Annotated in this window: 108 protein-coding genes (1 of these 108 cut by a window edge); 82 read left to right on the forward strand and 26 right to left on the reverse strand. The window is 71.6% G+C overall.

All coding sequences use genetic code 11. The features are described from left to right. The 12 genes from rplA to ACW69E_RS09515 all read left to right on the forward strand — a co-directional run. On the forward strand, positions 1-3 hold the 3' end of the coding sequence (rplA, locus tag ACW69E_RS09460) for a 50S ribosomal protein L1 (protein ID WP_237883664.1). The gene continues 717 nt to the left of window position 1, outside the view; 3 of the gene's 720 nt are visible here — the last part of the coding sequence; the start codon falls outside the window, past its left edge; its stop codon occupies positions 1-3. Between the two features lie 484 nt (positions 4-487). After that, positions 488-1,039 carry a 50S ribosomal protein L10 gene (rplJ, locus tag ACW69E_RS09465; protein ID WP_237878701.1) on the forward strand — a complete coding sequence of 184 codons (552 nt, stop codon included), beginning with the start codon at positions 488-490 and terminating at the stop codon, positions 1,037-1,039. Between the two features lie 93 nt (positions 1,040-1,132). Continuing rightward, positions 1,133-1,519, forward strand: a complete 387-nt coding sequence (gene rplL / locus ACW69E_RS09470; protein ID WP_101258311.1) for a 50S ribosomal protein L7/L12 — start codon at positions 1,133-1,135, stop codon at positions 1,517-1,519. Positions 1,520-1,999: 480 nt separating this feature from the next. Then, positions 2,000-5,485, forward strand: a complete 3,486-nt coding sequence (rpoB, locus tag ACW69E_RS09475; protein WP_457497721.1) for a DNA-directed RNA polymerase subunit beta — start codon at positions 2,000-2,002, stop codon at positions 5,483-5,485. Between the two features lie 143 nt (positions 5,486-5,628). Then, a complete protein-coding gene (locus ACW69E_RS09480) occupies positions 5,629-9,552 on the forward strand; it encodes a DNA-directed RNA polymerase subunit beta' (RefSeq protein WP_457497722.1) in 3,924 nt (1,307 codons plus the stop codon). Between the two features lie 320 nt (positions 9,553-9,872). After that, positions 9,873-10,355, forward strand: a complete 483-nt coding sequence (locus tag ACW69E_RS09485) for a DUF1707 and DUF4190 domain-containing protein (protein WP_457497802.1) — start codon at positions 9,873-9,875, stop codon at positions 10,353-10,355. A 433-nt stretch (positions 10,356-10,788) separates the two neighbouring features. Continuing rightward, positions 10,789-11,160 (forward strand): 30S ribosomal protein S12, encoded by a 372-nt coding sequence (gene rpsL / locus ACW69E_RS09490; protein ID WP_003948652.1) that lies wholly within the window; start codon positions 10,789-10,791, stop codon positions 11,158-11,160. Positions 11,161-11,162: 2 nt separating this feature from the next. After that, complete coding sequence (gene rpsG / locus ACW69E_RS09495) at positions 11,163-11,633, forward strand: 30S ribosomal protein S7 (RefSeq protein WP_093660564.1); 471 nt, start codon at positions 11,163-11,165, stop codon at positions 11,631-11,633. Positions 11,634-11,672: 39 nt separating this feature from the next. Further along, on the forward strand, positions 11,673-13,793 hold the full coding sequence (fusA, locus tag ACW69E_RS09500; RefSeq protein ID WP_457497723.1) for an elongation factor G: 2,121 nt from the start codon (positions 11,673-11,675) through the stop codon (positions 13,791-13,793). 227 nt (positions 13,794-14,020) lie between these two features. After that, positions 14,021-15,214: an elongation factor Tu gene (gene tuf, locus ACW69E_RS09505; protein WP_237878697.1), complete on the forward strand. Its 1,194-nt coding sequence runs from the start codon at positions 14,021-14,023 to the stop codon at positions 15,212-15,214. A 235-nt stretch (positions 15,215-15,449) separates the two neighbouring features. Next, entirely contained in the window at positions 15,450-15,911 is a 462-nt protein-coding gene (locus tag ACW69E_RS09510) for a hypothetical protein (RefSeq protein WP_457497724.1), read from the forward strand. A 196-nt stretch (positions 15,912-16,107) separates the two neighbouring features. Beyond that, on the forward strand, positions 16,108-16,584 hold the full coding sequence (locus ACW69E_RS09515) for a DUF3592 domain-containing protein (protein ID WP_457497725.1): 477 nt from the start codon (positions 16,108-16,110) through the stop codon (positions 16,582-16,584). Between the two features lie 80 nt (positions 16,585-16,664). On the opposite strand, the gene drmC is transcribed toward ACW69E_RS09515, so the two are convergent. Genes drmC through drmA form a run of 3 tightly spaced genes read right to left on the reverse strand, consistent with a single transcriptional unit; the run spans position 16,665 to position 22,950 of the window. Next, positions 16,665-17,417: a DISARM system phospholipase D-like protein DrmC gene (drmC, locus tag ACW69E_RS09520; RefSeq protein WP_457497726.1), complete on the reverse strand. Its 753-nt coding sequence runs from the start codon at positions 17,415-17,417 to the stop codon at positions 16,665-16,667. After that, positions 17,414-19,309, reverse strand: a complete 1,896-nt coding sequence (drmB, locus tag ACW69E_RS09525; protein WP_457497727.1) for a DrmB family protein — start codon at positions 19,307-19,309, stop codon at positions 17,414-17,416. The genes drmC and drmB overlap by 4 nt, the downstream gene beginning before the upstream one ends. After that, positions 19,306-22,950, reverse strand: coding sequence for a DISARM system helicase DrmA (gene drmA / locus ACW69E_RS09530; RefSeq protein ID WP_457497728.1), 3,645 nt, complete (start codon positions 22,948-22,950; stop codon positions 19,306-19,308). The genes drmB and drmA overlap by 4 nt, the downstream gene beginning before the upstream one ends. A 134-nt stretch (positions 22,951-23,084) precedes the next feature. On the opposite strand from drmA, the gene ACW69E_RS09535 reads away from it, so the two are divergent. From ACW69E_RS09535 to ACW69E_RS09545, 3 genes are all read left to right on the forward strand, one after another. Next, complete coding sequence (locus tag ACW69E_RS09535; protein ID WP_457497729.1) at positions 23,085-23,669, forward strand: DUF4365 domain-containing protein; 585 nt, start codon at positions 23,085-23,087, stop codon at positions 23,667-23,669. Next, a complete protein-coding gene (locus ACW69E_RS09540) occupies positions 23,666-24,820 on the forward strand; it encodes a hypothetical protein (RefSeq protein ID WP_457497730.1) in 1,155 nt (384 codons plus the stop codon). Before ACW69E_RS09535 ends, ACW69E_RS09540 begins: the two co-directional genes overlap by 4 nt. Positions 24,821-25,680: 860 nt before the next feature. After that, positions 25,681-26,532: a reverse transcriptase family protein gene (locus ACW69E_RS09545; RefSeq protein WP_457497731.1), complete on the forward strand. Its 852-nt coding sequence runs from the start codon at positions 25,681-25,683 to the stop codon at positions 26,530-26,532. 34 nt (positions 26,533-26,566) lie between these two features. Here ACW69E_RS09545 and ACW69E_RS09550 read toward each other — a convergent pair whose 3' ends face one another. From ACW69E_RS09550 to ACW69E_RS09560, 3 genes are all read right to left on the reverse strand, one after another. After that, positions 26,567-27,121: a PIN domain-containing protein gene (locus ACW69E_RS09550; protein WP_457497732.1), complete on the reverse strand. Its 555-nt coding sequence runs from the start codon at positions 27,119-27,121 to the stop codon at positions 26,567-26,569. 3 nt (positions 27,122-27,124) lie between these two features. After that, positions 27,125-27,583 (reverse strand): helix-turn-helix domain-containing protein, encoded by a 459-nt coding sequence (locus ACW69E_RS09555; protein ID WP_093851472.1) that lies wholly within the window; start codon positions 27,581-27,583, stop codon positions 27,125-27,127. Between the two features lie 276 nt (positions 27,584-27,859). Continuing rightward, on the reverse strand, positions 27,860-28,786 hold the full coding sequence (locus tag ACW69E_RS09560) for a helix-turn-helix domain-containing protein (RefSeq protein WP_457497733.1): 927 nt from the start codon (positions 28,784-28,786) through the stop codon (positions 27,860-27,862). Positions 28,787-29,146: 360 nt separating this feature from the next. Between ACW69E_RS09560 and ACW69E_RS09565 the strand changes: the two genes are divergently transcribed. Continuing rightward, a complete protein-coding gene (locus ACW69E_RS09565; protein WP_457497734.1) occupies positions 29,147-29,485 on the forward strand; it encodes a helix-turn-helix domain-containing protein in 339 nt (112 codons plus the stop codon). On the opposite strand, the gene ACW69E_RS09570 is transcribed toward ACW69E_RS09565, so the two are convergent. Continuing rightward, positions 29,469-30,380, reverse strand: a complete 912-nt coding sequence (locus ACW69E_RS09570) for a hypothetical protein (RefSeq protein WP_457497735.1) — start codon at positions 30,378-30,380, stop codon at positions 29,469-29,471. The two genes, ACW69E_RS09565 and ACW69E_RS09570, sit on opposite strands and share 17 nt — an antisense overlap. Positions 30,381-30,479: 99 nt before the next feature. Continuing rightward, positions 30,480-30,947 carry an ATP-binding protein gene (locus tag ACW69E_RS09575; protein WP_457497736.1) on the reverse strand — a complete coding sequence of 156 codons (468 nt, stop codon included), beginning with the start codon at positions 30,945-30,947 and terminating at the stop codon, positions 30,480-30,482. Between the two features lie 454 nt (positions 30,948-31,401). Here ACW69E_RS09575 and ACW69E_RS09580 point away from each other — a divergent pair, with 454 nt between their 5' ends. The 4 genes from ACW69E_RS09580 to ACW69E_RS09595 all read left to right on the forward strand — a co-directional run bounded on the left by ACW69E_RS09580 (position 31,402) and on the right by ACW69E_RS09595 (position 34,324). Beyond that, positions 31,402-32,202 (forward strand): PASTA domain-containing protein, encoded by an 801-nt coding sequence (locus ACW69E_RS09580; protein ID WP_457497737.1) that lies wholly within the window; start codon positions 31,402-31,404, stop codon positions 32,200-32,202. A gap of 400 nt (positions 32,203-32,602) precedes the next feature. Beyond that, the gene (locus ACW69E_RS09585; protein WP_457497738.1) at positions 32,603-32,785 is read left to right on the forward strand and encodes a hypothetical protein; all 183 of its coding nucleotides are present in this window, start codon (positions 32,603-32,605) and stop codon (positions 32,783-32,785) included. Between the two features lie 448 nt (positions 32,786-33,233). Next, positions 33,234-34,121 (forward strand): helix-turn-helix domain-containing protein, encoded by an 888-nt coding sequence (locus ACW69E_RS09590; RefSeq protein ID WP_457497739.1) that lies wholly within the window; start codon positions 33,234-33,236, stop codon positions 34,119-34,121. Beyond that, the gene (locus ACW69E_RS09595; RefSeq protein WP_457497740.1) at positions 34,118-34,324 is read left to right on the forward strand and encodes a DUF397 domain-containing protein; all 207 of its coding nucleotides are present in this window, start codon (positions 34,118-34,120) and stop codon (positions 34,322-34,324) included. Before ACW69E_RS09590 ends, ACW69E_RS09595 begins: the two co-directional genes overlap by 4 nt. 64 nt (positions 34,325-34,388) lie before the next feature. Here ACW69E_RS09595 and ACW69E_RS09600 read toward each other — a convergent pair whose 3' ends face one another. The 7 genes from ACW69E_RS09600 to ACW69E_RS09630 form a co-directional block, all read right to left on the reverse strand. Then, positions 34,389-38,510 carry an Eco57I restriction-modification methylase domain-containing protein gene (locus ACW69E_RS09600; RefSeq protein ID WP_457497741.1) on the reverse strand — a complete coding sequence of 1,374 codons (4,122 nt, stop codon included), beginning with the start codon at positions 38,508-38,510 and terminating at the stop codon, positions 34,389-34,391. Then, a complete protein-coding gene (drmD, locus tag ACW69E_RS09605; protein WP_457497742.1) occupies positions 38,510-41,866 on the reverse strand; it encodes a DISARM system SNF2-like helicase DrmD in 3,357 nt (1,118 codons plus the stop codon). Before drmD ends, ACW69E_RS09600 begins: the two co-directional genes overlap by 1 nt. Before the next feature lie 422 nt (positions 41,867-42,288). Next, positions 42,289-42,924 carry a DUF4291 domain-containing protein gene (locus ACW69E_RS09610; RefSeq protein ID WP_457497743.1) on the reverse strand — a complete coding sequence of 212 codons (636 nt, stop codon included), beginning with the start codon at positions 42,922-42,924 and terminating at the stop codon, positions 42,289-42,291. Positions 42,925-42,991: 67 nt separating this feature from the next. Beyond that, on the reverse strand, positions 42,992-43,978 hold the full coding sequence (locus tag ACW69E_RS09615; protein ID WP_457497744.1) for an SUKH-3 domain-containing protein: 987 nt from the start codon (positions 43,976-43,978) through the stop codon (positions 42,992-42,994). Continuing rightward, a complete protein-coding gene (locus ACW69E_RS09620; RefSeq protein ID WP_457497745.1) occupies positions 43,975-44,364 on the reverse strand; it encodes a YwqJ-related putative deaminase in 390 nt (129 codons plus the stop codon). The genes ACW69E_RS09615 and ACW69E_RS09620 overlap by 4 nt, the downstream gene beginning before the upstream one ends. Next, positions 44,357-44,857, reverse strand: coding sequence for an SUKH-3 domain-containing protein (locus ACW69E_RS09625; protein ID WP_457497746.1), 501 nt, complete (start codon positions 44,855-44,857; stop codon positions 44,357-44,359). Before ACW69E_RS09625 ends, ACW69E_RS09620 begins: the two co-directional genes overlap by 8 nt. Beyond that, a complete protein-coding gene (locus tag ACW69E_RS09630) occupies positions 44,854-46,584 on the reverse strand; it encodes a YwqJ-related putative deaminase (RefSeq protein ID WP_457497747.1) in 1,731 nt (576 codons plus the stop codon). The genes ACW69E_RS09625 and ACW69E_RS09630 overlap by 4 nt, the downstream gene beginning before the upstream one ends. Positions 46,585-47,104: 520 nt before the next feature. Here ACW69E_RS09630 and ACW69E_RS09635 point away from each other — a divergent pair. From ACW69E_RS09635 to ACW69E_RS09805, 35 genes are all read left to right on the forward strand, one after another. Beyond that, a complete protein-coding gene (locus ACW69E_RS09635) occupies positions 47,105-47,308 on the forward strand; it encodes a DUF6229 family protein (RefSeq protein ID WP_093851462.1) in 204 nt (67 codons plus the stop codon). Between the two features lie 103 nt (positions 47,309-47,411). Continuing rightward, positions 47,412-50,327, forward strand: coding sequence for a type 2 lanthipeptide synthetase LanM family protein (locus ACW69E_RS09640; RefSeq protein ID WP_457497748.1), 2,916 nt, complete (start codon positions 47,412-47,414; stop codon positions 50,325-50,327). Between the two features lie 425 nt (positions 50,328-50,752). After that, positions 50,753-51,061: a 30S ribosomal protein S10 gene (gene rpsJ / locus ACW69E_RS09645; RefSeq protein WP_004571821.1), complete on the forward strand. Its 309-nt coding sequence runs from the start codon at positions 50,753-50,755 to the stop codon at positions 51,059-51,061. Between the two features lie 14 nt (positions 51,062-51,075). Continuing rightward, positions 51,076-51,723, forward strand: a complete 648-nt coding sequence (rplC, locus tag ACW69E_RS09650) for a 50S ribosomal protein L3 (RefSeq protein ID WP_093851460.1) — start codon at positions 51,076-51,078, stop codon at positions 51,721-51,723. 8 nt (positions 51,724-51,731) lie between these two features. Beyond that, positions 51,732-52,382, forward strand: a complete 651-nt coding sequence (rplD, locus tag ACW69E_RS09655) for a 50S ribosomal protein L4 (RefSeq protein WP_457497749.1) — start codon at positions 51,732-51,734, stop codon at positions 52,380-52,382. Next, positions 52,382-52,705: a 50S ribosomal protein L23 gene (gene rplW, locus ACW69E_RS09660; protein ID WP_101255275.1), complete on the forward strand. Its 324-nt coding sequence runs from the start codon at positions 52,382-52,384 to the stop codon at positions 52,703-52,705. The genes rplD and rplW overlap by 1 nt, the downstream gene beginning before the upstream one ends. A 39-nt stretch (positions 52,706-52,744) precedes the next feature. Next, the gene (gene rplB / locus ACW69E_RS09665) at positions 52,745-53,581 is read left to right on the forward strand and encodes a 50S ribosomal protein L2 (RefSeq protein ID WP_237876902.1); all 837 of its coding nucleotides are present in this window, start codon (positions 52,745-52,747) and stop codon (positions 53,579-53,581) included. Between the two features lie 14 nt (positions 53,582-53,595). Next, positions 53,596-53,877, forward strand: a complete 282-nt coding sequence (gene rpsS, locus ACW69E_RS09670; RefSeq protein ID WP_457497750.1) for a 30S ribosomal protein S19 — start codon at positions 53,596-53,598, stop codon at positions 53,875-53,877. A 46-nt stretch (positions 53,878-53,923) separates the two neighbouring features. Then, positions 53,924-54,271, forward strand: coding sequence for a 50S ribosomal protein L22 (gene rplV / locus ACW69E_RS09675; protein WP_006130776.1), 348 nt, complete (start codon positions 53,924-53,926; stop codon positions 54,269-54,271). After that, entirely contained in the window at positions 54,271-55,101 is an 831-nt protein-coding gene (gene rpsC, locus ACW69E_RS09680; RefSeq protein ID WP_206348896.1) for a 30S ribosomal protein S3, read from the forward strand. Before rplV ends, rpsC begins: the two co-directional genes overlap by 1 nt. A 5-nt stretch (positions 55,102-55,106) precedes the next feature. Beyond that, a complete protein-coding gene (gene rplP / locus ACW69E_RS09685) occupies positions 55,107-55,526 on the forward strand; it encodes a 50S ribosomal protein L16 (protein ID WP_093660605.1) in 420 nt (139 codons plus the stop codon). Then, on the forward strand, positions 55,526-55,750 hold the full coding sequence (gene rpmC, locus ACW69E_RS09690) for a 50S ribosomal protein L29 (RefSeq protein WP_093851454.1): 225 nt from the start codon (positions 55,526-55,528) through the stop codon (positions 55,748-55,750). Before rplP ends, rpmC begins: the two co-directional genes overlap by 1 nt. Continuing rightward, the gene (rpsQ, locus tag ACW69E_RS09695; RefSeq protein WP_093660607.1) at positions 55,750-56,037 is read left to right on the forward strand and encodes a 30S ribosomal protein S17; all 288 of its coding nucleotides are present in this window, start codon (positions 55,750-55,752) and stop codon (positions 56,035-56,037) included. Before rpmC ends, rpsQ begins: the two co-directional genes overlap by 1 nt. Before the next feature lie 100 nt (positions 56,038-56,137). Continuing rightward, positions 56,138-56,506 carry a 50S ribosomal protein L14 gene (gene rplN, locus ACW69E_RS09700; RefSeq protein ID WP_206348895.1) on the forward strand — a complete coding sequence of 123 codons (369 nt, stop codon included), beginning with the start codon at positions 56,138-56,140 and terminating at the stop codon, positions 56,504-56,506. Between the two features lie 3 nt (positions 56,507-56,509). Further along, a complete protein-coding gene (gene rplX, locus ACW69E_RS09705) occupies positions 56,510-56,833 on the forward strand; it encodes a 50S ribosomal protein L24 (protein WP_101255278.1) in 324 nt (107 codons plus the stop codon). Further along, positions 56,833-57,396: a 50S ribosomal protein L5 gene (rplE, locus tag ACW69E_RS09710; protein ID WP_457497751.1), complete on the forward strand. Its 564-nt coding sequence runs from the start codon at positions 56,833-56,835 to the stop codon at positions 57,394-57,396. The genes rplX and rplE overlap by 1 nt, the downstream gene beginning before the upstream one ends. A gap of 3 nt (positions 57,397-57,399) precedes the next feature. Then, positions 57,400-57,585 (forward strand): type Z 30S ribosomal protein S14, encoded by a 186-nt coding sequence (locus tag ACW69E_RS09715; protein WP_004571834.1) that lies wholly within the window; start codon positions 57,400-57,402, stop codon positions 57,583-57,585. Between the two features lie 218 nt (positions 57,586-57,803). After that, positions 57,804-58,202, forward strand: a complete 399-nt coding sequence (rpsH, locus tag ACW69E_RS09720; RefSeq protein WP_093660615.1) for a 30S ribosomal protein S8 — start codon at positions 57,804-57,806, stop codon at positions 58,200-58,202. Positions 58,203-58,226: 24 nt separating this feature from the next. Then, positions 58,227-58,766, forward strand: coding sequence for a 50S ribosomal protein L6 (gene rplF / locus ACW69E_RS09725; RefSeq protein ID WP_457497752.1), 540 nt, complete (start codon positions 58,227-58,229; stop codon positions 58,764-58,766). A gap of 3 nt (positions 58,767-58,769) precedes the next feature. After that, positions 58,770-59,153 carry a 50S ribosomal protein L18 gene (gene rplR / locus ACW69E_RS09730; RefSeq protein WP_093851449.1) on the forward strand — a complete coding sequence of 128 codons (384 nt, stop codon included), beginning with the start codon at positions 58,770-58,772 and terminating at the stop codon, positions 59,151-59,153. A gap of 43 nt (positions 59,154-59,196) precedes the next feature. Next, complete coding sequence (gene rpsE, locus ACW69E_RS09735; RefSeq protein ID WP_093660621.1) at positions 59,197-59,802, forward strand: 30S ribosomal protein S5; 606 nt, start codon at positions 59,197-59,199, stop codon at positions 59,800-59,802. Then, positions 59,802-59,984 (forward strand): 50S ribosomal protein L30, encoded by a 183-nt coding sequence (rpmD, locus tag ACW69E_RS09740; RefSeq protein ID WP_093660623.1) that lies wholly within the window; start codon positions 59,802-59,804, stop codon positions 59,982-59,984. Before rpsE ends, rpmD begins: the two co-directional genes overlap by 1 nt. A 1-nt stretch (position 59,985) precedes the next feature. Continuing rightward, complete coding sequence (gene rplO / locus ACW69E_RS09745) at positions 59,986-60,441, forward strand: 50S ribosomal protein L15 (RefSeq protein ID WP_093851448.1); 456 nt, start codon at positions 59,986-59,988, stop codon at positions 60,439-60,441. Between the two features lie 198 nt (positions 60,442-60,639). Then, positions 60,640-61,956 (forward strand): preprotein translocase subunit SecY, encoded by a 1,317-nt coding sequence (gene secY, locus ACW69E_RS09750; RefSeq protein WP_457497753.1) that lies wholly within the window; start codon positions 60,640-60,642, stop codon positions 61,954-61,956. Then, entirely contained in the window at positions 61,956-62,624 is a 669-nt protein-coding gene (locus ACW69E_RS09755; protein ID WP_457497754.1) for an adenylate kinase, read from the forward strand. The genes secY and ACW69E_RS09755 overlap by 1 nt, the downstream gene beginning before the upstream one ends. 137 nt (positions 62,625-62,761) lie before the next feature. After that, complete coding sequence (map, locus tag ACW69E_RS09760) at positions 62,762-63,598, forward strand: type I methionyl aminopeptidase (RefSeq protein WP_457497755.1); 837 nt, start codon at positions 62,762-62,764, stop codon at positions 63,596-63,598. Between the two features lie 293 nt (positions 63,599-63,891). Next, the gene (infA, locus tag ACW69E_RS09765; protein WP_003948620.1) at positions 63,892-64,113 is read left to right on the forward strand and encodes a translation initiation factor IF-1; all 222 of its coding nucleotides are present in this window, start codon (positions 63,892-63,894) and stop codon (positions 64,111-64,113) included. A 60-nt stretch (positions 64,114-64,173) separates the two neighbouring features. Then, positions 64,174-64,287: a 50S ribosomal protein L36 gene (gene rpmJ / locus ACW69E_RS09770; RefSeq protein WP_003956441.1), complete on the forward strand. Its 114-nt coding sequence runs from the start codon at positions 64,174-64,176 to the stop codon at positions 64,285-64,287. A gap of 203 nt (positions 64,288-64,490) precedes the next feature. Next, positions 64,491-64,871 (forward strand): 30S ribosomal protein S13, encoded by a 381-nt coding sequence (gene rpsM, locus ACW69E_RS09775; RefSeq protein WP_206348889.1) that lies wholly within the window; start codon positions 64,491-64,493, stop codon positions 64,869-64,871. Positions 64,872-64,936: 65 nt separating this feature from the next. Then, positions 64,937-65,341, forward strand: a complete 405-nt coding sequence (gene rpsK, locus ACW69E_RS09780; protein ID WP_004571845.1) for a 30S ribosomal protein S11 — start codon at positions 64,937-64,939, stop codon at positions 65,339-65,341. Between the two features lie 27 nt (positions 65,342-65,368). Then, complete coding sequence (gene rpsD / locus ACW69E_RS09785) at positions 65,369-65,995, forward strand: 30S ribosomal protein S4 (protein ID WP_241715844.1); 627 nt, start codon at positions 65,369-65,371, stop codon at positions 65,993-65,995. A 137-nt stretch (positions 65,996-66,132) separates the two neighbouring features. After that, positions 66,133-67,155, forward strand: coding sequence for a DNA-directed RNA polymerase subunit alpha (locus tag ACW69E_RS09790; RefSeq protein ID WP_093660637.1), 1,023 nt, complete (start codon positions 66,133-66,135; stop codon positions 67,153-67,155). 204 nt (positions 67,156-67,359) lie between these two features. After that, complete coding sequence (gene rplQ / locus ACW69E_RS09795) at positions 67,360-67,914, forward strand: 50S ribosomal protein L17 (protein WP_457497756.1); 555 nt, start codon at positions 67,360-67,362, stop codon at positions 67,912-67,914. Between the two features lie 124 nt (positions 67,915-68,038). Continuing rightward, the gene (gene truA, locus ACW69E_RS09800) at positions 68,039-68,902 is read left to right on the forward strand and encodes a tRNA pseudouridine(38-40) synthase TruA (RefSeq protein WP_457497757.1); all 864 of its coding nucleotides are present in this window, start codon (positions 68,039-68,041) and stop codon (positions 68,900-68,902) included. A 101-nt stretch (positions 68,903-69,003) separates the two neighbouring features. Further along, positions 69,004-69,927 carry a D-alanyl-D-alanine carboxypeptidase family protein gene (locus tag ACW69E_RS09805; RefSeq protein WP_457497758.1) on the forward strand — a complete coding sequence of 308 codons (924 nt, stop codon included), beginning with the start codon at positions 69,004-69,006 and terminating at the stop codon, positions 69,925-69,927. Between the two features lie 64 nt (positions 69,928-69,991). Here the strand turns inward: ACW69E_RS09805 and ACW69E_RS09810 are convergent, their stop codons facing one another. Continuing rightward, entirely contained in the window at positions 69,992-70,924 is a 933-nt protein-coding gene (locus ACW69E_RS09810; protein WP_457497759.1) for a hypothetical protein, read from the reverse strand. Positions 70,925-70,978: 54 nt separating this feature from the next. Between ACW69E_RS09810 and ACW69E_RS09815 the strand changes: the two genes are divergently transcribed. The 4 genes from ACW69E_RS09815 (at position 70,979) to glmM (ending at position 75,447) form a co-directional block, all read left to right on the forward strand. Continuing rightward, entirely contained in the window at positions 70,979-72,598 is a 1,620-nt protein-coding gene (locus tag ACW69E_RS09815) for an ABC-F family ATP-binding cassette domain-containing protein (RefSeq protein ID WP_457497760.1), read from the forward strand. Between the two features lie 250 nt (positions 72,599-72,848). After that, complete coding sequence (gene rplM / locus ACW69E_RS09820) at positions 72,849-73,292, forward strand: 50S ribosomal protein L13 (protein WP_241715836.1); 444 nt, start codon at positions 72,849-72,851, stop codon at positions 73,290-73,292. A gap of 40 nt (positions 73,293-73,332) precedes the next feature. Further along, on the forward strand, positions 73,333-73,845 hold the full coding sequence (gene rpsI / locus ACW69E_RS09825; RefSeq protein ID WP_457497761.1) for a 30S ribosomal protein S9: 513 nt from the start codon (positions 73,333-73,335) through the stop codon (positions 73,843-73,845). A gap of 243 nt (positions 73,846-74,088) precedes the next feature. Beyond that, positions 74,089-75,447 carry a phosphoglucosamine mutase gene (gene glmM / locus ACW69E_RS09830; RefSeq protein ID WP_457497762.1) on the forward strand — a complete coding sequence of 453 codons (1,359 nt, stop codon included), beginning with the start codon at positions 74,089-74,091 and terminating at the stop codon, positions 75,445-75,447. 99 nt (positions 75,448-75,546) lie between these two features. Here the strand turns inward: glmM and coaA are convergent, their stop codons facing one another. Beyond that, a complete protein-coding gene (gene coaA, locus ACW69E_RS09835) occupies positions 75,547-76,527 on the reverse strand; it encodes a type I pantothenate kinase (protein ID WP_457497803.1) in 981 nt (326 codons plus the stop codon). Between the two features lie 256 nt (positions 76,528-76,783). Between coaA and ACW69E_RS09840 the strand changes: the two genes are divergently transcribed. From ACW69E_RS09840 to ACW69E_RS09875, 8 genes are all read left to right on the forward strand, one after another. Continuing rightward, a complete protein-coding gene (locus tag ACW69E_RS09840; protein ID WP_457497763.1) occupies positions 76,784-77,026 on the forward strand; it encodes a hypothetical protein in 243 nt (80 codons plus the stop codon). A gap of 36 nt (positions 77,027-77,062) precedes the next feature. Further along, a complete protein-coding gene (gene glmS / locus ACW69E_RS09845) occupies positions 77,063-78,910 on the forward strand; it encodes a glutamine--fructose-6-phosphate transaminase (isomerizing) (RefSeq protein ID WP_457497764.1) in 1,848 nt (615 codons plus the stop codon). A gap of 58 nt (positions 78,911-78,968) precedes the next feature. After that, the gene (locus tag ACW69E_RS09850) at positions 78,969-79,337 is read left to right on the forward strand and encodes a holo-ACP synthase (protein ID WP_457497765.1); all 369 of its coding nucleotides are present in this window, start codon (positions 78,969-78,971) and stop codon (positions 79,335-79,337) included. Between the two features lie 68 nt (positions 79,338-79,405). Beyond that, positions 79,406-80,899, forward strand: a complete 1,494-nt coding sequence (locus ACW69E_RS09855; protein WP_457497766.1) for an NAD(P)H-hydrate dehydratase — start codon at positions 79,406-79,408, stop codon at positions 80,897-80,899. 267 nt (positions 80,900-81,166) lie between these two features. Beyond that, on the forward strand, positions 81,167-82,360 hold the full coding sequence (gene alr, locus ACW69E_RS09860) for an alanine racemase (RefSeq protein WP_457497767.1): 1,194 nt from the start codon (positions 81,167-81,169) through the stop codon (positions 82,358-82,360). Between the two features lie 7 nt (positions 82,361-82,367). After that, entirely contained in the window at positions 82,368-83,564 is a 1,197-nt protein-coding gene (locus ACW69E_RS09865) for an alpha/beta fold hydrolase (RefSeq protein ID WP_457497768.1), read from the forward strand. Beyond that, positions 83,485-84,126: a tRNA (adenosine(37)-N6)-threonylcarbamoyltransferase complex ATPase subunit type 1 TsaE gene (gene tsaE / locus ACW69E_RS09870; RefSeq protein ID WP_457497769.1), complete on the forward strand. Its 642-nt coding sequence runs from the start codon at positions 83,485-83,487 to the stop codon at positions 84,124-84,126. The genes ACW69E_RS09865 and tsaE overlap by 80 nt, the downstream gene beginning before the upstream one ends. Before the next feature lie 196 nt (positions 84,127-84,322). Next, a complete protein-coding gene (locus ACW69E_RS09875; RefSeq protein ID WP_457497770.1) occupies positions 84,323-84,535 on the forward strand; it encodes a hypothetical protein in 213 nt (70 codons plus the stop codon). A 24-nt stretch (positions 84,536-84,559) separates the two neighbouring features. Here ACW69E_RS09875 and ACW69E_RS09880 read toward each other — a convergent pair whose 3' ends face one another. Both ACW69E_RS09880 and ACW69E_RS09885 read right to left on the reverse strand, forming a co-directional pair. Further along, positions 84,560-85,174 (reverse strand): DUF6328 family protein, encoded by a 615-nt coding sequence (locus ACW69E_RS09880; protein ID WP_457497771.1) that lies wholly within the window; start codon positions 85,172-85,174, stop codon positions 84,560-84,562. Positions 85,175-85,263: 89 nt separating this feature from the next. After that, positions 85,264-85,866 (reverse strand): hypothetical protein, encoded by a 603-nt coding sequence (locus tag ACW69E_RS09885; protein WP_457497772.1) that lies wholly within the window; start codon positions 85,864-85,866, stop codon positions 85,264-85,266. A gap of 167 nt (positions 85,867-86,033) precedes the next feature. Between ACW69E_RS09885 and tsaB the strand changes: the two genes are divergently transcribed. The 4 genes from tsaB to ACW69E_RS09905 are packed head-to-tail and all read left to right on the forward strand — an operon-like array spanning position 86,034 to position 88,675. Further along, complete coding sequence (tsaB, locus tag ACW69E_RS09890) at positions 86,034-86,729, forward strand: tRNA (adenosine(37)-N6)-threonylcarbamoyltransferase complex dimerization subunit type 1 TsaB (RefSeq protein ID WP_457497773.1); 696 nt, start codon at positions 86,034-86,036, stop codon at positions 86,727-86,729. 56 nt (positions 86,730-86,785) lie between these two features. Next, positions 86,786-87,301, forward strand: a complete 516-nt coding sequence (gene rimI / locus ACW69E_RS09895; protein ID WP_457497804.1) for a ribosomal protein S18-alanine N-acetyltransferase — start codon at positions 86,786-86,788, stop codon at positions 87,299-87,301. Next, positions 87,294-88,415, forward strand: coding sequence for a tRNA (adenosine(37)-N6)-threonylcarbamoyltransferase complex transferase subunit TsaD (gene tsaD, locus ACW69E_RS09900; RefSeq protein ID WP_457497774.1), 1,122 nt, complete (start codon positions 87,294-87,296; stop codon positions 88,413-88,415). The genes rimI and tsaD overlap by 8 nt, the downstream gene beginning before the upstream one ends. Continuing rightward, positions 88,412-88,675, forward strand: a complete 264-nt coding sequence (locus ACW69E_RS09905) for a hypothetical protein (RefSeq protein WP_206348872.1) — start codon at positions 88,412-88,414, stop codon at positions 88,673-88,675. Before tsaD ends, ACW69E_RS09905 begins: the two co-directional genes overlap by 4 nt. Before the next feature lie 14 nt (positions 88,676-88,689). Here ACW69E_RS09905 and ACW69E_RS09910 read toward each other — a convergent pair whose 3' ends face one another. The 3 genes from ACW69E_RS09910 to ACW69E_RS09920 form a co-directional block, all read right to left on the reverse strand. Next, positions 88,690-89,286 (reverse strand): Uma2 family endonuclease, encoded by a 597-nt coding sequence (locus ACW69E_RS09910; protein WP_457497775.1) that lies wholly within the window; start codon positions 89,284-89,286, stop codon positions 88,690-88,692. A gap of 163 nt (positions 89,287-89,449) precedes the next feature. Continuing rightward, a complete protein-coding gene (locus tag ACW69E_RS09915; protein ID WP_457497776.1) occupies positions 89,450-90,652 on the reverse strand; it encodes a class I SAM-dependent methyltransferase in 1,203 nt (400 codons plus the stop codon). Between the two features lie 7 nt (positions 90,653-90,659). Further along, entirely contained in the window at positions 90,660-91,238 is a 579-nt protein-coding gene (locus ACW69E_RS09920; protein WP_457497777.1) for a Uma2 family endonuclease, read from the reverse strand. A 258-nt stretch (positions 91,239-91,496) separates the two neighbouring features. On the opposite strand from ACW69E_RS09920, the gene groES reads away from it, so the two are divergent. Then, positions 91,497-91,808, forward strand: coding sequence for a co-chaperone GroES (groES, locus tag ACW69E_RS09925; RefSeq protein ID WP_093660681.1), 312 nt, complete (start codon positions 91,497-91,499; stop codon positions 91,806-91,808). A gap of 106 nt (positions 91,809-91,914) precedes the next feature. After that, on the forward strand, positions 91,915-93,540 hold the full coding sequence (groL, locus tag ACW69E_RS09930) for a chaperonin GroEL (protein WP_457497778.1): 1,626 nt from the start codon (positions 91,915-91,917) through the stop codon (positions 93,538-93,540). Positions 93,541-93,685: 145 nt separating this feature from the next. Here groL and ACW69E_RS09935 read toward each other — a convergent pair whose 3' ends face one another. Continuing rightward, a complete protein-coding gene (locus tag ACW69E_RS09935) occupies positions 93,686-94,456 on the reverse strand; it encodes an SDR family NAD(P)-dependent oxidoreductase (protein ID WP_457497779.1) in 771 nt (256 codons plus the stop codon). A 47-nt stretch (positions 94,457-94,503) separates the two neighbouring features. Next, positions 94,504-95,193: an MOSC domain-containing protein gene (locus tag ACW69E_RS09940; protein WP_457497780.1), complete on the reverse strand. Its 690-nt coding sequence runs from the start codon at positions 95,191-95,193 to the stop codon at positions 94,504-94,506. 80 nt (positions 95,194-95,273) lie between these two features. On the opposite strand from ACW69E_RS09940, the gene ACW69E_RS09945 reads away from it, so the two are divergent. Beyond that, positions 95,274-96,194 (forward strand): LysR family transcriptional regulator, encoded by a 921-nt coding sequence (locus ACW69E_RS09945; RefSeq protein ID WP_457497781.1) that lies wholly within the window; start codon positions 95,274-95,276, stop codon positions 96,192-96,194. A gap of 86 nt (positions 96,195-96,280) precedes the next feature. Here the strand turns inward: ACW69E_RS09945 and ACW69E_RS09950 are convergent, their stop codons facing one another. Next, complete coding sequence (locus ACW69E_RS09950) at positions 96,281-96,586, reverse strand: WhiB family transcriptional regulator (RefSeq protein WP_457497782.1); 306 nt, start codon at positions 96,584-96,586, stop codon at positions 96,281-96,283. A 387-nt stretch (positions 96,587-96,973) separates the two neighbouring features. Between ACW69E_RS09950 and ACW69E_RS09955 the strand changes: the two genes are divergently transcribed. From ACW69E_RS09955 to ACW69E_RS09970, 4 genes are all read left to right on the forward strand, one after another. Continuing rightward, a complete protein-coding gene (locus ACW69E_RS09955; RefSeq protein ID WP_003948568.1) occupies positions 96,974-97,585 on the forward strand; it encodes a response regulator transcription factor in 612 nt (203 codons plus the stop codon). 367 nt (positions 97,586-97,952) lie between these two features. Further along, positions 97,953-98,549 carry a sigma-70 family RNA polymerase sigma factor gene (locus tag ACW69E_RS09960; RefSeq protein ID WP_277347750.1) on the forward strand — a complete coding sequence of 199 codons (597 nt, stop codon included), beginning with the start codon at positions 97,953-97,955 and terminating at the stop codon, positions 98,547-98,549. A gap of 168 nt (positions 98,550-98,717) precedes the next feature. Then, entirely contained in the window at positions 98,718-100,238 is a 1,521-nt protein-coding gene (guaB, locus tag ACW69E_RS09965) for an IMP dehydrogenase (protein WP_457497783.1), read from the forward strand. 88 nt (positions 100,239-100,326) lie between these two features. Next, positions 100,327-101,436 (forward strand): GuaB3 family IMP dehydrogenase-related protein, encoded by a 1,110-nt coding sequence (locus tag ACW69E_RS09970; RefSeq protein WP_457497784.1) that lies wholly within the window; start codon positions 100,327-100,329, stop codon positions 101,434-101,436. Between the two features lie 138 nt (positions 101,437-101,574). Here ACW69E_RS09970 and ACW69E_RS09975 read toward each other — a convergent pair whose 3' ends face one another. After that, positions 101,575-102,837, reverse strand: a complete 1,263-nt coding sequence (locus ACW69E_RS09975; RefSeq protein WP_457497785.1) for a nucleotide sugar dehydrogenase — start codon at positions 102,835-102,837, stop codon at positions 101,575-101,577. A gap of 238 nt (positions 102,838-103,075) precedes the next feature. On the opposite strand from ACW69E_RS09975, the gene ACW69E_RS09980 reads away from it, so the two are divergent. The 4 genes from ACW69E_RS09980 to ACW69E_RS09995 all read left to right on the forward strand — a co-directional run bounded on the left by ACW69E_RS09980 (position 103,076) and on the right by ACW69E_RS09995 (position 111,384). Further along, positions 103,076-104,791 carry a glycerol-3-phosphate dehydrogenase/oxidase gene (locus ACW69E_RS09980; protein WP_457497786.1) on the forward strand — a complete coding sequence of 572 codons (1,716 nt, stop codon included), beginning with the start codon at positions 103,076-103,078 and terminating at the stop codon, positions 104,789-104,791. Positions 104,792-104,998: 207 nt separating this feature from the next. Next, positions 104,999-106,966, forward strand: a complete 1,968-nt coding sequence (locus ACW69E_RS09985; RefSeq protein ID WP_457497787.1) for a serine/threonine-protein kinase — start codon at positions 104,999-105,001, stop codon at positions 106,964-106,966. Between the two features lie 141 nt (positions 106,967-107,107). Further along, on the forward strand, positions 107,108-109,510 hold the full coding sequence (locus ACW69E_RS09990; protein WP_457497788.1) for a serine/threonine protein kinase: 2,403 nt from the start codon (positions 107,108-107,110) through the stop codon (positions 109,508-109,510). A gap of 179 nt (positions 109,511-109,689) precedes the next feature. Next, the gene (locus ACW69E_RS09995; RefSeq protein ID WP_457497789.1) at positions 109,690-111,384 is read left to right on the forward strand and encodes a succinic semialdehyde dehydrogenase; all 1,695 of its coding nucleotides are present in this window, start codon (positions 109,690-109,692) and stop codon (positions 111,382-111,384) included. The last annotated feature ends 144 nt before the right edge of the window (positions 111,385-111,528 follow it).

Genomic DNA, 111,528 nt, shown 5'->3' on the forward strand with positions numbered 1-111,528 from the left:
TGATCCGGCGCGCGACTCCGCGAGAGCGGTCCAGCACGGCGGCCGGGCCCCGCCTCCTGTCCGGGAGGCGGGGCCCGGCCCTTTGCGCGGGCGGTGCGGGTGCGGAACACGGGTGCGGGACGCGGGACACGGCGGCGGCCGGGCGAGGGCGCCGGCGGGGCGGGACCGGCGGATTTGCCTGCCGTGACGGCGTTCGCGTACTCTTCCACCGAAGCCAAAGACCGCTGGTCGTTGCCGTGCTCCCAGATCTCCCGCAGATCCGGGGCCGGTGGCCGAAGGATCCGCTTGGAGCGGGCGACCTGCGCAGGTGACAGTGGAGGACTCCCGGTGTGCGCACCGGTCGAGTCACGCCCCGTGCGCCTGCGCCGGGGCGTTTCGTTTTGTGCAAGACCCCTTCCTAGTGCGCCCGACGTGGGCGGTCCGGCGTCATGACCTGTCGAAAGGCACGGTCGAGGATCGCATCACCCGGAAAGGAGGGCCGAGGCTCATGGCGAGTCCCGACAAGGTCGCAGCCGTCGAGGAGATCAGGGAGAAGTTCCAGAACTCCAACGCCGCCGTTGTGACCGCGTACACCGGTCTCAGCGTCGCTCAGCTCAAGGACCTGCGCCGTTCTCTCGGTGAGAACGCTCAGTACCGTGTGGCGAAGAACACGCTTACCAAGATCGCGGCCAACGAGGCCGGGGTCACCGAGCTCGACGAGTTCTTCGTCGACTCCACCGCCGTCGCCTTCGTGACCGGTGACCCGGTCGAGGCGGCGAAGAGCCTGCGTGACTTCGCCAAGGACAACCCCCAGCTCGTCATCAAGGGCGGTGTCCTCGAGGGCAAGGCGCTCAGCGCCGACGACATCAAGAAGCTCGCGGACCTCGAGTCCCGCGAGGTGCTGCTCGCCAAGCTGGCCGGTGGCATGAAGGCGTCCATGGCCAAGGCCGCGGCGACCTTCCAGGCCCCGCTGTCGAAGTTCGTCCGCACCGCGGACGCCCTTCGCGCCAAGCAGGAGCAGGGCGGTGCCGGTACGCCGGCTCCCGCCGAGGCCGAGTAACCCGCTCCAGGCGCACTCGGTCGCAGCGGGCCCCAGTACGCCCGCCGACATGAACACCCCGGCACCAGCCGACTTAGTGGAAGGACCGCCATCATGGCGAAGCTCAGCCAGGACGAGCTGCTCGAGCAGTTCAGCGAGATGACCCTCATCGAGCTCTCCGAGTTCGTGAAGGCCTTCGAGGAGAAGTTCGACGTCGAGGCCGCCGCCCCGGTCGCCGTCGCCGCCGGCCCCGCCCAGGGTGGCCCGGCCGCCGAGGCCGAGCCGGAGAAGGACGAGTTCGACGTCATCCTCACCGGCGCCGGTGACAAGAAGATCCAGGTCATCAAGGTCGTGCGCGAGCTGACCTCCCTCGGCCTGAAGGAGGCCAAGGACCTGGTCGACGGCACCCCGAAGCCGGTCCTGGAGAAGGTCAACAAGGAGGCCGCCGACAAGGCCGCCGAGTCCCTCAAGGGCGCCGGCGCCTCCGTCGAGGTCAAGTGAACCGAGTGACCCAGGTCACTGAAGGGGTCCGCTGACCCCTCTCCTTCCGAGGGCGATCACCCATGTGGGTGGTCGCCCTCGGTCGTTTCCGCGACGGCCGTATCGCCTGGCGAAGGCCTGCGGGTATGGTGATCAACGCTGTCCGGCCGTACGCTCCCTGTGGTCCTGGAAGAGGGTGGGGCCTTGACGAACCGCACGTAGCGCGTAATTCTCAGGACGCGTCGTCACACCGATCCACAATCCGAGGCATGGATCGCGGGCGAAGTGGGAAACCTTGCGGCAGGCGTTGAACAACTGACGAGGGGCTCGCCCCTCCGGAGGGAGAGATTGGTACCGCGTGCCGGTCTCCGGATACCGCACTGGACATCAGTGGGCCTTATGGCTACACTGACCCTTTGCGCTGCCTATTAACTGCCCCCTGCCCGTCACCAGGGGCACGGCATGCGCGTAGTGAGTCCGAGCCCTCGGAAGGACCCCCTCTTGGCCGCCTCGCGCAACGCCTCGACCGCCAATTCGAACAACGGCGCCAGCACCGCCCCGCTGCGTATCTCCTTTGCGAAGATCAAGGAGCCCCTCGGGGTTCCGAACCTCCTTGCGCTGCAGACCGAGAGCTTCGACTGGCTGCTCGGCAACGACGCCTGGAAGGCTCGCGTCGAGGCGGCGCTGGAGCGCGGTGAGGATGTCCCCACCAAGTCCGGTCTGGAGGAGATCTTCGAGGAGATCTCCCCGATCGAGGACTTCTCCGGGTCGATGTCGCTCACCTTCCGCGATCACCGCTTCGAGCCGCCGAAGAACTCGATCGACGAGTGCAAGGAGCGCGACTTCACCTACGCCGCGCCCCTGTTCGTCACCGCCGAGTTCACCAACAACGAGACCGGTGAGATCAAGTCCCAGACGGTCTTCATGGGCGACTTCCCGCTCATGACCAACAAGGGCACCTTCGTCATCAACGGCACCGAGCGTGTCGTGGTCTCCCAGCTGGTGCGCTCGCCGGGTGTCTACTTCGACAGCAGCATCGACAAGACGTCCGACAAGGACATCTTCTCCGCCAAGATCATTCCGTCTCGCGGCGCCTGGCTGGAGATGGAGATCGACAAGCGCGACATGGTCGGTGTCCGCATCGACCGCAAGCGCAAGCAGTCCGTCACCGTCCTGCTCAAGGCGCTCGGCTGGACCACCGAGCAGATCCTGGAGGAGTTCGGCCAGTACGAGTCCATGCGCGCCACCCTGGAGAAGGACCACACCCAGGGCCAGGACGACGCGCTGCTCGACATCTACCGCAAGCTGCGTCCGGGCGAGCCGCCGACGCGCGAGGCCGCCCAGACGCTTCTGGAGAACCTCTACTTCAACCCCAAGCGCTACGACCTGGCCAAGGTCGGCCGCTACAAGATCAACCGGAAGCTCGGCGGCGACCAGCCGCTGGACGCCGGCGTGCTGACCGTCGACGACGTCATCGCCACGATCAAGTACCTGGTCAAGCTGCACGCCGGCGAGACCGAGACGGTCGGGGAGAACGGCCGGACGATCGTCGTCGAGACCGACGACATCGACCACTTCGGCAACCGCCGTCTGCGCAACGTCGGCGAGCTCATCCAGAACCAGGTCCGCACCGGTCTGGCCCGTATGGAGCGCGTCGTCCGCGAGCGGATGACGACCCAGGACGTCGAGGCGATCACGCCGCAGACCCTGATCAACATCCGGCCGGTCGTCGCCTCCATCAAGGAGTTCTTCGGCACCAGCCAGCTGTCGCAGTTCATGGACCAGACGAACCCGCTGTCGGGCCTGACCCACAAGCGCCGTCTGTCCGCGCTGGGCCCCGGCGGTCTGTCCCGTGAGCGGGCGGGCTTCGAGGTCCGCGACGTGCACCCCTCGCACTACGGCCGCATGTGCCCGATCGAGACCCCCGAAGGCCCGAACATCGGTCTGATCGGCTCGCTGGCCTCCTACGGCCGGGTCAACGCGTTCGGTTTCGTGGAGACCCCCTACCGCCGGGTGGTCGACGGCGTGGTCACCGACGAGGTCAACTACCTGACCGCCGACGAGGAGGACCGCTACGTCATCGCCCAGGCCAACGCGCCGCTGGGCGAGGACATGCGGTTCGCCGAGGACCGCGTCCTGGTCCGCCGCCGCGGCGGCGAGGTCGACCTCATCCCCGGTGACGAGGTCGACTACATGGACGTCTCGCCGCGCCAGATGGTGTCGGTCGCGACCGCCATGATCCCGTTCCTGGAGCACGACGACGCCAACCGCGCGCTCATGGGATCGAACATGATGCGCCAGGCCGTCCCGCTGATCCGCGCCGAGGCCCCGCTGGTCGGCACCGGCATGGAGTACCGCTGCGCGGTCGACGCCGGCGACGTGATCAAGGCCGAGAAGGACGGCGTGGTCCAGGAGGTCTCCGCCGACTACGTCACCGTGGCCAACGACGACGGCACCTACACCACCTACCGCGTCGCCAAGTTCTTCCGCTCCAACCAGGGCACCTCCTTCAACCAGAAGGTCGTCGTGGACGAGGGCGACCGCGTGGTGACCGGCCAGGTCCTCGCCGACGGCCCCTCGACCGAGCAGGGCGAGATGGCGCTCGGCAAGAACCTGCTCGTGGCGTTCATGCCGTGGGAGGGTCACAACTACGAGGACGCGATCATCCTGTCGCAGCGCCTCGTCCAGGACGACGTCCTGTCCTCGATCCACATCGAGGAGCACGAGGTCGACGCCCGTGACACCAAGCTGGGCCCCGAGGAGATCACCCGGGACATCCCGAACGTCTCCGAGGAGGTCCTGGCCGACCTCGACGAGCGCGGCATCATCCGCATCGGCGCCGAGGTCGAGGCGGGCGACATCCTGGTCGGCAAGGTCACCCCGAAGGGCGAGACCGAGCTGACCCCGGAGGAGCGGCTGCTGCGCGCGATCTTCGGCGAGAAGGCGCGCGAGGTCCGCGACACCTCGCTGAAGGTGCCGCACGGCGAGACCGGCAAGGTCATCGGCGTCCGCGTCTTCGACCGCGAGGAGGGCGACGAGCTGCCCCCGGGCGTCAACCAGCTCGTCCGCGTCTACGTGGCCCAGAAGCGCAAGATCACCGACGGTGACAAGCTCGCCGGCCGCCACGGCAACAAGGGCGTCATCTCCAAGATCCTGCCGATCGAGGACATGCCGTTCATGGAGGACGGCACCCCGGTCGACGTCATCCTCAACCCGCTGGGTGTCCCGTCCCGGATGAACCCGGGGCAGGTCCTGGAGATCCACCTGGGCTGGCTCGCCTCTCAGGGCTGGAAGGTCGAGGGGATCGAGGAGGAGTGGCAGAAGCGGCTCGCCTCGATCGGCGCCGACGACGTCGAGCCCGGCACCAACGTCGCCACCCCGGTGTTCGACGGCGCCCGCGAGGACGAGATCGCCGGTCTGTTCACGGCGACCCTGCCCAACCGCGACGGCGAGCGGATGGTCCTGCCCTCCGGCAAGGCCCGGCTCTACGACGGCCGCTCCGGCGAGCCGTTCCCGGACCCGATCTCGGTCGGCTACATGTACATCCTCAAGCTGCACCACCTGGTCGACGACAAGCTGCACGCCCGTTCGACCGGCCCGTACTCCATGATCACCCAGCAGCCGCTGGGCGGTAAGGCTCAGTTCGGTGGCCAGCGCTTCGGTGAGATGGAGGTGTGGGCGCTGGAGGCTTACGGCGCCGCGTACGCCCTCCAGGAGCTGCTGACCATCAAGTCCGACGACGTCACCGGCCGCGTGAAGGTCTACGAGGCCATCGTCAAGGGCGAGAACATCCCCGAGCCCGGCATCCCCGAGTCCTTCAAGGTGCTCATCAAGGAGATGCAGTCCCTGTGCCTCAACGTGGAGGTGCTGTCCAGCGACGGCATGTCCATCGAGATGCGCGACACCGACGAGGACGTCTTCCGCGCCGCGGAAGAGCTCGGCATCGACCTGTCCCGGCGCGAGCCGAGCAGCGTCGAAGAGGTCTGACGGGCCGGCCGGGGCGCCGCCCTCTCCCGCCACAGGCGGCAGGGGCGGCCCTCCGGCCTCCCCGCGACCCCCGTTCAGACCACCACAGAGCTCCTCGGTCCCACCGACGCGAGGGGCACAAACCCTGAGAGGGATTGACGAGAGTGCTCGACGTCAACTTCTTCGACGAGCTGCGAATCGGCCTGGCCACCGCTGACGACATCCGTCAGTGGTCCCACGGCGAGGTCAAGAAGCCGGAGACCATCAACTACCGCACCCTCAAGCCGGAAAAGGACGGGCTCTTCTGCGAGAAGATCTTCGGTCCGACCCGGGACTGGGAGTGCTACTGCGGCAAGTACAAGCGAGTCCGCTTCAAGGGCATCATCTGCGAGCGCTGCGGCGTCGAGGTGACCCGCGCCAAGGTGCGCCGTGAGCGGATGGGCCACATCGAGCTCGCCGCCCCCGTCACCCACATCTGGTACTTCAAGGGCGTGCCCTCCCGTCTGGGCTACCTGCTCGACCTCGCCCCGAAGGACCTCGAGAAGGTCATCTACTTCGCCGCCTACATGATCACGTGGGTGGACGAGGAGCGCCGCACGCGCGACCTGCCCTCCCTGGAGGCCCACGTCTCCGTGGAGCGCCAGCAGATCGAGCAGCGCCGCGACGCCGACCTGGAGGCCCGGGCCAAGAAGCAGGAGGCCGACCTCGCGGAGCTGGAGGCCGAGGGCGCCAAGGCGGACGTCCGCCGCAAGGTGCGCGAGGGCGCCGAGCGCGAGATGAAGCAGATCCGCGACCGCGCCCAGCGAGAGATCGACCGCCTGGACGAGGTCTGGAACCGCTTCAAGAACCTCAAGGTCCAGGACCTGGAGGGCGACGAGCTGCTCTACCGCGAGCTGCGCGACCGCTTCGGGACCTACTTCGACGGCTCGATGGGCGCCGCCGCGCTGCAGAAGCGGCTGGAGACCTTCGATCTGGAGGAGGAGGCGGAGAAGCTCCGCGAGATCATCCGGACCGGCAAGGGCCAGAAGAAGACCCGTGCGCTCAAGCGCCTCAAGGTCGTCTCCGCCTTCCTGCAGACCCGCAACAGCCCCAAGGGCATGGTGCTGGACTGCGTGCCGGTCATCCCGCCGGACCTGCGTCCGATGGTGCAGCTCGACGGTGGCCGCTTCGCGACCAGTGACCTGAACGACCTGTACCGCCGCGTCATCAACCGCAACAACCGCCTGAAGCGGCTTCTCGACCTCGGCGCGCCCGAGATCATCGTGAACAACGAGAAGCGCATGCTCCAGGAGGCCGTCGACGCGCTCTTCGACAACGGCCGCCGCGGCCGCCCGGTCACGGGCCCCGGCAACCGTCCGCTGAAGTCGCTGTCCGACATGCTCAAGGGCAAGCAGGGCCGCTTCCGCCAGAACCTGCTGGGCAAGCGCGTCGACTACTCGGCGCGTTCGGTGATCGTCGTCGGCCCGCAGCTCAAGCTGCACCAGTGCGGTCTGCCCAAGGCCATGGCGCTGGAGCTGTTCAAGCCGTTCGTGATGAAGCGCCTGGTGGACCTCAACCACGCGCAGAACATCAAGTCGGCCAAGCGCATGGTCGAGCGCGGCCGCACGGTCGTGTACGACGTGCTCGAAGAGGTCATCGCCGAGCACCCGGTGCTGCTCAACCGCGCGCCGACCCTGCACCGTCTGGGCATCCAGGCCTTCGAGCCGCAGCTGGTCGAGGGCAAGGCCATCCAGATCCACCCGCTGGTGTGCACCGCGTTCAACGCGGACTTCGACGGCGACCAGATGGCCGTGCACCTGCCGCTGTCCGCGGAGGCGCAGGCCGAGGCCCGCATCCTGATGCTGTCCTCGAACAACATCCTCAAGCCGGCCGACGGCCGTCCCGTCACCATGCCGACCCAGGACATGGTGCTGGGCCTGTTCTTCCTCACCACCGACAAGGTGGAGGGCGAGGTCAAGGGCGAGGGCCGGTCGTTCAACTCGGTGGCCGAGGCGATCATGGCGTTCGACGCCCGGGAGCTGTCGCTCCAGGCGAAGATCGACATCCGCTTCCCCGTCGGCTCGGTCCCGCCCCGCGGCTGGACCCCGCCGGCCGCCGAGGAGGGCGCCGCGTCCGATGGAGGCTTCGCCTCCGGGGAGTGGCAGACCGGCGACCCGTTCCGGCTGCGCACCACCCTGGGCCGTGCGCTCTTCAACGAGCTGCTGCCCGAGGACTACCCGTTCGTCGACTACACCGTGGGCAAGAAGCAGCTCTCCGCGATCGTCAACGACCTCGCCGAGCGCTACCCCAAGGTCGTCGTCGCCGCGGCGCTGGACAACCTGAAGTCGGCCGGTTTCCACTGGGCGACCCGTTCCGGCGTCACCATCGCGATCTCCGACGTCGTGGTCCCCGAGGCCAAGAAGGAGATCATCGCGAACTACGAGGCGCAGGACGAGAAGGTCCAGAAGCAGTACGAGCGCGGTCTGATCACCAAGGACGAGCGTTCCAACGAGCTCATCGGCATCTGGACCCGTGCGACCAACGAGGTCGCCGAGGCCATGTCGGAGAACTTCCCGAAGACCAACCCGATCTTCATGATGGTCGACTCGGGCGCTCGCGGAAACATGATGCAGATGCGCCAGATCGCCGGTATGCGCGGTCTGGTGTCCAACGCCAAGAACGAGACCATCCCGCGGCCGATCAAGGCGTCGTTCCGCGAGGGTCTGTCCGTGCTGGAGTACTTCATCTCCACGCACGGTGCCCGTAAGGGTCTGGCGGACACCGCGCTGCGCACCGCCGACTCGGGTTACCTGACCCGTCGTCTGGTGGACGTCTCGCAGGACGTGATCATCCGCGAGGAGGACTGCGGCACCGACCGCGGCCTCAAGCTCGTGATCGCCTCCAAGGGCGCGGACGGCGTTCTGCGCAAGGCGGAGGACGTCGAGACCAGCGTGTACGCGCGCTGCCTCGCCGAGGACGTCACCGTCGACGGCAAGGTGCTGGCCCCGGCCGGCACCGACCTGGGCGACGTGCTCATCGACGAGCTGGTGCGGCACGGCGTGGAGACGGTCAAGACCCGCTCGGTCCTCACCTGCGAGTCCGCCGTCGGCACCTGCGCCATGTGCTACGGCCGCTCGCTGGCGACCGGCAAGCTGGTGGACATCGGCGAGGCCGTCGGCATCATCGCCGCCCAGTCCATCGGTGAGCCCGGCACCCAGCTGACGATGCGTACCTTCCACACCGGTGGTGTGGCCGGTGACGACATCACCCAGGGTCTGCCGCGTGTCGTCGAGCTGTTCGAGGCCCGCACCCCCAAGGGTGTCGCCCCGATCTCCGAGGCCGCCGGCCGCGTGCGGATCGAGGAGACCGAGAAGACCAAGAAGATCGTCGTCACCCCCGACGACGGCTCCGACGAGACCTCCTACGGCGTGTCCAAGCGCGCCCGTCTGCTGGTCTCCGAGGGTGACCACGTCGACGTCGGCCAGCCGCTGACGGTCGGCGCCACCAACCCGCACGACGTGCTGCGCATCCTCGGCCAGCGCGCGGTGCAGGTGCACCTGGTGGGCGAGGTCCAGAAGGTCTACAACTCGCAGGGTGTGTCGATCCACGACAAGCACATCGAGATCATCATCCGGCAGATGCTGCGCCGTGTGACGATCATCGAGTCCGGCGACGCCGAGCTGCTGCCGGGCGAGCTGGTCGAGCGCTCGAAGTTCGAGGGCGAGAACCGCCGCGTGGTGCAGGAGGGCGGCCAGCCGGCCTCCGGCCGTCCGCAGCTGATGGGCATCACCAAGGCCTCGCTGGCCACGGAGTCCTGGCTGTCGGCGGCGTCCTTCCAGGAGACGACCAGGGTCCTGACCGACGCGGCGATCAACGCCAAGTCGGACTCCCTGATCGGCCTCAAGGAGAACGTCATCATCGGTAAGCTCATCCCGGCCGGTACGGGCCTGTCCCGCTACCGCAACATCCGGGTCGAGCCGACCGAGGAGGCGAAGGCCGCGATGTACTCGGCCGTCGGCTACGACGACATCGACTACTCGCCCTTCGGCACCGGCTCCGGCCAGGCGGTCCCGCTGGAGGACTACGACTACGGTCCGTACAACGGCTGAGCGAGACGGCTGAGCGGGTCCCCGAGGCCCGCCTGCCACGCCCGCGGGGCGGTCCCTCCTTTCGGGAGGGGCCGCCCCGCGGGCGTTCTTCGCCGGTGTGCGCGGTGTGTCCCGGGCGCCCGGAACTCCCCAAGGGCCGCGGGCGTCATGGATGATGGGGGCAGCCCGAACGTGGGGAGGTGGAGCCGGTGTCGTACCAGCCGTGGGGACAGCCGGGTCAGCAGGGCAAGTACGGCGGACCGCCCGGGCCGGCGGGGCAGCACCCGCCGTATCTGCCGCAGCCCTCGCAGGCCGCGCACCAGGCGTCGCAGCTGCCGATGATGCGCGCGTCCCACGCGGACCGCGAGCGCACCGTCGACGTGCTCAAGGCCGGGTACGCGGAGGGGCGGCTGAGCCACGCCGAGTACGAGCAGCGGATGGGCCGGGCCCACCACGCGCAGACGTACGGGGAGTTGCACGCGCTCATCGCCGATCTGCCGCAGGGGCCGATGGCGGTGCCCGCGCCCTCGCCGCAGTACGCGCAGCCGTACCAGCAGGCGGTGCCGCGCACCTTCCTGCCGCCTCCGCCCCAGACGAACAACTCCGCGGTCGGCGCCCTGGTCTGCGGGGTCCTCACGCCGTTCTACGGGGTCACCGCCATTCCCGCGGTGATCCTGGGCCACAAGGCGCGCGCCGAGATCCGCCGCACCGGGGAGAAGGGCGACGGGATGGCCATGGCCGGCCTGGTCCTCGGCTGGCTGACGATCGGGCTCGTCGCGCTCGTGGTGCTGGGGATCGTGGTGTTCGCGGCCGGGACCCCCTGAGCGTCCCCGCCCTCCCCGCCCGCCGCCGTGGAGGCCGGCGGGGGAGAGCGCGGGAGGAAGGCGCCGGCAGGCCCGGTGAAGGGACCTGACAGGGGGCGGGGAGGGAGCCGCGGGAGGCGTTCGGCGCGGGCCGCGGGGGCCTTCGGGCGCTCTTCCGCTCCCGCTTTGCGCCCACTACGGTGGCATGGGCATTTGTTTTGACCGGAGCCGGTGCGGTAGGTACGCTCTGACCTTGTGCCTGGGGTATCCCCTGCGCTCTCGTGTGCGCCAATACGCCGCGGGATGTGAGGCGGGGACACCGAAATCTGCATGCTTCTCACCCACTGGGCCCCGCATCGCGGGAGTGTGCAGTCTTCGACACACCCGACCGCGTGGGTCGGCGAGTGGCCCGGGTTAGTTGTACCGAGACTGGCACACAGAAACCGGAGAAACGGTGCCTACGATCCAGCAGTTGGTCCGCAAGGGCCGACAGGACAAGGTCGAGAAGAACAAGACGCCGGCACTCGAGGGTTCGCCCCAGCGCCGCGGCGTCTGCACGCGCGTTTTCACCACCACCCCCAAGAAGCCGAACTCGGCCCTGCGTAAGGTCGCGCGTGTGCGTCTGACCAGCGGCATCGAGGTCACCGCTTACATTCCGGGTGAGGGCCACAACCTGCAGGAGCACTCCATCGTGCTCGTGCGCGGTGGCCGTGTGAAGGACCTGCCGGGTGTTCGCTACAAGATCATCCGCGGCTCCCTCGACACCCAGGGCGTCAAGAACCGCAAGCAGGCTCGCAGCCGCTACGGCGCCAAGAAGGAGAAGTAAGCATGCCTCGTAAGGGCCCCGCCCCGAAGCGACCGGTCATCATCGACCCGGTCTACGGCTCTCCTCTGGTGACCTCCCTCATCAACAAGGTGCTGCTGCACGGCAAGCGCTCCACCGCCGAGCGCATCGTGTACGGCGCCATGGAGGGCCTGCGTGAGAAGACCGGCAACGACCCGGTCATCACGCTCAAGCGCGCGCTCGAGAACGTGAAGCCGACCCTCGAGGTCCGCTCCCGCCGCGTCGGTGGCGCCACCTACCAGGTTCCGGTCGAGGTCCGCCCCGGCCGTTCCTCCACTCTCGCGCTGCGTTGGATCGTGGGCTACGCCCGCGCGCGCCGTGAGAAGACGATGACCGAGCGTCTGATGAACGAGCTGCTCGACGCCTCCAACGGGCTCGGCGCCGCTGTGAAGAAGCGCGAGGACACCCACAAGATGGCCGAGTCCAACAAGGCCTTCGCGCACTACCGCTGGTAGTCGCTTCCCCCATCGAGAACCGAGAGAAGACTGAGCCTTATGGCTACCACTTCACTTGACCTGGCCAGGGTCCGCAACATCGGGATCATGGCCCACATCGACGCGGGCAAGACGACCACCACCGAGCGGATCCTGTTCTACACCGGTGTGAGCTACAAGATCGGTGAGGTCCACGACGGCGCCGCCACCATGGACTGGATGGAGCAGGAGCAGGAGCGCGGCATCACCATCACGTCGGCCGCGACGACCTGCCACTGGCCGCTCGACAACGTCGACCACACCATCAACATCATCGACACCCCGGGCCACGTCGACTTCACCGTCGAGGTGGAGCGTTCGCTGCGCGTGCTCGACGGTGCGGTGACGGTGTTCGACGGTGTGGCCGGTGTCGAGCCCCAGTCCGAGACGGTGTGGCGTCAGGCGGACCGCTACGGCGTTCCCCGTATCTGCTTCGTCAACAAGCTCGACCGCACCGGCGCGGACTTCTTCCGCTGCGTCCAGATGATCGTGGACCGCCTCGGCGCGCAGCCGCTGGTCATGCAGATCCCGATCGGCGCCGAGGCCGACTTCCAGGGCGTCGTGGACCTGGTCCGCATGAAGGCCCTGGTCTGGTCGGCGGAGGCCGCCAAGGGCGAGATGTACGACACCGTCGACATCCCGGCCGACATGGCGGAGCTGGCCCAGGAGTGGCGCGGCAAGCTGCTCGAGGCCGTCGCCGAGAACGACGAGGAGCTGATGGAGCTGTACCTGGAGGGCAACGAGCCCTCCGAGGAGCAGCTGTACGCGGCGATCCGCCGTATCACCATCGACTCCGGCAAGGGCGAGGGCACCACCGTCACCCCGGTGTTCACCGGTACCGCGTTCAAGAACAAGGGCGTTCAGCCCCTGCTCGACGCGGTCGTGCGCTACCTGCCGTCGCCGCTGGACATCGAGGCGATCGAGGGGCAGTCCCCGTCCGACGCCGACGAGGTCATCAGGCGCAAGCCGTCCGAGGACGAGCCGCTGTCCGCGCTCGCCTTCAAGATCGCGAGCGACCCGCACCTCGGCAAGCTCACCTTCATCCGGGTCTACTCGGGCCGCCTGGAGTCCGGCACGCAGGTGCTGAACTCCGTGAAGGGCAAGAAGGAGCGCATCGGCAAGATCTACCGGATGCACGCGAACAAGCGTGAGGAGATCCAGAGCGTGGGTGCCGGCGACATCGTCGCCGTCATGGGTCTGAAGCAGACCACCACCGGCGAGACCCTCTGCGACGCGTCGACTCCGGTCATCCTGGAGTCCATGGACTTCCCGGCCCCGGTGATCGAGGTCTCCATCGAGCCGAAGTCCAAGGGCGACCAGGAGAAGCTGGGTGTCGCCATCCAGCGTCTGGCCGAGGAGGACCCGTCCTTCCAGGTCAAGACGAACGAGGAGACCGGGCAGACCATCATCGCGGGTATGGGCGAGCTGCACCTTGAGGTGCTGGTCGACCGGATGAAGCGCGAGTTCAGGGTCGAGGCGAACGTCGGTAAGCCGCAGGTGGCCTACCGCGAGACCCTGCGCAAGGCCGTCGAGAAGGTCGACTACACGCACAAGAAGCAGACTGGTGGTTCCGGCCAGTTCGCGAAGGTGCAGATCGCGGTCGAGCCCCTCGAGGGCGACGGCTACGAGTTCGTCAACAAGGTCACCGGTGGCCGCATCCCCAAGGAGTACATCCCCTCGGTGGACGCCGGCTGCCAGGAGGCCATGGAGTTCGGCGTGCTGGCGGGCTACCCGCTCACCGGCGTGCGGGTGACGCTGCTGGACGGCGCCTACCACGACGTCGACTCCTCCGAGATGGCGTTCAAGATCGCCGGTTCCATGGCCTTCAAGGAGGCCGCCCGCAAGGCCAGCCCGGCCCTGCTGGAGCCGATGATGGCCGTCGAGGTCACCACGCCCGAGGACTACATGGGCGATGTGATCGGTGACATCAACTCCCGCCGTGGCCAGATCCAGGCCATGGAGGACCGCGCCGGCGCCAAGGTCGTCAAGGGCCTGGTTCCGCTGTCGGAGATGTTCGGTTACGTCGGTGACCTGCGCAGCAAGACCTCCGGTCGCGCGAGCTACTCGATGCAGTTCGACTCCTACGCCGAGGTTCCCCGGAACGTCGCCGAGGAGATCATCGCGAAGGTCAAGGGCGAGTAGCGCACGTTTCGTGTCGCTATCCACCCATTAGGCTGGAGCACAACAAGGCCTTCGGGGTCTCCCGTCACCGGGTGCAGACCACCCGGTGACGGGGCCCCGGCAGCCCGCCCACCCAGATACGAAGCGGTCAAGGTCGTCCCTCAGGGGTCCTGACCGGTTCGGCACGACCACCTGAACCCCTCCGCAGAGCGCGGGGGAGTACAGCACCAGTCCACAGGAGGACCCCAGTGGCGAAGGCGAAGTTCGAGCGGACTAAGCCGCACGTCAACATCGGCACCATCGGTCACATCGACCACGGTAAGACCACTCTTACCGCGGCGATCACCAAGGTGCTGCACGACGCCTACCCGGACGTGAACGAGGCCTCGGCGTTCGAGAACATCGACAAGGCTCCCGAGGAGCGCCAGCGCGGTATCACCATCTCCATCGCGCACGTCGAGTACCAGACGGAGTCCCGTCACTACGCCCACGTCGACTGCCCGGGTCACGCGGACTACATCAAGAACATGATCACCGGTGCCGCCCAGATGGACGGCGCCATCCTCGTGGTCGCCGCCACCGACGGCCCGATGCCGCAGACCAAGGAGCACGTGCTCCTGGCCCGCCAGGTCGGCGTTCCGTACATCGTCGTCGCCCTGAACAAGGCCGACATGGTGGACGACGAGGAGATCATGGAGCTCGTCGAGCTCGAGGTCCGTGAGCTGCTCTCCGAGTACGAGTTCCCGGGTGACGAGGTTCCGGTCGTCCGCGTCTCGGCGCTGAAGGCGCTCGAGGGCGACGAGCAGTGGGCCCAGTCCGTCCTCGACCTGATGAAGGCCGTGGACGAGTCCATCCCCGAGCCCGAGCGTGACGTCGAGAAGCCGTTCCTGATGCCGATCGAGGACGTCTTCACGATCACCGGTCGCGGTACGGTCGTCACCGGCCGTATCGAGCGCGGTGTCCTGAAGGTCAACGAGAACGTCGACATCATCGGCATCAAGCCGGAGAAGACCTCCACCACGGTCACCGGCATCGAGATGTTCCGCAAGCTGCTCGACGAGGGCCAGGCCGGTGAGAACGTCGGTCTGCTGCTCCGCGGCATCAAGCGCGAGGACGTCGAGCGCGGCCAGGTCATCATCAAGCCGGGTTCGGTCACCCCGCACACCGAGTTCGAGGCCCAGGCCTACATCCTGTCGAAGGACGAGGGTGGCCGCCACACCCCGTTCTTCAACAACTACCGTCCGCAGTTCTACTTCCGTACCACGGACGTGACCGGCGTGGTGACCCTCCCCGAGGGCACCGAGATGGTCATGCCGGGCGACAACACCGAGATGAAGGTCGAGCTCATCCAGCCGGTCGCCATGGAGGAGGGCCTGAAGTTCGCCATCCGCGAGGGTGGCCGGACCGTGGGCGCCGGCCAGGTCACCAAGATCGTCAAGTGACCCGGTCCGCCTCTTGAGGCACCGCTGACCTCTCGGTCGGCGAAAGGGCCCGTACGACGCGAGTCGTACGGGCCCTTTCCGTTGCCCGGCGGCTGTGTCCGGCGGCCCCCACGGCTGCTCCGGCCGGTGAACGGGGCTGCCCCCAAAGGCCGCCCGGCAGGTCCGGCCGACTAGGATCGTCGGCGCCGTCCGGGAGACGTCCCGGGCGGTTCTCGATCCGCGAGGGGGAGTGGGTGTGCGCAGGGCGACCGCAGGACTGGCTCTGATCGTCTCCGGTGTGCTGCTGACGGGATGCGGCGGCGGGGACGACGGGGGAGCCGAGGGGAAGCCCGCCCCGTCGGCCTCCGGGAACGAGGAGCCGGGCGGCGGCGCGGGCGGCGGTGGCGCGGACAAGGGCGGCGAGGTGGTGCGCGAGGTGACCCTTGAGGTCCAGGGCACCGGAAAGACGCAGATCGCCTATGTCGCGGGCGGGAACGGGACCGAGCAGGTCACGCTCCCGTGGAAGAAGACGGTCGAGCTCTCCCTGACCAAGGCCGAGCAGAAGGTCGGCGTCCTGGTGTCGGTCGTACCCGGCTCGGTCCCGGGCGACGACGGCATGCTCAGGCCCGCCTCCTGCACCATCACCGTCGACGGGGAGAAGGTCGACGACAACCAGGACGGCAAGGACGTCCTGGGCTGCAAGCACACGGTGAGGTGAGGTCCCTGCCGGAGGCGGTGCCGTAAGCCGCGAACGAGTACCGGGTCTCCTGGGTGAAGGGGCGTACGACGGGGATAACGCCTCGGAGGAGCACCGGAGGAGGCGGCCTGGTGCGAGGTCCGGGAGGGGCTGTGATCCGTTGGACGGGCGGGAGCCGGTGAGCGCGCGGGGGCGGTCGCGCCGGGCCGGTACACGGGTGCGTGTCACGGGGAAGACGGTGGCCGGAGCGGTCGTGGTGGTGCTCTGCGCCGTCATCGGGTGCTGGGCCGTCCTCAAGGGGATCGACGGGCTGCGCGACGTCTCCGCGATCGCCGAGCGCGGTCGGTCGGTCGACGGGACCGTCCTGGCGAAGGACGAGGTGAGATCGTCTCCGCAGGGCGGCACCACCGAGAGGATCAAGGTGCGTTTCACCACGGCCGACGGTACGTCCCACCGGTTCTGGACCACCGGTGACAAGGCTGTCGGCGACACGGTCCGTGTGCGCTACCTTCCGGAGCGCCCCGGGGGGACGGCGACCGTCCACTCCACGGCGAACGACAGGATCGTGTGCGGCCTGATGATCCTCATCGGGCTCATGATGGTGATCACCATGCTGCTGACGGCATTCATGTGGGCCCGGGACAATCTCGGCGCCCACCGGCGGGCGGCGCGGAGCCGTCCGGTCGCGGAATGACACTTCCGGCCCGCCGGCGGAAACCCGAAAGCCGACCCGTGCCGCACACGACGGCGGGAGCGGCGGCGCGGACGGGGCCGTCAGACGCCGTCGGTGCGGGCTGGCCGGAGGGGGCCTTCGCCGGGGCGGACGAGCCAGCGGAGATGGTCGGCGATCCGGCCCACGGCCTCCGGGTCACGGACGATCACACCGATCTCGATGTTGTCGCGCAGGGCCCGGTCGGTGAGGTTCGCGCTGCCGAGCAGGGCGGTGTGCCGGTCGGCGACGACCGCCTTCGCGTGGAGGGTGCCGTCCGTCCGGTGCCAGACCCGGACGTGCCCGTGGAGCGGCGCGAAGGCCCGGACGGCCGCCGTGGACTCCTCCAGCAGCAGATCGACCATGACGCCCCGCCGCACGGCCCGTCGCAGTTCTTCCACGACGTCCCCGACCCCGTACGCGGCGAAGCTGGCGACGATCAGCGTCTCCCGGGCGGACCGTATGACGTCGACGGCCACGCCGCTGGTCAGCCGCACCGGTACGGACGGGCTCACCGGGCCGCTGACGACCGGTTCGACCAGCCGGCCGGGACGGCAGGTCTCGTACTGGACGGCGGACGCCTCCAGCGCCAGGGCCAGGGCCGCCCCGGCGAGTTCCGGGGCCTCCTCCCGCCAGGCCTGCCGTACGCGGGCCAGTTGGTGGGCGAGCCCCGCGGTCGGGAGCCGCGCGGCGAACCGGTCGAGGGCCGGGTCGTCCGGGCCACGGGCGCCGCCCAGCCTCCCGGCCCAGTCGCGGGTCCGGTCCCGCGGGAGCCGCCCGGCGAGGTCGGCGAGGAGTCCGGCCAGGGCGGGCGTCATGGGAGAAAGGCTCCGGGGCCTGCGGTGAGGGTCTCGACCAGGAGGGAGCGGTCCAGGTAGTGGTTGCCCCGTTCGCAGGAGGTCTCCGCGGCGAAGAGGCAGGCGTGGCAGGCCGCGCCGTGGAGGCGTCCGTGGACCCGCGGGTCGTGTTCCGCGCAGATCGGGTCGGAGCTGCACAGCCGGGCGGCGGCCAGGGCCTGTTCGATGGAGGCTCCCAGGCTCTCGTGTCGGCCGAGTGAGACCAGGCCGCCCAGGGTGCCCTCGCTGTCGGGCGCGGCGGTGTAGAGCAGGACGCCCGCCATGGGCTCGTCCCCGGTGCGGGCGTAGACGCGTTCGGCGATGCCGGAGGCCCCGTAGCCGCACTCCAGGGCCAGCTCCCGGATGAGGGTGTGGGCGAAGGTGTGCAGCAGGACGTAGCGGATGCCGGGCCAGTGGGGTTCGGCGATGCCGCGGGCCAGGCACCATGTGCGGTGGGCGCCGCGCAGGACCTTCTCCCGGTCGAGGACGGCGGGGTCCTTCTCCCAGGTGGCCACTCTTTCCTCGTCGAAGGCCAGGAATATGCCCTCGCCGCGCAGTTCGGCGCACGGCACCCAGGTCGGGGCCTCGCGGGAGATCGGTGCGGTCCGCCTCCGCTCCTGGGCGGGGTCGTCGCTCCGGGGCAGCCACTCGGGGGCGTCGATGCGGGTGAAGCCGGTGAGCGCGGCGACCTCGCGCAGCCGGTGGACGAGGACGACCCGGTGGAGCCAGCCCGAGGCTCCGGCGGGCACCGGTTCGCGTTCGGTGGTGAAGTCGGGCAGGTCGTAGGGGTGGGGCTTGGTGAAGGCCCGCCACTCGGGGGTGGCCAGGTCGAAGTCGTCCTCCTCGGAGGACTGTCCCGGCTGCCCCGGCTGTCCGGGCTGCCCCGGCTGTCCGGTGGCGACGTGCGCGGCCTCCCTGGTGACCGCCTCCCACACCCTGTCGACGCCGTAGGGCTCCAGGTCGGGCCAGCACGTCTGGGTGGGCAGCAGTGTCTTCGCCGCGTCGGCGGGGACGGCCGTCAGGAGGGAGAGCAGGCTCCAGTGCTCGCGTACGGCCTGGACCAGCGGCTCCTGGGCACGGGGCAGGCTGAAGATCCTCAGCTGGGAGGCGAACCAGCTGTTGGTGGCGCCGAGGGCGATGGTGCGCGCCTTCTCGCCGCACTCCTCGAAGGTGCCCAGATGGGGGTGGTGTCCCCGGCACGCGGGCAGTTCCCGCTCCCCTCGCGCGCCCATCGCCTCGGCCAGGGAGCGTGCCTTGACGTCCTTGCAGGAGCACCTGACGAAGATGTTGGCGGCCTCGCCCATGGTGCCGCGTTCGAGGAGTTCGAGGATGCAGTCGTCCGGGTGCGGCGCGCCGCGGTGGACGAAGTACATCCAGGGGAAGTCGTCCAGGTGCCCGGCGGGGCAGGCGAGCAGGAAGCGGGCGGGTACCGCGGTCGGCCTGCCGCGGCCCTGGCCGTGGCAGTTGTGGACGTAGCGCGTCTCCTCGGGGTGGAAGAAGTTCTCGACCAGCTCGAACAGGCCGGAGGAGGCGGGCGCCAGCCGGTTGCACCGCTCGCGGGAGCAGCGCAGCCAGCGCGGGAAGAGGGCGACGGGGACGCCGACGCGGGCCCACTCGTCGAAGGGGTTGGTGGTCTCGGGCAGGTGGGGCGGGGTGCGCAGCGTGGCGACCTGGGGGCCCAGGCGCCGGCGTACGGCGGCCAGCAGCCGGTCCTCGGTGAGCGGAGTGGCCTTCTCCAGCTCCCAGTGGTCGAGGCCGAGGACCATGGTGGAGAGGTTGGGCAGGTCGGTGACCGAGCCGATGCCGTAGGTGTGCAGCAACTGGCTGGGGCGGAGCTCGCCCACGCGCAGCGGCCCGTTGGCCGGTGTGGTCACGGCTGCTCCCGGGGGGCGTCGTGCGGTTCCCCGGCCTGCGGGCGGGGGGTGAAGGGCGGTTCCGCGGCGTGGTCCCGGCCGGTGTCGCCCAGGAACAGCAGCCGGACCGGTGGTTCGACCTCGCGCAGCGAGGTGGGGCAGGTCATGAGCTGCCAGCGGGTGCCGTCCGGCTCCCGCAGCAGGGGGGTCACATCGCCCCGGCGCCGCGCCTTCCGGTAGCCGAGGACGGCGCCGGGCTCCCTGCGGCGCTGCTCCCAGTGGTCCAGGCGGTGGTCGAGGTGGTCGCGCACCTTGCCGCCCACCCGCCGTTCGCCGGTGACTCCCTCGGCCCGGCGCTGGAGGTGGCGCACCACGTGGTCGGCCAGTTCTCCGCGGGTGTCGAAGGACTGCGCGCCGCGGTTGCCGTTGTACTCCTGCTTCAGGTCGCGGACGAGGGAGGCCAGTACGCCGGTGAGCCCCCGGTCGACGGCGCGGTCGGCGAAGGGCGTGACGGAGAGGGCCTCCACGTGCTGGTAGACGGAGGCGTGGAAGGACTCGAAGGTCTCGTAGTGCGACAGGTCGCGCGGCCGGGCCCAGTTGAGGAGGGTGAGGACCAGTCCGGGGTCCCGCCGGCCGACGCGGCTGGTCGCCTGGATGTACTCGGCCGTGGACTTGGGCTGGTTGCTGACGACCATCACGCCGAGCCGGGAGACGTCCACGCCCACCGCGATCATGTTGGTGGCCAGCAGCACGTCGATGGGGCGGGGCGACCCCTTGGGCCGGTCGGTGAAGGGCAGTTCGAGTTTCTCCAGGATGCCGGGGATGGTGTCCGAGGACATGCGCGAGGTCAGCTCGGCGACGTTGTCGGCGTGCCGTCTGGCGAGGCCGCGCCGGTCGGTCCGGGTCAGGCGGGTGGAGATGTCGTCCTCCACCAGGCGCCGCATGCCGCCGAGGTCACGCAGGCTGTTGAAGTAGCCGACCAGGGTCATGTACGGGTCGGTGATCTCGTTGCGCCCGTAGCGGTCGTGGAGGAGCTGGGCCGCGGCGAGCTGGGCGACGTACACGCGGATGGCGACCGACTTGGTGCGCACGCCCTGTGCGCAGATGCCGACGTAGCGGCGGCCGGGCCTGGCCGAGGTGGGCCGACGGCGGGCGAAGAAGTTGTCGTCGGCGTCGAGCCCGGGTGGCGGGAAGATCGCGGTGCGGCGTCTGAAGAGGTCGTTGATCTGCCGGTGGGCGCGGCGGACGGTCGCGGTGGAGGCGATGATCTTCGGCCTCACCGTGCGGCCCGGCTCGACCTCCCAGGTGGCGAGCCGGTCGACGGCGGCCTCGTACAGCCCGACGAGGGAGCCGAGCGGGCCGGATATCAGGTGCAGCTCGTCCTGCACGATCAGGTCCGGGGGGCGTACGCGCGGCGCGTCGACGGTGCGGGCCGCCGGGAGGCCGCCGCGGGCCGGGTGGGTGGCGCGCTCCCACTCGCTGTCCGCGGTGTCGGCGGTGACGTAGCCGTGCCGGGTGCAGCGGCGCGCCACCTGGCCGAAGAGGGTCTGGGTCTCGCCCCGCCAGGGGAGCTGGGCGAACTTGTCGACGGTGGCGATGACCAGGCTCGGCGGCAGCCGGTAGATCTCCTCGTCCACGACGAGGACGGGCAGCCCCCGCTCCTGCGGTGCCGCGCCGAAGGCCCCCTCGCCGAAGGGGCAGTGGTAGACGTCGGGGCAGGTGACGAAGGTGCGGCGGAGGGCGGGGTCGACGGTGATGTCCCGGCCGGCGTCGAGCCCGGTGCCGCACCAGGGGCAGCTGGTGAGCTGGTGGGGGGAGCCGGTCCGGCCCCGCAGGCCGCGCCCTCCGTCCTTGCGGCGGTCCTTGAGCCAGGCCTCGGCCTGGTCGGTGGTGTTGGGTGTGACGCGGCCGCCGACCCACAGGCCGATGCGGAAGGGGTTCGCTCCCCAGTGGTCCGGGTCCGCGCGGCGGATCGTCTCGCAGGCGCAGATCAGCGCGGCGGCGCGCTGGAACTGCTGGATGGTGAGCAGCCGCAGGGTGTAGCGCATCAGGACGGCCACGCCGTGCTCGGCGTCCAGGCCGCCGAGGCGGGGCATGCGCCGCCGGACGGCCAGGGTGAAGGCGGTGAGGCCGAGGTAGGCCTCGGTCTTGCCGCCGCCGGTGGGGAACCAGAGCAGGTCGGCCAGTGCGCGCTCGACGTCGCCGCGCTCGCCGTCGGCGCGGTCCGGGTGGGAGGGGTCGGCCAGTGAGGGCAGACCGAGCAGGATGAACGCGAGCTGGAACGGCCGCCAGCTCCGGTTCCCCGGTACGTCCGCGGCCGCGACGGCCGCGTCCAGGGGGAGGCCGGGGTCGCGGCGGCGGGCGGCGGCGGCGAGGGTGTGGACGCGCTGCAGCCACATGGCGCGGTTGGCGAACCGGAAGGCGTCGAACGCGGCCTCCTCCGCGAGGAGGGCTATGCCCTCCTCGATGCGCGCGGCGGCCTCCTCCGCGCGCTCCAGGGCCTCGCGGGCCTCCGCGCCGTATCCGTCGAGGCGGGCGCCGGGGTCCGCGATCCTCTCCCCGGCGCGGGCGATCCAGGACCGGTATCCCTCGACGAGGGGCCGCAGGGCGGTCTGCAGCGCCGCGGGGTCGTCCTTCTCGCACAGCTCCCTCATGTCCAGTACGAGGTCGCGCAGTTCGGCGAGGTCCGCGTCCTGCTCCGAGTGCGGGTCCGGGACGTCGGTGTGCGGGATCTCGTAGGAGGGGGCGGCGACGGTGGAGATCTCCTCGGCGCGCAGCGGATCGCCGGGCGCGGTCTCCGCGTGCACCCCGGTGCCGTGCCCGACGGCGAACTCCGGGTGGAAGCGGTAGGCCATCGCCAGCGACCGGCGCTCGGCCCGGTCGGCGGTGTCACCGCCGGGCCGGTCGGCGGCGCGGCGGGGGAGGAAGGGGGCGGTCCCCGGGGCGCCGCGGACGGACATCCGGGCCTGGAAGAGCCAGTTGCGCGAACTCGGACGCCCGCCGCCCTCCGGTCCGCCCGGTCCGCTCTGTCCATCCTGTCCGTTGACGAGGAAGAGGGAGACGAGCCAGTCCCCGTCGTGCCTGCGGGCCCTGCCGCGGACGACGACGCGGGGGAACTCCCCGCGCAGCACGGGCCCGGCCTCGACGGGCCCTTCCTCCCGCAGCCTCACCGTCACGGGGCCGGAGAAGGGCCGCCGGTGCCAGACCCTGCCCGCCTGTTCCGGGTCGTGGGAGGGGCCGGGCTCGTAGCGGGCCCACGAACAGTGCACCCGCAGTTCGTCCACCGAGCCGTCGACGCGGAAGGTCAGGCCCAGGGCGGAGGGCTGGAGGCTGGGCACGTTGGGCGCGTCGGGGTCGTGGTCGCCCTCCTCGGTGTCCGGGATCGCGGCCACCGGGTTCCCGTCCAGCTCGTCCGGCTCGATCAGCTGCCCGGACGGTGTCACTTCGCCGCCGGAGACAGCGCCGCCCGGCGCGAGCCGCCCGATGATGTAGTGGTCGGCCGGATTGCCGGGCAGCTCCTCGGTCTCGCCCCCGATGGGGCCGAGCAGATCGGTGACGACGAGCTCGGCCAGCTCGTCCCTGATCCGCTGCGGTGTGGGCGCGGCCAGGACCGGCCGGCCGCCGGTGCCCGCGGGCGGGGAGGTGTCGCTGTGCTGGCTCACACCGCCACACCCTAGTGACGGCCGCCGGCAGCGGGCGGGGTTTCGGCACACGAGGTGATCAGACCCTTCCCTTGAGGCCCGAGTGATCGCTACCGTGAGCCACGGTGTGTGTACGGGGAGATGCGGGGGAGTGGATGACCGACGGAACGAATGTGAACTTTCCACACCAGTACCCCCTGGGTGACGCTCTGGAGGAGTTACCCATGGGGGACGGCGGCCACCGGGGTGACTACGGCGAGCAGTTCGTCCGGGCCCTGGCCGCTGCCGCCAACCTGGACGCCTCCCGGCGCGACCGTGACCGGGTGGGTGTCGACTGGAGCCTCGGCTACCCCGGCCGGGCCGGCACCCGCAGGTTCCCGTCCATCGAGGTCCAGGTGAAGTGCTGGTCCGCCCCCAACAGCGACCCGGAAAAGCTGCGCTATCCGCTCAGGGTCAAGAACTTCAACTGGCTCGCGGGGCGAGAGTGGCAGCTCCCTCGCTTTCTCTTCCTCGTCATCGCGCCGGTGGATGCGAGCCAGTGGGTTCGCATCACCCCCGATGCGCTGCTGATGCGCCACGCCGCGTACTGGGCGTCCTTCCACGATCTCGAACCGCTTCCGCCGGAAAGGCTTGAGCACAGCAGGTACACGGTGGACGTGCCCCGGGCGAACCTGCTGACAGTCGATGCGCTGCACGGTCTGTTCGCCGAGGATTTCCGCGAAGCGCTGGTGGGGTCATGACCGCGATCACCGACGTCGAGTTCGAGCAGGCCGCTGGAGTGGCTCCGAAGGCCGTTCTGGGGTATCTGCGGGCACGCGGCTGGAGATTCGCCCGGGACTTCGGTCGCGGACAGCTGTGGGAACTGCGTATGGTCGACGACCACGGCCCGCCGTTCCAGGTGCTGGTGCCGTTGGAGAGGCAGGTCCGCGACTACCAGAGCAGGGTCGCCGATCTCCTGGAGACGCTGTCCGCCGTGGAGGGGCGCCGCCCCGCCGAAATCCTGCGGGAGATGTCTCTGCCGTCGGCCGACTGGCAGTACCTGACGCTCACTCCACCAGGCCCCTCCGGCACGGCTCCACTGGTAGACCTGGTTCCGGCCCTTGCGGGTCTGAGGGACCTGATGACGGCGGCAGCGGCCGCGACAGTGGCCACAGAACACCAGCCGGTCCAACCGGCGCAGAAACCGCAGCGGGTCAAGGACTACGTCGCCTCGGTGCGCCTGGACCAGACACGGGTCGGCAGCTATGTCATTGCCGCGCACACTCCGCTGTCCGAGCCGCCCGTCCAGCCCGAACTGCCCCTGCCCGATGCGTTACCGCAGGAGCCCTTCGAGCGTCTGGTCTCCCGTCGTCTGTACACGGGTGTGGTGTGCGCTCGCCGGGCCGCAGAGCAGTCCGTGCGTCAGGACTCGCTGGTGGACTTCGAGGACTACGCGCCCACCGGGCTCTCGGCGAACCTCTGTGAGGCGCTGGTGAAGATCGCGGGCGAGGAACGCCAGGGCTACAAACTGGATTTCGCCTGGTCTGCCGAGTTCCCCGTGGAGCACGCCACCCCAACGGTATCCGTCGGCCGCCGCCTCCTGTCCGCGCTGGAGGCGGGTGCCAAGGATCTACGGACCAGACTGGGCCGAAAGGGCGTGATGGTGCGGGGGACAGTGGTCCGCTTGCACCGGGAGTCCCCGCAGCGGTCGGGAGAGGTGACGATCGCGGGCTGTTTGGTCGGCGAGGGCGACCGGATCCGCCGGGTGCGGATGACCCTCGACAGGGAGGCCTACGCCAGGGCCGCCCTTGCTCACAAGGCAGATCACGAGGTGATTGTGGAGGGTGATCTGATGGTCCGCGGTACCGCCGCCCGCATGGAGCGGGTCACAGGTTTCCACATCCGGATGTGAGTACCGGCCACAGCGCCATGTGATGGCAGGATCACTCCGTGGCGCATTGGTCTGCCCGTGTCCGCGTGAAGGGACCATCACATGTCAGGTAGCGGTGGCGTTCCGTCGCAGGTGCCTTCACCACGGGCAGTACGCGAGCTTCTGCATGAACTGGTGGAGGGCGTCAGCGGCTATGACCGGTGGCGCCTGGAGAGTACTGAGGTGGCGGCACACGCGATTGCTCTCGGGCTGCTGACACCGCGGTTGCATCTGACGGATGCCGGGCGCGTGCTGCTGGGAGAGCCCACCGGCTGGAGGGAGCGCAGGGCGGCCCGACGCGCACGGGAGGCTGCTGCGGCCCAGGATGAGGACGATGTTCGGCGTCGCTGCCACTCCTGCCGGGACGCGGGGCTGTACTGCGGTGACCACCCCTACTACCCTCTCTGGCTTAGGGAGGGGTGTTGACATCTAGTGCTGCCGGCTCCGTCGGGGCCGGCCCGGCCGGACTCCTGCAGGGTCCGGGAAATCCGGGCGATGCCATGGGCAGCGTCCGTGAACGAGCTTGCGCGCACTGCGCTCGACGCTGCGCCCAAGTACCTCAAAGGTAGATGTCGATCCCCTCCCCTCACCTCTATCTCCGCAGGGTTCCGCCGAATCACCCCCGATGCGCGGCGGAACACGCATTGAGACAGGCAGCGGCCGTCGAGCGTCGGGGGCTGCCTGCGGTCGTCACTCTTGGCCACCTGGGTCACCGGACCGGTGTGGAGCGGTGGTTGCTGAGAAAGTTCGTCGCGCGAGGGGAGCGCTGCTACACCCCGTGCCGTATTCCCGGCAGGAAGGGCCGGGGTCCACGTGAACTCCTGGTGCCCGATTCGCGGCTCATGGAGGTTCAGCGGTGGATCCTGCACGAAATCCTGGACCGTCTGCCGGTGCATCCCGCCGCCTTCGCATATGTGCGCGGCCGGTCCGTGGTGGACTGCGCGCGACGGCACCTCGGAGCGAGGTGGCTGGTCAAGATCGACATCCGGGACTTCTTTGGATCGGTCGGGGAGCGGCAGGTCTATGGGGTGTTCCGCAGGGAGGGTTACCAGCCGCTCCCGGCCTTCGAACTGGCGCGGCTGTGCACCTGGGACGACGAACGGGGCACGGATGATGCCCGCAAGGAGCGCTACCCTGCGATCGAGGACTACCTGAGAGGAAGCGGAGGTTTCCTCCCCCAGGGAGCGCCGACGAGCGGGGCACTGGCCAACCTCGTCGTCCGTTCCATGGACGAGCGCCTGGCCCTCGTCGCTGCCCGGCACCGCATGGTCTACACCCGTTACTCGGACGACATGGTCTTCTCCAGTGCGGCTCCCTTCTCCCGCCCGGACGCGATCGTTCTGCTGAGGGAGTTCACTCATGTCGTCCAGGGCCACGGCTTCGAGGCCAACCGCCGAAAGACGCAGATCGTTCCGCCCGGCGCCCGAAAGTCGGTACTAGGCCTACTGGTGGACGGCGACACCCTGCGGCTCACCGGAGACTTCAAGACCCGTGTCCGCAGCCACCTTTACGGCATCGAGAGGTTCGGACTCCGCCCCCACCAGGAGCATCGTGGCTTTGCCTCCATGGCCGGGCTCGTCAACCATGTGGACGGTCTGATCACCTACGCCCTCGTCGTGGAGCCCGTGTGGGCGCGGCCCGTCCGGGGCCGGTGGCGAGCAGTGCTCCACGAGCAGGGGTGGCCGCTGCCGTAGGGGCGCGGTCGGGCAGGAGGGCTTCCTGGTTCGGTCAGAGCGCCCGCAGAGCCGCGGCGGCGGCGACCATGCCGTCTCGCTCCAGCGATCCGAGTACGTCCTCCACGGTCCCCGGCGGATTCCTCCACCTGTCCGCGATCCGGCGCACCGCCGCGTACATGGCGGCAGGGTCCAGGTCGATCTGGTCCTCGATGAAAGCGTCCGGGTGCTTGGCTTCCACGTCCCATGCCGACAAAGCGTCGCGGGGGAAGTCCTTGAGGTTGAACGTGACGATGAGCTGGGCCTTGGCCCGGATGGCCGCCGCGAGGACGTGGCGGTCATCCGGGTCGGGGAGCTCGAGGGCCTCGATGAGGGGCTCGTAACCCTTGACCATGCAGTCACGCACGGCCCTCATCATGGCCTCCCTTGTCCGGCCGAGCCGGACGGGATCGAGGTCGGGCCGCTTGGCCTTCAGGCTGCGGAACGTCTCATCGAGGATGCGATCGGTCCACTTGGCCTGCACGAGGCCGTCCTGTGCTATGGAGACGAGCAGATCACGCAGGGTGCTCGGGTACAGCACGTTGGCGTCGTACAGGGCAACGAAGGCCATGCTTCAGATCAGTCCCATCTCTTGGCCCAGTTGGGTGAGCTCATCGGCGGCTTGACGGCGGCGTTCGTCGTCCTGTCGCTTGTAGTCCATCAGGGAGGAGGCCGGAATCCTCCGGTGTTTGCCGACCTTGCGGTATTCGATCTCTCCGGCTTGTAGGAGCCCGATGAGGAAGGGGCGGGAGACGTTGAGCAGATCGGCTGCCTGTTGGGTGGTGAGTTCCGCGTTCTGCGGAACGATGGAGACGCTGCGGCCGGCTGCCAGGTGGGCGAGTGTGGTGGCCAGTAGCTCGACCGCTTCTCGCGGCAGTGTGAGTGGCTCGGCTCCTTCCCCCTCGACCGTGACGCCGATCCTCGGAACGTCACGGTGCCTCTCCAGGTAGCTGCGTACCCGGGACAGGGCTCGGTTGGCTGTTTCCGTCTCCTCCGGGGGGAGGCGGACGGGGTGGATGTCCGTCTTGCTCATGTGGGGCTCCCTCGGGTGCGGGTGTATGCCGGCAGGGGCCTTCTTCGACACCCTTCCATTATTCGCAGCATTCGAAACAGGCGCAACAAACGAATGGCCTGATCGTGTCCTGTACACCCATGGCCGCCAGCGAAGATGACCCGGGAATCGCTTCTTCGTGCGGACCTTGATCCCATGGGCCTCCTCTGGTGCCGGTGCGGCGTCCGTGACCCGCGCTGCACGCGGTCGTCCTCCTCGGAGTGCGTGTGAGACGTGCCGGGCTGCCGGCCGAGGCGGTCATGCGGCCAGGGGTGGTGGGGCGGCGGCCCGGGCCTCGCGGCAGTCGCGGCACAGGCCCGGGGCGGGGGAGCGGAAGGCGCGGTCGCAGCCGTCGCAGTTCCGGAGCGGGTCCGGGCGCGGTGGCCGGGGCGCGGGAGGCGGTGCGGCCGGTAGGTGCGGGGGCAGCAGCGCGGTGAGGCGGTGGGCGAGCAGCGCGGCGGGGTGGCGCAGCGGCTCTGCGGGCAGACCGGCGGCCAGGGTGCGGCGTACGGCGTCGGGTGCCGCGCCGCGTTCCAGCCAGGCCGTCACGGCGGGGGCCAGGCGTGTCACGTCCCGCTCGGAGAGCAGCAGGCGGGGGTCGTCGCGCCGCAGCTCGGCCAGGACGGCGGTGGCGGCCCGCTCGCGCACCGGGTTGCCGGTGGTGCGCGGCTGCGGCAGCGGGGGCGGGGGAGCCGGTGCCGCCACGGGCGCGGGCACGGGCGTCGGCTCGGCGGCGGGGGCCGACCGGGGCTCCGGCAGGCGTACGGGCGGTCGCGGCGGCTGGAAGCGCGGCCGGGACGGCCGCACCCGCTCGGCCTGCCCCGCCCGTACCGCCGCCGGGTGGTCGTAGGACACCGTGCGGGTGACCACCCGCCCGCTCGGCAGCCGCTCCCGCTTGCGCGACAGATAGCCGTGCGCCTCCAGCTCGCGCAGGGCGGCCGCGATCCGCGTCTCGCCCTCGGCGAAGCGGGCGGCGAGGGTGCGGATGTCCACCCGCGCGCCGTCGGGCAGCGACTGGATGTGGACGCCCAGCCCGATCGCGGTCAGCGACAGCTCGCGGTGCTGGGCGAGGTGGTTGCCGACGACCGTGAAGCGCTCGGTGTGCCGGGCGGTGACGTGGACGACGCCGCCGCCCGGAACGGCGGACGGTGCGCGCGGCGGCGCGCTAGGCTGCGGCTCAGCCATCGGGAAGCTCCTACTTCCTCGGTGGTCAGGCCCTCGTCCGGGATGGCCGTCCCGGCGGGGGCCGTCGCATGTCTGCGGTGGCGGCGGTGATGCGTGGTGCTCTGCGGTGTCCCGCAGGGCTCGCTGGTGCCTGTCGCGGCGAGCCTATGCCGGGGAGTCAGCCGCCACGCCGGTCCGGCCCCTCGGCTCACCCGTACGAGTGACGGGGTCCGGTTGGGTTGGGTGGGGTTCTCTCTCCGGTCCTTTGATGCTTCTGACGCCGTGCCCCGCCGGGTCTCCACCCACCGGAACGTGCTTTCCCGCGAGCCGGTGGACGGGCCTCGCCGGGCACACCTGCGACCGGACCGAGGAGGACGGACTGTGAACCACGCGCGGTGGAGGACCCGCCGGACCAGGAGGCTCCTGGGCGAGGCGGTCGAGGAGTCCCCGGCCTACACCGAGGCCGGGCACGCGTTCGCGCTCGGCCAGGCGGTCTACGACCGGCGTACCGAACTCGGCTTCTCTCAGACCGAATTGGCCAGACGTGCCGGAATGACCCAGCAGCGGATCTCCACCATCGAGGGGGGCGACTTGGTGCCGACCCTGCCTCTGCTGACCCGCCTGGCCAAGGCATTGGACGCCTCGCCGGCCGCCGAGTTGGACGGCGACGGCCGGGGCGGTGTGCCCACTCCGGCAAATGCCGTTACTGCTCCGTGGTGAAGGGGAGTTCCTCCGCCGCGGTTCCCAGGTAGTGGTACTCCGAAGTCCGGGTGCGGCCCACCGCGTCCAGCTTCCGCCGGAAGCACACCCGAAGGTGGACGTTGTCGCCCAGTGAGAGCCTCATGGCCATCAACGGCTCCGGATCGATCCTCACCTCGTAGGCCGGTGCGTTGTGCGCCTGGCCGCTCTTCACCTTCACCATGCCACTGCCGCGGAGTTCGGTCACATAGCCGGAGATGACGATCTCCTGGTCCTCGTCCCTGGTCTCCTGAAGCCGCTTGGCGTACTCGATGCCGCGACGGGTCAGACCGGCCTGACGGATTCCGCCATCGGCGGCGTACCACGTCACCCCGAGGTCCAGCCGGAAGCGGTCGAGTGATCTGGCGAGGGCCTCGACCGAGTCGAACAGTCCGGCCCATTCCCGTACGTCCCGCTGCCCCTCCAAGGCGGTGAGAAGGCGGGCGAACCTCCGGACCCCCTGATCGGCTGCCGACGCCACCACGGGACCCAGCGTGTCCGAGCCGGATTCGGAGTGGGCGGCGTCCACAGGGCGTGCGTGAACAACCGTGCTGCCCTGGGAGATCCCGGTCACCTCAAGCTCGACGGGGGTGCCCGCCGCCTTCGAGACGGCTTTCTCCAAAGGGTCCAGCAGGGCGTCTCCCCACTGGAAGCGCAGAGCCCCGGCATCAGCCTCGGGACCGGTGAGCCGCAGCCTCAGCTCCTCCCGGAGGCCTGCTGAAGGGTCGATCTCCCGCAGGGCCGCCAGTCGGCCGGCACGGTGGTCCGCCTCGATCTCCAGATCACTGCGGTCATCCGTGCCGAGGTCGTCCAGCAGCCGCTCGGTGTCCTCGGCGTGCATCTCGCGCATACGGCGGCGCCAACTGCTCTCGCTCACGGCCGCACCTCCACGTAGCCGCGCGCGGCGCGGGCGGTCTCACTGGTCATCGGGGGCGTGTCCATGGTGGTGCGTGGGCGGTACGTGCGTGCGGCGGGATCAGGGGCGGAGGTCGAGTTCGGCCCAGACCGTCTTGCGCGGCGGCGGCCAGCTCTCCACGCCCCAGCGGTCGGCCAGCGCCTCGACGAGCAGCAGCCCGCGCCCGCCCTCCGCCTCCTCGGACGCCGACGGGCCGGGCACGGCCGGGAGGCGGTCGCCGCGCGCGTCGGACACCTCGATGCGCAGCGTGACGCCGCCGCCGTCACCGCCGTTCCCGGTGACGCGCAGGCCCAGCCGGAAGTCCCGGCCGGGTACGCGCCCGTGCAGGACGGCGTTGCCCGCCAGTTCGGCGGTGATCTGCGCGGCCGCCTCGGTGGGCAGCCCCTGGTCGGCCAGGTGCGCGACGGTCAGGAGCCGGGCCAGCCGGGCACCCCGGCGGGTCGAGGACAGGAGCACGGCGAGCTCCCGGGCGGGGGCGGAGGCGGGGGCCGGGGCGGGCCTCTCGGTGCGGGTGGTCTCTGGAGTCACGTCACCCAGCGTGTCCGCCCGCATCCGCCCCGGCCATACCTGACGCCTGCTCAGGGGAATCCTGTTCGGCTCTTGTGCGGGCTTGTGCGGCCGGTGCGTGAGGGGCGATCCTTCCCGCCCCGCTGTGCGCGGCATTCGACCCAGACACCCGTCACGGGCGGAGAACCGGTTTTGCGTATCGCCCGCCCCGGCGGCCCCGCGCGGCTAGCATTCGCGGCACGAACGGCACTGCCAGGGGGGCGGGATGACGTTGTTTCACGCTGCGCGGAACATATCGCGCGGACAGCAAGTACATGACCGGCGGATGATCCGGAGTCTTCCGGGGCGGGGAAAGCGGGCGGGGGGCCGTGCCGCGATCCGCGGGAGGTTCATCGCCTTCGGGGTCTTCGGAGCCTTTCTGCTCGGGGCCTGCTCGGACGCCGACGCCGGGGCGGAACCGAAGGAGACCGTCACCGTGACGGCGACGGCGACCGCCACCGTGACGGCGGAGCCGGAGAGGATCTCCTCCCAGAAGGGCGAGGCCCTCGAAGCGGCCAGGGAGGCCGCAGAGGAGGCCGGTTACGAGGTCTCCGTCCACAACGCCAACAAGGGCGACGCCGAGCCTTCCGGGAAATGGAAGGTGTGTTTCGAGGAGATCGGCTACGGCACCGTCGACTACGGGGCCGTCCGTGAGGGCGCTCTCTGCCCGAAGAAGGACGGCGGCCCGCTCGCCTGGCCCCGGATTCCCGACGTCACCGGCAAGGTCTATGCCAAGGCCGTCGAGGCGCTGGCCAAGGTGGGGGTCGACGAGGACGACATCGACGTCGAGTCGGCGTACAAGGACGTCTCCGTCTCCGCCGCCGACGTGGAGGAGGACCCGGAAGGCTACAAGGTCTGCTTCCAGTCGCCCTCGGCGGGCAAGGACGCCAAGCCGGACACCGAGGCGAAGCTGACCCTGGTCGAGGGCGGCTCCTGCCCGTCGGGCAAGGGCACCTACAAGGACCGCAAGAACGACCCCGACTACACCCCGCCGCCTCCGGCCGCCAGTGGTTCCACCGGAGGTTCGGGTTCCTCGGGCGGCTCGGGTGGTTCGGGCGGCTCCGGCGGTACCGCCCAGTGGAACGGCCAGTGCGAACTGACCTCCCCGGCGGGCAACTGCTACCAGGCAGGCCAGTTCTGCGCCAACAAGCACCTCGGTATGCAGACGCACAACTCCGCCGGCCGGATCATCTACTGCAAGCAGCGCGCCGACGGGCAGCGCTGGAACTACTCGTAAGGGCGTGACCCGGTAGGGGACGCCGACCGACGAGGCCCCTGTCCGAAGCGCTGGTGGACGAGTCCACCGGCGCGGCGGGCAGGGGCCTCGTCGAAGTGAACCCGGAAGCCGGCAACAGTTGATCTCGGAGGCGTCGGTGCTTCCGGCGGGCGGCGGGGTCGCGTTCGGTGACGTGTCGGGCGACGGCGCCGGTGCCGTGCTCGACGCGGATGCGCCGTATCGCCGACCGAGAACTCGACGTCTCACCGCCTACCGTGCACGAGCCCGTTCGGCGTGCAGTGTGCGGTTACGGTCACGCGAAGGTCTCCAGCGGAGGATGTCGAAAGTGGCAGGCGTGGGAGAACGTCGGAACGGCAGGCATGGAAGCCTGCGGAAGGCTTGCGTTGCGATTCTGCTGACAGTGGGCATCGGGGCAGTCGTCGCGGGCGCTGCGACGGCCTACACCGCGCACCGTGATCCCAGCGGCCGCATCGTCGAGCACCGGGTGCCCGAGGAGGAGAGGGAGCGGGTCCGGGAGTACTGGACCGAGGAACGCATCCGGAACGCCGATCCCGCTGGACCACTCGGTATCGAGCCCGACTGACCCGGTGGCGGAGCGGGCCGACCCGTCGCCCACAACGGCACGGTCCCCTCCGACAGCTCCACCGTGCGGCGGACGAAGTCGACCACCATCTCCGGGTGCTCGTCAGGCTTCGGGAACCGGCATCCACTGGACGGCCGGTGATCACCCGACTCCGAGATCAAGTACTGGCGGCTTTTGGGCTCATCTCGGTGACCCTCTGAACGGGGCTTCGCCCTCCCGTCGTCTCCGACGGAACGACTGTATGAAGTGGAATTTCCTGTTCGAGGGATTTTCCGCCGAATGAGTGCGTTAACGGGCTCTCCGTGTCTAATGTGACTCTTGGTGACGGCGCTCGAACGGGGAGTGGCTGTGCGGGTGCGGGCCGCGACTGTGCGGCCTGTACGGCGTGACGGCTTCGTTTCGGGCGCTGTTGGACACGGGCACGGCGAACACGGAGGGGTTGGTGCACATGGCTGTGGACGACAACGGCGCGGCACGCGGGATCCACACCACGGACGGCGCGGACGGCACGACCTGGGAACCCGACTGGGACGACGAGTACGCGCCGGTGGTGAAGGCCGCCGGCCGCCAGATCAAGCTGTGGCGAGAAGGTGCGGGCCTGACCCAGCAGGAGCTGGGCGACGCCATCGGCTACAGCCTGGGCATGGTCTCGGCCGTCGAGCGCGCCAAGCGGCTGCCGCACCCGGACTTCCTGGGCAAGGCGGACGAGGTCGTGGGCGCGAGCGGCAAGCTCGCCGCGATGAAGAAGGACGTGGAGGAGGCCCGGTACCCGAAGAAGGTGCGGGATCTGGCCAAGCTGGAGGCCGAAGTCGTTGAGATGGGTGGTTACAACAACCACAACATCCATGGCCTGTTGCAGACGGAGGAGTACGCGCGAGCGCTGTTCAACATGAGGCGCCCGGCTCACTCCGAGGACGACCTCGAACGGTACGTGGCTGCTCGCATGGCCCGACAGGAGATCTTCAAGCGGAGGCCGACCCCGACACTGACCTTTGTCCAGGAAGAGGCGACGCTTCGACGCCCGCTCGGGGGCAGAATGGTGCTGCGCCGCCAGCTCGAACACCTGCTGGAGATCGGTCGGTTGCGGCACGTCGAGGTCCAGGTGATGCCGCTGGATCGTGAAGAGCATGCGGGGATGGGAGGTCAGCTCCAGGTGCTGAAGCTCAGGGACGGCACGGCGGTGGGCTACTGCGAGTCCCAGCTCAACACCCGTGTGGTCTCCGACCCCAAGGAAGTCCAGGTGCTTGAGCTGCGGTATGGCATCATCCGCGCCCAGGCTCTCAGCCCACGGGAGTCGCTGGCCTTCATCGAGAAACTGCTGGGAGAGATCACATGACGCTCAAGCCCTCCGCCGGAGACGGTTCCGCGCCGAACTGGGTCAAGAGCAGCTACAGCGGCAGCAACGACAACGACTGCGTCGAGGTTGCGGCCACCCCTGGCACCATCCACGTCCGCGACTCCAAGGACATACAGGGCCCGCAGCTCGCCTTCGCGCCTGGCGCGTGGGCGGACTTCCTGTCGCGCACGGCAGGTCGCTGACCCCAACAGCAGCGCGTCCCGCGCCTGGCTGTAGCTGAGCGCGGGACGCGGGCTGTGCGACCAATCAGAAGAGCCCGCCGGGAGGCACGAACAGCCCGTCCTGAAACTGTTCCTCCTCCGGCTCCGCTTTCTTCTTGCGCTTCGGGGACGCCTTCCTCTGCTTTGGTAGATGCAGCCCGTTCTCCTGCTCCTGCTTGTAGCGGGCGTGGTTCAGTAGAAGCAGGCGATCCAGGATTTCGGTTCGGGCTATAGGGTTGATGGTGAACCGGGCGCCCTGCCGTGTCTCGTAGAAGTCATGGTCCAGGTCGAGGTCGCTCCAGCCGTACGCCTCGGCAACAGCCTTGTCCACCTCGACATGCGCTGTGCGGAGATCGTCAATATCTGCTGCTTGATCGGTCGGGCTGTGAACAAGGTTGTAGATCTTGGTCAGTCCGATGCCTCGGGCGGCCATAGCGTCACGCTGGGTTCCCTCCAGCATGACTCCAGCATTGGTGAGGCGTTCTGTAGGTGCAGGGTGTGGAAAGGTCTCGTACACGTCCGAGGGTGAGTAGTTGAGGTCGGCTTTCATGGTTGAGGAGTATTTCCAGGCCCACGCTGAGTGGAACCCGCTTGACAACAGGGAAAGGTGTCCTGTCGCGTCGCTGGCAAAAGCGCAGAGTTTATGGGCGAGAACTTGGCTAGCCGATACCCGCGCGGGCATTACTGTGCGGCTCACCAGTGCGATGACGATCACTTTTTCAAGGTTGGTGATTGCCTTATACAGCTCAGGTCGCCGCCGTTCGTACTGCCACCACCTCTCTCGCGCGTTCTTGCTGTGCTTGACCTTCAGCCGCACGGGCTTGACGTCCCGCTCCACAATGGCGAACACGTCCTCGTACGTGGCCGCCTTCTCCTGTGACCAGTCGTGGAAGTTGATGACCCACCGGCTGGCCGAGCAGTCGGGCCGAGAGTTGAGGTCCTCGCCGTTGAGGTAGGGGAAGAGCACGTCCTTGTTGCGCGGGTCCTTGGCGATGAGTTCCCGCGCCTGCTCCGGCGTGAGGATGAAGCCCTTGCCCAGGACGTTCGACCCCTGGAAGGACTGCCCGGCGTTCGCCGCCAGGCGGTACGGCCTGCCGGTCACCCGGGACTGCGGGTCCAGGCTCGGGGTGATGCCGCGCACCTCGTTGCCGTCCAGGACCGGCTTCTCGTCCTCGCCCACCTGTCCGCCCAGCCACAGCAGGGAGACCTCCAGGGCCGCCGTGCCGGGCCAGGGCTGGGACTTCACCGCGCGGTAGACCGTCCATCCGTTCGCGGTCGCCTGGTCGAGGCCGACCTCGCGGGTGTCGCCCTGGGCGATGGTGTTGGTGGCGATGATGCCCGTGCGGCGCTTGGGGGCCAGGGAGAGGTTCCGCAGCAGGAAGTAGGAGCACAGGTCGGCGCTGCCGCGCACTCCGTCGCCGATGCGGTTGACCAGGTACTCGCGGTAGTCCGTGCCGAGGGTGCCGGTGAGCTTCTGGCCGCCGACGAACGGCGGGTTGCCGATCACCGCGTCGAAGCCCTTCGAGCCGCCGACGCCCATGATCTCGGGGAACTCCAGGGGCCAGTGCAGGGGCCTGACCGGTTCCTTGCGGGGGCCGCGCAGCCAGCCGTCCACCATCTTCCGCGCGCGTTCCGCCGAGGCCGAGCCGGGGCCGTCCACCATGGCGGCCACGACCAGTCCGGCCACCGCCGCCAGGCGGTTCTCGTACGCCGCGGCCTTCGCGTCCTGCCTGGCCGCGCGGAACGCGGCGGCGCCCCGCTTGCCACCAACGTTCGTCTCGCCGGTCAGGTCCTCGGCCTCGTCGTCCGAGATGCCCTCGGCGGCGAGCGCCGCGCCCACCACGGCGTCGGCCGCCAGCCGCAGCCGCTCCGACAGCTCCTCCGCCTCGGCCAGCTTCTCCGCCTTCGCGCGCACCGAGCGGATGTCGCTGACGGGGGTGGCCTCGATCTCGCGGCGCAGCCCGGCGGCCCGCGACAGCAGCGTCTCCGTCACGTCCAGCGCCCGCGACACCTCGTCGCTGAGCTGCCGCGCCCCGGAGTCCAGGTGGAACGCCCTGATCTGCTCCAGGTCGACCGTGCCGACCAGCGAGTCGCCGCACCGCAGCGCGTGGTCGAGGAAGGAGAAGGGCCGGTCCTTGGCGAGGGTGATCAGCCACAGCGACAGCTTGGCCAGCTCCACGGCCATCGGGTCGCGGTCCACGCCGTACAGGCACTGGTCGGCGACCAGGCGGCGGGCGATGCGCAGCAGCTCCTCGCGGTCGCCCTCGGCCACGTCGCGGCCGATCTCGGCGGGCAGGCCGTCGCGGAGCCAGGCGTCCACCACGCGGTCGGCCAGGTAGCGGCAGGCGGAGACGAGGAACGCGCCGCTGCCCATGGCCGGGTCCAGTATCCGCAGCGCCAGCAGCTCCTCGGCCCGCTTCGCCCGCCACACGCCCGGTTCGGTGCCGCCGTCCGCCGGGCCGGGGGAGAAGCACAGCGGGGCGAGGGTGTGCTCGACTATCTCCTCGGCGAGGGCCTTGGGCGTGTAGTGGGTGCCGGTGTCGCGGCGGTCGCCGGAGCGGACCATCACCACCGACCCGGCCGGGAAGACCATGAGGTGGCCGCGCAGGTCCCTGCGTAACAGCCCGGCGAAGGGGGCGACGCGGGAGGACAACCGCTCGTCGTTGTCGCAGGCGGCGTCGAGGTCGGCGGCGACCGCCCCGGTTATTCGGGCATCGAGTGCGCGCCGTATGCGCAGCGGTGTGGCGCCGGCCGCCTCGGGGAGCCTCTCCTCCAGTACGCCCGCCGCCGCCCACTCCTCCAGCGCGGACAGCGTCAGCACCGCCTCCTGCCTGCCCTCCAGGCCCAGATAGGGCTCGTGGGCGCGGATGCAGCCGTACTCCAGCAGGCCCTCGTAGACGTGGCCGATCTGCTCCACGTCCAGGCCCTTGTAGGACAGGGCCTCGCGGCCGCCGCCCCGGCGGCGCAGCGTCAGCAGCGCGTCCAGGATCCTGTGGACGGCCCGGTCGGTGACCTTGGCGGCGGCCAGCCAGGGGAAGCGGTCCGGGTCGAACAGCGAGCCGCCGTAGGGCGGGATGCGCAGCGCGTCGTGGACGCAGCCGCCGTGGACGGCGGCGAAGACCGCCAGCAGGCGCGGCCAGACGGCGGCGCGGCGGTCGCCCAGCTCGTCGCCGTGGCGGGACTGCTGCTCCTCCAGGGCGTCCAGCAGCGGCGAGACGGCGTAGGAGTCGTCGTACAGCCCGTCCCCGGCGGGCAGCAGGCGCTGCTCCTCGGCGTAGAGGAGGAAGACCAGGCGCATCATGACCGTCAGCGCGCCCTCGTACACCCGCCGGTCGCCCACCCCGGCCAGCAGGCCGCCGCCCGCCTCGCGGTCCAGCCGCGACAGCTCGGCCACCAGCAGGGAGACGGCCTGGCGGACCTGGCGGCCCAGGGTGTCGGTGACCTCGGACTGCCGCTCGGCGGTGCGGGTGAACAGCGCGGCGAGCGAGGAGGTGGGACGGCCGTCGCGGTCCCGCTCGGGGAGGGCGGCGCGGCGGGCGTGCAGCAGGCTCGCGAACGCCCGCAGCAGCAGCGGCTCCTCCAGCCACAGGTCGGCGTCGAAGACGGCCAGCGCGCGGGCCTGCTTCGGGCGGGCGTGCACCAGCGCCCACTCGCGGCCGTTGGTGAGCACCGCCAGCGGGACGCCGTGGCGGCGGGCGGCCTCGGCGGCGCGGTCGGCGGGGGAGAGGTCCTCGCCGCGGGCGCGGGTCAGGGGCTCGTCCCAGCCGGTGCGCAGCAGCAGCACGCGGGGGCGCGGGCCGGTGCCGTCGCCGGGGGCGGCGGGGCCCGTCAGCACCGCGTCGGGGGTGTGCCCGCCCGCGCGCAGCGACTCGGGCAGCGCCGCGCCCCCGCGCAGGCCGGGCGTCCAGCCGAGCAGCTCGCCGGTGACCAGCTCCTCCCAGGCGGGGCGCAGCAGGTCCGGGTCCTCCCGGACCTCCTCCCAGGCCTGGCGCAGCCGGGCCCGGACCCCGGCCGGGACGTCGTCCAGGCCCTGCGGGAAGACCTCCGTCAGCACCGGCAGCGAGACGAACGGGCCGTCGGGGCGGAGCAGCCTCAGCCAGTCCTCGTGCTGCTCGGCGGGGGTGGGGGCCAGGGCCCCCTTGGGGATGCGGCGTCGTGCGGGCGGCATCAGCGGCGGTCTCCACGGGCGAGGGCGGACGGTACGAGGAAGGTGACGGCGACGGGGAACCAGCGCGGCACCGGATCGGCCCAGCGGCGGCGCAGCGCGGCCGTCTCCCGCTCGGTGATCTCGGGGATGGCGCGCAGCCGCTCCTGAAGCGCCTCGCGGTCGGCACGGAGCTGGCGGCGCTCCTCGTCGGCCTCGAACAGGGAGCCCTGCTCCCAGTGGCCGCGGTCGTCCAGGCGGTCGCGGATGGAGCGCTCCAGCTCGGCCAGCACCTCCCGCACGCCCTCGACCTCCCGCTCGCAGTGCCTGGCCAGGACGGTCTCCAGGGAGCGGAAGCGGGCGCCGGCGCGGTTGCGCAGGGCGCGGGAGAGGCGGTCCTCCAACGCGGGCCACAGCCCGGCCAGTTCGGCGAGCACGGACTCGGCGGGCGGCTCGTCGGCCGCGGCGGCCAGCCAGGCGTCCACCCGCTCGCCGCGGGCGGTCTCCAGCCGGCCCGACTCGATGGTGCCGCCCGCCGCGATGACCTCCTCGTGCAGACGGGCGCCGCCGCTGCCGGAGACCACCACCCGGCCGTGGGCCACCACGGCCGGGGTGCGCAGCAGATCGCCGGGGACGACCCTGGCCGTCACCCGCGACAGCCGCGCCTCCCGCCCGCCCGACCACAGCTCGGCGCGGAGCAGCCGCAGGCACATCCGCACCAGGCGGTGGCCCAGGTGCAGCAGCACCACGTCCGTGCGGTCGCGGGCCTCGGCCTCGTCGAAGACGGCCAGGCGCTCGGCGCCGGTCAGCGGATGGCGCAGACCGTCGTTGCGGGCGTGGGCCCAGGCGCCGGGCAGCTCCGGCAGCCGGAAGCAGCGGGCGCCGCGCCCGGCCGGATCGGGGACCCCGGCCAGGTCCTTGCGGTGGGCCAGCAGCAGCGCGGTGCGCACCACGCGCTCGACGGTGGCGGGGGTCAGGTGCAGGGCGTCGCGGCTGCCCGCCAGCTCGCCGACCAGCTTCTCCAGCTCGCGCGCCAGATCCCGCTCCACCTTCAGCACGGCACGGCCCGAACGCCTGGTGATCTCGGCGTCGGCGGACGACCAGTCGGCGCGGCGGCCCAGCATCTTCCGCTCCACGCGGGCGGCGATGACCTCGCCCGCGCTGCCCAGGTCCTCGCGGATCGCCTCGGTCTTGCGGGCGGCGACGGCCAGGAAGTGCAGCTCGTCCTCCAGGGTGCCGTCCTCGTGCGCCGACTCCTCCGGCACCGCCATCAGCGTGGCCCGGCCCTCCGGCGCGGTGCGGGAGGAGCCGCGGGCGCCGCTCAGCGAGGCGCCGCGCTCCGGACCCGATCCCTGCGCGGCCCGCTGCCAGCCGGCGGGCACGAAGTGGAAGACGTCCACCTGCTCGGCCCGCTGGCCGTGGCGGTCCACCCGGCCGTTGCGCTGCTCCAGGCGGTTGGGGTTCCAGGGGATCTCCCAGTGCAGCAGGCGGTGGCAGTGGGCCTGGAGGTTGATGCCCTCGCTGGCGGCGTCGGTGGCCAGCAGGACGCGGACGGGCGACAGCGACGGGTCCTCCTGGAAGACCGTCTTGACGTGCTCGCGCTCGGCGGGGTCCTGGCCGCCGTAGAGCTGGGCGATGCGCTCGGCCGGGTGGCCGGCGGCGACCAGCCGGTCCAGCAGCCAGCGCTGGGTGTCGCGGTACTCGGTGAAGACGATGACCCGCGCCTCCTCCCACTCGCCCTTCGGGCCGCCGGGGCAGACGACCGGCTCCAGCCACGCGCGGAACGCCTCGAACTTCGCGTCCGGGCGGCGGGCCGCCTGCCTCGCCCACGCCGACAGCTCCCGCAGCAGGCCCTCCTCACGGGCGGTGAGGGGGCGGGTCAGACCGCGCACGGCCGTCAGCGCGCGCTCGGCGGCCTCGGTGTGCTCCTCGTCGCTCTCGGCGGTCTCCTCCACCCGCTCGATCAGCGGGCGCAGGACCCGCTCGGCCCGCTCGGCCCGTTCAGCCCGCTCGGCCCGTTCGCCGGAGGCGCGGGAGGCCGGGGGCAGGCCGCCGGCGGTGCCGGTCATCGTCCTCAGATGGACGTCGATCGTCTCGGCGAACGCCTTCGGGGAGGACAGGAAACGCTTCTTCAGCAGCGTCGTCACGAAGTCGGCGGCCGTGCGCTCGGCGCGCCCGGCGCCGCCCTCGCGGCGGGAGCGGGCGTACTCGGACAGCTTCGCGTAGGCGCCCCGGGCCTCCTCGCCGTAGGCCACCTCCAGGGCGTGCGGGACGCGCCGGGGGAAGCGGGGCTTCCCGTTCCAGGCGGGCGGCAGCTCCGACTTCAGACGGCGCACCATCACCCGCTTCAGCTGCTCGGGCGAGGGGCGCACACCGCGGGCGAAGCGGTGGTCGTCCAGCAGCTCCAGCAGCGCGGTGAAGGACTCCAGATAGCCGTTGTGCGGAGTGGCCGACAGGAACAGGCGGTGCTCGCAGTGCGGAGCGAGGGCGCGGACGGCCCGGGTGCGCTGCGAGTCGACGGCGTACCGGCCCGTGCCGGAGGGCGCGCAGGTGTGGACCTCGTCCACCACCAGCAGGTCGAAGGCGCGCGGGTACCCCGGCACCGGCGGCAGCACCTCCCGCAGCATCCGCATCGGGCGCTCGCGCTTGAGCCAGTCCACCGAGACGATCAGGCGCGGATAGTGCGTCCAGGGGTTGGCGTACAGGCCACGGGAGCGGCGCAGCTCGCGCAGCAGGCGGCCGTCGACGATACGGAAGTCCAGACCGAACTTGTCGCGCATCTCGTCCCGCCACTGGAGGGTCAGCCCGGCGGGGCAGACGACCAGCATCGTGCGGGCGCGGTGACGCAGCATCAGCTCCTGCATCACCAGGCCCGCCTCGACGGTCTTGCCCAGACCGACGTCGTCGGCGATCAGCAGGTTGGTGCGCGGCATGGACAGGGCGCGCACCACCGGATCGAGCTGGTAGTCCTGGATCTCCACCCCGGAGCGGAACGGCGCCTGGAGGGCGGTGCGGTCGGCCGAGGCGACCGCACCCCAGCGGACCGCGTCCAGGAAGGCGTCCAGACGGGCGGGCGCGTCGAAGCCGGCGGCGGGGGAGGGCAGGGCCTCCCGCTCGTGGACGACCGGGCGCTGCTCCAGCTCCCACACCACCCGTAACTCCTCGTCGCGGGCGTCGTCCTCGACGGAGACCAGCGCGACGAGATGGGGCGCGGCGGCGTCGGCCAGACGGGCCGGGTCCTCGCCTGCGACCGTGGAACGGGTCACCTCCGAGACGACCCACTGGCGGTTGCGGACGGTGACGAGCTGGCCGGGGGCGGGGACGGGCGGACGGTCCCCGGGGCCCGGGGCCGGGACGGTCTCCACGGTCGCGCCGGTCATCTTCCTCAGCTCCCCGCCTCGCCTCGCGCTGTCGTACTGCGTCAACACGCTTTTCTTGCACGTGACTTGACACAGCATCAGAGAAGCTTACGACCGTTCGAGCGGTTTGTGCCCCGGAAGTGCGATCATCCTCCGATTCCCCGGGCCGGTGCCCGTCGCCGGGGTGGGTCCTGTTCGGTCGTGCGGTAGGCCCCGTGGAGGACACGAAGGCGGAGACGAGGCCCCGGGCTCCCCGGGAGGCAACGGAGGCCGGCTGCGCGCGGACGGCCGGCTCCCGGGTACCGGCCGTGGCCCGGGGCCCGGAATCACCGGAGGCGGCTCCGACGGGCGTCGGCGACCTGTTCCTTTTCATGCCTCGAAGTCCCGTCACCCCGAGGATGGGGAGCATGTGCTCACAGGAACGACACCGTCGTGCAGGAGGGCTACCCGGGCGTGCCGCCGATGCGTTCGCGTATGCCCTCAGGCAGTGGGTACGGGATCTCCCGTGGGAGCCCGGCCGACGCCTGGTCCAGGCGACCGGCCGTGACATCACGGTGAATCGCCCGAGCGGAGCCGGTGATATCCGAGATCCGGACGACCCACTTCTCCACATACCGTTCCACGGCTTCGCCCGACAGACCGATCTGAATGGCGCGGTACGGCAGGGGTTGAAGCGTGATCGAACGTTCCGGATCCCACTGGACCCTCACGGGACTGGCCCTCAGCTGCTCCTTCCACGCCCCCACATCGGCGTGGACCTTCGGCGCGTAGTGGCTGAGACTCGCATGAGAGAGTGCCCACTCGAACCCCTCCCTCGTCATCTCGATGGCGAGGACCCTCTCCTGGCCCGGCTTGGTGGCCCAACCGGAGCGGTACATCATCCACAGGAACGACGGCTTGATCCACGTCATCCGCTCACGTTTGAAAGGGGCCACGAACGTGCCGGCGGCGAGCGCGGCATCGGCTATCGCCGGCGGGTACGCCTGGTACACCGTGATGGTCTCTTCCGTGAAACGCGCCCTCACCTGCCGGCCCGCCACGGGCAGTGGTGCGTCCGTGGACCTTCTCTCGGACGTCATGCCGGCGTTCCCTCCGCCCAGGCACTGGAACGCCGGACGACGGGCCCGTCGCCCTCTTCTCCGCACGTCACGCCGGCGTGCTCTCCGCCCAAGCGCCGAAGGCGCGGGCGGCGGACGACACCGCCGCACCGGCGGTGCCGACGGACGCCCCGGGGCCGGCGGCCAGATCGAGCGCGAGGGGCGCGGCGTCCGCCGAGCCGTCCACGCGGATCCGGCAGTCGACCGAGGCCAGGGGCATCACCGTGCCCGGCGGCGGGAGCACCGAGACGGCGAGTTCCGCCCCGCGCAGAGCCGCCCCGGCCTTCCCCAGAGAGCCGGATACCTCCCGCGCCAGGAGACCGGCGTTCTCCTCCAACGAGGTGGGGTGCAGGTCGAACCGCTCGTCGAAGGACACGGCCCCGAAGCCGCGCAGCGCCGTGACGCGGACGCCCAGCGTCCTGGCGCTGCGGACGCCGTGGCGGTGCAGGACGTAGACGGCGGTCATGGCCGTACGCAGCGCCTCGGCCACCGGGCCGTCCCCGTCGCGGGGAATCGGCCACCGCCATCGGCGGTTCTCCAGGCGGTGCGGCGCGTGCCCGTGCGCCAGCGCTTCGAGCCCGGCACCCGGAGATTCGCCCAGCAGCCACCATCCGCCGTGGTCCACGGCGAACAGGCGGCCCGCCTCGTCCACGGCGAGCAGCGAGTCGCCGTCCGTGCGGCCGAAGGGGAAGAGCCGTACGCCGAGCGCCTCTGCCGGCTCACCGAACGCCCGGTGGGCGTGCCGGGCCAGAGCCGGATCGACGACGGCCCCGGTGGCCGCGCAGTCCCTCCCCGCCCCGGCGGGCGGTATGCGCAGGCCGTGGAACTCCCGGAGCGCCCGCTCCGCCGCGGGGAAGAGTTCCCACCGGGCCGGGTGCGGGCCCGAAGCCGGTGAGACCGTGCTCAGCACTTCCAGCAGCGCCGTCATCGCCTGATCCCGCACGTCCCGGCCGGGACTCCAGCCACCGGCCCGCAGTGCCGGGTGCTCCTCCACGCGTTCCACGGCGTCCACGAGATCCACGGGGTCTGTCCTCACGCGCTCAGGATCTGCACGGACAGCCTCTCCAGGAGGGCCGTGCACGAACGGCATGGCGGGGTCGGCTGCCCGTGCTCGGGGTCGCCCTGCTCGCGGATCTTCCGGGACATGATCGCCGAGCCCTCGAAGTGCGGGCGCGCCTCGTCGAGGGTGGTCGTGCGGCCGTCCGCGCGCTCCTGGTCCAGGCGCCACAACTGGTCGGAGACGAGCGCGGACTCGGCGCAGTGGCCGATGAACGGCTCCCGTTGCTCAGGGGGGAGCGCGTCGAAGAACTCCCGTACCGCCGGATGGAGTTCGGGCCGCCCGTCCCCGGTCGGGTTCGTCTGGCTCACGACCGCGCCCCGGACGAGCAGGGAGGCGGCGACACCGGGAACGCCGTCAGACATAGAAATCCTCCGCGTCCTGCATGTCCGCCGTCATGAAGTTGGTGACGGCTTGCAGCGCATCATCGCCCAGGTAGTAGTTGCCCGTGTGGTGCATGAGGAAGAAACGCCCTCTGCCGTCCACCAGCATGACGGCACCATCATAGGTGTCGAAACCCAACGGGAAGAGACTTTCCCCCAACTCCCCGGAGAACTCCTCGATTCCTTCGGCGTCCCCCTTGTACGCAAAACCCGGCTTCGCTACGAAGTGGTTCTCGGGGCTGTCGTCAAAGAGAATCCTGAGCCCCCCGAAGCTCCGGATGAAGTCACGCGCATACTCGGAGACAACGTAGGAGACGCCGTATTCGGCGGCCTGTTCCCGAGCCTTCTGGACGAGTGCGTCCGCTTCGGCGCCGATGTCGCGCTCAGGACTCCATCCGTACTGGCGGAACCATGTCTCGGCCTCTTGCCGAGACGAGGGAAATCTCATCGCCTCTCCGTCTTTCTCTTTCCTCACTTGTGGGCCGCCACCCCGAGGATGGGGAGCATGTGCTCACAGGAACGACACGGCTTCTTGTAGTCACCATGAGCGAGGTTTTCCTCGGAGGTCACGGATTCGCCGATCTGCCGGGTGTGGACCACGGCTCCCGACAGCGCTTCGCGCGCATCCTCCACCGTACGGATCTTCGTCCCGTCAGGATCGATCTGGTGAAGCCGGTCGGAAATGAGTGACACCTCAGCGCACTTGCCATGCCCGGCTCCCGTCCTCTTCCCCTTTTCGGTGAGTTCGGTTTCCACCTGCTTCAACGCATCCGCGACGGCTGGGTGGGTTTCGGGGATCTTCACGCCGTGCTTCTTGGTGGTGCTGGTATGTGAAGTGATGATCCCGTCGTGCAGGAGGCTACCCGAGCATGCCTTGGGGATCCGGTCCTTCCCGACCGGGTAGTCGCCCTTCTCCCTCACCGGTTCGTCGCGCGCCGCGTTGGCCAGGGTCAGCGACTCCTCCTCCAGGACCCGTACGCGCTCTTCCTGGGGCAGGTGGTCCACATGCAGCGCGTCGCCCCGGTGGTGCCGCATCTTTCCGGCGCTGCGCCCGTGCCAGTCGGGCTGCGGGTTCATGGGGCGGCGCTCGGGACGCCCGTCGTTGCCGCCTCCGCCGCCCGGCGGCCCGCCTCCGCCCGGCCCGCCGCCGCCCGGGCCCTTCCCCCTGCCGTCGTCGGTGCCGTCGCCGGGCTTGATCCTGTCGAAGGAGTCCTTGGTGCGGCGGTCGTTGTCCTTGTGGGAGTCGGCGATGCCGCGCACGCCCTTGGGCAGGGCGCCGCCGAGATGATCGCCGAGCTGCTTGGTGGCCTTCTCCAGGGCGTCCATGCCCCGGTCGGCGACCTCGTTGACGAGGTTGGCGATCTCGTCCCGGCCGCGGGTGCGGCCCTGGTGCCCGCGCGCCTTGCCCAGCTTGCCGGAGGTGCGGCCGTTGAGGGAGCCGGCGGCGGTGTTGAGCTTGGTCGCGGCCCGGTCGTGCTCGTCCTCGTCGATGTCCAGGGTGCCGATCAGCCCGCCCAGGCGCGGCGGGACCGGCGGTCCGCCGTCGGCGGAGGCCAGGTTCCATCCCTGCTGGAGTCCCTCCTTGCCCGCGTCGCCGACCTTGTCCATGTCGACGCCGTCCTGGGTGCCCAGTCCGTTGGCGGCCAGCTGCACCACCAGCTCGGCGGCCATGTTCTCCAGCGCGGCCACCGCCGGCTCGGACATCGCGGTGACGATCTCCTCCACCGCCAGGTCGGCGGCCTCCTTCAGCGCCCGCTTGACCGCTATGCGGCACGCCTGGATCGCGCCCGCGCTCAGCAGGGTGGACAGCCCGGCGGTGAACGGGGCGGCGGCCAGCCCGATGCCGATGGAGGCGGCCAGCGCGATCAGCTCGCCGACCGCCACCGCCTTGCGGCCCGCGATCAGACCGGCCGCCCCGTCCAGCGCGTCGGCCAGCACCCGGGCGGCATCGCCCAGGTCCTTCATGTGCTTGCCGTTGACCTTGCCCCAGTAGCCGTTCAGCGCGCTCAGCGCCTCGCTCTGTCCGGAGGAGATCAGCCGTTCCATGCCCTTGTGCGCGGCCTGGGCGTCCTCGTCGACGTCGTCGGCGAAGTCCCGCAGCTCCTTGGCCATGTCGCGGTAGTCGTCCTCGTCGACGTTGGGCCAGCCCACGCCGATGATGTCGAGCATCGCGTCGGCGCCCTCGGGCAGCACATATCCCATGGCCCAACTCCCCCCGCCAGCCGATGAGTTCGCACTGTGGTCGTGCGGTCATCATGCCGCAGGGGGGTGACACGGCGCCTCCGGGAAACGTCCGGGGGGCTCCTGGGCGGAACGGTCCGGCCGCACCGACGGCCGGGGACGGCCAGGGACGGGCCGGCTGCGGTACGGCAGGGGCCCATGTGGCCACCGGGACGGGCCCGCCGGGGGCCGGGCCGCGCGATCGGGCCCTGTCGGCCGGCGGATCATGGCCGGTTCCGGCGTACGCCGGGCGCGCGCGGGCGGGTCCCGCGGGCCGCCGGGCGAGGGGAGCGTGCGCCGGGGCGCACAACGTCTCACGTCATGGCGCCGCCGGTCCGTCCGGAGCGTCCCGGCGGGGGCCGTCGGGGGCCGGTGCCTTCCCGGGCGCAAGCTCCTGTTGTCGCCAGTGAGGAGAGTCCGGATTCCGCCCGGCGTCCTTGTGGACGGAGTGTGAGTACCTGAGCCTTGGCCTTCACACTTCCCACCACTCTGGAGGTTTGTCATGCCCCAGGCAACTTTGACGCGGGCCGACGAGATCGTCGCCGCCTGGCTCGACGGCGCGGAGAACTCCCACGGCGAACCCAACCCGGCCGGCCCGCTGTACGTGGGCGGCGCCGCCACCGAGGCCGCGCTGGTGGACGCCACCGACGCCCTGTTCACCGCGTGCAGCAGCTGCACCGGCTCGTTGACCACCTTCTGCTGCTGACCGGCGCCACCACCGCCCCGGACGGCGCCACGCCGCCGCCCGGGGCACCACCGGAGGACCCCGCCGCGGCACGGCCGCGGACACCGACAGGAGCGAGCAGGCCATGACAGACGTCACCGGCAGGCAGGACACCCCGGCCGAGACCGGCCACTTCGAGGCGCCGGTGGCCGCCTGGACCGCAGGCTTCCCCGCCGAGCTGCGCCACCGCCTGGCGGCCGTACCCGGCCTGAGCGACGCGGAGCGGACCCTGATCGCGGTCACCGCACGCACCGCCCAGCTCGCCTCCCTGCAACGCAAGCTCAACCGGCTCCTGCTGCTGGAACTGCGGGCCCAGAGCCTTACGGGCGCCCTCCCCGGCGCGGACGGCCGCGAACGCTGGGCGGCCTTCCAGGAACGGGCCCGGACCCCCGAGTTCCGTGAACGACTGGAGGCCCGGTACCCCGGACTCGGCGAGCGCGTGGCACGCGCCACCGCCCCCCTGGCCGACGCCGCCGCCGAACTCGCCCGGCGCCTGGCCGGCGACCGCGACCGGCTCCCCGCACTCCTGGGCCGCCCCGCCGGGCGGCTGACGGCCCTCCGCCTCGGGGCGGGCGACCCCCACCAGGGCGGGCGTACCGTCGCCCACCTCACCTTCGAGGGCGGCAGCGTGATGTACAAGCCGCGCCCCCTGGACACCGACACCGCGCTGGAGCACCTGCTCGTCCGCCTCTGGTCGCACCCCGGCGCGCCCTCCGGCCCCCGCCCGCGCACCCCCCGCGCGCTCCTGCGCGACGGCTACGGCTGGACCGCCCACGTCCCCCACCGCTACTGCGCCGACGAGGCCGAACTCGCGCAGTACTACCGCACCCTGGGCCACTGGCTGGCCCTGATGCGCCTGACCGGCGGCACCGACCTGCACGCCGAGAACCTCATCGCCCACGGCCCCGAACCCGTCGTGGTGGACGCCGAATGCCTGTTCACCCAGGACGTCCCGCCCGCCGGGGACAGCGGGCGCGGCGCCGCCGTGGACGCCGCCGCCGCCGTCATCCGGCGCACCGTGCTGCGCACCGGCATCCTGCCGACCCGGATGGGCGGTTATGCCATGGGCGGCACCGACCTCTCGGCGGCCGGGGCGATCCCCGGACAGCAGCCCCTGATACCGGTGCCCGTCATCACCGGCGGCGGCACCGACGGCGCCCGGATGGACACCGAACTCATCGCACCACCGCCCTCGGCGAACCTGCCCGCCGCCGAGCCGGCCCTGTTCCGGCACTGGGACCGGGTGCTCGACGGATTCCGCGAACTGACCGCCCATCTGCACCGGATGGACTCCGAGGGCGGCGGACTGCCCGAGCTGCTGCGGCCGTTCACCGGCTGCCGGGTCCGGAACCTGCGCCGCGGCACCCAGGCGTACGTCGACATCGGCCGGATGCTGTGGCACCCGGCCTCCCTGCACCGGCCACAGGAGGCCCGGCGGCGGGCCCGCGAGGTACTGCTCGGCAACGCCCGGGCACTGCCCGGCGCACCGGACTCCCCCGAGACCATCGAATCGGAGATCGAGGACCTGCTCACCGGCGACATCCCGGTGTTCACCGCCGTGGTGGACGAGGCGACGATCCGGCACGCGGTGGCGGACTGGCGCGGCGCGGACCTCCGGATGGAGGAGTCCGTCATCCAGGGCGCCCTGGTGGGCGCCTACCTCAACGAACGCACCCTGCCGCCCCGCGTGCGGGCGGACCTGCCCGCCCCCCGGCACGACGGGCTGGAGCGGCGCCGGCGCGCCATGGCGGCGGGGCTCGTGCGGACCCTGTGCGAGGAGGCCGTCACCGGCGAGGACTCCACCGTCACCTGGGTGAGCCCGGTGCTCACCGGCGTGGGCTGGGCCATCCGCCCGCTGTCGGCCGAGCTGTACACCGGACAGGGAGGCGTCGCGGTCGCCCTGGCCGGATATCTGCGGGAGGTGCGGCGCGGCCGGGCCGACCCCGTGCCCGGGCTCGAAGGCGTCCTGGAGGGCGCGCTGCGCGTGCTGGCCGCCACCGAGGACACCACGGCCACCGCCTTCATCGGCGGCTACACCGGCATCGCCTCCCAGGTGTGGACGTGGACCGAACTCCACGGGCTGCTCGGCGACGAGGCCCACCTGGCCCGCGCCCGGCTCCGCGCCGCCGCGCTCACCCCCGAACTGCTCGACGAGGACACCGACCTCGACATCCTCGGCGGCGCCGCCGGGGTGATCGTCCCGCTGCTGAACCTCGCGCACCTCACCGGCGAGGAGAGGTGGCTGGCCACCGCCGCCCGCGCGGCCCGCCGCCTGGAACGCACCGCCGTCCGCGACGACCGCGGGGCCCGCTGGTCCACCGCGCTCTTCGCCGAGGGCATCGGCGGCTTCGCCCACGGCGCCACCGGGATGGGCTGGGCGCTGCACCGCCTCGCCCTCGGCGAGGCCGGCACCGACGCCGACCGCCACCGCTGGCGCGAGCTGGCCGGGGCCGCCCTGTCCTACGAGGAGTCGCTGTGGGACCCGGAGGCCGGCAACTGGCACGACGCCCGCATCGGCAGCCAACAGGACCACGCCACCGCCTGGTGCCACGGCAGCACCGGCATCGGCCTGGCCGCCGTCGACCTCTACCACCGCACCGGGGACCCGGCCCACCTGGCCAACGCCCACCGCGCGGCGGCGGCCGGCCTGGCCGACGGCTTCGGCTGGAGCCACACCCTGTGCCACGGGGATCTGGGGCTCGTCGAGCTGCTCACCCACCTGCGCACCCTGCCCGCACCCGACCCCGGCCCCGGCGCCGCGCCCGTCCCGGCCCCGGTCCGTGTCCCCGACATCCGGGAGCTGCTGGCCGGGCTGCTCACCGACCTCGAACACCGCGGCCCGGTCGGCGGACTGGCCCGGGAATCCTTCTCCCCGGGGCTGATGCCCGGCCTCAGCGGGGTCCTGCACCTGCTGCTCCGCCTCACCCCGGACGCCGCCGGACCCGGATACCCCCGCACCCCGCTGCTCCTCACCGCTCCCGAGGGCCTGAGCCCGCGCTAGGGAACGGCGCCCAGGGGGTGCCGCGGGCGGGTGCGCAGGATTCGGCGGCGTTCCGGCGGGGTAACGTGATGGGTCCGATTGGCATCGGCGATGCCCCGTGTGGCAGACTGTCCGGGTTGCTCGGTTGAGTGCCGATGCTGCGCGCCTCCCGCCGGGAGGACCGGAAGCGAGTCCCAATGTATTCGTCGCCCCTCGTCAGGGGCGGAAGTACGGGAATCTTCCGGGAAGCGTGGGCGGGGTACCGACCAGGCGCCCGGTGGGTTTCCTCCCCCGGTTCCGCGGTCTCGCGCACCGCATCCCCAGGCAGGGAAATTCAAGGATTTCCATGGTGGCGGGAATGCGACACGCCCGACCGCGTGGGTCGGAGGAGAGTGTGGTCCCGCCGGGTCCCGGAGCGTGACGAGAGACAGGACTACGAAGTAGCCATGGCGGGACAGAAGATCCGCATCCGGCTCAAGGCCTACGACCACGAGGTCATCGACACCTCGGCGAAGAAGATCGTCGAGACGGTGACCCGTACTGGTGCGTCGGTCGCGGGCCCGGTGCCGCTGCCCACAGAGAAGAACGTGTACTGCGTCATCAAGTCGCCGCACAAGTACAAGGACTCGCGCGAGCACTTCGAGATGCGTACCCACAAGCGCCTGATCGACATCCTCGACCCGACGCCCAAGACCGTTGACTCGCTGATGCGCCTGGACCTGCCGGCCGGCGTCGACATCGAGATCAAGCTCTGAGAGGCGCGGTAGAGATGACCACCAAGCAGATCAAGGGTGTCCTGGGCGAGAAGCTCGGCATGACCCAGGTCTGGGACGAGAACAACCGTGTCGTCCCGGTCACCGTCGTCAAGGCCGGCCCCTGCATCGTCACCCAGGTGCGCACCGCAGACAAGGACGGCTACGAGGCCGTCCAGATCGCCTTCGGCGAGATCGACCCGCGCAAGGTGAACAAGCCCCTCAAGGGCCACTTCGCCAAGGCCGACGTCACCCCGCGCCGCCACCTGGTGGAGCTGCGTACCGCCGACGCCGGCGAGTACACGCTCGGCCAGGAAGTCACCGCCGAGGTGTTCGAGTCGGGCGTGAAGGTCGACGTCACCGGCAAGAGCAAGGGCAAGGGCACCGCCGGTGTCATGAAGCGCCACGGCTTCGCCGGCCTCGGCGCCGGCCACGGCACGCAGCGCAAGCACCGCTCTCCCGGCTCCATCGGTGGCTGCGCCACCCCGGGCCGCGTGTTCAAGGGCCTGCGCATGGCCGGCCGCATGGGCAACGAGCGGGTCACCACCCAGAACCTGACCGTCCACGCCGTTGACGCGGAGAAGGGCCTGCTGCTCATCAAGGGCGCGGTTCCTGGTCCGAACGGCGGCCTCGTCCTGGTCCGTACCGCGGCCAAGGGGGCCTGAGGTAACCGATGAGCACCATTGACATCCTTTCGCCGGCAGGCGACAAGGCCGGGACCGTCGAGCTCCCCGCGGAGATCTTCGACGCGCAGGTCAGCGTTCCGCTGATCCACCAGGTCGTCGTCGCACAGCTGGCCGCTGCCCGCCAGGGCACGCACAAGACCAAGACCCGCGGCGAGGTCCGGGGCGGTGGCAAGAAGCCGTACCGCCAGAAGGGCACCGGCCGCGCCCGCCAGGGTTCGACCCGCGCCCCGCAGTTCGCGGGCGGTGGCGTCGTGCACGGTCCCGTGCCGCGCGACTACTCGCAGCGGACCCCGAAGAAGATGAAGGCCGCCGCCCTGCGCGGTGCCCTCTCCGACCGGGCGCGCCACGGCCGCGTCCACGTCGTGACCGGCGTGGTCGAGGGCGAGATCTCCACCAAGGCCGCCAAGACCCTGCTCGGGAAGATCAGCGAGCGCAAGAACGTGCTCCTGGTCGCCGAGCGGAGCGACGAGGCCGCGTGGCTGTCCGCCCGCAACCTGCCCCAGGTCCACATCCTGGAGCCGGGCCAGCTGAACACCTACGACGTGCTCGTCTCCGACGACGTGGTCTTCACCAAGGCCGCCCTCGACAGCTTCGTGGCCGGCCGCAAGGCCGCCCAGCACGAAGGGAGCGAGGCCTGATGGCCGAGACCACCGTCACCAGCAAGACCTTCTCCGACCCCCGCGACATCCTCGTGAAGCCGGTGGTCTCCGAGAAGAGCTACGCACTGCTGGACGAGAACAAGTACACGTTCGTCGTCGACCCGCGTGCCAACAAGACCCAGATCAAGCAGGCCGTCGAGGCGGTCTTCTCGGTCAAGGTCACCGGGGTCAACACGATCAACCGCCAGGGCAAGCGCAAGCGCACCCGCACCGGTTACGGCAAGCGCGCCGACTCCAAGCGCGCCATCGTGACCCTCGCCGAGGGCGACCGTATCGACATCTTCGGCGGTCCGGTCTCCTAACGGAGGTCGTACCGTCCGATATCGGACGAGGACTGAGAAATGGGTATCCGCAAGTACAAGCCGACGACCCCGGGCCGTCGTGGCTCCAGCGTCGCCGACTTCGTCGAGATCACGCGGTCCACGCCGGAGAAGTCGCTGGTCCGCCCCCTGCACAGCAAGGGCGGCCGTAACAACACCGGTCGTGTGACCGTCCGCCACCAGGGCGGCGGCCACAAGCGCGCCTACCGCGTGATCGACTTCCGTCGTCACGACAAGGACGGCGTGCCGGCCAAGGTCGCGCACATCGAGTACGACCCCAACCGCACCGCGCGCATCGCGCTGCTCCACTACGTCGACGGCGAGAAGCGCTACATCCTCGCGCCGGCCGGCCTGAAGCAGGGCGACCGCGTCGAGAACGGCCCCGGCGCCGACATCAAGCCGGGCAACAACCTCGCGCTGCGCAACATCCCGGTCGGTACGACCATCCACGCCATCGAGCTGCGGCCCGGCGGCGGCGCGAAGTTCGCCCGTTCCGCGGGCGCCTCCGTGCAGCTGCTGGCGAAGGAGGGCCGCATGGCCCACCTGCGCATGCCGTCCGGTGAGATCCGCCTGGTCGACGTCCGCTGCCGCGCCACCGTCGGCGAGGTCGGCAACGCCGAGCAGTCGAACATCAACTGGGGCAAGGCCGGCCGCATGCGCTGGAAGGGCGTCCGCCCGACCGTCCGCGGTGTGGTCATGAACCCGGTCGACCACCCGCACGGTGGTGGTGAGGGCAAGACCTCCGGTGGTCGTCACCCGGTCTCGCCGTGGGGCAAGAAGGAAGGACGTACTCGCTCGCCGAAGAAGGCCAGCAACAAGTACATCGTCCGCCGCCGCAAGACGAACAAGAAGCGCTAGGAGGCGGGTTTTCGATGCCGCGCAGTCTCAAGAAGGGGCCTTTCGTCGACGACCACCTGATGAGGAAGGTGGACGTACAGAACGACGCAGGCACCAAGAACGTCATCAAGACCTGGTCCCGCCGCTCCATGATCGTCCCGGCCATGCTGGGCCACACGATCGCGGTGCACGACGGCCGCAAGCACGTCCCGGTGTTCGTCACCGAGTCGATGGTCGGCCACAAGCTCGGCGAGTTCGCGCCGACCCGCACCTTCCGCGGCCACGAGAAGGACGACCGCAAGTCGCGTCGTCGCTGATGTGCGGAAGTAGCGAAGACCTATGACTGACACCGAAGGGACAACCATGGAAGCCAGGGCCCAGGCGCGGTACATCCGCGTCACGCCCATGAAGGCCCGCCGAGTGGTGGACCTCATCCGTGGCATGGACGCCACGGAGGCTCAGGCGGTCCTGCGTTTCGCCCCGCAGGCCGCGAGCGTGCCCGTCGGCAAGGTGCTCGACAGCGCCATCGCCAACGCCGCGCACAACTACGACCACACGGACGTCGACAGCCTCTTCATCTCCGAGGCCTACGTCGACGAGGGCCCGACCCTGAAGCGGTTCCGGCCGCGCGCCCAGGGCCGTGCCTACCGGATCCGTAAGCGGACCAGCCACATCACGGTGGTCGTCAGCAGCAAGGAAGGAACCCGGTAATGGGGCAGAAGGTCAACCCGCACGGGTTCCGGCTCGGCATCACCACGGACTTCAAGTCCCGCTGGTACGCCGACAAGCTGTACAAGGACTACATCAAGGAAGACGTCGAGATCCGCCGCCTGCTCACGCAGGGCATGGAGCGGGCCGGCATCTCCAAGGTGGAGATCGAGCGCACCCGTGACCGCGTCCGCGTCGACGTTCACACCGCCCGTCCGGGCATCGTGATCGGCCGCCGCGGCGCCGAGGCGGAGCGCATCCGCGGTCGGCTGGAGAAGCTGACCGGCAAGCAGATCCAGTTCAACATCCTCGAGGTGAAGAACCCGGAGACGGACGCTCAGCTGGTGGCCCAGGCCGTCGCCGAGCAGCTGTCCTCCCGCGTCTCCTTCCGCCGTGCGATGCGCAAGTCGATGCAGAGCACGATGAAGGCCGGCGCCAAGGGCATCAAGATCCAGTGCGGTGGCCGTCTCGGCGGCGCCGAGATGTCCCGCTCCGAGTTCTACCGCGAGGGCCGGGTCCCCCTGCACACCCTGCGCGCCAACGTCGACTACGGCTTCTTCGAGGCCAAGACGACCTTCGGCCGCATCGGTGTGAAGGTCTGGATCTACAAGGGCGACGTCAAGAACATCGCCGAGGTCCGCGCCGAGAACGCCGCCGCCCGCGCCGGCAACCGCCCGTCGCGTGGTGGCAGCGACCGCCCGCGCCGCGGTGGCGAGCGCGGCGGCCGCGGCCGCAAGCCGCAGCAGGAGCGGACCGAGGCGCCCAAGGCCGCCGAGGGCACCGCTGCCGCTCCGGCCGCCGAGAGCACCGGCTCTGCCGGGAAGGAGGCCTGACCGTCATGCTGATCCCCCGCAGGGTCAAGCACCGCAAGCAGCACCACCCGAAGCGCAAGGGCATGGCCAAGGGCGGCACCGAGGTTGCTTTCGGCGAGTACGGCATCCAGGCCGTGACCGCTGCCTATGTGACGAACCGGCAGATCGAGGCAGCTCGTATCTCCATGACCCGTCACATCAAGCGTGGCGGCAAGGTGTGGATCAACATCTACCCGGACCGTCCGCTGACCAAGAAGCCCGCCGAGACCCGCATGGGTTCCGGTAAGGGTTCGCCGGAGTGGTGGGTCGCGAACGTCAAGCCCGGCCGGGTGATGTTCGAGCTGTCCTACCCGAACGAGAAGATTGCTCGTGAGGCGCTCACCCGCGCTGCTCACAAGCTTCCGATGAAGTGCCGGATCGTGCGGCGCGAGGCAGGTGAGTCGTGATGGCGGCCGGTACCAAGGCGAGCGAGCTGCGCGAGCTCGGCGACGAGGAGCTCGTCGTGAAGCTGCGCGAGGCCAAGGAGGAGCTCTTCAAGCTCCGTTTCCAGGCGGCGACCGGACAGCTGGAGAACAACGGCCGGCTGAAGGCCGTCCGCAAGGACATCGCCCGGATCTACACCCTGATGCGTGAGCGCGAGCTCGGCATCGAGACGGTGGAGAGCGCCTGATGAGCGAGACGAATGTGACTGAGACTGCAGAGCAGAACCGCGGCTTCCGCAAGACCCGTGAGGGTCTGGTCGTCAGCGACAAGATGGACAAGACCGTTGTCGTCGCCGTCGAGGACCGCGTCAAGCACGCCCTGTACGGCAAGGTCATCCGCCGTACGAACAAGCTCAAGGCGCACGACGAGCAGAACGCCGCGGGTGTCGGCGACCGCGTCCTCCTGATGGAGACCCGGCCGCTGTCCGCGACGAAGCGCTGGCGCGTCGTCGAGATCCTCGAGAAGGCCAAGTAATTCCCGAGATCCCTTCTCGGGACGAGTTCCGCCAGGCTCGGCGAGGTGCGCGCGGTGAGCGCGCACCCGCCGGGAACCGGCAGACGATCAGGAGATAGACGTGATCCAGCAGGAGTCGCGGCTGCGTGTCGCCGACAACACGGGCGCGAAGGAGATCCTTTGCATCCGTGTTCTCGGTGGCTCCGGCCGCCGCTACGCGGGTATCGGGGATGTCATCGTCGCCACCGTCAAGGACGCGATCCCCGGTGGCAACGTGAAGAAGGGCGAGGTCGTCAAGGCCGTCGTCGTGCGCACCGTCAAGGAGCGCCGCCGCCCGGACGGCTCGTACATCCGCTTCGACGAGAACGCCGCCGTCATCCTCAAGAACGACGGCGACCCCCGCGGCACCCGTATCTTCGGCCCTGTCGGCCGTGAGCTGCGCGAGAAGAAGTTCATGAAGATCATCTCGCTCGCGCCGGAGGTGCTGTAACCGATGAAGATCAAGAAGGGCGACCTGGTCCAGGTCATCACCGGCAAGGACAGGGGCAAGCAGGGCAAGGTCATCGAGGCCTACCCCCGCGAGGACCGTGTCCTGGTCGAGGGTGTCAACCGGGTCAAGAAGCACACCAAGGCCGGCCAGACCGCTCGCGGTTCGAAGACCGGCGGCATCGTGACGACCGAGGCCCCGATCCACGTGAGCAATGTTCAGCTCGTCGTGGAGAAGGACGGCAAGAAGGTCGTCACCCGCGTCGGTTACCGCTTCGACGAGGACGGCAACAAGATCCGCGTTGCCAAGCGGACCGGTGAGGACATCTGATGACTACCGCCACGAACGTGCAGCCGCGTCTGAAGGCGCGCTACCGCGAGGAGATCACGGGCAAGCTGCGTGACGAGTTCAAGTACGAGAACGTCATGCAGATCCCCGGTCTCACCAAGATCGTGGTCAACATGGGTGTGGGCGAGGCCGCCCGCGACTCCAAGCTGATCGAGGGCGCCATCCGCGACCTCGCCACGATCACCGGCCAGAAGCCGGCCGTGACCAAGGCCCGGAAGTCCATCGCGCAGTTCAAGCTGCGCGAGGGCCAGCCGATCGGTGCCCACGTCACCCTGCGGGGCGACCGGATGTGGGAGTTCCTGGACCGCCTGCTGTCGCTGGCGCTGCCGCGCATCCGCGACTTCCGCGGTCTGTCGCCGAAGCAGTTCGACGGCAGGGGCAACTACACCTTCGGCCTCACGGAGCAGGTCATGTTCCACGAGATCGACCAGGACAAGATCGACCGGGTCCGAGGCATGGACATCACCGTGGTCACCACGGCGAACACCGACGAGGAGGGTCGCGCCCTGCTGCGTCACCTCGGATTCCCCTTCAAGGAGGCGTGAGCCGTGGCGAAGAAGGCTCTGATTGCCAAGGCCGCCCGCAAGCCGAAGTTCGCGGTGCGCGCGTACACGCGGTGCCAGCGCTGCGGCCGACCCCACTCCGTCTACCGCAAGTTCGGCCTGTGCCGCGTGTGCCTTCGTGAGATGGCCCACCGCGGCGAGCTGCCGGGCGTCACCAAGAGCTCCTGGTAAGTCCGCGAGAGCGGACTTCGAGGAACTCTCGGTAAGAGCATCCTGGCCGGCGAACGCCCTCCCCGCGTGCCCTAGGCTTGTGGGTTGGGCGCTCGCCGCCCATGACCGTCTTACTACGCCGTAGGTCCCCGCACCGCACCCGTCCCGTCGCGTCCCGCGTACGGGGAGAGGGACGGAGCAGACAGGAAACCCCGGCGAGAGAGGCCGAAGGCCATCACATGACCATGACCGATCCGATCGCAGACATGCTGACGCGTCTGCGAAACGCGAACTCGGCTTACCACGACACCGTCGTGATGCCGCACAGCAAGATCAAGTCGCACATCGCGGAGATCCTCCAGCAGGAGGGTTACATCACCGGCTGGAAGGTCGAGGACGCCCCGGTGGGCAAGAACCTCGTCCTGGAGCTCAAGTTCGGTCCGAACCGCGAGCGTTCGATCGCCGGCATCAAGCGGATCAGCAAGCCGGGCCTGCGGGTCTACGCAAAGTCCACCAACCTGCCGAAGGTGCTCGGCGGCCTGGGCGTGGCGATCATCTCCACCTCCCACGGGCTCCTCACCGACAAGCAGGCTCAGAAGAAGGGCGTGGGTGGGGAAGTCCTCGCCTACGTCTGGTAACGGAAGGGAACGGAGGTAAAGCTCATGTCGCGTATCGGCAAGCTCCCCATCCAGGTTCCCGCCGGTGTGGACGTCACCATCGATGGCCGGACGGTCAACGTGAAGGGGCCCAAGGGCAGCCTTTCGCACACCGTCGCCGCGCCCATCGAGATCGCCAAGGGTGAGGACGGCTCCATCAGGGTCTCCCGCCCGAACGACGAGAGCCGGAACAAGGCCCTGCACGGTCTGTCCCGCACGCTGGTGGCGAACATGATCACTGGCGTGACCCAGGGTCACAGCAAGCAGCTCGAGATCAGCGGTGTCGGTTACCGCGTCCAGGCCAAGGGCTCCGACCTGGAGTTCTCCCTGGGCTACAGCCACCCGATCACGGTGAAGGCTCCCGAGGGAATCTCCTTCAAGGTGGAGTCCCCGACCAAGCTGAGCGTCGAGGGCATCGACAAGCAGAAGGTCGGCGAGATCGCCGCGAACATCCGCAAGCTGCGCAAGCCCGACCCGTACAAGGCCAAGGGCGTGAAGTACGCGGGCGAGGTCATCCGCCGCAAGGTCGGAAAGGCTGGTAAGTAAGCCATGGCATACGGTGTGAAGATCGCGAAGGGCAGCGCGCGCAAGGCCGCCGCTGTCAAGCGGCGCCACATCCGCGTCCGCAAGAAGGTGTCGGGCACCCCCGAGCGTCCGCGCCTGGTGGTGACGCGCTCCAACCGCCACATGGTGGCCCAGGTCATCGACGACATCGCGGGCCACACGCTGGCCTCGGCGTCGACGCTGGACAGCTCGATCCGCGGTGGTGAGGGCGACAAGACCGCCCTGGCCAAGCAGGTCGGGTCCCTGGTCGCCGAGCGCGCCAAGGCCGCGGGCATCGAGGCCGTCGTGTTCGACCGCGGCGGCAACAAGTACGCCGGGCGGATCGCCGCCCTGGCCGACGCCGCCCGCGAGGCCGGGCTCAGGTTCTGAGCCGGTCCCCACGCAAGCGGACGCATAGAGAGAGGTAATTCCAATGGCTGGACCCCAGCGCCGCGGTGGCGGCGCCGGTGGCGGCGAGCGGCGGGACCGACGGGACCGGCGGGACGGTGGCGCGGCCGCCGAGAAGACCGCGTACGTCGAGCGGGTCGTCGCGATCAACCGCGTCGCCAAGGTTGTGAAGGGTGGTCGTCGCTTCAGCTTCACCGCGCTGGTCGTGGTGGGCGACGGTGACGGCACCGTGGGTGTCGGTTACGGCAAGGCCAAGGAGGTGCCGGCCGCCATCGCCAAGGGTGTGGAGGAGGCCAAGAAGCACTTCTTCAAGGTCCCCCGGATCCAGGGCACCATCCCCCACCCGATCCAGGGTGAGGAGGCCGCCGGCGTCGTGCTGCTCAAGCCGGCCTCGCCCGGTACCGGTGTGATCGCCGGTGGCCCGGTGCGCGCCGTGCTGGAGTGCGCGGGCATCCACGACGTGCTGAGCAAGTCCCTCGGCTCGTCGAACCCGATCAACATCGTGCACGCCACGGTGGCCGCTCTGCGGGGCCTGCAGCGCCCCGAGGAGATCGCCGCCCGCCGCGGCCTGCCGCTGGAGGACGTTGCTCCCGCCGCTCTGCTGCGGGCGCGGGCTGGGGTGAGCGCCTGATGGCACGCCTGAAGGTCACCCAGACCAAGTCCTACATCGGCAGCAAGCAGAACCACCGCGACACCCTGCGTTCCCTCGGCCTCAGGCGAGTGAACGACTCGGTCGTCAAGGAGGACCGTCCCGAGATCCGCGGCATGGTGCAGACCGTCCGCCACCTCGTGACGGTCGAGGAGGTCGACTGACATGGCGGAGCAGAAGCCGCTGAAGGTCCACAACCTCCGGCCCGCCCCGGGCGCCAAGACCGCCAAGACCCGCGTCGGTCGTGGTGAGGCGTCCAAGGGCAAGACCGCCGGTCGTGGCACCAAGGGCACCAAGGCCCGCTACCAGGTTCCGGAGCGCTTCGAGGGTGGGCAGATGCCGCTGCACATGCGGCTGCCCAAGCTCAAGGGCTTCAAGAACCCCTTCCGCACCGAGTACCAGGTCGTGAACCTGGACAAGCTGGCGGACCTGTACCCCGAGGGTGGCGAGGTCACCGTCGAGGGCCTGGTCGCCAAGGGTGCGGTTCGCAAGAACCAGCTCGTGAAGGTGCTGGGCAACGGGGAGATCTCCGTGGCGCTGCAGGTGACCGTGGACAAGGTCTCCGGCTCCGCCAAGGAGAAGATCACCGCTGCCGGAGGCACCGTCACCGAGCTCGTCTGAGCACGGTGAAGTGACCAACCGGGGGCGCCCAGGAACGGGCGTCCCCGGTTGGTCGTTCCATGGGGGGCACGGTCGCCGGTAAGGTGTCGTGCGTTATTGACCTCCGCAGGACCCCTCCTGCGGAATCTGAACCGTTTTATCCGTTGATCCTCACGACCGTAACCTCTCGCGTGTGACGCGGGGGGCGCAGGAGGCACCGTGCTCACCGCGTTCGCCCGGGCGTTCAAGACGCCCGACCTGCGCAAGAAGCTGCTGTTCACCCTCGGCATCATGGTGCTCTTCCGCCTCGGTGCACACATCCCCGTCCCGGGTGTCAGCTTCGAGAACGTCAACCAGTGCGTGAAAGAGGCCGAGGGCGCCGGCGCCGGCCTCTTCGGCCTGGTCAACATGTTCAGTGGTGGCGCGCTGCTGCAGCTGACCATCTTCGCGCTCGGGATCATGCCGTACATCACGGCGAGCATCATCCTGCAGCTGCTGGTGGTGGTGATCCCGAGGCTGGAGGCCCTCAAGAAGGAGGGGCAGTCCGGCCAGGCGAAGATCACGCAGTACACCCGTTACCTGACCGTGGCGCTCGGCGTGCTCCAGGCCACCGGCCTGGTGGCGACGGCCCGCAGCGGCAGCCTCTTCGCGCAGTGCACCGTCCGTGACCAGATCATCCCCGACGACTCCATCTTCACCACGATCACCATGGTGATCGTCATGACCGCCGGCACCGCGCTGATCATGTGGCTGGGTGAGCTGATCACCGACCGCGGCATCGGCAACGGCATGTCGATCCTGATGTTCGTCTCGATCGCCGCCGGCTTCCCGGGCCTGCTGTGGGCCATCAAGGTGCAGGGCCACCTGGCGGACGGCTGGATCGAGTTCGGTGTGGTGATCCTCGCGGGTCTGGCGATGGTCGGCCTGGTGGTCTTCGTCGAGCAGGCGCAGCGCCGCATCCCCGTGCAGTACGCCAAGCGGATGATCGGGCGCCGCTCCTACGGCGGCACCTCCACCTACATCCCCCTGAAGGTGAACCAGGCGGGTGTGATCCCCGTCATCTTCGCCTCCTCCCTGCTCTACATCCCGGCACTGATCGTTCAGTTCAGCGGGTCGCAGGCGGGCTGGGCCGACTGGATCAACCGGCACCTCGTCACGGGTGACCACCCGTACTACATCGTCACGTACTTCGTGCTGATCGTGTTCTTCGCCTTCTTCTACGTCGCCATCTCCTTCAACCCCGAAGAAGTTGCCGACAACATGAAGAAGTATGGTGGTTTCATCCCGGGCATCCGGGCCGGACGTCCCACCGCGGAGTACCTGAGCTACGTGCTGAACCGCATCACGTGGCCGGGTTCGCTGTACCTGGGTCTGATCGCTCTGGTGCCCACCGTCGCGCTGGTGTTGTTCAACGCGAATCAGAACTTCCCGTTCGGCGGGACCAGCATCCTGATCATCGTGGGTGTCGGTCTGGAGACCGTGAAGCAGATCGAGAGCCAGCTTCAGCAGCGCCATTACGAAGGGTTCCTCCGCTGATGCGAATCGTCCTCGTCGGACCGCCTGGCGCGGGCAAGGGCACGCAGGCCGCGTACCTGGCCGAGAACCTGTCCATCCCGCACATCTCCACAGGCGACCTCTTCCGCGCCAACATCAGCCAGGGCACCCAGCTCGGGCAGAAGGCGCAGGAGTACATGCGGGCCGGCAAGCTCGTACCCGACGAGGTCACCATCGGAATGGCCCGGGACCGGATGGAGCAGCCCGACGCCGCCGACGGCTTCCTGCTCGACGGCTTCCCGCGGAACATCGGCCAGGCCGAGGCCCTGGACGGCATCCTGCGCGAGTCCGGCACCCGGCTGAACGCCGTGCTGGACCTGGAGGTCCCCGAGGACGAGGTCGTCAAGCGGATCGCGGGACGGCGGATGTGCCGCAACGACAGCGGCCACATCTTCCACGTCGTGTACACCCCGCCGAAGACCGAGGGCGTCTGCGACGCCTGCGGCGGCGAGCTCTACCAGCGCGAGGACGACCGCGAGGACACCGTCCGCAAGCGCCTGGAGGTCTACCACACCGAGACCGAGCCGATCATCGACTACTACAAGGCCCAGGGCCTGGTGGTGACGATCTCGGCACTCGGCAAGGTCTCCGAGGTCACCCGGCGGGCGATGGAGGCGCTCGGCCAGGCGGCCGGGCAGTCCGGGGCCTGATCCGGAAGAGGAACGGCGAGAAGGCCGCGGTGCCCGGGGCGGGCACCGCGGCCGTATCGTGTAGTGAACGGGCCCGGCGGCAGTACACCGGGCCGGATGTGCCACAGACAACCGCGAGCTGGAAGGCGTCAGCCGTCATGGTGGAGATCAAGACCCCCGAGCAGATCGCGAAGATGCGCGCGGCCGGGCTGGTCGTCGCCGCGATGCACGCGGCCTGCCGCAAGGCCGCGGTACCGGGCGCGACCACCAAGGACCTGGACGAGGTCGCGGCCAAGGTGCTCGCCGACCACGGGGCCAAGCCGAACTTCCTCGGCTACGGCGGCTTCCCCGGCAACATCTGCACCTCGGTGAACGACGTCGTCGTCCACGGCATCCCCGACCGGGAGACGGTGCTGGAGTCCGGCGACATCATCTCCGTCGACGCGGGCGCGATCGTCGACGGCTGGCACGGGGACGCGGCGATCACCGTCTTCGTCGGCGAGGGCCACGCCCCCGAGCTGCACGAGCTGAGCCGGGTCACCGAGGAGTCGATGTGGGCCGGCATCGCGGCGATGCGCAGGGGAAACCGGCTGGTGGACATCTCCAAGGCGATCGAGGGCTACATCCGCCGCCAGCCCCGCCCGGCCTCCGGGCGCTACGGGATCATCGAGGACTACGGCGGCCACGGCATCGGCAGCCAGATGCACATGGACCCGCACCTGCTGAACTACGTCGAGCGCCGGCGCGGCAAGGGCCCGAAGCTGGTGCCGGGCATGTGCCTGGCGATCGAGCCGATGGTCAGCCTGGGCTCGGCCAGGACGCACGTCCTGGAGGACGAGTGGACGGTCAAGACGGACGACGGCAGCTGGTCCTGCCACTGGGAGCACTCCGTCGCGCTGACCGAGCAGGGACCGCTGGTGCTGACGGCGCCGGACGGCGGCCGGGCGAAGCTGGCGGAGTACGGCGTCACCACTGCCCCCGACCCGCTGGACTGACCGGGCCTCCCGGCCCGGTTCCCCGGTCTCCGGCCGCCGTCCGGCCCCACCGGGCCGTACGGAGCGCGCGGCCACTGCCGCACCACCGCCTCTTCTGCGGTGAGCCGGGTGCGGGAGGGCCGTGAGCCGGGTGAAGTCCCTCCGGCCCGCATAAAGATCTCCCACGATGGGCATACATCCCCGATTCGTCTTTCCCGGAGCCGTGCCGTAGACTGGTGCGTCGGTCCATGTGTGCCTGCGTGCACCCACGGACTGACCCAGGTAGCCGATCCCGGAAGGTGAAGCGCTCAAGCATGGCCAAAAAACAAGGGGCCATCGAGATCGAGGGCACCGTCGTCGAGTCTCTCCCGAACGCGATGTTCAAGGTGGAGCTCCAGAACGGGCACCAGGTCCTCGCGCACATCAGCGGCAAGATGCGGATGCACTACATCCGTATCCTTCCCGACGACCGTGTCGTGGTGGAGCTGTCTCCCTACGACCTGACGCGCGGGCGGATCGTCTACCGCTACAAGTAGATCTCGCCCTCACTCCGCCGGGTGCGGAGTGGTGGCCTGACCCGGAGAACCTCACATCCCATGAAGGTCAAGCCGAGCGTCAAGAAGATCTGCGACAAGTGCAAGGTGATCCGCCGCCACGGCCGGGTCATGGTCATCTGCGACAACCTGCGCCACAAGCAGCGCCAGGGCTGACGCAAGACCGCCACGCCTCGCACCTCTCGCGGTTCTTCGCGCGACGCAAGCGACATGTAGATACGCAGACACCCGACCCCCCGCCGTGACATCCGTTAACGCCGGTGGGGACGACACCCCCGGACGGAGGCCGGGGACCCGGCTCGTACTCGCTACGGGAACGGTGCTGCGGAAGACCTCCAACGAAACCAGGAGCCACGTTCATGGCACGCCTCGAAGGCGTCGACCTCCCGCGCGACAAGCGCGTGGAGGTCGCTCTCACCTATGTCTTCGGCATCGGTCGCACGCTCTCCCAGCAGACGCTTGCGAACACCGGTGTGAACCCGGACACCCGCGTCCGCGACCTGACCGAGGAAGAGCTCGTCAGGATCCGTGAGTACGTCGAGGCCAACATCCGCACCGAGGGTGACCTCCGCCGCGAGATCCAGGCCGACATCCGCCGCAAGGTCGAGATCGGCAGCTACCAGGGTCTGCGCCACCGCCGCGGCCTGCCCGTCCACGGCCAGCGCACCAGCACCAACGCCCGCACCCGCAAGGGCCCGCGTCGCGCGATCGCCGGCAAGAAGAAGCCGGGCAAGAAGTAGTCCTCACCGGACACCGCCAGTGGTCCGGACCGCAGGACCGACCACCTCCATAGGAGTATTTTTCTATGCCTCCGAAGGGCCGTACGGCCGGCGCCAAGAAGGTGCGCCGCAAGGAGAAGAAGAACGTCGCCCACGGGCACGCTCACATCAAGAGCACGTTCAACAACACCATCGTTTCCATCACCGACCCCACCGGCAACGTGATTTCCTGGGCTTCCGCCGGTCACGTGGGCTTCAAGGGTTCGCGCAAGTCGACGCCGTTCGCCGCGCAGATGGCCGCCGAGTCGGCCGCCCGTCGCGCGCAGGAGCACGGCATGCGCAAGGTCGACGTGTTCGTCAAGGGTCCCGGCTCCGGCCGTGAGACCGCGATCCGCTCCCTCCAGGCCACCGGCCTCGAGGTGGGTTCGATCCAGGACGTCACCCCGACCCCGCACAACGGCTGCCGCCCGCCGAAGCGTCGCCGCGTCTGATCCGGCAGAAGTAGGAGATACACGAACATGGCGCGTTACACCGGGGCCGACTGCAAGCGTTGCCGTCGGGAGAAGCAGAAGCTCTTCCTCAAGGGAGCTAAGTGCGAGAGCGCGAAGTGCCCGATCGAGATCCGTCCTTACCCCCCGGGTGAGCACGGACGCGGGCGCACCAAGGACAGCGAGTACCTGCTGCAGAAGCGTGAGAAGCAGAAGGCCGCCCGCATCTACGGTGTCCTCGAGAAGCAGTTCCGCGGTTACTTCAACGAGGCCAACCGCAAGCAGGGCAAGACGGGCGAGAACCTGCTCCGCATCCTGGAGTCCCGTCTGGACAACGTGGTCTACCGGGCCGGCTTCGCCAAGTCCCGCGACCACGCCCGTCAGCTCGTCCGCCACGGACACATCATGGTGAACGGCCGCAAGACCGACATCCCGTCGGCCCGCGTCGCTCCCAACGACATCGTCGAGGTCCGCCCCTCCTCCCGCAACATGACCCCCTTCCAGGTGGCTCAGGCGGAGGCCGGCGACAAGACGGTGCCGGCGTGGCTCGAGGCCATTCCGTCGCAGCTGCGGATCCTCGTCCACTCGCTGCCCGAGCGCCAGGTGATCGACACCCAGGTGCAGGAGCAGCTGATCGTCGAGCTGTACTCCAAGTAATCCGGAGTACCGGCTCACGGTCACGGGCGGTGCGGCCCGCACGGGTCGCACCGCCCGTACCCTTGTAGTGGAAAACCGGGCTTCCGCCCGGTGCTCGGCATCAAATAGCGGTTGCCGAAGACTGGAGGCACACCCCCATGCTGATCGCTCAGCGCCCCTCACTGACCGAAGAGGTCGTGGACGAGTTCCGTTCCCGGTTCGTGATCGAACCGCTGGAGCCGGGCTTCGGCTACACCCTCGGAAACTCCCTGCGTCGCACGCTCCTGTCCTCGATCCCCGGTGCTGCCGTGACCAGCATCCGGATCGACGGCGTCCTGCACGAGTTCACCACCGTGCCGGGCGTCAAGGAGGACGTCACCGACCTGATCCTCAACATCAAGAGCCTGGTCGTCTCCTCGGAGCACGACGAGCCGGTCGTGATGTACCTGCGCAAGCAGGGCCCGGGTCTGGTCACCGCCGCCGACATCGCCCCGCCGGCCGGTGTCGAGGTGCACAACCCCGACCTGGTCCTCGCCACGCTGAACGGCAAGGGGAAGCTGGAGATGGAGCTGACCGTCGAGCGCGGTCGCGGCTACGTCTCCGCCGTGCAGAACAAGCAGGCCGGCCAGGAGATCGGCCGCATCCCGGTCGACTCCATCTACTCGCCGGTCCTCAAGGTCACCTACAAGGTCGAGGCGACCCGTGTCGAGCAGCGCACCGACTTCGACAAGCTGATCGTCGACGTCGAGACCAAGGAGTCCATGCGTCCGCGTGACGCCATGGCCTCCGCCGGCAAGACCCTGGTCGAGCTGTTCGGCCTGGCCCGCGAGCTGAACGTCGACGCCGAGGGCATCGACATGGGCCCGTCCCCGACGGACGCCGCGCTCGCCGCCGACCTGGCCCTGCCGATCGAGGAGCTGGAGCTGACCGTCCGCTCCTACAACTGCCTCAAGCGCGAGGGCATCCACTCGGTGGGCGAGCTGGTGGCCCGCTCCGAGGCGGACCTGCTCGACATCCGCAACTTCGGCGCCAAGTCGATCGACGAGGTCAAGGCGAAGCTGGCCGGCATGGGCCTGACCCTCAAGGACAGCCCGCCCGGATTCGACCCGACCGCCGCCGCCGACGCCTTCGGCGCCGACGACGACGCGGACTCCGGTTTCGTCGAGACCGAGCAGTACTGACCGGCATCCGGCGGTAACGACGCCGGTTCCCACCGGCATTCCGACCGGGCGCGGCACCGCCCGCGCCCGGTCGGCCCACGTTCTCCGGAACGTACGGCCGCGCGCGAGTGCGGTCGCACGCCCCGGCTCCGGCGGGCACGAGCCCGTACGGACACTGACACCGGTACCTGATACGGCCGGTGCAGACATCGAGGAGAGACAACCATGCCGAAGCCCACCAAGGGCGCCCGCCTCGGCGGCGGCGCCGCGCACGAGAAGGCCATGCTGGCGAACCTCGCCACCGCCCTCTTCGAGCACGGCCGCATCACCACCACCGAGGCCAAGGCCCGCCGCCTGCGCCCGGTGGCCGAGCGTCTGATCACCAAGGCGAAGAAGGGCGACCTTCACAACCGCCGCCGGGTGATGCGCACGATCCTCGACAAGAGCGTCGTGCACACGCTCTTCACCGAGATCGGCCCGCGCTACGAGAACCGCCCCGGCGGTTACACCCGCATCACCAAGATCGGCAACCGCCGCGGCGACAACGCGCCCATGGCGGTCATCGAGCTGGTGGAGGCTCTGACCGTGCAGCAGGAGGCCGTCGGCGAGGCCGAGGCCGCCACGAAGCGCACGGCCAAGGACGCCGCGGGCGACGAGGCCGTGAAGGACCTCAAGAAGGACGCCGCGGGCGACGAGGCCGCCGAGGCCCCGGCCGAGGAGAAGTCCGAGGAGACCGAGGCCGCGGCCGAGGCTCCGGCCGAGGAGAAGAAGGACGCCTGAGGCGTTCTTCGCTCCGGGGCGTCCCGAGCACACCGCGGCGGACCCGCCTCCCCCTTTCCGGGAGCGGGTCCGCCGCCGTTTACGCACTTCACGTGCTGTACGCGCTTTTCGAGAGGATCACGGTGTGAGCGACGAGGTGGAGCCCGGATATGTGCGGGTCCGGCTGGACCTGTCGTACGACGGCAGGGAGTTCTCCGGCTGGGCGCGGCAGCGCGGGCGGCGCACCGTGCAGGGCGAGCTGGAGGACGCGCTGCGGGTGGTGACCCGCTCGGAGGAGACCTTCGAGCTGACGGTCGCCGGCCGCACCGACGCGGGCGTCCACGCCCGCGGCCAGGTGGCGCACGCCGACCTGCCCGCCGACCTGTGGGAGGCGCACCGGGAGCGGCTGCTGCGCCGGCTGGCCGGTCGGCTGCCGCACGACGTACGGGTGCACCGGATCGGTGCGGCCCCGCCCCACTTCAACGCGCGCTTCTCGGCGATCTGGCGCCGCTACGCCTACCGCGTCTGCGACCACCCGGGAGGGGTGGACCCGCTCCAGCGCGGCCATGTGCTGTGGCACGACTGGCCGCTGGACGTGGACGCCATGAACGAGGCGGCCGGGCACCTGCTGGGGGAGCACGACTTCGCCGCCTACTGCAAGCGGCGCGAGGGCGCGACGACCATACGGACGCTCAAGGAGCTGAGCTGGCGGCGGCGCCCCGACGGCGTCGTGGAGGCCAGGGTGGTCGCCGACGCCTTCTGCCACAACATGGTGCGCTCGCTGGTGGGCGCGCTGCTCTTCGTCGGCGACGGGCACCGTCCGCCGTCGTGGCCGGGGCGGGTGCTGGCGGCCGGGGTGCGGGACTCGGCGGTGCACGTGGTGCGGCCGCACGGGCTCACCCTGGAGGAGGTCGGCTACCCGGCCGACGAACTGCTGGCCGCGCGCAACGCCGAGGCGCGCAACCGCCGCACCCTCCCGGGCGCGGGTGTGGGCGCGGGGTGCTGCTGAGAGGTTGGCCGGATCCGGCGGGCAACCGTCGGCGCCGCTGGATCGTCCAGTAGTCGGGCCCGCATCGCGCGGGCCCGACGACCACGACGACGGAGCATCCATTGAGACTTCGCACGAGGGGGATCCGCAGGGTGGGCGTGGTGCTGGCGGCCGCCGGCGCCGTGCTCCTGGCGGGACCGACGGCGGTGCCCGCCCAGGCGGCCGGGGGACCGTCCGGGATAGCGGCCAAGGGCGCCTTCCTGCTGGACAGCGGGCCTGACAAGACCCTGTGGGGCAAGGGTGCCGACACCCGGCGGGAGATGGCCAGCACCACCAAGATCATGGCCGCGGCGGTCGTGGTGACCACCAAGGGCGTCGACCTGGACCGCAAGGTCACGGTGAAGAAGGCCTACCGCGACTACGTGACCAGGTACGGGGCCAGCACCGCCGACCTGAAGACCGGCGACAAGCTCACGGTGCGCCAGCTGCTGTACGGCATGATGCTGCCCTCCGGCTGCGACGCGGCGTACGCGCTGGCGGACACCTTCGGCAGCGGGAGCACGACGGCCGCCCGCACCAAGTCGTTCATCTCCAAGATGAACAAGAAGGCCGCCGGTCTGGGGATGAAGAACACCAAGTTCGACTCCTTCGACGGCATCTCCAAGGGCGGCGAGAACTACTCGACCCCACGCGACATGGCGAAGCTGGCGCGGCACGCGATGGGGAACTCCACGTTCAAGACGGTGGTCAAGTCGACCAAGACCGTCCAGAAGGCGACCAACGGGCGCACGTACACCTGGTACAACACCAACAAGCTGCTCGGCTCGTACAAGGGCGTGATCGGCATCAAGACCGGTACGGGCTCCAAGGCCGGACCCTGCCTGGTCTTCGCGGCCACGCGTGACGGGCGCACGGTCGTCGGCGTGATACTCAACAGCTCCGACCGGTACCGGGACGCGACGAGGATGCTCGACTGGGCCTTCCAGCAGAAGACGGCGACGAAGGTGACCCTGCGCACGCTCCCGGCGGGAGCCCAGCAGGACTGACGTCCCCGCGCCGCCCGGTCCGGGGCCCCGGACCCCGGATCGTGGCTCCGGACCGGGCGGCGCGTCAGCCGGTGACCGAGGCCGCCGCCTGCTCCCGGCCGCGTTCGAGGATGCGGGCGAAGGCGAAGTCGGCGGCGTCCAGGCCGGCCTGGCGGGCGGCGGTCTCGGAGGTGGTGACGTCCTTGCCGCTGGTGTAGCCGGAGATGGTGAAGTACGCGTAGCGGCCCAGCGCGTTGGCGGAGGTGCGGCAGGTCACGCCGCCCCGGCAGAAGGTGGGCACGCCCGATCCGGGCAGTGAGGCGACGTTGGGCCGGGACTGCTCCTTGGCCCTGCCCGCGGCCTCGGCGTCGTCGAAGACCGCGACGCCGACGGTGACCGCCACCCCCTCGCGCACGTACGTCACCCGGATCAGCTCGCGGCAGCCGTTGTTCGCCAGTACGGTGCCGAGCGCGCCCTGGGTGCCGGACGCACAGCTCCTGGTGGAGGCCGTGGCGCCCTTGTCGTAGGTGCGGCCGTTGGCCTTCATCGAGTCGCCGGGGAAGAGCGCGGCGGCGCTGAGCGGGGCGGTGTCCTTCTCGGCGCTGGAGAGGAACTCCCGCGGGTCCGGCGGCGGGGGAGGCGGCTCGGAGGAGAAGGTGGGCTCCGGCTGCTCCGGGTCGGGCGGCGGGGTCTCGGAGGCCGACGGAGCCGGGGAGTCCGAGGAGGCGGCGGCGGGGCCGGAGCCCGATCCGTTCTCGTTGACGACGGCGATCGCGACGATCGCGGCGACGACGGCGGTGGCCACCGCCCCGCCGCCGATCATCAGCCAGCGGCGGCGCCGGGCGCGGGCGCGCTCGCTGCGCTCGGCGAGCGCAGCCCAGTCCGGCGTGGACGGCTCCGGCGGCCCGGACCGCCCGGGCTGCCCGAACGGTCCCGGCGGTCCTGGCTGTCCCGGCGGCCCCGGCTGTCCGGACGGTCCTCCCGGGCCCCAGCCCGGCCCCCCCTGCCCAAAGCTCATGCCCCGCATCTTATTCGCTTGCCGCGGGGCCGCCGGCGCGTTCAGAGTCGGGGGATGGGACACGTCGAGGCCGCGCACCTGGAGTACTACCTGCCAGACGGGAGGGTGCTGCTAGGTGATGTCTCGTTCCGGGTGGGGGAGGGCTCGGTGGTGGCCCTGGTGGGCGCCAACGGGGCCGGGAAGACGACGCTGCTGCGGCTGATCGCCGGAGAGCTGAAGCCGCACGGCGGCACGGTGACCGTCGGCGGCGGGCTCGGGGTGATGCCGCAGTTCGTGGGCTCGGTCCGGGACGAACGCACGGTGCGCGACCTGCTGGTCTCGGTGGCCCGGCCGCGGGTGCGCCAGGCGGCGGAGGCGGTGGACGCCGCCGAGCTGAGGATCATGGAGGTCGACGACGAGGCCGCCCAGATGAGTTATGCGCAGGCGCTGGCGGACTGGGCGGAGGCAGGCGGCTACGAGGCCGAGACCGCCTGGGACGTGTGCACCACCGCCGCCCTCGGCGTCCCCTACGACAAGGCGCAGTGGCGGCAGGTGCGGACCCTGTCGGGCGGAGAGCAGAAGCGGCTGGTGCTGGAGGCGCTGCTGCGCGGCCCGGACGAGGTGCTGCTGCTGGACGAGCCGGACAACTACCTCGACGTCCCCGGCAAGCGCTGGCTGGAGGAGCGGCTGGCCGAGACCCGCAAGACGGTCCTGTTCGTCTCCCACGACCGCGAGCTGCTGGCGCGGGCGGCGCAGCGGATCGTCAGCGTGGAGCCGGGCCCGGCCGGATCGGACGTGTGGGTGCACGGCGGCGGCTTCGCCACCTACCACCAGGCCCGCAAGGAGCGCTTCGCCCGCTTCGAGGAGCTGCGTCGGCGCTGGGACGAGCAGCACGCGCAGCTGAGGAAACTGGTGAACACCCTCAAGCAGAAGGCCGCCTACAACGACGGGCTCGCCTCCCGTCTCCAGGCGGCCCGCACCCGGCTGCGGAAGTTCGAGGAGGCGGGCCCGCCGCAGGAGCCGCCGCGCGAGCAGGACATCCGGATGAGGCTGCGCGGCGGGCGCACCGGGGTGCGGGCGGTCACCTGCGCCGGGCTGGAGCTGACCGGGCTGATGAAGCCGTTCGACCTGGAGGTCCTCTACGGCGAGCGGGTCGCGGTGCTGGGCTCCAACGGGTCGGGCAAGTCGCACTTCCTGCGGCTGCTGGCCGGCGGTGACGTCGCCCACACCGGCGAGTGGAAGCTGGGCGCCCGGGTGGTGCCCGGCCACTTCGCCCAGACCCACGCCCACCCCGAGCTGGAGGGGCGCACCCTGCTCGACGTCCTGTGGACCGAGCACGCGAAGGACCGGGGCGCGGCGATGTCCGCGCTGCGCCGCTACGAGCTGGACCGCCAGGCCGAGCAGCCCTTCGGCAGGCTCTCGGGCGGCCAGCAGGCCCGCTTCCAGATCCTGCTGCTGGAGCTGGCCGGATCGACGGCGCTGCTGCTGGACGAGCCGACCGACAACCTGGACCTGGAGAGCGCCGAGGCGCTCCAGCAGGGGCTGGAGGCGTACGAGGGGACGGTGCTGGCGGTGACGCACGACCGCTGGTTCGCCCGCTCCTTCGACCGCTTCCTGGTCTTCGGCGCGGACGGGCGGGTGCGCGAGGCGCCGGAGCCGGTCTGGGAGGAAGGGCGGGTGGCGCGGGCGCGCTGAGGGGTTCGCGGGAGGGCGCGGGGGCGCTCGGCGAGGGGCGTTTTGACCCGTGCGGAGGACGGCCGGTATCCTGCTGGTTCGTTGTGCGTATTGGCTTGCTCGTTCTCACGTGAGAGGCCGCTACGCCTGGTCCACCTGGACGATGACCAGCGACCCGCACCGGCTTGCGTCACCGGAGTGCGGTCAGGGCTGTCGTGATCTCCGGTGACCTTGTCAGGAAACACTCACTGAAGAAGCGAAGGCTACGACCGTGCGTACGTACAGCCCCAAGCCCGGCGACGTCCAGCGCCAGTGGCACGTCATCGACGCCACCGACGTCGTCCTGGGCCGTCTGGCCACCCAGGCCGCCACCCTTCTGAGGGGCAAGCACAAGCCGGTGTACGCGCCGCACGTTGACGCTGGTGACTTCGTCATCATCATCAACGCCGACAAGGTGCACCTCTCCGGCAACAAGCGGACCCAGAAGCTGGCCTACCGCCACTCCGGCTACCCCGGCGGTCTGCGGTCCGTCCGCTACGACGACCTGCTGAAGAACAACCCGGAGAAGGCCGTGGAGAAGGCCGTCAAGGGCATGCTCCCGAAGAACTCCCTGGGCCGCCAGATGCTCTCGAAGCTGAAGGTCTACGCGGGCGAGAACCACCCGCACGGCGCCCAGCAGCCGGTCCCGTTCGAGATCACCCAGGTCGCGCAGTAGTCCGGCCACAACCAAGACTGAAGAGAGCATAAGGAGAACCGTGGCCGAGACCACCGCCGAGACCCCGATCGAAGAGGTCGAAGAGGTCGAGCAGTACACCACCGAGACCCCCGAGGGTGTCGAGGAGTACACCACCGAGTCCCTCGCGTCCCGTTTCGGTGAGCCCCAGCCGGGCGCCGGCACCGGACGCCGCAAGAACGCCATCGCCCGCGTGCGCATCGTGCCGGGCAGCGGCCAGTGGAAGATCAACGGCCGCACCCTCGAGGCCTACTTCCCGAACAAGGTGCACCAGCAGGAAGTCAACGAGCCGTTCAAGGTTCTGGAGCTGGACAACCGCTACGACGTCATCGCCCGCATCAGCGGCGGCGGCGTCTCCGGCCAGGCCGGCGCGCTGCGCCTGGGCGTGGCCCGCGCCCTGAACGAGGCGGACGTGGAGAACAACCGCGGCCCGCTGAAGAAGGCCGGCTTCCTGACCCGCGACGCCCGCGCGGTCGAGCGGAAGAAGGCCGGTCTGAAGAAGGCCCGCAAGGGCACCCAGTACAGCAAGCGTTGATCAGCGCCTGGCTGTCTGCTGGAATCCCTGGGATCCGCTGATGAGCGCCCCGACAGCACCGTCACGGTGCGTCGGGGCGTTCGTCTTCGGGCCACCGCCCGCCTCCGGACCGGCGCGTCCGGTGGGGCGACCGTCGGCATGCCGCGGTCACGGCCGTGCCGCATCCGCCGCCAAGGGGCGTATATCTGGATCGACCGGGCCTTGTCGGCCCCGGAGCTCAGCTCGGAACTCGGAGGAACCACGGTGGGACGACTCTTCGGTACGGACGGTGTGCGCGGAGTCGCCAACGCCGACCTGACCGCCGAAATGGCGCTCGGTCTGTCGGTCGCGGCGGCGCACGTGCTCGCCGAGGCGGGTACGTTCAAGGGCCATCGCCCGGTGGCGGTGGTCGGACGTGATCCGCGCGCGTCCGGGGAGTTCCTGGAGGCCGCCGTGGTGGCCGGGCTGGCCAGCGCGGGCGTGGACGTGCTGCGGGTGGGCGTGCTGCCGACCCCGGCCGTGGCGTACCTGACCGGCGCGCTCGGCGCCGACCTGGGCGTGATGCTGTCCGCCAGCCACAACCCCATGCCCGACAACGGCATCAAGTTCTTCGCCCGCGGCGGCCACAAGCTCGCCGACGAGCTGGAGGACCGCATCGAGCGGACCTACCGCGAGCACGCCTCCGGCGAGCCCTGGGACCGCCCGACGGGCGCCGGGGTGGGCCGGGTGAAGGAGTACGACGAGGGCTTCGACAAGTACGTCGCCCACCTCGTCGGCGTCCTGCCCAACCGGCTCGACGGGCTCAAGGTCGTCATCGACGGGGCGCACGGCGCGGCGGCGCGGGTCTCCCCGGAGGCGTTCGCGCGGGCGGGCGCCGAGGTGGTCACCATCGCCACCGAGCCCGACGGGCTCAACATCAACGACGGCTGCGGCTCCACCCACCTCGACGGGCTGCGCGCGGCCGTCGTCGAGCACGGCGCCGACCTGGGCGTGGCCCACGACGGCGACGCCGACCGCTGCCTGGCCGTGGACGCGGCCGGCGAGGAGATCGACGGCGACCAGATCCTCAGCGTGCTGGCCCTGGGCATGAAGGAGGCAGGGACGCTGCGGGGGAACACCGTGGTGGCCACGGTGATGTCCAACCTCGGCTTCAAGCTCGCCATGGAGCGCGAGGGCGTCGAGCTGCTCCAGACGGCGGTCGGCGACCGCTACGTGCTGGAGGAGATGAAGCGCGGCGGCTACTCGCTGGGCGGTGAGCAGTCCGGGCACGTGATCGCCCTGGACCACGCCACCACCGGCGACGGCACCCTGACCGGTCTGATGCTGGCCGCGCGGGTGGCCGCCACCGGCCGGCCCCTGGCCGAGCTGGCGGGCGTCATGCGGCGCCTGCCGCAGGTGCTGGTCAACGTGCGGGACGTGGACAAGACCCGGGTCGGTTCATCGGCCCGGCTGGCCACCGCCGTGAACCAGGCCGAGAAGGAGCTGGGCGAGACCGGCCGGGTGCTGCTGCGCTCCTCCGGCACCGAGCCGCTGGTGCGGGTGATGGTCGAGGCCGCGGACCTGGAGCAGGCCCGCGCGGTGGCGCAGCGGCTGGCGGACGAGGTCAAGGCCGCGCTGGGCTGACCTCCGGCGCGGACCGCGCCGGAGCGCGCGGTCCGGTCACGACGGCAGGAGGCGGGGGCGGCCACCGGCCGCCCCCGCGCCCGTTCGTCCGGCGCCGGGTCAGAGCTTGCGCAGCGACAGGCGCTGGACCTTGTGGTCCGGCCCCTTGCGCAGGATCAGGCCGGCGCGGCCCCGGGTCGGGGCGATGTTCTCCTGGAGGTTCGGCCGGTTGATCGTCCGCCAGATCCCGCGCGCGTAGTCCAGCGCCTCCTCCTGTGACACCTGCGTGTACCTGCGGAAGTAGGAGAACGGGTTCTGGAAGGCGGTCTCGCGCAGCTTGCGGAAGCGGTCCAGGTACCACCGCTCGATGTCCTCGGTGCGCGCGTCCACGTAGACGGAGAAGTCGAAGTAGTCGGCGACGGCCAGCCGGGTGCGGCCGTCCTTGCCCGGCAGGGCCGGCTGGAGGACGTTGAGGCCCTCGACGATCAGGATGTCGGGGCGGCGCACCGTCAGCACCTCGCCGGGGACGATGTCGTAGATCAGGTGGGAGTAGACGGGGGCGGTGACCTCCTCCCGGCCCGACTTGACGTCCGCGACGAACCGGGTCAGGGCGCGGCGGTCGTAGGACTCGGGGAAGCCCTTGCGCGACATCAGCCCGCGCCGGTGCAGCTCCGCGTTGGGGAACAGGAAGCCGTCGGTGGTCACCAGTTCCACCCGCGGGTGCTCGGGCCAGCGGGCCAGCAGCGCCCGCAGCAGCCGGGCCACCGTGGACTTGCCGACCGCGACGCTGCCCGCGACCCCGATGACGAACGGGGTGCCGCGCTGGGCGCCGTGCCCGCCACCCGCGTCGCCGAGGAAGGTGTTGAGCGCGCCGCGCAGCCCGTGGGTGGCGCCGACGTAGAGGTTGAGCAGCCGGGACAGCGGCAGGTAGACGTCCCGCACCTCGTCGAGGTCGATGACGTCGCCGAGTCCGCGCAGCTCCTCCACCTCCGCGGCCGTCAGGGGCAGCGGGGTCTTCTCCCGCAGGGCGCTCCACTCGGCCCTTCCGAGGTCGACGAAGGGGCTCGCGTCGGATGGCCGGCCGCGGCGGTGCTGCGGCAGGACACCGGACGCGGCGGGGGGCCCGGGGACGGTGGCGGGGGTGGACACGGGCCCATTGTCGGGCCGCGCGCGGCCGGCCTCACGGCCGTTCCCGTGTGATCAGTAGCACAGATGTGCGCGCGAAGGGGTGTACGCGGCGGTCCCGCGCGGATACGTTGACCGTATTCGCGCACTTGCTCCATGTGTGTGAATCCGCCGTGCGGACCCCTGCCCGCTTCCGGCGGGGTTCGCGTACCACCGCCCGGAGGGGATCCGTATGCCGCTTCCGTTCCAGCGCTCCCGCGCGGCACGCCGCCGCCTCGCCGCACGGAAATCCGCCGAGGCCCGCCACGCCCGTGCGTGGGAGGAACTCCTGGACGAACTGCCCGAGGAGGACCTGGGCGAGCACCCCGACGACGCGCTGGAGAGCTACCGGCCGGGCGGCAGACCGCGGTGCGAGGAGGCCGAGTACCTGGAGATCGTCAGGCGGGCGGTCGGACGAATAGGCCGAGGGCGCTGACAGCCCTCGCCCCCGACTGCCCTTAGGCTGCATCGCATGTGCGGAATCGTTGGTTATGTGGGAGGGCAGTCCGCCCTCGACGTCGTCATCGCGGGACTGAAGCGGTTGGAGTACCGCGGTTATGACTCGGCGGGCGTTGCCGTCCTCGCCGACGGCGGGCTGGCCGCCGCGAAGAAGGCCGGGAAACTGGGCAACCTCGGCAAGCTGCTGGATGAGCGCCCGCTGCCGGCCGGCGCCACCGGCATCGGCCACACCCGGTGGGCCACCCACGGCGGGCCGACCGACGCCAACGCGCACCCGCACCTGGACAACTCCGGGCGGGTCGCGGTCGTCCACAACGGCATCATCGAGAACTTCGCCGCGCTCCGCGCCGAGCTGGCCGAGCGCGGCCACGAGCTGACCTCCGAGACCGACACCGAGGTCGTGGCCCACCTGCTCGCCGAGAACTTCTCCTCCTGCGGCGACCTGGCCGAGGCCATGCGGCAGGTGTGCCGCCGGCTGGAGGGCGCCTTCACCCTCGTGGCCGTCCACGCCGACGAGCCCGACACCGTCGTCGGCGCCCGGCGCAACTCGCCGCTGGTGGTCGGCGTCGGAGAGGGCGAGAACTTCCTCGCCTCCGACGTCGCGGCCTTCATCGCCCACACCCGCGAGGCCATCGAGCTGGGCCAGGACCAGGTCGTGGAGCTGAGGCGGGACCGGGTGACGGTCACCGACTTCGACGGCGCCCCCACCGAGACCCGCGCCTACCACGTGGACTGGGACGCCTCGGCCGCCGAGAAGGGCGGCTACGACTACTTCATGCTCAAGGAGATCGCCGAGCAGCCCAAGGCGGTCGCCGACACCCTCCTGGGCCGCATCGACGAGGCCGGCCGGCTGGCCCTGGACGAGGTGCGCATCCCCGACCACGTGCTGCGCGAGGTGGACAAGGTCGTCATCGTGGCGTGCGGCACGGCCTACCACGCCGGGATGATCGCCAAGTACGCCATCGAGCACTGGACGCGCATCCCCTGCGAGACCGAGCTGGCCAGCGAGTTCCGCTACCGGGACCCGATCATGGACCAGCGCACGCTCGTCGTCGCCATCAGCCAGTCCGGCGAGACCATGGACACCCTGATGGCGCTGCGCCACGCCCGCGAGCAGGGCGCCAAGGTGCTGGCCATCTGCAACACCAACGGCTCCACCATCCCGCGCGAGTCCGACGCGGTGCTCTACACCCACGCCGGGCCCGAGGTCGCGGTCGCCTCCACCAAGGCGTTCCTGACCCAGCTGGTGGCCTGCTATCTGGTGGCCCTCTACCTGGGCCAGGTGCGCGGCACCAAGTGGGGCGACGAGATCGGCTCGGTGATCCGGGAGCTGTCGCAGATCTCCACGGAGGTCGAGAAGGTCCTGGCCACCATGGAGCCGGTGCGGGAGCTGGCCCGCTCCCTGGCGGACAAGAACACCGTGCTCTTCCTCGGCCGCCACGTGGGCTTCCCCGTCGCACTGGAGGGCGCGCTCAAGCTCAAGGAGCTGGCGTACATGCACGCCGAGGGCTTCGCGGCCGGCGAGCTCAAGCACGGCCCGATCGCGCTGATCGAGGAGGACCTGCCGGTGGTGGTGGTCGTACCGTCGCCGCGCGGCCGGTCCGTGCTGCACGACAAGATCGTCTCCAACATCCAGGAGATCCGGGCCCGGGGCGCGCGGACCATCGTCATCGCCGAGGAGGGCGACGAGACGGTCGTGCCGTACGCCGACCACCTGGTGCGCATCCCCGCCACGCCCACCCTGCTCCAGCCGCTGGTGGCCACCGTGCCGCTGCAGGTCTTCGCCTGCGAGCTGGCCACGGCCCGCGGCAACGAGGTGGACCAGCCCCGCAACCTGGCCAAGTCGGTGACGGTGGAGTGACGCGGTCCCGCAGGCGCACCGGGCGCACCGGGCGCTTCCGGCGGGCGGGGGGACGCGGATGATCGTCGGGGTGGGGATCGACGTCACCTCGATCGACCGCTTCGCCGGCGCGCTGGCCCGCACCCCCGCCCTGGCCGGGCGGCTGTTCACCCCCGCGGAGCAGACCCTGCCCGGCGGGGAGCGGCGCTCGGTGGCCTCCCTGGCGGCGCGGTTCGCCGCCAAGGAGGCGCTGGCCAAGGCGCTGGGCGCGCCCGGCGGGCTGGTGTGGACGGACGCGGAGGTGCACGCCTCCGAGCACGGGCGGCCGCTGCTGAGGGTGACCGGCACCGTCGCCGCCCGCGCCGCCGAGCTGGGCGTGCGCCACTGGCACGTCTCCCTCAGCCACGACGCGGGGGTGGCGACGGCCGTCGTGATCGCCGAGAGCTGACCGGCGGGGCGCCCCGCCGGTGCGGCCGGACACGGATGGGCCCGGCGGCCTGCGGTCACACTGAGGGCATGAGAGATGCCTACAGCGTGCAGACCGTACGGGCCGCCGAGCGGGAGCTGATGGCGCGCCTGCCCGCCGGGGCGCTGATGCGCCGCGCCGCCGCCGGGCTGGCCGCCGCCTGCGCCGGGATGCTGGGGCGCGTCTACGGCACCCGGGTCGTCCTGCTGGTGGGCAGCGGCGACAACGGTGGGGACGCGCTCTTCGCCGGGGCGTACCTGGCCCGGCGCGGCGCCGGGGTGACCGCCGTGCTGCTCAGCCCGGAGAAGGTCCACGAGAGCGGGCTCGCCGCGCTGCGGGCGGCCGGCGGCCGGGCCGTCGCGGCCCCCGCCGCCCACACCGTGCTGGAGGGCGCGCCCGCCGACGTGCCCGCGCTCGTGCGGCGGGCCGACCTGGTGGTGGACGGCATCGTCGGCATCGGGGGCCGGGGCGGCCTGCGGCCGGGCGCGGTGGAGATCGCCGACGCCGTCGCGGAGGCCGGGGTGCCCGTCCTCGCCGTGGACCTGCCCAGCGGAGTGGACGCCGACACCGGCGAGGTGCGCGGCGTGGCGGTGCGGGCGGCCGCGACGGTGACCTTCGGGGCGTACAAGCCCGGCCTGCTGGTCGACCCCGCGCGCGAGCACGCCGGGGCGCTGCGGCTGGTCGACATCGGCCTGGGCCCGTACCTGGAGGCGGCCGAGCCGGTGGCGCGCGCCGCACAGCACGCGGACGTGGCCGCCCTGCTGCCCCGCCCGTCGGCCGAGAGCGACAAGTACCGGCGCGGCGTGGTCGGGATCGCTGCCGGCTCCGCCCGCTACCCGGGCGCGGCGGTGCTGGCGGTGGCCGGGGCGCTGCGCGGCGGCGCGGGCGCCGTGCGCTACGCCGGCCCCGCGGCCGAGGAGGTGATCGCCCGCTTCCCCGAGACGCTGGTCTCCTCCGGCCCGCCCTCGCGGGCGGGCCGGGTGCAGGCGTGGGTCGTCGGGCCGGGGCTCGGCGACGGGGACGAGGCGCGCGGAACCGTCCGGGACGTGCTGGCCTCGGACGTACCGGTGCTGGTGGACGCCGACGGGCTGCGGCTGATGGACGCCGGGGCGCCGCGCGAGCGTACGGCCCCCGTCCTGCTCACCCCGCACGCCGGCGAGGCGGCGGCGCTGCTGGGCGCCGAGCGCGGGGAGGTGGAGTCGGCGCGGCTGGCCTCGGCGCGGGAGCTGGCGCGGCGGTACGGGGCGGCGGTGCTGCTCAAGGGCTCGACCACGGTGGTCGCCCCGCCCGGCGGGGACGGCCCGCTGTGGGTCAACCCCACCGGCACCGGCTGGCTGGCCACGGCCGGAAGCGGCGATGTGCTCTCCGGGCTGGCCGGCTCGCTGCTCGCCTGCGGCCTGGCGCCCGTGGACGCGGCGGTGGCGGGCGCATACGTCCACGGCCTGGCGGGCCGCCGTGCGGCGCCGCTGACCAGTGCGCTCGACGTGGCCGAGGCGCTGCGCCCGGCCTGGCGGGACGTGGTGGAGGCCGCGGACGCCGGATGAGCCGGGGCGGGCGCGTGCCGGGGCGCGCCGCAGGTCCCGCGGCGGGGACACGGGCCGGGGCCGTCCTTCCGGCCGGGCCGTCGTGCGGGCGCCCCCGGGACGTCCGCCCGCCTCGCTCCACCGGCCGTGTTCCCGCGAGCGCCGGGAGGCGGGCGCCCGGCGCCCTGCGGCGGTGAACGGATCGCGCGCACCGAGACGCGCGCACCGAGACGCGCACACCGGGCGGGCCGGGAGGCGGCCGGAGGCGGACCTGAGACACTGGGGGCGATGGACGTCGTGAGTGAGCCCTCCGCCACCGGCGCGGCGGTGCGGCCCCGCCCGGACACGCACCGGGTCTGCGCCGAGATCGACCTGGCCGCGCTGCGCGCCAACGTCCGAGCCCTGCGCGAGCGCGCGGCCGGGACCGGGGCCGGGCTGATGGCCGTGGTCAAGGCAGACGCGTACGGCCACGGCATGGTCCCCTGCGCCCGCGCCGCGCGGCAGGCGGGCGCCGACTGGCTGGGTACGGCCACCCCCCAGGAGGCGCTGGCACTGCGCGCCGCCGGGGACCGGGGCCGGCTGCTGTGCTGGCTGTGGACGCCCGGCGGGCCCTGGCGCGAGGCGATCGAGGCGGACGTCGACGTGTCGGCGAGCGACCCGTGGGCGCTGCGGGAGATCGTGGAGGCCGCCCGCGCCCGCGGCCGTACCGCCCGCGTCCATCTGAAGATCGACACCGGGCTGGGCCGCAACGGCTGCAGCCCGGCCGGCTGGGAGGCGCTGACCGCCGCCGCCCGCGCCGCCGAGGCCGAGGGCGCGGTGAAGGTCGCCGGGGTGTGGTCGCACTTCGCCTGCGCCGACGAGCCCGGCCACCCCTCCATCGCAGCCCAGCTCGCGGTCTTCCGCGAGGCCCTGGACACAGCGGCCCGTGCCGGTCTCGACCCGGAGGTGCGGCACATCGCCAACTCACCCGCCACCCTCACCTTCCCCGAGGCGCACTTCGACCTGGTGCGCACCGGCGTGTCGGTCTACGGGCTCTCGCCCTCGCCCGAGGTCGGCGTACCGGCGGACTTCGGGCTGCGGCCGGTGATGACCCTGCGCGCCCGCCTGGCCCTGGTCAAGCGGGTGCCCGCCGGGCACGGGGTGAGCTACGGCCACCACTACACCACCCCCGGCGAGACCACCCTGGCCCTGGTCCCGGCCGGCTACGCCGACGGCGTCCCCCGGCACGCCTCCGGCACCGGCCCGGTGCTGGTGGCGGGCAAGTGGCGGACGGTCGCCGGACGGGTGGCCATGGACCAGTTCGTGGTGGACCTGGGCGGCGACGCGGCCGCGGAGGGCGACGAGGCCGTCCTGTTCGGACCGGGCGACGCGGGCGAGCCGACGGCCGAGGACTGGGCGCGCGCGGTGGGCACCATCGGGTACGAGATCGTCACCCGGATCGGCGCCCGGGTGCCGCGCGTCCATCTGAACGCGGAGGCGTGACGCGGGCATGAGGGACGCAGGCGGCAGGGGGTGGGCGCGCCGCGCGGGGGTGGCCGGCGCGGTGCTGGGACTGGCCGCGGCCGGCGTGGCGGCGGGAGTGGCCGTCGAGCGGCTGACCGTGCACCGGGCGGTGCGCCACCGGGCGCGCCTGGCCCTGGACGCGGCCGGCCCGTACGGTTCGCTGCGCGGCACCCCGGGCCGGGCCGTGGCCGACGACGGCACGGAGCTGTACTACGAGACCGACGAACCGGAGGGCGCGATACCCGAGGGCGCGCCCACGGTCGTCTTCAGCCACGGCTACTGCCTCGCCCAGGACGTCTGGCACTTCCAGCGCGCCGCCCTGCGCGGCGTCACGCCCACCGCGCCCCCCACCCCCGCCCTGCGCGCCGTCTACTGGGACCAGCGCGGCCACGGCCGCTCCGGGCGCGGGCGGGCCGGCGAGACGGTCACCATCGACCGGCTCGGACGCGATCTGAAGGCGGTGCTCGACGCCGCCGTCCCCACCGGGCCGGTCGTCCTCGTCGGCCACTCGATGGGCGGGATGACGGTGATGGCGCTGGCCCACCACCATCCCGGGTACGTCGCCGAGCGCGTCGCCGCGGTGGCCCTGCTGGGCACCTCGGCGGGCAACCTCACGGAGGTGACCTTCGGGCTGCCCGCCGCCGGGGCCCGGGCGCTGCGGCGGATGGCGCCGGGAGTGCTCAGGACGCTGGCCGCGCGGGCCGATCTGGTGGAGCGCGGGCGGCGGGCGACCGCCGACCTCTTCACGGGGCTGGTCAAGCGGTACTCGTTCGGCGGCCGCGACGTGGACCCGGGGGTGGCGCGCTTCGCGGAGCGGCTGATCGAGTCGGTGCCGGTCGACGTGGTCGCCGACTTCTACCCCGCCTTCGCCGAGCACGACAAGACCGCCGCGCTGGCCGCCTTCGGGGAGGACCGGCCCGCGCTGATCCTCACCGGCGACCGCGACCTGCTCACCCCGCGCGAGCACAGCGAGGCGATGGCCGGGGCGCTGCCGCACGCGGATCTGGTGGTCGTGGAGGGCGCTGGACACCTGGTGATGCTGGAGCACCCCGAGGTGGTCGGCGACCGCCTGGCGGAGCTGCTGACGCGTACCATCCACACCCATGGACACACCGCACCACCGGGCCGCGGGGACCGCCCCCGGGGCCGCCCCGGAGAGCCGGCAGAGCCCCCCGATTCCTGACGGACCCCGAGGACCCGGGGACTTCGAACGGACCGTGAGGATCCGTGTCGCGACCCCCGGCCGGATGCGGGAGCTGGGCCGGAGGCTGGCCCGGCTGCTGCGGCCCGGCGACCTCGTCCTGCTCACCGGCGAGCTGGGCGCGGGCAAGACCACCCTCACCCGCGGACTGGGCGAGGGGCTGGACGTGCGCGGCGCGGTCACCTCGCCCACCTTCGTCATCGCCCGGGTCCACCCCCCGCTCGGCGAAGGGCCCGCCCTGGTGCACGTGGACGCCTACCGGCTCGGCGGCGGTCTGGAGGAGATGGAGGACCTGGACCTCGACGTCTCGCTGCCGGAGTCGGTGGTGGTCGTGGAGTGGGGCGAGGGGAAGGTCGAGGAACTCTCGGAGGACCGGCTGCACGTGGTCATCGGGCGGTCCGTGGGAGCGGATCCGGCCGGAGCGGAGGCGGAGGCGCCCGGCGGCTCCGGGGACGACGTGCGGACGGTGACGGTGACCGGCGTCGGCGGACGCTGGTCCGGGCAGGACCTGTCCGTCCTCGCGGAGCCCGGGGGGAGCGCGTAGGGGCGGGGGCCCGCACGGGCCGCGCCCCACCCGGTACGCGCCCGCTCACCAGGACGGGCCCGGGGCACGGAGCCCGGGTTCCGACACCGTGTCGGCAAGATGTTGCGCACGGTCCCTCCGGCATGTTCACATGGAGTCCGGAAGGAGTGGTTAGGTACGCCTTACCACTCCCGCCCCATGAGCCACGGGAGGACCCATGGAGGCAGAGAGGCGAGAGCCCGAAGCGACCGCGCAGGACGTGCCCGCCGGCGCGCCCGGGCGCCTGCCGGGTGCCGCAGCGGTGCCGATGCGCGACCTGCTGGCCTCGTGCGCCGCGGCCGACGCGGTCTCCACACCACCGGCCCCCGAGCGCCGCACCGCCGCCGGAGAGCGCCCGGACGGCGAGGGCCCCCGGGCCGAGGCGGCCTGAGGGCCCGTACGAGGGCGGGAGAGCCTAGGAGCGCTGCTCCCGCCCCTCCTGCCGCATCTGCCTCGGCCCGACGCGGCGCGCCCAGGCCGGCAGCAGGAACCAGGCGCCCACGAACCATATGAACAGCGCGCCGACGATCCACCAGGCCAGGCCGTTGTGCAGCACCACGCGCAGGATCAGCAGCAGGGCGCAGGTGACCGTGCACAGCAGCAGGACCAGTCCGGTGATGGTCAGGCGGGCGGCCCACTCCACCGTCTGCGGCTTCATCCGGTGCCCGGTGACGAAACGGTGCAGGGCCACCGGGGCGATCAGGGTGCCGGTCGCGGCCGAGCCGAGGACGACGGTGACGACGTAGATGTTGCGGTCCATGGTTTCCAGGTCGGTGAACCGCTCGGTGAAGGCGACGCTCAGCAGGAAGCCGAGCAGGATCTGGATGCCCATCTGGGCGACCCTGACCTCCTGCAGGAGTTCCGTCCACCGCCGGTCGGCCCGCTCCTTCTCGGTCTCCCGGCGCTCCTCCCGCGCCACCCGGGCCGACTCGTCCGCCTGCCGGGCGGCATGGGCCGCCCGGTCCCCGGCGTCCGCGGGCCGCTGTCCGACCCCGTCACCACCGGGCGTCCTGTCCGTTCCGAGAGCCATCTCCCGCCCCGCTTCCAGCCGTTTGCCTGCCTGTCCACCGTTTGTTCGAACGGAGGGAGGGCAAACACGGGCCGGGCAGGGCCCACGGCTCAGGGGACGACGACGACCTTCGTGCCCGCCGTGGCGAACCGCCACATCGCCTCGCCGTCCGCGGCCCTGGAGCGGATGCCGCCCGTGCCCTCCTTCGGCGCGCCCTCGGGCAGCGAGCCGTCCACGGCGGCGCTGAAGCCCACCACAACCCCGTCCACCTGCGTGAACAGCACCACATGGGCGACGGGCACCCCGTCGGACCCGGTGACGCGCTCGGTGCGGCCGCTCTCGCTCACGGTGTACTCGCCCGGCAGCGGGTCCACCGCGCCGGGGACGACGCGGTAGGTCCGGGTGACCTGCTCATTCGCGCCCACCAGCCAGACCCGGTCGCCCCGCAGGGAGTACACGACACGTTCGCCCGCGCCGGAGTCGGCCGGCGGCGAGGCCTCCTCGCGCTCCCCGGACTTCTCGCGGTCCTCGCGGGCCCGGGCGTCCTTCCGCGCGGCGTCGGGGGAGGGGGAGGCCGACGCGGCGGCCCCGCGCTCACCGGCGGGTCCGTGCCGGTCCTGGGCGGCGGAGGCCTGGTAGGCCAGGAAGCCGACGACGGCGAGCGCCGCCGCGGTCAGCCCGGCCACGAACGTACCCGCGCTGTTCCGTGCCACCGTCTCGCCCGCCTCCGGTACTCGCAGCTTCCCCCGCCGGCCTGCCGGAGCCCCGTCGGAGCCCTCCGGAAGACCGGTGTGATCGTAGGTTTGACGGTAGCAGTCGGTAGCGGTCGCCGTGCCGCGGGCGGGCACCGGCGGTCCGCGGCGCGCCGTAGGCTGAGAGCGTGCTCCTGCTCGCTCTGGATACCGCAACCCCCGCCGTCACCGTCGCCCTGCACGACGGGACGAGGACCCTCGCAGCCGCCGACGAGGTGGACGCCCGCCGCCACGGCGAACTGCTGCTCCCGGCCGTCGACCGCGTCCTGGCCGAGGCCGGCGCCGCGCTCGGCGACGTCACCGGCATCGTCGTCGGCGTCGGCCCCGGCCCGTACACCGGTCTGCGGGTCGGCCTGATGACGGCGACGACCCTCGGAGCCGCCCGCGGCATCCCCGTCCACGGCCTGTGCACGCTGGACGGCATCGCCCACGCCGCCGGGGAGGCCGCACTGGAGGGCCCCTTCGTCGTCGCCACCGACGCCCGCCGCAAGGAGGTGTACTGGGCGCGCTACGCCGACGCGCGCACCCGCCTCGGGGATCCGGCCGTGGACCGCCCGGCCGACATCGCCGAGCTGGTCGCCGGCGTTCCCGCGGTGGGCATGGGGGCCCGGCTGTACGCGGACACCTTCACCGGCGTACGCGAGGACCTGCCCGAGCACGTCTCGGCGGCCGCGCTGGCGGCGCTGGCCGCCGAGCGCCTCGCGGCCGGCGCCGGCGAAGGCGACGGCGGTGAGGCCGGGGCCTTCCTGCCGCCGCTGCCGCTGTACCTGCGGCGCCCGGACGCGAGGGTGCCCGCCAACTACAAGGTGGTCACGCCCCGGTGACCGCGCCTCCCGAGCAGCCCGCCGGGCAGGCCCCCGGACAGCCCGCCCTGCGCGAGATGCGCTGGTGGGACATCGAACCGGTGCTGGAGCTGGAACGGGAGCTGTTCCCGTACGACGCCTGGTCACCAGCCCTGTTCTGGTCCGAACTCGCCCGCGCGCGCGGCCCGCACGCCACCCGCCGCTACCTCGTCGCCGAGGACGGCACCGGCCGCGTCGTCGGCTACGGCGGACTCGCCGCCGCTGGCGGCACCGGGGACGTCCAGACCATCGCCGCCGCCCGCGGCCACTGGGGCACCGGGCTGGGCGCCCGGCTGCTCACCGCGCTGCTCACCGCCGCCACCGACTTCGAGTGCCACGAGGTGCTGCTGGAGGTCCGGGTGGACAACGACCGCGCCCGGCGCCTGTACGAGCGCTTCGGCTTCGAGACCATCGGCCTGCGCCGCGGCTACTACCAGCCCGGGAACGTGGACGCCCTCGTGATGCGCCGCCCGGCCGGTCCCGCGCCGGACACCGAGCCGGACCCCGCACCCGACACCGCAACGGAACACCAAGGAACGACGACCCATGGCTGACGAACCCCTGGTCCTCGGCATCGAGACCTCCTGCGACGAGACCGGCGTGGGCATCGTGCGCGGGCACACGCTGCTCGCCGACGCGGTGGCCTCCAGCGTGGACGAGCACGCCCGGTACGGCGGCGTGGTGCCCGAGGTCGCCAGCCGCGCCCACCTGGAGGCGATGGTCCCCATCATCCAGCGCGCCCTGAAGGACGCCGGCGTCGCCGCGAGCGACCTCGACGGGATCGCCGTCACCGCCGGCCCCGGCCTGGCCGGCGCGCTGCTGGTGGGCGTCTCGGCGGCCAAGGCGTACGCGTACGCGCTGGGCAAGCCGCTGTACGGCGTCAACCACCTCGCCTCGCACATCTGCGTCGACCAGCTCGAACACGGCGCGCTGCCCGAGCCGACCATGGCGCTGCTGGTCTCCGGCGGCCACTCCTCGCTGCTGCTGTCCTCCGACATCACCTCCGACGTGCGCCCGCTGGGCGCCACCATCGACGACGCGGCGGGCGAGGCGTTCGACAAGGTCGCCCGGGTGCTGAACCTCGGCTTCCCCGGCGGACCCGTCATCGACCGCTACGCCCGCGAGGGCGACCCGGACGCCATCGCCTTCCCGCGCGGACTGACCGGCCCGCGCGACGCGCCCTACGACTTCTCCTTCTCCGGCCTGAAGACCGCCGTCGCCCGCTGGATCGAGGCGAAGCGGAGCGCGGGCGAGGAGGTGCCGGTCGCCGACGTCGCCGCGTCCTTCCAGGAGGCGGTCACCGACGTGCTGACCCGCAAGGCGGTGCGCGCCTGCCGGGACGAGGGGGTGGACCACCTGATGATCGGCGGCGGCGTCGCGGCCAACTCGCGGCTGCGCGCGATGGCCCGGGCGCGCTGCGAGGCGGCCGGGATCACCCTGCGGGTGCCGCGCCCGAAGCTGTGCACCGACAACGGCGCGATGGTCGCGGCCCTGGGTGCCGAGATGGTCGCCCGCGACCGGGCCCCCTCCGACTGGGACCTGTCGGCCGACTCCTCCCTGCCGGTCACCGAACCGCACGTTCCCGGCGCCTCGCACAGCGGCGCGCACGGGCACGGCCACACCCACGACCACGTACACGAGACGAGCGCGGAGAACCTCTACTCATGACCGTCGCCCTGATGTGGGAGGCCCGCGCGGCGGACGGCCGCGGCGCCGAGCTGCTGGAGTGGGCCCGCGCCCAGGCGCTCGACCCCGCGCCCCCGCGCCGCGAGACCTTCACCGCCCCGGCCGACCGCGTCCTGGTCATCACCTGGTGGGACGCCCCCTACGAGGCCGAACTCCCCGAACTGCCCTCCCCGCCACAGGAGTTGCTCCACCGCCCGGTCCACCGCTGGCGCTTCGAGAGCGCGGACGCCGACGTGCCGTGACCGGCCGCGCGGCCTCAGTCCCGGCTCTCCAGCAGCGGAGCGGTGTCCAGCGGCGGGTAGGGGTCGGGCAGGGGGAGGAGCCGGCCGAGGTCCACCTCGACCCGTGTCGCGTAGTGGGCCTTGGCCGGGTCCTCCTCCCGCACCGGGTCGGAGAAGGCGTACGCCTTCTTCTCCTGCCGGTGGACGAGCACGTAGACGGGCACGCCGGCCGCGGCGTAGCCGCGGTACTTCGGCCCGGTGTCGGTCTCGTGGTTGGTGGAGGTGATCTCCCCGGCCAGCGCGAGCAGTTCGATGGAGTACCAGCCCCGGTGAGCCCTGCGGTACGCCTCGTCGAGTTCGGTGGGTTCACGGCGCATGACATAGAAGTCCGGGATCACGAGGGTTCTTACGGCTCCACCTCGTGTATCGGCGCAGTAGCCGTTGCCAATGCCCGCGAAGTGCGCTCCAGCAGAGGAGAGCTGGACGGCGATCCGGAAGGCACCCGCGTTGTGCCTGTGGTCGACCGGTGGCGTCAAGACGGGGATTCCTTCGATGTACTCGGCCCGCAGCGGCACATCGGATGCCCCTTCGAGCGCGGCCAACAGATCGATGGGGTCATGCGGCTCGTTCATCGGCTCGTTCATCGGCTCGGTGATGGGATCGGCGGCGATGGCTGTCCTCCCCGTGTCGCTGATGTCAGGCTACGCCGCACCGGGTGCCCCGCGAGCGATTGTTCGCCGACCCGTGCGGTGCTCGGACCGGAACGTGTGACCATCACCCGTACGGGTGTCCTCTTCAGCGGAGCGGGTGGCCAAGAAGCATCGTCGGGGCGCCCGCGGCGCGGGTGAGGAAGACGGTGGCCGAGTGCGGGCCGGACGGCTTCACCTTCCGGCGCAGCTCCTCCGGTTCGACCGCCGAGCCGCGCTTCTTGACCGTCAGCGTCCCGACGCCGCGCTCGCGCAGCAGCGCCTTCAGCCGCTTGACGTTGAAGGGGAGGGTGTCGGTGATCTCGTACGCGGTCGCGTACGGCGTCGGGCGGTGCTCCTCGGAGGTGACGTAGGCGATCGTCGGGTCGATCAGGCGTCCGCCGACCAGCTCGGCCACCTCCGCGACCAGATGCGCGCGGATCACCGCGCCGTCCGGCTCGTACAGATAGCGGCCGACGGGGCCGGAGGGCGGATCCGGCAGGCCGGCGGAGTCCAGGGTGCGGGGGCCGGGCAGCAGGGTGGCGCGCACCCGGGGCGCCCCGCGCGAGGCGGCGCCGAACCACAGCACGGCCTCCTTCACGTCCCCTCCGTCGGAGATCCACTCCGCCGCCGCGCCCTCCGGCACCGCCTCGTGCGGGATGCCGGGGGCCACCTTCAGCGCGGCGAGCGGGGCGCGCCGGGCGGCCTCCACCGCCCAGGACAGCGGCGGCGAGTACGCCTCGGGGTCGAAGATCCGGCCGCGTCCGCCGCGGCGGGCCGGATCGGCGAAGACGGCGTCGAAGCCGGACGCGTCCACCTCCGTCACGTCCGCGCAGCGCACCTCGATCAGGTCGGACAGGCCCAGCGCCCCGGCGTTGGCCCGGGCGACGGCGCAGGCCAGCGGGGAGCGGTCGACGGCCAGGACCTCGATCCCGGCGCGGGCCAGCGCGATGGCGTCGCCGCCGTTGCCGCAGCACAGGTCGGCCAGCCGCCGCACCCCCAGGGCGGCGAAACGGCCGGCGCGGTACGCGGCCACGCTCGCGCGGGTGGCCTGCTCCACGCCGTCGGGGGTGAAGTACATCCGCGCCGCGTCGTCGGCCCCGAACTTCGCCGCCGCCCGCTGCCGCAGCCGGGCCTGGGCGAGGGCCGCCGAGACCAGCCCGGCCGGGTGGTCGCGGCGCAGCCGGGTGGCGACGGCCAGCTCCCGCCCGGGGTCGTAGGACCGCAGCTTCGCCAGCAGGGCCTGTCCCTCGTCGGTCAGCAGACGGTGGAAGACGGAGACGGGGTCGCCGACGGCCGGGTTGGTGCTCATCGGCCCGTCACCGCGGCGCGCGGTACAACGTGGTCAGGTCGATGTCCATGGGGAAGGGCACCGGGAGGACGAGCTTGTCGCGGTGAATCCCGGTGGGGACGTATGCGCCGGTGGTGTCGTCGAGCTCGTAGACGTGCACGACTGGCTTGCGGTCTTCCTTCTCCACTCGCCAGAAGTGGCGGATACCGGCCCGGGCGTACTTCAGCGGTTTGGTCTCGCGGTCCCGCACGGCCGACTCCTCGGAGACGATCTCGACGACGAGGACGACCTCCTCGGGGAGGTACGCGGTGCGTTCGTCATGTGGCGGACCGCTGACGACGAGGATGTCGGGCTCCGGGCGTTGGCGCTTCCCCAGCCGGATCGTCATCTCGAACTCGACCCACAGGCCGTGGGGGGCCGCGAGTTCTATGGCGTTGGACAGTCGCCGCGTCACCTGGCCGTGGAACGAGGTCTGCGGGGACCTCATCACGAGGGCTCCGTCGATCAGCTCGAAGCGCGGGGCGTCCGGTGGGAGCCGGTCCAGGTCGTCGGCGGTCCAGCCGCCGGGCGGCGGATAGAACCAGTCGGGCAGGGGCTCTGCTGTCATCGGCGGTACTCCTTGACGGGCGGGCACCTGTGACGCGGTACGGGGTCAGCGTACCGGCGCACCGGCGCGCAACGCGCCGTGCGCTGGCACTCCGGTTGACTGAGTGCTAACGCCGTCATAGTCTCAGCATTGGCACTCCCCCATGGAGAGTGCCAGCTCAAGCGACGGGCAGATCCGGCACCCGCGACGACGGATCTACCAGGTCGCCACCCCAGACATCCAAACCCCGCCGAGATCTCCGAAGGGGGAGGTCGGATCGTGACGACCGCCACCAGCTCCAAGGTTGCCATCAAGCCGCTCGAGGACCGCATCGTGGTCCAGCCGCTCGACGCCGAGCAGACCACGGCTTCCGGCCTGGTCATCCCGGACACCGCGAAGGAGAAGCCCCAGGAGGGCACCGTCCTCGCCGTCGGTCCGGGCCGTTTCGAGGACGGCAACCGCCTGCCGCTCGACGTGAAGGTCGGCGACATCGTGCTGTACAGCAAGTACGGCGGCACCGAGGTGAAGTACAACAACGAGGAGTACCTCGTCCTCTCGGCGCGCGACGTTCTCGCGATCATCGAGAAGTAAGCACCGCGAAGACTGCCTGTGATCCGCGCCCTGGTACCCGCGTCCGAGACGTCCGGGGCCGGGGCGCGGTTCCTTTGACGAGGACTCCGAGAGGACCCAAGCAACCATGGCGAAGATCCTGAAGTTCGACGAGGACGCCCGTCGCGCCCTCGAGCGCGGTGTCAACAAGCTCGCCGACACCGTGAAGGTGACGATCGGCCCCAAGGGCCGCAACGTCGTCATCGACAAGAAGTTCGGTGCCCCGACCATCACCAACGACGGTGTCACCATCGCCCGCGAGGTCGAGGTCGACGACCCGTACGAGAACCTGGGCGCCCAGCTCGTGAAGGAGGTGGCGACCAAGACCAACGACATCGCGGGTGACGGCACCACCACCGCCACCGTGCTGGCCCAGGCACTGGTCCGCGAGGGCCTGCGCAACGTCGCCGCCGGCGCCTCCCCGGCCGCCCTGAAGAAGGGGATCGACGCCGCGGTCAAGGCCGTCTCCGACGACCTGCACGCCACCGCCCGCCCGATCGACTCCAAGTCCGACATCGCCGCCGTGGCCGCGCTGTCCGCCCAGGACAAGCAGGTCGGCGAGCTGATCGCCGAGGCGATGGACAAGGTCGGCAAGGACGGCGTCATCACCGTCGAGGAGTCCAACACCTTCGGTCTGGAGCTGGACTTCACCGAGGGCATGGCCTTCGACAAGGGCTACCTGTCGCCCTACATGGTCACCGACCAGGAGCGTATGGAGGCCGTCCTCGACGACCCCTACATCCTGATCCACCAGGGCAAGATCTCCTCCATCCAGGACCTGCTGCCCCTGCTGGAGAAGATCATCCAGACCAACAGCTCCAAGCCGCTGCTGATCATCGCCGAGGACGTCGAGGGCGAGGCCCTCTCCACGCTGGTGGTCAACAAGATCCGCGGCACCTTCAACGCGGTGGCCGTCAAGGCCCCGGGCTTCGGCGACCGCCGCAAGGCGATGCTCGGCGACATGGCGACGCTGACCGGCGCCACCGTCATCGCCGAGGAGGTCGGCCTCAAGCTCGACCAGGCCGGTCTGGACGTGCTGGGCACCGCCCGCCGCGTGACCGTCACCAAGGACGACACCACCATCGTCGACGGCGGCGGCAAGGGCGAGGACGTGCAGGGCCGCGTCGCGCAGATCAAGGCCGAGATCGAGACCACCGACTCCGACTGGGACCGCGAGAAGCTCCAGGAGCGTCTCGCGAAGCTGGCCGGCGGCGTGTGCGTGATCCGTGTGGGCGCGGCCACCGAGGTCGAGCTCAAGGAGAAGAAGCACCGTCTGGAGGACGCCATCTCCGCGACCCGCGCCGCGGTCGAGGAGGGCATCGTCTCCGGCGGAGGCTCCGCGCTGGTCCACGCCTCCAAGGTGCTGGAAGACAGCCTGGGCAAGGACGGCGACGAGGCCACCGGTGTCGCGGTCGTCCGCCGCGCCCTGGTCGAGCCGATGCGCTGGATCGCCGAGAACGCCGGCCTGGAGGGCTACGTCATCACCTCCAAGGTCGCCGAGCTGGAGAAGGGCCACGGCTTCAACGCCGCGACCGGCGAGTACGTCGACCTGGTCAAGGCCGGCGTCATCGACCCGGTCAAGGTCACCCGCTCCGCCCTGGAGAACGCCGCCTCCATCGCGTCGCTGCTGCTGACGACCGAGACCCTGGTCGTCGAGAAGCCGGCCGAGGAGGAGCCGGAGGCCGCCGGCCACGGTCACGGCCACGCCCACTGAGGCACGGGCTCCGCGGTACGTCCGCCGCTGTGACGAGGCCCGGTCCCCCGGTGTGCCGGGGGACCGGGCCTCGTCGCGTCCGTGTGCGGGACCGGGCCGGGGCCGCCGTAGGAGCGGGGCGGCCGTAAGAACGGTGGCACGCCCCTCACCTCGGGCTGAAGCGCCCGGTGGTGGAGGAGGCGCGCGAGACCAGGCCGCGCGGCGCCAGCCGGGCCAGACCCAGCAGGGCCTTGTAGCGCGGGTCCGGCACGGACAGCGTCTTCCCCCTGGCCAGGTCCTCCAGGGCCGCGTCCACCACCCGGTCGGCGTTCAGCCACATCCAGCCCGGCACGCTCTGTGCCGACATCCCCGCACGCCGGTGGAACTCGGTGCGCACGAAACCCGGGCACAGCGCCATCAGCCGCACCCCCGACGGTCCCAGGTCCCGCGCCGCGCCCTGGGTGAACTGCACGACCCATGCCTTGGAGGCGCCGTAGGTGCCGCGCGGTACGAAGGCCGCCACCGAGGCCACGTTGACGACGCCGCCGCGGCCCCGCTCGCGCATGCGCTCCGCGGCGGCCGAGGTCAGCCGCAGCACGGCCTCGCAGTGCACCTTGAGCATGCGCAGCTCGTCCGCCATCGGAACCTCCAGATAGCGGCCCCTGTTGCCGAATCCGGCGTTGTTGACCAGCAGGTCCACCGGGTGCTTCCGGTCGCCGAGCCGCTCTTCGACCGCCGCGATGCCCTCGTCGGTGGCCAGGTCGGCGGTGATTATGGACGCCTCGACGCCGTGCCGGTCGTGCAGTTCGGTGGCGTGCCGCCGCAGCCGCTCGGTGTCCCGGGCGACCAGCACCACGTTGTGCCCGTCGCGTGCCAGCCGCCGGGCGAAGGCGGCGCCGATACCGGCCGTGGCCCCTGTGATCAGTGCAGTCGTCATACGGGCACGCTATCCGGCCGGGGCCGGCGGGCCGTGCGCCGGATGCGTCAGGAGGCGTACTTCGCGGTGTACTTCAGCGCCTCCTCCCGTGCGGCGGAGGCCAGCGCGCCGCCGGCGGCCAGGATGCGGGGGAGCAGCGAACGCTCGGTGGTCAGGGCGCGGAAGAGCAGGGAGACGGTCACCCCGTGGCCGGGCCGGTGCAGGACCTCGATCCGGTCCCCGGCGCGGATCTCGCCGGGCTCGGCCACCCGCAGGTACGCCCCGGGCGCGGCGGCCCGGGTGAACGCCTTCATCCACCCCGCCCCCCGCTCCGTCGGCAGGATCCCCATCTCCCCCAGCCGGCCGGCGAAGGTGCGGCAGGGGGTGCGGGCACAGGAGACCTCCAGCACCGCGTCCGGCCCGATCCGCCAGCGCTCGCCGATCAGCGCACCGTTCACGTCGGCGCCGGCGGTGGTGAGGTTCTCGCCGAAGACACCGCCCGGCAGTTCGCGGCCGAGGACCTTCTCCCAGCCGTCCAGGTCCTCCCGGGCGAAGGCGTACACCGCCTGGTCGTCGCCACCGTGGAAGTCCGGGTCGCCGATGAGGTCCCCGGCCAGTCCGCTGCCGCCGCCGGAGCCGGGGGCGGAAACGGCGACCGGGCCGTCGGCCGGGCGTTTGTCGATGCCGGTGAGGCCGCCCGGAGCGCTGGTGTAGCCGACGGACCGGGGGCGGGCGAGGTTCACGGAGAGAAGCCGCATGCCGCGCAGGGTAGAAGGACGCCCGCGGGCGCGCGAAACGGACAGGGGGCCGTGCGCCGGTGACTGCTTATGGTGGGGGAGTGATCGAGGCACGCCATCTCCGTGTGCTGCGCGCGGTGGCCCGTACCGGTTCCCTCTCGGCCGCCGCCCGCGCGCTGGGCTGTACGCAGCCCGCCGTCAGCCAGCAGATGAAGGTCCTGGAACAGGCCGCGGGCACCGCGCTGCTGGTGCGCGCGGGCCGTGAGACGCGCCTGACCGAGGCCGGCGAGGCGCTGGTGCGGCACGCGGCGGGGATCCTGGCCGGTCTGGCCGCCGCCGAGGAGGAGGTGGCCGCCATCGCCGGGCTGCGGGCGGGCCGGGTCCGGCTGGTGTCCTTCCCCAGCGCCAGCTCCGCGATCGTGCCCGCGGCCGTCGCCGCGATGCGGGCGGAGTACCCCGGGGCCCGGGTGTCGCTGACCGAGGCGCAGCCGCCGCGCTCGGTGGAGGCGCTCCGCGAGGGCGAGTGCGACATCGCCCTCGCCTACCGGTACCCGGACGCCGCCGGACCGGTGGAGAGCGACCCGGAGTGGGGGGATCTGGTGGTACGGCCGCTGCTGACCGAGCGGCTGGTGGGACTGGTCCCCGAGGGCCACCGTCTGGCGCGTGCGGCGCGGGCGGGGAAGGACGTCGGGCTGGCGGAACTGGCCGGGGAGTCCTGGATCGCGGGCTGCCCGCTCTGCCGCGGTCATCTGGTGGAGGTGTGCGAGAGGGCGGGCTTCACCCCGCGGATCGATTTCGCCACCGACGACTACCCGGCCCTGGTGGGGCTGGTGGGGGCTGGGCTGGGCGTGGCCGTGCTGCCGGAGCTCGCGGTGGAGTCGGTGCGGCCCCGGGGCGTGCGGACCGTGGGCATCAGCCCCGAGGTGCGGCGCGAGGTGGTGGCGCTGACGCTGCCGGACCTCGCCCGGGTGCCGGCGGTCGCGGCCATGCTGGACCGGCTGTCGGACTCGGCCCGCCGCTGACGCGGAACGGGCCCGGCCCGTCCGGCGCCCGCGCCCGCGCCGGGCGCCGGGGGAGCACTCGGAAGGGCGTGCGGGGGAGCGGCGCGCTACACCCCGGCCACGCCGATCAGCCTGGTGCGGGCCCGGCCCATGAGCTCCTCGCGTTCGTCCTCGGTCAGTCCGCCCCACACCCCGTACGGCTCACGCACGGTGAGCGCGTGGGCGGCGCACTCCGCCCGGACCGGGCAGCGCATGCACACCTCCTTCGCGGACGCCTCGCGTGCGCTGCGGGCCGCTCCGCGCTCCCCCTCGGGGTGGAAGAACAGCGAGCTGTCGACTCCTCGACAGGCGGCCAGCAGCTGCCAGTCCCACAGATCGGCGTTGGGACCCGGAAGGCGGGAGAAATCTGCCATGGCTTGTCCTCTCGAAGCGAACTGATGCTGGTGAACCAGTCGAGAACAGTCACGACCGTACATCCACGGTATGAGTAGATGTAAATATGCATCTTCGAGATTTTCGGGACATACGCGAGTAATAAAAAGAAAACCCGCCAAACAGGGCAAATGACGACACGGCTGCTGATCTGCGCGGGATAGCCCCTCCGTGTCGACGCCATCACGTAGGGTGTTGAAAGCGGGCGCCGGAGACCGTAACTCTTTCGGGTGACCGTCGTTGAGTGTGCGGAGGCGGTTGACACAGACAAGTGCCGGACGGATGTCCGGGGCGGTCAACCGCACAGGTGACGATTCGTACCAGCCCTGGAGGCCTAAGGTGATGCGCATGAGCTGCGGAGGGCGATCATGACTTCCGTCCTCGTCTGCGACGACTCCCCGCTTGCCCGAGAGGCGCTGCGCCGCGCGGTCGCGACCGTGCCCGGCGTGGAACGTGTGACGACGGCGGCCAACGGCGAGGAAGTCCTCCGCCGCTGGGGCGCCGACCGGTCCGACCTCATCCTCATGGACGTCCGGATGCCGGGCCTGGGCGGTGTCGAGACCGTGCGGCGTCTGCTGTCGGCCGACCCCGGCGCCCGCATCATCATGCTGACCGTGGCCGAGGACCTGGACGGCGTCGCGCTCGCCGTCGCCGCCGGCGCCCGCGGCTACCTGCACAAGGACGCCTCGCGCGCCGAACTGCGGGCCACGGTCACCCAGGCGCTGGCCGACCCCACCTGGCGGCTCGCGCCGAGGCGGCTGCGCTCGGCCGAGATGGGCGCCGCGCCGACGCTCACCGCCCGCGAGATCCAGGTGCTGGAGGGCATGAGCCACGGCCGTTCCAACGCCGAGATCGGCCGCGAGCTGTTCCTGTCCGAGGACACGGTGAAGACCCATGCGCGGAGGCTGTTCAAGAAGCTCGGCGCCTCCGACCGGGCGCACGCCGTGGCGCTCGGCTTCCGCTGGGGTCTCGTCCGCTAGGGCGTTCCCGGAAGTCCCGTCCGCGGGGCGGCGTCAGGCACGCCCACCCCCGGCCTCCGGCCGGGGGTGCCCCCACGCCGCGCCGCCGGGCCCTCGGCCCGCCACAGGCGCCGTCGCACGCACCTGACGCCGCCCCGCGCGCCCCGCCGGTCCCGGAGCACCGGGAGGCGAGGCCTTCGGGAGACGGGCCGGTGTCGTAATCTCCGGTGTGCCGCATCCTGGATGTATGGAGTTCCTCGGGGACGTGACGGCCGGGCGTGAGGGGAGGGCGCGGGACGTGACAGCGAGTGCCCCTGCCCATAACGCTTCAGTGCACAACCACGGACGGGGTGCGGCGGAACGGCCGCGCCGGGTGCACCATGGACCGATGCGTGACGACGAGACGCCATCCCCGGCCGACGGCCGCGGTGAGATCGGTGCCCTCGTCCGGCGCGCTGTGGAGGGCGACGAGCGGGCCACCCACGACCTCCTCGCCCGTGTCCACCCCCTCGCCCTGCGGTACTGCAGGACGCGGCTGACCCGGCTGCCCGGAGACGCCCGGCACTTCGTGGACGACCTGGCGCAGGAGGTGTGCCTGGCGGTGCTGTGCGCCCTGCCGCGCTACCGCGACACCGGCAAGCCCTTCGAGGCGTTCGTGGTCGCCATCGCCCAGCACAAGGTCGCCGATCTGCAGCGGGCCGCCATGCGCGGACCGGGCAGCACGGCGGTGCCCTCGGACGAGATGCCCGAACGGCCCGACGACTCGCTCGGCCCGGAGGAGCGGGCCCTGCTGAGCAGCGACGCGGAGTGGGCGAGGAAACTGCTGGCCAACCTTCCCGAGCACCAGCGCGAACTGGTGCTGCTGCGGGTGGCGGTCGGGCTCACCGCCGAGGAGACCGGGCAGATGCTCGGAATGTCCCCGGGGGCCGTGCGCGTTGCCCAGCATCGAGCCCTGTCGCGGCTGCGCGCCCTCGCGGAGCAGTGATCCGGGGCCGATCACAGTCATCCGGCCATCAGGCCGTCCGGCCATCCGGTGAGCGCTCCGGCGGCGATCCCGCCGGGGTCCCGCGGCGGTACGGGGCTCCTCCCGAGCCCGTTAGCATGGACGTCCGCGCCGGGCAAGAGTATTGGGGAAGGTGCCATGGAAGGCGTCATGACGGACAACGTCGGCAGTGACAGCAGTGCCGACGGGGTTCCCGCGAAGTTCGCCGCACTCGGGCTGACCTACGACGACGTGCTGCTGCTGCCGGGCGAGTCGGACATGGCCCCGCAGGACATCGACACCTCCTCGTACGTCTCGCGCAACGTGAAGGTGAACGTCCCGCTGATCTCCGCGGCGATGGACAAGGTCACCGAGGCCCGCATGGCGATCGCCATGGCCCGGCAGGGCGGCGTCGGCGTGCTGCACCGCAACCTCTCGATCGAGGACCAGGCCGACCAGGTCGACCAGGTCAAACGGTCGGAGTCCGGCATGGTCACCGACCCGATCACCATCCGCCCCGACGCCACGCTGCGCGAGGCCGACGAGCTGTGCGGCCGCTTCCGCATCAGCGGCGTGCCGGTCACCGACGCCTCCGGCAAGCTGCTGGGCATCGTCACCAACCGCGACATGGCCTTCGAGACCGACCGCAGCCGCGAGGTCCGCGAGGTCATGACGCCGATGCCGCTGGTCACCGGCAAGGTGGGCATCTCGCGCGCGGACGCCATGGAACTGCTGCGCCGCCACAAGATCGAGAAGCTGCCGCTGGTCGACGGCGAGGGCGTGCTCAAGGGCCTGATCACCGTCAAGGACTTCGTCAAGGCGGAGAAGTACCCGCACGCCGCCAAGGACGCCGAGGGCCGCCTCATCGTCGGCGCGGCGGTCGGTGTGGCCGGCGACGCCTTCGAGCGGGCCCAGGCGCTGATCGAGGCGGGTGCCGACTTCATCGTCGTGGACACCGCGCACGGCCACTCCAGGCTGGTCGGCGAGATGGTCGCCAAGATCAAGTCCAACTCCTCGGTCGACGTGGTCGGCGGCAACGTCGCCACCCGCGACGGGGCCAGGGCGCTGATCGACTCCGGCGCCGACGGCGTCAAGGTCGGCGTCGGGCCGGGCTCGATCTGCACCACCCGCGTCGTCGCCGGCATCGGCGTCCCGCAGGTCACCGCGATCTACGAGGCCGCGCTCGCCGCGCGGGAGAGCGGCGTCCCGGTCATCGGCGACGGTGGGCTGCAGTACAGCGGCGACATCGCCAAGGCCCTGGTCGCCGGCGCCGACACCGTGATGCTCGGCAGCCTGCTGGCGGGCTGCGAGGAGTCGCCGGGCGAGCTGCTGTTCATCAACGGCAAGCAGTTCAAGTCCTACCGCGGCATGGGCTCGCTGGGCGCGATGCAGTCGCGCGGCCAGGCCAAGTCCTACTCCAAGGACCGCTACTTCCAGGAGGCGGTCGCCGCCGACGACAAGCTCGTCCCCGAGGGCGTCGAGGGCCAGGTCCCCTACCGCGGCCCGCTGGGCGCGGTGGTGCACCAGCTCGTCGGCGGCCTGCGCCAGTCGATGTTCTACGTCGGCGGCCGGACGGTCCCGGAGCTGAAGGCGAAGGGCCGCTTCGTGCGCATCACCGCGGCCGGGCTCAAGGAGAGCCACCCGCACGACGTCCAGATGACGACCGAGGCGCCGAACTACTCCCGGCGCTGAGACGGACCGCCGCCGGCTCCCCCGGTGCGCGCCCCCGGTGCCCCGCTCGGGGATACTGGGGGCGTAGACCGTAGGAAGGGCACAGCACGTGACTGAGATCGAGATCGGCCGCGGCAAGCGCGGGAGGCGGGCGTACGCCTTCGACGACATCGCGGTGGTGCCCAGTCGCCGCACGCGGGACCCGAAGGAGGTCTCGATCGCCTGGCAGATCGACGCCTACCGCTTCGAGCTGCCGTTCCTGGCCGCCCCGATGGACTCGGTCGTCTCGCCGCGCACCGCGATCCGCATCGGCGAGCTGGGCGGCCTGGGGGTGCTCAACCTCGAAGGCCTGTGGACGCGTTACGAGGACCCCGAGCCGCTGCTCCACGAGATCGCCGAGATGGACGAGGCAGCGGCGACCCGCCGGCTCCAGGAGATCTACTCCGCCCCCATCCAGGAGGAGCTGATCGGCCGGCGGATCAAGGAGGTGCGCGACTCCGGCGTGGTGACGGCCGCCGCGCTGTCGCCGCAGCGCACCGCGCAGTTCTCCAAGGCGGTCGTGGACGCGGGCGTGGACATCTTCGTCATCCGCGGCACCACCGTCTCCGCCGAGCACGTCTCCTCGGCGGCCGAACCGCTCAACCTCAAGCAGTTCATCTACGAGCTCGACGTCCCCGTCATCGTCGGCGGCTGCGCCACGTACACCGCCGCGCTGCACCTGATGCGCACCGGCGCGGCCGGCGTGCTCGTCGGCTTCGGCGGCGGCGCCGCGCACACCACCCGCAACGTGCTGGGCATCCAGGTGCCGATGGCCACCGCCGTCGCCGACGTGGCGGCGGCCCGCCGCGACTACCTGGACGAGTCCGGAGGCCGGTACGTCCACGTCATCGCCGACGGCGGCGTGGGCTGGTCCGGCGACCTGCCCAAGGCCATCGCCTGCGGCGCGGACGCGGTGATGATGGGCTCCCCGCTGGCCCGCGCCACCGACGCGCCCGGCCACGGGCACCACTGGGGCATGGAGGCCGTCCACGAGGACGTGCCGCGCGGCAGGCGCGTCAACCTCGGCACGGTCGGGACCACCGAGGAGATCCTGCTCGGCCCCTCGCACAGCCCCGAGGGCCACATGAACTTCTTCGGCGCCCTGCGCCGGGCGATGGCCACCACGGGCTACTCGGAGCTCAAGGAGTTCCAGCGCGTGGAGGTCACCGTCTCCCGCTGAGCGCGGGCGCGCGCGTACGGCGGGACCCGCATGGCGGGACTCGTGTGACAGGACTCGCATGACGGAAAAAGGGTCCGGGCCCGGTGGACGCACCACCGGGCCCGGACCCTTTTTCCGTGCGCGCGCCGGGCGCCCGCGTCACAGCCGGTGGGCCGCCCCCGTCGGGCTGGCGCCGCGGGTGTCCAGCAGGAGCTGGGCCTTGGCCGACAGACTCTGCAGGTCGTAGACGCGGTGGTGCTGGAGGAGCAGGGTGAGGTCGGCCGCGGCGGCGGCCTCGTAGAGGGAGTCGGCGCGCGGGACGGGACGGCCGGCCACCCGCCACTGCGGCACATGCGGGTCGTGGTAGCCGATCTGTGCCCCCAGCTCCATCAGCCGCAGGGCGATCTCGGGGGCGGGGGAGCCGGTCCGGTCGGCCAGGTCGGGCTTGTAGGTGACGCCCAGCAGCAGGACGCGGGCGCCGCGGGCCGACTTGCCGTGCTCGTTGAGCAGGGTCGCCGCGCGCTGGGCCACATAGCGCGGCATCCGGGCGTTGGCCTCCTGTGCGACCTCGACCAGGCGCAGCGGGTAGCCAGGGGTGCGCCCCGCGCGGTCCAGGCAGGCGGGGTCGACGGGGACGCCGTGGCCGCCCACGCCCGGGCCCGGCCGGAAGGCCTGGAAGCCGAACGGCTTGGTCTCCGCGCAGCGGATCACGTCCCAAAGGTCCACGCCGAGGTCGTGGCAGAGCACGGCCATCTCGTTGACCAGGGCGATGTTCACATGCCGGAAGTTGGTCTCCAGCACCGCCGTCGTCTCGGCCTCGCGCAGTCCGCGGGCCCGCACCACCTTCTCGACCAGCCGCCCGTAGAAGGCGGCGGCGGCCTCCGTGCAGGCCGGGGTCAGCCCCCCGATCACCCGCGGGGTGTTGGTGTAGCCGTGGGAGCGGTTGCCGGGGTCGAGGCGGGAGGGGGCGCAGGCGAGGTGGAAGTCGTGCCCGGCCCGCAGCCCCGAGGCCTTCTCCAGCAGCGGGGCGACGTACTCCTCGGTGCCGCCGGGGTGGACGGCGGACTCCACCACGACCGTGGTCCTCGGGCGCAGCCGCTCACCGAGCGTGAGCGCCGCCGCCCGTACCGCGCCCAGGTCCGGGGCGCGGCCCTCGCCCTGCGGGGTGGGGGCGCAGATCAGGGCGGTGCGGACCCGGCCCAGCACGGACGGGTCCGAGGTGGCGCGGAAGCCGGCCGAGGCCATCTTGCGCACCTCGGCCGCCGACAGCCCGCCGCCCGCCGGCGGGCGGCCGGCGCCCAGCTCGCGCACGGCGTGCTCGTCGGGGTCGTAGCCGATGGTGCGGATACCGGCGGCCGCGGCGGCCCGGGCCGCGGGAAGACCCAGACGACCCAGACCGAGGACGGCGAGATCTGCGGGCATGAGGCGGCGTCCCTTCCCCCGTCGGCGGAATCGTGGGGCTGGCTGGCTTATGGGGCGATGTCAGGTTAAGCGCATATATGACAGATATGGTGGATTGCGTGCGGAGCGGTGTCCGCCCGGGTCGAAGTCGTGCGATCGGCGGACGAGCGGGTAGGTGCCAGGGCGGGTACGGACAGACATACGGACAGGTGTACGGACGGGCAATCGACCGGGGCATCGGCACATCAGGGAGGCAGTCGTGAGGACAGCGGCACTGGGACCGGCCGAGCGGGCCGAGGCGCTCGCCCGCATGTCGGAGCGCGAACTGGACATACTGGTCGTCGGCGGAGGGGTGGTGGGCGCCGGCACCGTCCTGGACGCGGCGACCCGCGGCCTGTCGACGGGCATCGTCGAGGCGCGCGACTGGGCCTCGGGCACCTCCAGCCGCTCCAGCAAGCTCATCCACGGCGGGCTGCGCTATCTGGAGATGCTGGACTTCGCGCTGGTGCGCGAGGCGCTCAAGGAGCGCGGGCTGCTGCTCCAGCGGATCGCCCCCCACCTGGTCAGGCCCGTCCCCTTCCTCTACCCGCTGCGGCACCGCGGCTGGGAGCGGCTGTACGCGGGCTCCGGCGTCGCGCTGTACGACGTGCTCGCCACGGCCTCCGGGCGCGGCCGCGGCCTGCCCCACCACCGGCACCTGACGCGCCGCCAGGCCCTGCGCGCGGCACCCGCCCTGCGCAAGGACGCGCTGGTGGGCGCCCTGCAGTACTACGACGCGCAGATGGACGACGCCCGCTACGTGGCCGCCCTGGTGCGCACCGCCGCCGCCTACGGCGCCCACGCCGCCAACCGGGCCCGCGTGGTGGGCTTCCTGCGCGAGGGCGAACGCGTGGTCGGCGCCCGGGTGGAGGACCTGGAGCAGGGCGGCGAGTACGAGATCCGGGCCAGGCAGGTCGTCAACGCCACCGGCGTGTGGACCGACGACACCCAGCGGCTGACCGCCGAACGCGGGCAGTTCCACGTCCGCGCCTCCAAGGGCATCCACCTGGTCGTGCCCCGCGACCGCATCCACTCCACCACCGGGCTGATCCTGCGCACCGAGAAGAGCGTGCTGTTCGTCATCCCCTGGGGACGGCACTGGATCGTCGGCACCACCGACACCGAATGGGACCTGGACAAGGCCCACCCGGCTGCCTCCAGCGCCGACATCGACTACCTGCTCGACCGCGTCAACTCGGTGCTGGCCGTACCGCTCACCCGCGACGACGTGGAGGGCGTGTACGCCGGACTGCGCCCCCTGCTCGCCGGGGAGTCGGACGCCACCAGCAAGCTCTCGCGCGAACACACCGTCACCCACCCGGTGCCGGGCCTGGTGGTCGTCGCGGGCGGCAAGTACACGACGTACCGGGTGATGGCCAAGGACGCGGTCGACGAGGCCGTCCACGGGCTCGACCACCGCGTCGCCGAGTGCACCACGGAGGAGGTGCCGCTGGTCGGGGCCGAGGGTTACCACGCGATGTGGAACGCCCGCGCCCGCATCGCCGCCCGCACCGGGCTGCACGTGGCGCGCGTGGAGCATCTGCTGGGCCGGTACGGCTCGCTGACCGACGAGGTGCTGGAACTGGTCGCCGCCGACCCGAGCCTGGGCGAGCCGCTGCCGTGCGCGGACGACTACCTCAGGGCGGAGGTGGTGTACGCCTGCACGCACGAGGGCGCGCGCCACCTGGACGACGTCCTCACCCGCCGCACCCGCATCTCCATCGAGACCTTCGACCGCGGCACGCGCAGCGCGCGGGAGTGCGCCGAGCTGATGGCCCCGGTGCTCGGCTGGGACGCCGGGCAGATCGACCGCGAGGTGGAGCACTACCACAAGCGGGTCGAGGCCGAGCGGGAGTCCCAGCGCCAGCCCGACGACCAGACCGCCGACGCCGCCCGCCTGGGCGCGCCGGACATCGTGCCGCTCCAGCCGCTGTGACGGACCGGCCGCCGGTGACGGACCGTCACCGGCGGCCGCCGCGCGGGCGGTGGGCGGGCACGCCCGGCGCGTCCGCGGATGCCGGGGCGTCAGCCCGGGCCCCGCGCACCGCCGTTCCGGTTGTGTGTCCCCGGCCGCGTGCACCGCGGTCCGCCCCGTGGGGGAGAATGGGGCCACTGCTGGGGCGGGCTGAGTGTGAGGGGACGCATGAGCGACGTGGACGGCCGCGGCAAGAAGGCCGGACGGCTGCTGGGCGGGCGCTACCGGCTGGGCGACGTCCTGGGCCGCGGTGGGATGGGCACCGTGTGGCGGGCCGAGGACGAGGTCCTGGGCCGTACCGTCGCGGTGAAGGAACTGCGCTTCCCCTCCAGCATCGACGAGGAGGAGAAGCGCCGGCTGATCACCCGCACGCTGCGTGAGGCCAAGGCCATCGCGCGCATCCGCAGCAGCAGCGCCGTCACCGTCTACGACGTGGTCGACGAGGACGACCGCCCCTGGATCGTCATGGAGCTGATCGACGGCCGCTCCCTGGCCGACGTGCTGCGCGAGGACGGCCCGCTGGAGCCGCGACGGGCGGCCGAGGTGGGCCTGGCGATCCTCGACGTGCTGCGCGCCGCGCACCGCGAGGGCATCCTGCACCGCGACGTGAAGCCCTCCAACGTCCTGATCGCGGACGAGGACGGCCGGGTCGTCCTCACCGACTTCGGCATCGCCCAGATCGAGGGCGACCCCTCCCTCACCTCCACCGGCATGCTGGTCGGCGCGCCCTCCTACATAGCGCCGGAGCGGGCGCGCGGTCAGCGCCCCGGCCCGCCGTCCGACCTGTGGTCGCTGGGCGGGCTGCTGTACGCGGCGGTGGAGGGCCACCCGCCGTACGACAAGGGGTCGGCGATCGCCACCCTGACCGCGGTGATGACCGAGCCGCTGGAGCCCCCCGAGCGCGCCGGTGCCCTGGAGGCGGTCATCCACGGCCTGCTGGACAAGGACCCGGACAAGCGGCTGGATGAGCCGGGCGCGCGGGCGCTGCTGGAGCGCGCGGCCCGCGGGCCGGGGGCCGGGGGAGAGAAGAAGAAGGAGGAGCCGGAGGGCACCCGTACGACCGTGCTCCCGGTGGCCGGGGCGGGCGCCGGTGCGTCCGGTGCGTCCGGTGCGTCCGGTGCTTCGGGCTCGAACGGCACGGGCGGGGAGCGGCTGCGCGAGGCGCTGCGGTCCGTACGCGCGGCCGCGGCGACAGCCCCGGCCGGGCGCGGCGAGGAGCCCAGGGCCGGGGAGGAGAAGGCCGAAGGGACCGGGGAGAAGACCGGCGGCAAGGCCGCCGCGGGCGCCCCCGGGGCGGCCGGCGGGAGCGCGGCCACCACCGCCGTCCCGGCCGGTTTGGCCCGCGCGGCCCGTATGGCGCGTCAGCCCGCCGGGCTCGCGGTGGTCGCCGTCGTGGTGCTGGCCCTGCTCGGCACCGTCCTGGCCGTCGCGTTCGCGGGTGACGACGAGCCCGGCGGACGGGCCGGATCCGGCACGTCCGCGGACCCGACCGCCGGGCAGGACTCCGGTGGGGACGGGCAGGACGGCAAGGACGGCGGGCCGGGCGCTTCCCCCTCCGAGCCGTCCACCGAGCCCTCCTCCGAGCCGTCCGCCGACGAGGACGGCGGGAAGGACGACGGGGAGAAGCGGGAAGGCGGCGAGGACGGCGGCAAGGGCGGACAGGGCGGCGAGGGGCTGCCCGAGGGCTACGAGAAGGTCACCGACGACCGCTTCCACTTCTCGATGGCCATGCCCGAGGGTTACGAGCGCGCCGGGATAGCGGGAAGGAACTCCGGCGGCAAGTACGCCCCGCGCGGCGGCGGTTACCCCAAGATCCAGGTCGACTTCAACGGCAGCCCCGGGGACAGCGCGGCGGGCGCCTGGCGCTCCCTGGAGCCCGCCGTGCGCGGCAGCAGCACCGGCTACTCCCTGGTGGACATCGAGCCCGTGAAGTGGCGGGACTACCCGACCGTCGCGGACTGGACGTTCGAACGCGTGGAGAGCGGGAAGCGGGTGCGCGTCCTCAACCGCGGCTTCCGGGTCGACGACACCCACGGCTACGCCATCATGATCACCTGTGAGGCGGAGAAGTGGGACGGCGAGGAGTGCCGCACGGTGCGCGAGACCGCGTTCCGGACGTTCCGCCCCCGGGACTGAGACGGACAACCGGCCGACGGGCGACGCGAGGCCGCCCGGGCACGTATCGTGATAGTACGCAGACCCTGTGCGTCCTCGATCCGGCCCGCGGGAACGGATCCTGACGGGCCGTAGGGCATCAGTCCGTGTGGGGAGGGCGCCGTGGACGAGTACTCGGGTCGGCTGCTGGCCGGGCGGTACCGCTTGCCGCGTCCGCCGTCGGACGAGTACGAGCTGGTGGAGTCCCGCGCGTACGACACGGCCAGCGGGCAGGAGGTGCTGGTCCGCCAGGTGCCGCTGCCGGAGGTCGTCGAGGCCGAGTTCGTCGGCGGGGGCGGCTACGGGCACGACCGCGCCGGCCGCGCCACGCGGCGCCCGGCCGATCCCGCCGTGCGGCGCGCGGTGGAGGCGGCGCTGGCCGCCTCCCGGATACCCGACCACCCGCGGCTCGATCAGGTCTTCGACGTCTTCGTCGAGGGCGACGGCCTGTGGATCGTCAGCGAACTGGTCGCGGCCCGGCCGCTGGCCGCCCTGCTGGCCGAGCGCCCGCTGAGCCCCCACCGGGCGGCGGAGCTGGCGGCCGACCTGCTCACGGCCCTGCGCGCGGTCCACGCGCACGGCTGGGTCCACCGCAACATCACCCCCCGCACCGTCCTCGTCTGCGACGACGGCCGGGCCGTGCTCACCGGGCTGGCCGCCGGCGCGGCGGAGGAGGCCCTGTGCGGGTACGACCCCCTCCCGGCGCCGCCGAGCGTGCTGCCGCGCGGCCATGTGGACGGCCCCGCGGACGGTTCGGCGGACGAGGTGCCCGGGGCCGGCGTCCCCGGCCTGCCGCCCGGCTACCGGGGGGCGGGCCAGGGCCCTGCGACGGGCGGTGTGCCCCGCCAGCTGGCCGGCCCCGGCGCCGACGAGGGCCCTGAGGCGGGGGAGCACGCGGCACACGGCCACCACACCCCCCACGGCGGCGGGCGTCCGGAGCCCGGCGGCCCGGCCGCCGAGCGCGCCGCGCGCAGCGGCGCCATCGCCGCGTACCGGGCCGGTACGCGCGCCGCCGCGGCCCGGGCCGAGGTCGAGGCGCGCAGGGGCGAGGCCGGCGGACAGGCCGGGGACCTGCGCCCGGTGCCCCCCGGCGGCTCGGCCCCGTACGGTGAGGCGTACGGCGACGGGGCGTTCGGCGGTGAGGCGTACGGCGACGGGGCGTTCGGCGAGGAGCCGCACGGCGAGCGGACGCCGCCCGCGCCGGGCTGGGGCGAGGAGGGCGGCGACCGCTACCGCGGCCCCACCACCGCGCTCGCCGCCGAACGCGCCCGCCAGACCAGGATGGCGATCGTCGGCGCCGTCACCGAGCGCTGGGCCCCCGAGCAGGCCGGGCCCGTCTACGAGAACTGGCGGCTGGCCCCGCCGGTCGGCCCGGCGGCCGATCTGTGGGGCCTGGGCGCGCTGCTGTTCCGGGCCGTCCAGGGGCACGCCCCCTACCCCGAGGAGTCGGCGGCCGAGCTGGTGCAGATGGTGTGCGCCGAGCCGCCCGCGTTCGCCGAGGAGTGCGGTGCGCTGCGGCCCGTCGTGGAGTCGCTGCTGCGCCAGGACCCGACCGAGCGGCCCGACTTCGAGGAACTGGGCGGCTGGCTGCGCTCCCTGATCCGCTCCGCGCCCGAGCCCGAGGTCGGGCTGCACACGGTCACCGCGCCGCTCCCGCTGGAGGCGGGCCGGCCCGCCGACCCCAGGCGGCTGCCGATCATAAGGCGGCGGGGCGAGCTGGTGCGCAGGAAGCGGGCGGAGCGGTCCCCGGTGGCCACCCACGCCCGGCACCGGCGCGCCCGGAAGCAGAGGTCGCCGCGCCGGCTGGGCATGCTCCTGGTCGGGCTGATCCTCCTGCTGCTGACCGGGACGCTGGTGTACGCGGCCGTGTACATGCCCGGCGGCGCAGGCCCCTCCGGGAACAGCGCCGACCGGCGGCCCGGCAGCGTGGGCGCGCAGCCGGAGCAGCCGGGGGAGCACGGGGAGCCCGGCGAGGAAGCCCCGCCGCCGGAGGACGAGGACGGAGGCCCGGACGGGCCCGAGGGCTCGAAGGAGCCCGGCACCGAGCGGCCGCAGGCCGGCGATCCGGTGGAGGGGCTCGACGGCTACAAGCTGCACAAGGACGCGTCCGGCTTCCGGATCGCGCTCCCCGAGGAGGCCCGGCGGACGGGGCCGGACGGCCGGGGGCGGACGGTCTTCACACACGGGGGCCTGGAGATCGTCGTGGTGTCCGGACGGGACACCACCGAGGAGTACGGCTCGGACGCGATGGCGTACCTCACCGACGACCAGCGGGAGCTGGACGCGTACCGCGCCGCGGACTGGGCGACCAGCTCCGGGATGCGGCGGATACAGGTGGGCCGGACGGTGATGGCCGAGGGCCGGTTCAGCTGGCGCGAGGGCGCGGACAGCACCTACATGTGCGACCGGGCGGTCATCCTGGACGGCCGCTACCACTCGGTGCTGGTCAGGGGGCCGGAGAGCCGGAGGGACGACATCGACCGCGTCTTCGACACGATCGCCGACACCTACCGCGCCACCGGCTGAGCCGCGCCCGGCCGCGCTCCGGCCCCGGCGTCCAGGACCGTTTCCCGGCCGTTTCCCGGGCCGTTCTCCGCTCCTCCGCCCACATGCGCGCGGTCTGCGCCAGTGATCACTGGCGGATTCCGTGAAAAGTGGTTACCGCCGGGTACACAGAAGGTTTCCCACGCCGTACCCTCCCCGGTATGACGGATTCGCCAGGTACCGCCGCCACCGGGGCGGCGCAGACGACGGGCACCGCCCCCGACGCCCCCGCGGTCGCCGCGGCCCCCGCCGCGCCGGCCGCGCCCACGACGGCCGGCAACCCGGTCGCCACCGCTCCCGCCGCCGCCCGTACCGCCGCCGAGGTGGTGACCGGCGAGCTGGTCGCCCGGCTGACCCGAGGTCTGACGGGCAGCGGCCGCACCGCCTGCCACACCCCCTTCACCGGTGAGAAGCTGGCCGACCTGCCCGAATCCACCCCCGCCGAGGTCGCCGAGGCCTACGCCCGGGCCCGCGAGGCGCAGCGGGCGTGGGCGGCGCGGCCGGTACGCGAGCGCGCCGCCGTCCTGCTGCGCTTCCACGACCTGCTGCTGGCCCGCCAGCCGGAGGTGCTGGACCTGGTCCAGCTGGAGACCGGCAAGACGCGGCTGCACGCCCACGAGGAGGTGCAGGCGGTCGCCGTCGCCGCCCGCCACTACGGCCGCAAGGCCCCGGCGTACCTGCGCCCCCGCAACCACACCGGCGCCATCCCGGTGCTCACCCGGGTACGGGAGCTGCGCCACCCCAAGGGCGTGGTCGGGCAGATCGCCCCGTGGAACTACCCGCTGGAGCTGTCGGTCGGCGACGCCCTGCCCGCCTTCGCCGCCGGCAACGCCGTCGTCATGAAGCCCGACACCGAGACCGCGCTGACCGCCCTGTGGGCGCGCGACCTGCTGATCGAGGCCGGACTGCCCGCCGACGTCTGGCAGATCGTGATCGGCGAGGGGCCGGTCGTCGGCCCGGCCGTCGTCGACCACGCCGACTACGTCTCCTTCACCGGCTCCACCCGTACCGGCCGCGAGGTCGCCCAGCGGGCCGCGTTCCGCCTGGTGGGGACCTCGCTGGAGCTGGGCGGCAAGAACGCCATGCTGGTGCTGGAGGACGCCGACCTCGACCACGCGGCCGAGGGCGCGGTGCGAGCGGCCTTCTCCTCGGCCGGGCAGCTGTGCATCTCCATCGAGCGGCTCTACGTGCACGCCTCGGTCGCCGACGCCTTCCTGGAGCGGTTCACCGCACGCACCAGGGCGCTGCGCCTGGGCTCGGCGCTCGCCTACGGCGCCGACATGGGATCGCTCGTCTCGCGACGGCAGCTGGAGAACGTGGTGCGGCACGTGGACGACGCCATCGCCAAGGGCGCCAAGGTCCTGGTCGGCGGCAGAGCACGCCCCGACGTCGGCCCGCTGTTCTACGAGCCGACCGTCCTGGAGGGCGTCACCGCGCCCATGGCCGTCTGCGGCGAGGAGACCTTCGGCCCCGTCGTCTCCGTCTACCGCTTCACCGACGAGGACGAGGCGGTCGCGCTGGCCAACGCCACCCCCTACGGCCTCAACTCCAGCGTCTGGACCAAGAACACCCGCCGGGGCCGCGAGATCGCCGCCCGGCTGCGCACCGGCACGGTGAACGTCAACGAGGGCTACGCCGCCGCCTACGGCAGCGTCCAGTCGCCGATGGGCGGCATGGGCGATTCCGGGGTGGGCCGCCGGCACGGCTCGGAGGGCATCCTCAAGTACACCGAGGCGCAGACCGTCGCCACCCAGCGGCTGCTGCCCATGGCCCCGTCGCTCGGCATGGACGACGAGAAGTACGCGGCCTTCATGAGCGCCTCCCTGCGGGTGATGAAGGCGTTCCGCCTCCGCTGACGCGCCTTCCCGCCGCCCCGTCCACGTCCCCGCCCCCTCTTCTCTTCCGCCTCCTTCCCCGGAACCGATACGCACCACCGGAGGTACCCGTGTCCCGACCGCAGGACGAAGCAGCGCAGCAGCCGTCCGGCCCGCCGCGGCCCT

Source organism: Streptomyces sp. SS8, assembly GCF_054072955.1.

Bases quoted from the DNA above. Each gene is read 5' to 3' on its own strand.
- tsaE (WP_457497769.1), top strand. From the start codon at position 83,485: ATGGACACACCGCACCACCGGGCCGCGGGGACCGCCCCCGGGGCCGCC.
- glmS (WP_457497764.1), top strand. From the start codon at position 77,063: ATGTGCGGAATCGTTGGTTATGTGGGAGGGCAGTCCGCCCTCGACGTC.
- rpsQ (WP_093660607.1), top strand. From the start codon at position 55,750: ATGAGCGAGACGAATGTGACTGAGACTGCAGAGCAGAACCGCGGCTTC.
- rplW (WP_101255275.1), top strand. From the start codon at position 52,382: ATGGCCGAGACCACCGTCACCAGCAAGACCTTCTCCGACCCCCGCGAC.
- ACW69E_RS09635 (WP_093851462.1), top strand. From the start codon at position 47,105: ATGCCCCAGGCAACTTTGACGCGGGCCGACGAGATCGTCGCCGCCTGG.
- rplX (WP_101255278.1), top strand. From the start codon at position 56,510: ATGAAGATCAAGAAGGGCGACCTGGTCCAGGTCATCACCGGCAAGGAC.
- rplP (WP_093660605.1), top strand. From the start codon at position 55,107: ATGCTGATCCCCCGCAGGGTCAAGCACCGCAAGCAGCACCACCCGAAG.
- ACW69E_RS09850 (WP_457497765.1), top strand. From the start codon at position 78,969: ATGATCGTCGGGGTGGGGATCGACGTCACCTCGATCGACCGCTTCGCC.
- ACW69E_RS09960 (WP_277347750.1), top strand. From the start codon at position 97,953: ATGCGTGACGACGAGACGCCATCCCCGGCCGACGGCCGCGGTGAGATC.
- ACW69E_RS09915 (WP_457497776.1), bottom strand. From the start codon at position 90,652: ATGAGCACCAACCCGGCCGTCGGCGACCCCGTCTCCGTCTTCCACCGT.
- ACW69E_RS09955 (WP_003948568.1), top strand. From the start codon at position 96,974: ATGACTTCCGTCCTCGTCTGCGACGACTCCCCGCTTGCCCGAGAGGCG.
- guaB (WP_457497783.1), top strand. From the start codon at position 98,718: ATGACGGACAACGTCGGCAGTGACAGCAGTGCCGACGGGGTTCCCGCG.
- rpsH (WP_093660615.1), top strand. From the start codon at position 57,804: ATGACCATGACCGATCCGATCGCAGACATGCTGACGCGTCTGCGAAAC.
- rimI (WP_457497804.1), top strand. From the start codon at position 86,786: ATGCGCTGGTGGGACATCGAACCGGTGCTGGAGCTGGAACGGGAGCTG.
- rpsE (WP_093660621.1), top strand. From the start codon at position 59,197: ATGGCTGGACCCCAGCGCCGCGGTGGCGGCGCCGGTGGCGGCGAGCGG.
- ACW69E_RS09640 (WP_457497748.1), top strand. From the start codon at position 47,412: ATGACAGACGTCACCGGCAGGCAGGACACCCCGGCCGAGACCGGCCAC.
- ACW69E_RS09875 (WP_457497770.1), top strand. From the start codon at position 84,323: ATGGAGGCAGAGAGGCGAGAGCCCGAAGCGACCGCGCAGGACGTGCCC.
- ACW69E_RS09985 (WP_457497787.1), top strand. From the start codon at position 104,999: ATGAGCGACGTGGACGGCCGCGGCAAGAAGGCCGGACGGCTGCTGGGC.
- ACW69E_RS09600 (WP_457497741.1), bottom strand. From the start codon at position 38,510: ATGCCGCCCGCACGACGCCGCATCCCCAAGGGGGCCCTGGCCCCCACC.
- rpsG (WP_093660564.1), top strand. From the start codon at position 11,163: ATGCCTCGTAAGGGCCCCGCCCCGAAGCGACCGGTCATCATCGACCCG.
- ACW69E_RS09610 (WP_457497743.1), bottom strand. From the start codon at position 42,924: ATGACGTCCGAGAGAAGGTCCACGGACGCACCACTGCCCGTGGCGGGC.
- alr (WP_457497767.1), top strand. From the start codon at position 81,167: ATGGACGTCGTGAGTGAGCCCTCCGCCACCGGCGCGGCGGTGCGGCCC.
- rplJ (WP_237878701.1), top strand. From the start codon at position 488: ATGGCGAGTCCCGACAAGGTCGCAGCCGTCGAGGAGATCAGGGAGAAG.
- rplV (WP_006130776.1), top strand. From the start codon at position 53,924: ATGGAAGCCAGGGCCCAGGCGCGGTACATCCGCGTCACGCCCATGAAG.
- drmD (WP_457497742.1), bottom strand. From the start codon at position 41,866: ATGACCGGCGCGACCGTGGAGACCGTCCCGGCCCCGGGCCCCGGGGAC.
- ACW69E_RS09855 (WP_457497766.1), top strand. From the start codon at position 79,406: ATGAGAGATGCCTACAGCGTGCAGACCGTACGGGCCGCCGAGCGGGAG.
- rpsM (WP_206348889.1), top strand. From the start codon at position 64,491: ATGGCACGCCTCGAAGGCGTCGACCTCCCGCGCGACAAGCGCGTGGAG.
- rplD (WP_457497749.1), top strand. From the start codon at position 51,732: ATGAGCACCATTGACATCCTTTCGCCGGCAGGCGACAAGGCCGGGACC.
- tsaD (WP_457497774.1), top strand. From the start codon at position 87,294: ATGGCTGACGAACCCCTGGTCCTCGGCATCGAGACCTCCTGCGACGAG.
- ACW69E_RS09545 (WP_457497731.1), top strand. From the start codon at position 25,681: ATGGAGGTTCAGCGGTGGATCCTGCACGAAATCCTGGACCGTCTGCCG.
- ACW69E_RS09485 (WP_457497802.1), top strand. From the start codon at position 9,873: ATGCGCGCGTCCCACGCGGACCGCGAGCGCACCGTCGACGTGCTCAAG.
- groL (WP_457497778.1), top strand. From the start codon at position 91,915: ATGGCGAAGATCCTGAAGTTCGACGAGGACGCCCGTCGCGCCCTCGAG.
- rpsK (WP_004571845.1), top strand. From the start codon at position 64,937: ATGCCTCCGAAGGGCCGTACGGCCGGCGCCAAGAAGGTGCGCCGCAAG.
- ACW69E_RS09790 (WP_093660637.1), top strand. From the start codon at position 66,133: ATGCTGATCGCTCAGCGCCCCTCACTGACCGAAGAGGTCGTGGACGAG.
- infA (WP_003948620.1), top strand. From the start codon at position 63,892: ATGGCCAAAAAACAAGGGGCCATCGAGATCGAGGGCACCGTCGTCGAG.
- rpsC (WP_206348896.1), top strand. From the start codon at position 54,271: ATGGGGCAGAAGGTCAACCCGCACGGGTTCCGGCTCGGCATCACCACG.
- ACW69E_RS09995 (WP_457497789.1), top strand. From the start codon at position 109,690: ATGACGGATTCGCCAGGTACCGCCGCCACCGGGGCGGCGCAGACGACG.
- rplF (WP_457497752.1), top strand. From the start codon at position 58,227: ATGTCGCGTATCGGCAAGCTCCCCATCCAGGTTCCCGCCGGTGTGGAC.
- rpmD (WP_093660623.1), top strand. From the start codon at position 59,802: ATGGCACGCCTGAAGGTCACCCAGACCAAGTCCTACATCGGCAGCAAG.
- rpsS (WP_457497750.1), top strand. From the start codon at position 53,596: ATGCCGCGCAGTCTCAAGAAGGGGCCTTTCGTCGACGACCACCTGATG.
- ACW69E_RS09975 (WP_457497785.1), bottom strand. From the start codon at position 102,837: ATGCCCGCAGATCTCGCCGTCCTCGGTCTGGGTCGTCTGGGTCTTCCC.
- ACW69E_RS09590 (WP_457497739.1), top strand. From the start codon at position 33,234: ATGGCTGTGGACGACAACGGCGCGGCACGCGGGATCCACACCACGGAC.
- rplB (WP_237876902.1), top strand. From the start codon at position 52,745: ATGGGTATCCGCAAGTACAAGCCGACGACCCCGGGCCGTCGTGGCTCC.
- ACW69E_RS09920 (WP_457497777.1), bottom strand. From the start codon at position 91,238: ATGACAGCAGAGCCCCTGCCCGACTGGTTCTATCCGCCGCCCGGCGGC.
- ACW69E_RS09910 (WP_457497775.1), bottom strand. From the start codon at position 89,286: ATGAACGAGCCGCATGACCCCATCGATCTGTTGGCCGCGCTCGAAGGG.
- rpsJ (WP_004571821.1), top strand. From the start codon at position 50,753: ATGGCGGGACAGAAGATCCGCATCCGGCTCAAGGCCTACGACCACGAG.
- rplC (WP_093851460.1), top strand. From the start codon at position 51,076: ATGACCACCAAGCAGATCAAGGGTGTCCTGGGCGAGAAGCTCGGCATG.
- map (WP_457497755.1), top strand. From the start codon at position 62,762: ATGGTGGAGATCAAGACCCCCGAGCAGATCGCGAAGATGCGCGCGGCC.
- rplQ (WP_457497756.1), top strand. From the start codon at position 67,360: ATGCCGAAGCCCACCAAGGGCGCCCGCCTCGGCGGCGGCGCCGCGCAC.
- rplE (WP_457497751.1), top strand. From the start codon at position 56,833: ATGACTACCGCCACGAACGTGCAGCCGCGTCTGAAGGCGCGCTACCGC.
- ACW69E_RS09620 (WP_457497745.1), bottom strand. From the start codon at position 44,364: ATGTCTGACGGCGTTCCCGGTGTCGCCGCCTCCCTGCTCGTCCGGGGC.
- rpsD (WP_241715844.1), top strand. From the start codon at position 65,369: ATGGCGCGTTACACCGGGGCCGACTGCAAGCGTTGCCGTCGGGAGAAG.
- fusA (WP_457497723.1), top strand. From the start codon at position 11,673: ATGGCTACCACTTCACTTGACCTGGCCAGGGTCCGCAACATCGGGATC.
- ACW69E_RS09555 (WP_093851472.1), bottom strand. From the start codon at position 27,583: ATGAGCAAGACGGACATCCACCCCGTCCGCCTCCCCCCGGAGGAGACG.
- ACW69E_RS09630 (WP_457497747.1), bottom strand. From the start codon at position 46,584: ATGGGATATGTGCTGCCCGAGGGCGCCGACGCGATGCTCGACATCATC.
- ACW69E_RS09755 (WP_457497754.1), top strand. From the start codon at position 61,956: ATGCGAATCGTCCTCGTCGGACCGCCTGGCGCGGGCAAGGGCACGCAG.
- ACW69E_RS09940 (WP_457497780.1), bottom strand. From the start codon at position 95,193: ATGCGGCTTCTCTCCGTGAACCTCGCCCGCCCCCGGTCCGTCGGCTAC.
- ACW69E_RS09840 (WP_457497763.1), top strand. From the start codon at position 76,784: ATGCCGCTTCCGTTCCAGCGCTCCCGCGCGGCACGCCGCCGCCTCGCC.
- ACW69E_RS09815 (WP_457497760.1), top strand. From the start codon at position 70,979: ATGGGACACGTCGAGGCCGCGCACCTGGAGTACTACCTGCCAGACGGG.
- ACW69E_RS09905 (WP_206348872.1), top strand. From the start codon at position 88,412: ATGACCGTCGCCCTGATGTGGGAGGCCCGCGCGGCGGACGGCCGCGGC.
- rplO (WP_093851448.1), top strand. From the start codon at position 59,986: ATGGCGGAGCAGAAGCCGCTGAAGGTCCACAACCTCCGGCCCGCCCCG.
- ACW69E_RS09880 (WP_457497771.1), bottom strand. From the start codon at position 85,174: ATGGCTCTCGGAACGGACAGGACGCCCGGTGGTGACGGGGTCGGACAG.
- rpmJ (WP_003956441.1), top strand. From the start codon at position 64,174: ATGAAGGTCAAGCCGAGCGTCAAGAAGATCTGCGACAAGTGCAAGGTG.
- ACW69E_RS09540 (WP_457497730.1), top strand. From the start codon at position 23,666: ATGACCGCGATCACCGACGTCGAGTTCGAGCAGGCCGCTGGAGTGGCT.
- rplR (WP_093851449.1), top strand. From the start codon at position 58,770: ATGGCATACGGTGTGAAGATCGCGAAGGGCAGCGCGCGCAAGGCCGCC.
- rpmC (WP_093851454.1), top strand. From the start codon at position 55,526: ATGGCGGCCGGTACCAAGGCGAGCGAGCTGCGCGAGCTCGGCGACGAG.
- ACW69E_RS09550 (WP_457497732.1), bottom strand. From the start codon at position 27,121: ATGGCCTTCGTTGCCCTGTACGACGCCAACGTGCTGTACCCGAGCACC.
- ACW69E_RS09935 (WP_457497779.1), bottom strand. From the start codon at position 94,456: ATGACGACTGCACTGATCACAGGGGCCACGGCCGGTATCGGCGCCGCC.
- rplL (WP_101258311.1), top strand. From the start codon at position 1,133: ATGGCGAAGCTCAGCCAGGACGAGCTGCTCGAGCAGTTCAGCGAGATG.
- ACW69E_RS09950 (WP_457497782.1), bottom strand. From the start codon at position 96,586: ATGGCAGATTTCTCCCGCCTTCCGGGTCCCAACGCCGATCTGTGGGAC.
- ACW69E_RS09595 (WP_457497740.1), top strand. From the start codon at position 34,118: ATGACGCTCAAGCCCTCCGCCGGAGACGGTTCCGCGCCGAACTGGGTC.
- ACW69E_RS09865 (WP_457497768.1), top strand. From the start codon at position 82,368: ATGAGGGACGCAGGCGGCAGGGGGTGGGCGCGCCGCGCGGGGGTGGCC.
- ACW69E_RS09810 (WP_457497759.1), bottom strand. From the start codon at position 70,924: ATGAGCTTTGGGCAGGGGGGGCCGGGCTGGGGCCCGGGAGGACCGTCC.
- ACW69E_RS09560 (WP_457497733.1), bottom strand. From the start codon at position 28,786: ATGGCTGAGCCGCAGCCTAGCGCGCCGCCGCGCGCACCGTCCGCCGTT.
- drmC (WP_457497726.1), bottom strand. From the start codon at position 17,417: ATGACGCCCGCCCTGGCCGGACTCCTCGCCGACCTCGCCGGGCGGCTC.
- ACW69E_RS09535 (WP_457497729.1), top strand. From the start codon at position 23,085: ATGACCGACGGAACGAATGTGAACTTTCCACACCAGTACCCCCTGGGT.